We start from the raw sequence: 112232 nt of genomic DNA, 5'->3' as shown, positions 1-112232 counted from the left end.
CGACGGCGGCCCCGCAGCGCGCTACCGGGACTTCCTGGCCGTCTCGCGCGGAGCCCGTCGCATCGTCGTCGGCACCCGGTCGGCGGCCTTCGCACCCGTGCACGGGCTCGGGCTCGTCGTGCTCTGGGACGACGGCGACGACCTCCACGCCGAGCCCCGGGCGCCCTATCCGCACACCCGCGAGGTGCTCCTCGCCCGCGCTGAGCAGCAGGGCACCGCCGTGCTCATCGGCGGGGCGGCGCGCACCCCCGAGGCCCAGCAGCTGGTGACGAGCGGCTGGGCCCACGAGCTCGCGGTCCCGCGCGCGGTGCTGCGCCGGCGGGTGCGGGTCGAGGCCGTGCCCGCAGAGGACCGGTCGGTCGGCACGCGCATCCCGCGCGCGGCCTACGACGCCGTCCGGCGCGGCCTCACCACCGGCCCGGTCCTCGTCCAGACGCCACGAGCCGGCTACGCCGCCTCGCTCGCCTGCGACACCTGCCGCACACCCGCCCGCTGCACGGCGTGCACCGGGCCGCTGGCGCTGGCAGGTCCCACCGAGCCGCCGCAGTGCCGCTGGTGCGGGCACACCGAGGCGGCCTGGGCGTGCGCGGCCTGTGGAGGTCGCGGCCTGCGCGCCCCCGTACGTGGTGAGGCGCGCACGGCCGAGGAGCTGGGCCGGATGTTCGCCGGCACCACGGTGCGCAGCTCCAGCGGCGACCGCGTCCTGGACCGGGTGGGGGCGTCGGCCGACATCGTGGTGGCCACCGTCGGTGCCGAGCCGGTCGCCGACGAGGGCTACGCCGCGGTCGTCCTGCTCGACACCTGGCTCACCCTGGCGCGCGACGACATGCGCGTCGCCGAGGAGGCGCTGCGCCGCTGGCTCAACGCGGCGGCGCTCGTGAGGGCGGGCGGCCACGTCGTCGCCGTCGGTGACCCGGCCCACCCGGCGTTGCAGGCCCTGGTGCGCTGGGATCCTGCCGGCTTCGCCCGTCGCGAGGCCGACGAGCGCGCGCAGGCCCACCTGCCCCCGGCGGCCCGCATGGCGACCGTGACCGGCGACCTGGGCGCCCTCGACGACGTCCTCCACCTCCTCGACCTGCCCGAGGCCGCGGAGGTGCTCGGACCGGTGCCGGTCGACGGCGAGCACCGCGTGCTCCTGCGGGTGCCGTGGTCCGCGGGCGACGCCCTGTCCCACTCGCTCGGCGACCTCCAGCGGCTGCGCTCGGCCCGCAAGCTCGACCCCGTACGCATCCAGGTCGACCCGCTCAGCATCTAGGCCCGGAGCCGGCCTGCCGTGCAGCCACGATGGCCACCGCGGGGACGGCGACGACGGTCGGAGTCCCTAGACTTGGCCCTTCCCGCACACCCGATCCAAGGAGCTCCGTGGCCGTCCAGCCCATCCGCCTCTTCGGTGACCCGGTCCTGCGCCAGCGCGCGGTGGAGGTCGACGATTTCGACAAGGAGGTCCGTCAGCTCGTCACGGACCTCACCGACACGATGCTCGCCGCGCCCGGAGCCGGGCTCGCGGCGCCCCAGATCGGGGTCGGCCTGCGGGTGTTCACCTGGAACGTCGAGGGCCAGGTCGGCCACCTCGTCAACCCGTCGCTCGAGCTCTCGGACGACACCCAGGACGGGGCCGAGGGCTGCCTGTCGCTGCCCGAGCTGACCTATGACTGCCTGCGCGCCCTCTCGGTCGTCGCCACCGGCTTCGACATGCACGGCGAGCCCCAGAGGATCGAGGCCTCCGAGCTGCTCGCACGCGCCATGCAGCACGAGACCGACCACCTCGACGGCATCCTCTTCATCGACCGGCTCGACACCGCCGCACGCAAGGCAGCGATGAAGGAGATCCGCGAGTCCGAGTGGTTCGGCCTGGAGAAGCCCACCGTGCGGATCAGCCCGCACGCCACGAACGGATTCGCCCGATGAGGCGGCACCGCTGATGCGCGTCGTCTTCGCCGGCACCCCCGAGGTGGCCCTTCCCGCGCTCGACGCCGTCGCCGCGAGCCGCCACGAGCTCGTCGGCGTCGTGACGCGACCCGACGCGCCGAGCGGCCGGGGCCGCAGGCTCGTCGCGAGCCCGGTCGCCCAGCGCGCCGAGGAGCTCGGCGTGCCCGTGCTCAAGCCCGAGCACCCGCGCGACCCCGACTTCCAGGCCGCCCTGGCTGACCTCCGTCCGGACGCCTGCCCGGTCGTGGCCTACGGCGCCCTCCTGCCGCAGTCCGCGCTCGACCTCGTGCCCCACGGCTGGATCAACCTCCACTTCTCGGTCCTGCCCGCCTGGCGCGGCGCGGCGCCGGTCCAGCACGCGCTGTGGGCCGGCGACGAGGTCACCGGCGCCACGACCTTCCGGATCGTCAAGGCGCTCGACGCCGGTCCCGTCTTCGGCGTCATGACCGAGCGGATCCGGCCCGACGACACGGCCGGCGACCTCCTCGCCCGCCTCGCGGAGGGGGGAGCCGGCCTGCTCGTGCAGACCCTCGACGGCATCGAGGACGGCACGCTCGAGGCACGCGAGCAGCCCGAGGACGGTCTCTCGTACGCCCCGAAGATCCTCGTCGACGACGCTCGCATCGACTGGAGCCACCCGGCCGCGGCGATCGACCGGCAGGTGCGGGCGTGCCACCCGGCACCCGGGGCGTGGAGCACGTTCGAGGGCGAGCGGATCAAGATCGGCCCGGTCACCGCGACCGACCACGACGCCCTCCCGCCCGGCGTCCTCGAGGTCACCAAGAACGCCGTCCTCGTCGGCACCGGCACCGCGCCGGTGCGGCTCGGGGAGGTCAAGGCGTTCGGCAAGAAGCAGATGCAGGCGGCCGACTGGGCCCGCGGCGTACGCCTCGCGTCCGGCACGAGCCTCGGCGGGACCGACGAGTCGTGAGCACGCCCGCCCGCCCCGAGGACGTCGACGAGATCTGCGCCGGCCTGCCCGAGACGGAGTTCGGCACGTCGTGGGGCGACCGACCGACCTGGAAGGTGCCGCGCGGCGACAAGGGCCGGGGATTCGTGCTCTACCGGGCGCCGCACAAGAGCGCGGTGGACCCGGCGACGGGCGAGATGTACGACGACCTCGTGGTCATCACGACGCCGACCGAGGTCGAGAAGAACGCCCTCGTCGAGGACCCGGACACCCCGTTCTTCACCATCGACCACTTCAAGGGCTACAGCGCCGTCCTCGTCCAGCAGTCGCGCCTCGGCGAGATCGACCGGGACGAGCTGGTCGAGATCCTCACCGACGCGTGGGCCACGAGGGCACCCAGGCGGCTGGTCCGGGAGCACCTCGGTGAGTGAGCGCCGCCACCGCCCCGTCGACCGCGCGCGCCGCGCCGCCCTCGACGTCCTGACAGCCGTCCGGGTCGACGAGGCGTACGCCAACCTGGTCCTCCCGCAGGTGCTGCGCAAGCACGGGCTCACCGGCCGTGATGCGGCCCTGGCGACCGAGCTGGCCTCGGGCGCGATCCGCATGCACGGCCTCTACGACCCGGTCATCGACGCGTGCCTGACCAAGCCGCGGCTCCAGCCCGAGGTGCGCGACGTGCTGCGCCTCGGCACGCACCAGCTGCTGTCGATGCGGGTGCCGGACCACGCGGCGATCTCCACGAGCGTCGACCTCGTCCGCGCCACGGTCGGCCGGGGACCGTCGGGTCTCGTCAACGCCGTGCTCCGCGCCGTCAGCCGGCGCGGCCTCGGCGACTGGATCGACGAGGTCGCCCCCGACAGGGCGGCCGATCCGCACGGTCACCTCGCCGTCGCGCGTTCCCACCCCCGATGGGTGGTCGACCTGTTGGCGGAGGCCCTCGGCGCCGATGACGAGCTCGACGCCCTCCTGGCCGCCGACAACGCCGCCCCCCGCGTCACCCTCGTCGCCCGTCCCGGGCTCGCGACGGTCGAGGAGCTGGAGGCCGCCGGCGGCACCCGCACCGCCCGGTCGCCGTACGGCGTGGTGCTCGACGGCGGTGACCCCGCTGCGGTCCCGGCCGTCGCCGAGGGTCGGGCAGGGGTGCAGGACGAGGGCTCCCAGCTCGTCGCGCTGGCGATGGCGGACGCCCCGCTGGAGGGTCGCGACGAGAGGTGGCTGGACCTGTGTGCCGGGCCCGGCGGGAAGGCGGCGCTCCTCGCCGCGCTCGCCGAGCGGCGCGGCGCGTCCCTCCTCGCCAACGAGCGCCAGCCCCACCGCGCCGCCCTCGTCTCGTCCGCCGTGCGGGCGGTCCCGGCCGGCGCTGTCCACGTGGTCGCCGGCGACGGCATGCGACCCGCGTGGGTGCCCGGCACCTTCGACCGCGTGCTCGTCGACGCGCCGTGCTCGGGCCTCGGCGCCCTTCGCCGCCGACCGGAGTCGCGCTGGCGGCGTGCTCCCGAGGACGTCGAGGAGCTGGTGGTCCTGCAGCAGGTGCTGCTCGACGGGGCCCTCGACGCCGTACGCCCCGGCGGGGTCGTGGTCTACGCGACGTGCTCGCCGGTGGTTGCCGAGACGAGCGGGATCGTCGACGCGGTGCTCGGCAGGCGGGGCGACACCGACGAGGTCGAGCGTTTCCAGCTGTGGCCGCACCGCGACGGGACCGACGCGATGTTCGCCGCGACCTTGCGGCGTCGGGCCTGAGACGTCGGGCCTGAGACGTCGGGCCTGAGACCCGTCGGAGGGCCGCCCCGTCACCCGGACAGGTGAATTCGGGGCGACGGGTACGCGTCCCTGCGCGTCGCCTGTTCCCATTGCTTGCGTGCACGAGCATGATGGGGGCAGCGCGGTCCACCGGAGGGGTGGGCGGCGCCACGGGGAGCAGGAACCACACATGCACGTACGCAGCCTCATGGCGGCCGCGGCCGCCACGGCTCTGACGACCCTGGGCGCGGCCCTGGGTGCCGGCCCTGCCCTGGCAGCCGAGCCACGCACGCTCTCCGGCCCGTCCACGGGCGACGCGGACTCCTACCTGACCTTCGTGCGCTGCGACTCCCTGTTCGGTTCTCCGGCCGCGACCGCACCGCGCTCGCGGATCAACCTCGGCCCCTACTCCGCCCCGATCGGACGCCGCTCCCTCGGCCTCGTCCCGACCGGACCGGGCAGCGCCGCCGGCCCCTACACGGCCTTCGCGGCCCTCAGCGGGCTCGACGCCTCACTGTCCGTCGCCGCGACCGGCGGGAGCCAGGGCGTCTCCTGGGTGGTGACGGTCACCCCGACGAGCCCGCGCGGCACGGCCTGGACCGGTCGCGCGGCGGTGCCCGTGCCCGCCGGGTCCTGGACCCACGTGGCGAGCAGCGCCCAGACCTACGAGTGGACCCTGGTCGACCTGGCCACGGGTGCAGTCCTCGACCGGGCACCCGACGGCACCCCCGCCGCGTTCGCCTCCGCGCAGGGTGACGGACCCGGCTTCGCGGTCACGGGTTTCGGCTGCGACGGCCGGCCCTTCAACCTCGACGCGGTCCACGGAGCCGGCACGACCTACGACTTCGAGGGCGTGCAGCTCCGCACCTCGGTCGACGTGGACGTCCGCCAGGTCCGCACCGGCGACAAGGTCACGATCACCGGTGCGGTCGCCGACGCGGCCGGCCGGGTGACGGGCGACCCGCTCGTCCTGCAGACCCGCGTCCCCGGCGGCGCGTGGACGTCCGCCGATGCGGCCGTCCTCGCCGACAAGGACGGCGTGACCCGGACCTCGGTCGAGCTCCAGGAGACCACCGAGCTCCGCTGGCACCGTCCGGAGAGCCAGTACGCGGACGAGGGGTGGTCCGACGTGGTCACCGTGACCGTCACGGCGCCTGAGGAGACTCCTGCTGAGGGGCCCGCTGAGGGTCCCGCTGAGGGTCCCGCTGAGGGTCCCGCTGAGGGTCCCGGCGACGGTCCCGCGCCGTCCGAGGCTCCCGCACAGCAGTAGCCCGCACCGCTAGGGTCGAGGCGTGGCGTCGCCGTTCATCGAGATCGAGGTCGACGACCGCGTCGTCAAGGTCACCAACCCGGACCGGGTCTACTTCCCGCCGTCCGACGCGTCACCGACCGGGGCGACCAAGCTCGACCTCGTCCAGTACTACCTCGCCGTCGGCGACGGCATCGTCAACGCGCTCTACGAGCGGCCGTGCATGCTGCACCGCTTCCCCAAGGGACTGGCGGGCGACAAGGTGCACCAGAAGCGCCTGCCTGCCGGTGCGCCCGACTGGGTCGAGACCGTGCAGCTGTTCTTCCCGCGGTGGAAGCGCACCGCCGACGAGCTCTGCGTGACCGAGCTGGGCAGCGTGATCTGGGCGGTCCAGATGTCGACGGTCGAGTTCCACCCGTGGAACAGCCGACGCGCCGACACCGAGAAGCCCGACGAGTGGCGCATCGACCTCGACCCGGGTTCGGAGTGCGACTGGGCGACGGTCCAGCGGGTCGCACACGTCACCCACGAGGTGCTCGACGAGCTCGGCGCCGTCGGGTTCCCGAAGACCAGCGGTGGCTCGGGCCTCCACGTCTACGTACGGATCCCGCCCGACCACGGCTTCCAGGACGTACGCCGGGCGGCGCTGGCGTTCGCGCGCGAGGTCGAGCGCCGGGCCGGGGGAGAGGTCACCACGGCGTGGTGGCGCAAGGACCGGGACCCCGCGCAGCTGTTCGTCGACTACAACCAGAACGCCCGCGACCACACGATCGCCGCGGCGTACTCGGTGCGTGGTGTCCCCGAGGCGCGGGTGTCCGCGCCGGTGCGCTGGGACGAGATCGACGGCTGCGTGCCCGACGACTTCACGATGTTCACCATGCCCGAGCGGTACGCGGCGATCGGCGACCTGCACGCCGACATCGACGACCACCCGTTCGACATCGCGCCGCTGCTGGAGTGGGCCGAGCGAGACGAGGCGGACGGAGCCGACGCGCCGCCGGAGCCCGACGCGGACTAGGCACAGCCCGCGCACAGGTCGGCCTCAGAGTCCTCTCACGGAGCCTGCCTAGCCTCGAGCCATGCAGCAGGACATCCCCGCCACGCCGCGCACCGACCGCGTGGCCGTCGTCGTCAACACCGCCGCCCGCAGCGGCGCCCGCGCGCTCCCGCTGGTGGAACAGGTGCTCCACGGCGTCGCAGCCCAGGTGGTCGTGCATCCCGTCCACGGCGGTCTCGAGCTGCTGGAGGCTCTGGCAGCGGCCATGGACGACGAGCCCGACCTCCTCGTCGTCGGTGGCGGCGACGGCACGATCGGGTGCGCCGCCGAGATGGTCGCCCACACGGGCACGACCTTGGGCGTCCTGCCGCTCGGCACGGCCAACGACTTCGCCCGGACCCTCGAGATCCCCGACCTCGCCGCCGCCGTCGACACGATGCTGCACGGGCACGTCGTCGACGTCGACCTCGGCCGCGTCGACGGGCGCGCGTACCTCAACGTCGCGTCGGTCGGCCTGTCCGTCGCGGTGACGCAGCGCCTGACGCCCGGGCTCAAGCGGCGGCTCGGCCGGTTCGCCTACCCGGCGGCGACGCTCGCGGCGTACCGCTCACACGTGCCCTTCGCCGCGCGTCTGGAGCTCGACGACGGCACCGTCCTGGACCTCAGCGACCTGATGCAGGTCGCCGTCGGCAACGGGCGCCACTACGGCGGCGGCCTCACCGTCGCCCCGCACGCCTCGATCGACGACCACCTGCTCGACGTGTACGCCGTGGAGCAGGGCCGGCTGCGCGACCACGTCTCCGTCGCCCGGCTCCTCCGTACGGGCCACCTGGTCGAGCACGAGCGCGTCCACCACGTCACCACCCGGCGCCTGCGTCTGGTCACCGACGCGCCGCTGCCGGTCAACCTCGACGGCGAGATCGCCGCCACCACGACCGCGACGTTCGAGGTCGACCGCAACGCCCTGCACGTCGTCGTCCCTGCCCGGAGCCGTGCCGCGCGCCTGGACGGCAGGGGCAGTCACTAGGCTCGTCCCCGTGGGCATCCAGATCACGCCGAGCATCCTCAACGCCGACCTGTCGCGCCTCGCCGACGAGGTCGCCCGCATCCCCAGCGCCGACTGGGTGCACGTCGACGTGATGGACAACCACTTCGTGCCCAACCTCACCCTCGGGCTCCCGGTGATCGAGGCGCTCAGCAAGCACGCCAGCCAGCCCCTCGACGCGCACCTGATGATCGAGGACGCCGACCGGTGGGCACCGGCCTACGCCGAGGCCGGCTGCGGCTCCGTCACCTTCCACGTCGAGGCCGCGAAGGCGCCCGTACGCCTCGCCCGGGAGATCCGCGCGCGAGGTGCGCGCGCGTCGATGGCACTCAAGCCGGCGACCCCGATCGAGCCCTACGAGGCGCTGCTGCCCGAGCTCGACATGGTGCTCATCATGACGGTGGAGCCCGGCTTCGGCGGGCAGAAGTTCCTCGACCTGTGCCTGCCCAAGATCCGCACCGCGCGCGAGCTGATGCGCAAGCACGGGGTCGAGACCTGGCTCCAGGTCGACGGTGGCGTCTCGCTGGAGACCATCGAGCGCTGCGCCGAGGCCGGCGCAGACGTGTTCGTGGCGGGCTCCGCGGTCTACTCCGCGGACGACCCGGACGCGATGGTGCGGGCGCTCAAGGCGAAGGCCGAGGACGCAGCCGGGTGAGCCGTCGGGCGACGGTCGACGACCTCCACGCCACCGCGCGGGCGATGCCGCACGTGACCGTCCACCGCCCGGAGAAGAACCCCGTCTACCAGGTGGGCGGCAAGTCCTTCGTCTTCTTCCGCACGCCGCGACCCGACGCGGTCGACCCCGACACGGGTGAGCGCTACGACGACGTCGTCGTCATCTGGGTGGCCTCGGAGGGGGACAAGCAGGCGCTGCTCCAGGACGACCGCCTCCCGTTCTTCACCACCGCCCACTTCGACGGCCACCCGTCGGTGCTGCTGCGCGCGTCCCGGGTGGGCGAGATCGACCGGGACGAGCTCGTCGAGATCGTGGAGGAGGCCTGGCTCGCCCAGGCGTCGGAGCGCCGCGGGCGGGCCTGGCTCGCCTCGCGCGGCCTCGAGCCGTAGGTCCGGTCCGTAGATTGGCTCACATGACCGAGTCCGTGTGGGACTACCCCCGACCGCCGCGGGTCGACCCGAGCACCGAGCGCGTCGTCGTCACGCACCGGGGTCACGTGGTGGCCGACACCACGGCGAGCCTGAGGGTCCTCGAGACGAGCCACCCGCCGACGTACTACCTCCCGCTCGACGCGTTCGCCGACGGCGTGCTGCGCCCGGCGGAGGGCGCCTCGTGGTGCGAGTGGAAGGGACAGGCTGCCTACTTCGACCTCGTGGTGGGCGACGAGGTGCTGCCGGCGGTGGCATGGACCTACCCGACCCCGTCCAGGGGCTTCGAGCAGCTGGTGGACCACGTCGCGCTCTATCCCGGCCGCGTGGACCGGTGCACGGTCGACGACGAGGTCGTGGTGCCGCAGCCGGGCAGCTTCTACGGGGGCTGGATCACCTCACGGGTCACCGGCCCCTTCAAGGGTGTCCCGGGCTCGTCCGGCTGGTAGTCCGCTGCTCAGCCGGCAAAGAGCGTGAGCCGCTGGCGGATGATCTTGCGGCGCAGTACCACGCGCCGCTTGCCGTCGTTGCCGATGCGCAGGCGGTCGAGCTCCCAGCCGCCGTGCTCGGCGCGTTCGACGAGCACCCGCGTGACGACGTTGCGGGAGAACTCCTTCGGGAGCACGAGCGTCTCGAACTCCCACTCCACCCCGCGGGCCGGCGGGCGTCGCTGGATCCTGGCCAAGGGTTGTCTCCCGTCTCGCAGAATGGGTGTGGAAGGTGGGTCGTCAGTCGGCGGACACGTCGTCGAGGGCCGAGACGATCTCGGCCGGCAGGGTCAGCTCCTCGATGCCGAGGGCCCCGTCGAGCTGGGCCGCCGTACGGGCTCCGACGATCGGGGCGCTGACCCCGGGCCGGTCGCGCACCCACACGAGCGAGACCTCCAGCGGCGACCAGCCGAGCCCGTCGGCGGCACGCGCGACGGCCTCCACGATGCCGCGGCCGCGCTCGTCGAGGTAGGCGCCGACGAACCGCGCGAAGTGCTCGGTGGCGGCCCGCGAGTCCGAGGGCGTACCGGTGCGGTACTTCCCCGTCAGCACCCCGCGTCCGAGGGGTGACCAGGGCAGGACGCCGAGGCCGAGGGCCTGGGCGGCCGGCACGACCTCGTGCTCGACCTGGCGGTTGAGCAGCGAGTACTCGACCTGCGTCGAGGCCAGCGGGACCCGGCCGGGGACCGCGCGCTGCCACGTGGCCGCCTGGGCGGTCTGCCAGCCGGTGTAGTTGGAGATCCCGACGTAGGACGCCCGTCCCGAGGTCACGGCGAGGTCGAGGGCGTGGAGCGTCTCCTCGACCGGGGTCTCGTCGGTCCACACGTGCACCTGCCACAGGTCGACGTGGTCGACACCCAGCCGCTTCAGGGAGGCGTCCAGCGTGGTGAGGAGGTTGCCGCGCGAGGTGTTGGTGACGCGCTCGCCCGTACGCCGCGAGATGCCGGCCTTGGTCGCCAGGACGACCTCGTCGCGGGCCACGACGTCGCCGATGAGCGTGCCGATCAGCTCCTCGCTGGCGCCGTCGCCGTAGCCGGCCGCCGTGTCGACCAGCGTGCCGCCGGCCTCGGCGAACGCGATGAGCTGGTCGCGCGCCTCGTGCTCGTCGGTGTCACGACCCCAGGTCATGGTGCCGAGGCCGAGCCGGGACACCTTGAGGCCGGTCGCGCCGAGGGAACGCTGCTGCATGGGGGTGAGAGTAGCCACGGGGCCTGCGCCGGTGGCACGGGACGCGCCCGTAGGCTCACCCCCTGTGATGGATCTCCTCAAAGCCGTCGTCCTCGGAGTGATCCAGGGGCTGACCGAGTTCCTGCCGATCTCGAGCAGCGCGCACCTGCGGATCTTCCCCGAGCTCTTCGGCTGGGGCGACCCGGGCGCTGCGTTCACCGCGGTGATCCAGATCGGCACCGAGCTCGCCGTGCTGATCTACTTCCGCAAGGACATCTGGCGCATCGGCAGCGCCTGGGTGCGCTCGCTGTTCCAGGCGGAGTACCGCGGCACCCTCGACTCGCGGATGGGCTGGTTCATCATCGTCGGCTCGCTGCCGATCGTGGTGCTCGGCGTGCTCCTCAAGGACATCATCGAGGAGGACTTCCGCAACCTCTGGATCATCGGGACCACCCTGATCGTGATGGGCGTCGTGCTCGGCATCGCCGACCGCGTCGGGCGTACGGACCGGCCGCTGGGCAAGATCACGATGAGGGACGCCGTCCTCATGGGCGCCGCGCAGGCCCTCGCGCTGATCCCGGGGGTCTCCCGCTCCGGCGCGACGATCTCGATGGGCCGCTTCCTCGGCTTCGAGCGCGAGGCCGCCACCCGGTTCGCCTTCCTCCTCGCGATCCCCGCGGTGGTCGGGGCCGGCCTGTTCGAGCTGAAGGAGATCCCCCACGGCCACAACGACTTCGGCTGGGGCCCGACGATCACCGCGACGGTGGTCTCGTTCGTCGTCGGCTACGCCGCGATCGCGTGGCTGCTGCGCTACGTCAGCACCCGGTCCTACACGCCGTTCGTCGTCTACCGGATCCTGCTCGGCGCCGGCACCCTCATCCTGCTCGGTGCAGGCGTGCTGACCGCCTGAACGTGTCGGCCAGCAGCGCCAGCGCCGCGAGCTGGCTGAGTGCGACCACCAGGACGAGCAACGGCAGTGAGCGCTCGTAGAGCCACCCGGCCGTGACGCCGCCGACGATCGCGAACAGGCCCTGGACGCCCGCGAAGACGCCGTACGCGGTGGCGCGCCGCGGTGCCTCGACCAGGTCGGCGACCACGGCCTTGACGGTGGAGTCCTGGACGCCCTGGGCGATGCCCCACGCCACGACTCCCGCCAGCACGGCGACGAGCGCGGAGCCGAGGGCCAGCGCGGGGACGAGGGCGACCAGCACGGGGACCACGAGCAGCACCCGGGTGCCGGTGCGGTCGTAGACCGCACCCACGCCCAGCGCGGCGATCGCCTCGACGGCCATCGCGGCGGCGTACACGACCGGGACCGCTGCCACCGGGAGCAGTCCCTCGACGGTCAGGTGGTAGCCGATGATCCCGAAGGTCACCAGCGCGCCGGTCGTGAGCGACGCCGCCACGGCGTAGCGGAAGAAGTCACCCGACAGCCCGGCGCCGACGGCCTCGGCCCACCAGCCGCGGCGAGGCGCCGACGGCACGGCGGGCGCGGCGCGCGCCACGTCGTACGCACCGGGGTCGGGCACGCGGCGGCGCAGGGTCACCAGCAGCACCATGGCGATCGCGCCCGGGACGGCGAGCACGGCCATGCCGGCCCAGACCGATGCGACCGCGACGACGCCCGCCACCAGCAGCGGGCCGGCGAAGGCGCCGACCTGGTCGAGCGCCTTGTGCACGCCGAAGCCGCGACCGCGGCCCACCGCGGAGGCCACGTGCGCGAGCAGGGCCGACTTCGACGGCGAGCGGATGGCCTTGCCGAGCCGCTCGAGGAGGATCAACGTCGCGGCGAAGACCAGCCCTGCGGCACCCAGCCGTGGGGCGAGGGCGAGCAACGGGACGCAGACGGCGGTGAGGCCGTAGCCGAGGATCGTCAGCGTCCAGTAGCGCCCGGTCCGGTCGGCGAGCGGGCCGAACGCGAGCCGCGCCACCAGCGCGACGGCCTCGCCCGCACCGGTGACGAGGCCGACGACGACCGCGGATGCACCGAGCGCGGCGAGCAGCGGGCCGTAGACCGAGCGGGCGCCCTCGTAGACCATGTCGGCGGCCAGGCTGACGAAGCCGAACCACCACACCACCCGCCAGGCCGTCGGAGACGGACGGGTCACAGCCACCCGGACTTCTTGAACAGCGCGAACAGCCCGGCCGCGACCCCGGCCATCAGCGCCATCGCGAAGGGGTAGCCGTAGGTCCAGTGCAGCTCCGGCATGTGGTCGAAGTTCATGCCGTAGATCCCGGCGATGAGGGTCGGCACGACGACGAGCGCGGCGCCGGCGGAGATCTTGCGCATGTCCTCGTTCTGCTGGACCGAGATGCGGGCGAGGTGGCCGTCGAAGGCGGTGGACAGCAGGATGTCCAGGTTGTCGATGACCTCCGAGACGCGCTGCAGGTGGTCGGCCACGTCGCGGAAGTAGGTCGCGGTCTCGGCCGTGATCGGGATCGGCGTGCGGATCGTCGGGACGGTGTCGGAGTGCAGCGAGAACTTCCGCATCGGCTCGCGCAGCGGCATGACCGCGCGGCGCACCTCGGCGATCTCGCGCTTGAGGACGTAGATGCGGTTCGCGTCGTCGGTGCGGGCGGGGGAGAAGACGGACTCCTCCACCTCGTCGACGTCCTCCTCGAGCGCGGCGCCGACCCGTTCGTACTCGTCGACGACGCGGTCGCAGATCGCGTACATGACCCCCATCGGGCCGTGCTCGAGCACCTGGGCCCGCTCCTCGAGGTCGCGGCGCGAGTCGGCGAGGTCGATCCCCTCGCCGTGCCGGACCGTCACGACGAAGTCGGTGCCGACGAACATGTTGATCTCCCCGGTCTCGACCGCGTCCTCCTCGTCGACGTACCAGAGCGTCTTGAGCACCAGGAAGAGCGTGTCGCCGTAGTGCTCGAGCTTGGGTCGCTGGTGGGAGTCGCCCGCGTCCTCCACCGCCAGCGGGTGCAGGCCGAACGTGTCGGCGATGAGCTGGAGCTCGTCGGGGCTGGGCTCGTGGATGCCGATCCACTGGAAGTCACCGGGGTCGCACGGCACCCGCGCGTGCCCGAGGCTCTGGTCGTCGCCGTTGCCGACCGGCACCCGCTTCCCGCGGTGGTAGAGCGCGTTGTCCACGATCACGCGGTCAGGCTAGTCCTACTAGGGTCGCTTGCGTGCCCACCGTCATCCTCGTCCGCCACGGCCGCTCGACGGCCAACGCCACCGGGGTCCTCGCCGGACGCCTGCCGGGCGTGCACCTCGACGACGCCGGCGTGCAGCAGGCGGTGGCCGTCGGCGAGCGCCTCGCCGGCGTACGCCTCGCAGCGGCGGTCACCAGTCCGCTGGAGCGGTGCCGGGAGACGGCCCGCGAGATCACCGCGCGCCAGGCCGCGGCCCTGCGGGCGGGCACCGACAAGCAGCTCTCCGAGTGCGACTACGGCGAGTGGCAGGGACGGGCGCTCAAGGACCTGGCCCGCGAGAAGCTCTGGAAGACGGTGCAGGCGCAGCCCTCCGCGGCCACCTTCCCCGGCGGGGAGTCGATGCGGGCGATGCAGGACCGCGCCGTCGCCTCCGTACGCCGCCACGACGCGCGCGTCGCCGCCGAGCACGGCCCGGACGCGGTGTGGCTGGCCGTCAGCCACGGTGACGTCATCAAGTCGATCCTCGCCGACGCGCTCGGCACGCACCTCGACCTCTTCCAGCGCATCCACGTCGACCCGGCGTCGGTGTCGATCGTGCGCTACACCGAGTCGCGGCCCTTCGTGATCGGCACGAACACCCACGCCGGCGACCTGGCCTGGCTGACCCCGCCGCGCAAGAAGGCGCGCGGTCGGCGGCGTACGGACGCCGAGGTCGGTGGAGGCGCCGGGCCCCAGACAGGCACGCCCTAGGGTGAGTGACATGCCAGTCGTGCACCGCTTCGACCCACCCGAGCGCTTCGTCGCCGGCACCGTTGGTGAGCCCGGCCAGCGCACGTTCTTCCTCCAGGCACGTGAGGGCACCCGCCTCGTCAGCGTCTCGCTGGAGAAGCAGCAGGTCCAGGCCCTGGCCGAGCGCATCGACGAGCTCCTCGACGAGCTGATGCGTGCCGCCGGCGACGACGTGCTGATCCCGGCCATCGCCCCGCGCGACCTCGCCGACGCCCAGCCGCTCGAGCAGCCCATCGAGGAGGAGTTCCGCGCCGGCACCATGACCTTGTCGTGGGACGGCACCGACGAGCGGGTGGTGATCGAGGTCTTCCCGTTCACCGAGGCTGCCGTCGTCTCGCCCGAGCAGCTCCAGGAGGACCTCGAGGACCTCCTCGAGCCGGAGCCCGAGGAGATCTTCCTCGTCCGGATCAGCGCGGCCTCGGCCCGGTCGTTCGTCGAGCGGGCCCTGTCCGTCATCGGCGCGGGCCGTCCCGACTGCCCGTTCTGCGGCGAGCCGGTGGACCCCGACGGGCACCTGTGCGTCCGTGCCAACGGCTTCCGGCGCCGTGACCCCTGACCCAGGGCTCCAGCCCCCAGCGGGCTTCCCCACCGGTGAGCTGACGCTGCACGGCCGCGTCCTGCCCGCCTCCAACGCCACCTTCGTCGGCGAGATCGCCGGGGTCCGGGTGGTCTACAAGCCGGTCGCGGGGGAGCGGCCGCTCTGGGACTTCCCCGACGGCACGCTGGCCGCCCGCGAGGTCGGGGCGTACGCCGTCTCCGAGGCGCTCGGCTGGGACATCGTGCCGCCGACGGTCCTCGGCGAGGGACCCCACGGTCCGGGGATGGTGCAGCTGTGGCGCGACGAGGTCGAGGACGTCTCACCCGTCGACATCGTCGCCGAGGGCCAGGTGCCCGACGGCTTCCGGCACGTCTTCGACGGTCTCGACGCCCACGACCAGGCGGTCTCGCTCGTCCACGAGGACAGCGAGGCGCTGCGGCGGATGGCCCTGTTCGACGTGGTGGTCAACAACGCCGACCGCAAGGGCGGCCACGTCCTGCCGATGCCCGACGGGCACCGCCACGGCGTGGACCACGGCCTGACCTTCCACGTCGAGCACAAGCTCCGCACCGTGCTGTGGGGCTTCGTCGGCGAGCCGATCTCGCCGGCGGAGCTCGACGGGCTCCGCCGGCTCGCCACCGCGCTGGCCGGCGAGCTGGGCACGACGCTGTCCGGCCTGGTGACCGGGGACGAGCTGGCCACCACCGAGCGACGGCTCGCGCGGCTGCTGGCCCGCGGGGAGTTCCCCGCGCCCGCCACGTCGTCGTACCCCGTCATCCCCTGGCCTCCCTTCTGAGCCGCGCAGCGTCGACCGAGGCATGAGGCGGTGAGACCTTCCCGACCGGCCGATAGGCTGCGCCGCATGCGTGCCTGGTCGTCGCCCGACGTTCCCCGACTGCCCGTGACGGGCCCTGTCGTGCGGGTGCACGACACCGCGAGCAACACCCTCGTCGACACGCGGCCCGAGGGCCCGGCAAGGCTCTACGTCTGCGGCATCACGCCCTACGACGCCACCCACATGGGTCACGCGGCGACCTACGTCGCCTTCGACCTGCTCAACCGCGCCTGGCGCAACGCCGGGCACGAGGTGACCTACGTCCAGAACGTCACCGACGTCGACGACCCGCTGCTCGAGCGCGCCGACAAGGTCAAGGTCGACTGGACCGAGCTCGCCGAGCGCGAGACCCAGCTGTTCCGCGACGACATGGAGGCGCTGCGCGTCCTGCCGCCGGCGCACTACATCGGCGCCGTCGAGTCGATCCCGCAGGTCATCGAGCTCATCCGGCTGCTCGAGGAGGCCGGCGCGGTCTACCGCGTCGAGGACGACCTCTACTTCTCCGTCACCGCCGACGGCGCGTTCGGCTCGGTCTCGGGCCTCGACCGCGCCGAGATGCTCGAGATCTTCCCGGAGCGCGGGGGAGACCCCGACCGTGAGGGCAAGAAGGACCCGCTCGACTGCCTGCTGTGGCGCGCCGAGCGCCCCGGCGAGCCCGCCTGGGACAGCCCGTGGGGCCCCGGCCGCCCCGGCTGGCACGTGGAGTGCTCCGCGATCGCCCTCGACCACCTCGGCACCGCCTTCGACGTGCAGGGCGGGGGCAGCGACCTGGTGTTCCCGCACCACGAGATGTCGGCCGGCGAGGCGCAGGTCGCGCACCCGGGGCACCGGTTCGCCCAGGCGTACGCCCACGCCGGGATGGTCGCCTACGACGGCGAGAAGATGTCGAAGTCCAAGGGCAACCTCGTCTTCGTCTCCGCGCTGCGGATGAGCGAGGTCGACCCGATGGCCATCCGGCTCGTGCTGCTGCGCCACCACTACCGCAGCGACTGGGAGTGGACTGACGACCAGCTCTGGGACGCCGTCGACACCCTCGCCACCTGGCGTCGGGCCCTGGCCCTCGGGTACGGCGCTCCCTCCGGTCCGGTGGTCGAGCAGGTGCTGGCGGCGCTGGCCGACGACCTCGACGCCCCCACCGCGGTGCGGGTCGTGCAGGACTGGGTCGAGGCCACGCTCGGCACCACCGGGCTCGCCGACACCTCCGACCACGAGGCGGCGGCGACCGTCCACCGCCTCCTCGACGCCGCCCTCGGCCTGTCGCTCTGACGTACGCCGCTCCCGTGGTTCGACGTACGCCGCGCCCGCGGGCGAGCCTCAGTCGGTGTCGCGCCGCTTGAGGTAGCGCTCGAACTCCCGCGCGATGGCCTCGCCGCTCGCCTCGGGGAGGTCGGCGGTGTCGCGGGTCTCCTCGAGCGCTCGGACGTAGTCGGCGACGTCCTCGTCCTCGGCGGCGAGCTCGTCCACCCCTCGCTCCCAGGCCTTGGCGTCCTCGGGGAGCTCCCCGAGCGGCATCGGTGCCTGCAGCAGCTCCTCGAGGTGGCCGAGGAGCGCGAGCGTCGCCTTGGGGCAGGGGGGCTGGGCGACGTAGTGGGGCACGGCCGCCCAGTAGGACACCGCGGGGATGTCGAGCTGGGTGCACGCGTCGTTGAAGACCCCGACGATCCCGGTGGGCCCCTCGTAGGTCGACTGCTCGAGGTCGAGCCGGTCGACGAGCTCGGGCTCGCTGGCCGTGCCGGTGACCGGGATCGGCCGGGTGTGGGGCGTGTCGGCGAGGAGGGCGCCCAGCGTCACGACCAGCTCGGCGCCGAGGTCGTCACAGGCGGCGAGGAGCTCGGCGCAGAACTGGCGCCACTTCATGTTGGGCTCGATGCCGCGCACGAGGATGACGTCGCGGTCGAGCTCGGCGGGGCGGGCGACGGCGATGCGCGTGGTCGGCCAGGTGAGCCGGCGGTGGCCGTGGAGGTCGGTGCCGATCACGGGTCGGTTGACCTGGAAGTCGTAGAACTCCTCAGGGTCGATCGCGCCGATGACCTCCGCCTTCCACTGCTCGATCAGGTGGTCGACCAGCCCGGAGGCGGCGTCGGCCGCGTCGTTCCATCCCTCGAAGGCGGCGATCACCACGGGGGAGACCAGGTCCTGCACGTCGTCGAACTCGATCACCCGCCCAGCCTAGGGCGCGACGCCCAGTCAGCCGCCGTGATTTCGCCGCCCGACGCGCCGGGTGCCACCATGTGGGAATCCAGTCCGCGATTCGGACGACGTTCCTAGGCTGGCACCCCTGCCACCCGAGAGGAGCCACGCACCCGTGGAGCCGCAGCACCGACCCGACGCAACCGAAGCCCTCACTGCGACCCTCGCCGAGCGGATCATGGTGCTCGACGGTGCGATGGGCACGGCCATCCAGCGCGACCGCCCTGACGAGGCCGGCTACCGCGGAGAGCGCTTCGCCGACCACCCCAGCGACCTGGTCGGCAACAACGACCTGCTCACGATCACGCAGCCGCAGATCATCCGGACGATCCACGAGGAGTACCTCGCGGCGGGCGCCGACGTCATCGAGACCAACACGTTCAACGCCAACGCGATCTCGCTCGCCGACTACGGCCTCGAGGATCTGGCCTACGAGCTCAACTACGAGTCCGCGCGACTGGCCCGCCAGGCGGTCGACGCCGTCGCGACGGCCGAGCGGCCGCGCTGGGTCGCCGGTGCGCTCGGCCCCACCACGCGTACGGCCTCGATCTCGCCCGACGTCAACGACCCGGGCGCGCGCAACGTGACCTTCGACCAGCTCGCCGACGCCTACCTCGTCGCCGCCCGCGGACTCGTCGACGGCGGGTCCGACCTGCTGATGATCGAGACGATCTTCGACACCCTCAACGCCAAGGCGGCGATCTTCGCCGTCGAGACGTTGTTCGAGGAGCAGGGCCGCCGGTGGCCGGTCATCATCTCGGGCACCATCACCGACGCCTCCGGCCGTACGCTCTCGGGCCAGGTGACCGAGGCGTTCTGGGACTCCGTACGCCACGCGCGCCCGCTCGCCGTCGGCCTCAACTGCGCGCTCGGCGCGCGTGACATGCGCCCCTACGTGGCCGAGCTGTCCCGGCTCGCCGACTCGTTCGTCAGCGTCTACCCCAACGCCGGGCTGCCCAACGCGTTCGGCGAGTACGACGAGACGCCCGACCAGACCGCGGCGGTGCTGGCCGAGTTCGCCGAAGCGGGCTTCCTCAACCTCGTGGGCGGGTGCTGCGGCACCACTCCCGACCACATCGCCGCGATCGCGCAGGCCGTCGACGGCAAGGCGCGTCGCGAGCCGGTGCCGCACCGGCCGGTCATGCGGCTGTCCGGCCTGGAGCCGCTGACCATCACCGAGGAGAGCCTGTTCGTCAACGTCGGCGAGCGCACCAACATCACCGGGTCCGCGCGCTTCCGCAAGCTGATCAAGGACGGCGACTACGACACGGCGCTCAGCGTCGCCGCCCAGCAGGTCGAGGCCGGCGCCCAGGTCATCGACGTCAACATGGACGAGGGCATGATCGACGGCGTCGCCGCGATGGACCGCTTCCTCAAGCTGATCGCCTCCGAGCCCGACATCAGCCGCGTGCCCGTGATGGTCGACTCCTCCAAGTGGGAGGTCATCGAGGCCGGGCTCAAGTGCGTGCAGGGCAAGGCGATCGTCAACTCGATCTCCATGAAGGAGGGCGAGCAGGCCTTCCGCGAGCAGGCCCGCCTGTGCCGCAAGTACGGCGCGGCCGTCGTGGTCATGGCCTTCGACGAGGACGGCCAGGCCGACAACCTCGAGCGCCGCAAGGCGATCTGCGAGCGCGCCTACCGGATCCTCGTCGACGAGGTCGGGTTCCCGCCCGAGGACATCATCTTCGACCCCAACGTCTTCGCGGTCGCCACGGGGATCGAGGAGCACGCCACCTACGGTGAGGACTTCATCGAGGCGACCCGCTGGATCAAGCAGAACCTGCCGGGCGCCAAGGTGAGCGGCGGCATCTCCAACGTGTCGTTCTCCTTCCGCGGCAACAACCCGGTCCGCGAGGCGATCCACGCGGTCTTCCTCTACCACGCCATCCGCGCCGGCCTCGACATGGGCATCGTCAACGCGGGCGCCCTCGTGGTCTACGACGAGGTAGACCCGGAGCTGCGCGAGCGCATCGAGGACGTCGTGCTCAACCGGCGGCCCGACGCCGCCGAGCGGCTGCTCGAGATCGCCGAGGCGCACAACCGCTCGGCCGAGGCCGAGGAGGCCGCCGAGGACGAGTGGCGCGCGCTGCCCATCGGCGAGCGGATCACCCACGCCCTGGTGAAGGGCATCGACGCGCACGTCGAGTCCGACACCGAGATCCTCCGCCAGGAGATCGCCGCGCGGGGCGGCCGCCCGATCGAGGTCATCGAGGGCCCGCTGATGGACGGGATGAACGTCGTCGGCGACCTCTTCGGGGCCGGCAAGATGTTCCTCCCGCAGGTCGTCAAGAGCGCCCGGGTGATGAAGAAGGCCGTGGCCTACCTGATCCCCTTCATCGAGCAGGAGAAGCTCGACAACCCCGAGCTCGCGACCGCCAAGGACACCAACGGCACGATCGTCATGGCGACGGTCAAGGGCGACGTCCACGACATCGGCAAGAACATCGTCGGCGTGGTCCTGCAGTGCAACAACTACGAGGTCGTCGACCTGGGCGTCATGGTCCCCGCGCAGAAGATCCTCGACACCGCCGCCGAGGTCGGCGCCGACATCATCGGCCTGTCGGGCCTGATCACGCCCTCGCTCGACGAGATGGTCAACTTCGCCACCGAGATGCAGCGCCAGGGCCTCACGATCCCGCTGCTGATCGGCGGCGCCACCACGTCGCGCGCCCACACCGCGGTCAAGGTCGACCCCAAGTACGACGGCCCCGTCGTCTGGGTCAAGGACGCCTCCCGCTCCGTGCCCACGGCCGCCGCCCTGCTCCACGAGACCGGTCGCGCGAAGCTGATGGCCGACGTGCAGGCCGACTTCGACTCGCTGCGCACCCGTCACTCCGCCAAGAACGACCGCCCGATGGTCACCCTGGAGCAGGCGCGCGCCAACGCGACGCCCATGGACTGGAGCGACTACGAGCCACCGGTGCCGCAGCAGCTGCGGCAGGACCGCGAGCACGTACGGGTGCTGCGCGACCACGACCTGTCGGTCCTGCGCGGCTACATCGACTGGCAGCCGTTCTTCAACGCCTGGGAGATGAAGGGTGCCTTCCCCGACATCCTCAACAACCCCAGCTCCGGGCCGGCCGCGCGCAAGCTCTACGACGACGCCCAGGAGATGCTCGACCGGATGGTCGAGGAGAAGTGGATCCGCGCGCACGGCGTGATCGGCTTCTTCGCGGCCAACAGCGTCGGCGACGACGTCGAGCTCTACCTCGACGACGACCGCAGCCGCGTGCACGCCACCCTCCGCCACCTGCGGCAGCAGGGCCAGCACCGCGCCGGGGTGCCCAACCGCGCGCTGTCCGACTTCGTGGCGCCGAAGGAGACCGGCCTGCGCGACCACGTGGGCGCGTTCGCGGTGACCGCCGGCGACGGCCTGTCAGAGCGGGTCGCGGCCTTCCGCGCCGAGCTCGACGACTACAACGCCATCCTGCTCGAGTCCCTCGCCGACCGGCTGGCCGAGGCCTTCGCCGAGCACCTGCACGAGCAGGTCCGCAAGGAGCACTGGGGCTACGCGCCCGACGAGCAGCTCGACAACGTGGGGCTCATCAAGGAGCAGTACGACGGCATCCGTCCGGCGCCCGGCTACCCCGCCTGCCCCGAGCACACCGAGAAGCAGACCCTCTGGGAGCTGCTCGACGTCGAGCAGCACACCGGCATCGAGCTCACCGAGTCGATGGCGATGTGGCCCGGCGCGTCGGTGAGCGGCTTCTACTACTCGCACCCGCAGTCGCAGTACTTCGTGGTGGGACGGCTCGCGCGCGACCAGGTCGCCGACTACGCCGAGCGCAAGGGCTGGACGCTGGCCGAGGCCGAGCGGTGGCTCTCGCCCAACCTGGGCTACGACCCGGAGGACTGATGGCGCCATGGCGCTCAGTGCAGGCGCACCGCGCTCCGGGACGACGCAGTGCGCTGGGTGTGGGCGACCTTGCGGTCGGTCAGGACGACCCAGACCGCCATGGCGACGCCGGCGCAGACGGCGAAGAGGAAGAACAGGATGGCGAGCCCCGGATAGCCGAGGACCGTCCACTCCGAGGGGACACGCACGACCAGGGCCGCTCCGAGGATGGTGGCGGCGATGATGATGCCCAGCGTGACGCGGTTCGCGACCCGCTGGATCACCGTGTGGAGGCGCTCCTCGTCGATGGCCTGGACCTGGATCCGGAACTCGCCGTCCGCGAGCGAGTCCATGATGCGGTTGGCCCGGTTGGGAAGCTGGGCCATGAACGTCTTGGACTCGATCGCCGCGGCGATCAGCCCACCGGCGGAGACCTTCAAGCCCGCGGCGAAGATCTCGCTCACGTTGGTGCGGATGGCGACGGCGGGGGAGAAGCCGGGGTCGAGGTGCGACGTCGCCCGATCGAGGTTGAGCAGCGCCTTGCCGACCATCGACATCTCCGCCGGGGGGCGCAGTCCGTGGTGGCCGGACAGACGACTGAGGTCCATGAGCACCGTGCCCACCGAGACGTCGGAGCCGGCCGCGAGCGCTTCCGAGACGAGATGCGAGACGTCGTCCCGGAATGCAGCAGGGTCGAAGCCGTCGAGCGGATGGCCCATCGCGGCCAGGACCACGGCGGTCTCCTCCCCGTCACCATCGCTGATGGAGAGCAGGAGCTTGATGATGTCGTTCTGGATGCGGGGCGGCACGGATGCCGTCATCCCCAGGTCCAGCAGCGCGAGACGGTCGTCGTCGGTGAGCAGCAGGTTGCCCGGGTGCGGGTCGGCGTGCAGCACACCGGCATCCAGGATCATGTGGAGGTAGGCGCTGAACAGCTGCTCGACGATCGGCCGCACGTCGAGGTCCACGAGTCCCAGGCGGCCGATGTCGGTGACCTTGCGTCCCTCGACGTAGTCCATGGTGAGGATCCGCGACGTGCTGTACTCGGGCACGGGCTGCGGCACGACCAGCAGGTCGTAGGGCGCGGTCAGCTCGCCGAAGGTCACCAGGCTGCGGGCCTCCCGGCGGTAGTCGAGCTCCCCGGCCAGCGACCGGCGGAACTGGTCGAGCAGCCTGCCGAATCCGAACGTACGGCCCGCCTCGGTGCGGTTGTCCGCCACCGATGCCAAGCGCTCCAGCACTGCCATGTCCTCGCGGACCACGTCCCGGACCCCGGGGCGCTGCACCTTCACCACGACCTCCCGGCCGTTGCGCAGGACGGCTCGGTGGACCTGCCCGATCGAGGCGGCGGCCAACGGTTCCTCGGTGAACTCGCTGAATCGCTCCTTCAGGGTGGCGCCGAGCTCGGCTTCCACCACCTCGCGGACCGCGGCGAAGGGGAGCGGCTCGACGGAGTCCTGCAACCGCTCCAGGGCCGTCGTGTACGCCGGGGGGAGCAGGTCGAACCGGGTCGAGAGGAGCTGACCGAGCTTGATGAACGTCGGGCCCAACGCCTCCAGGTCCGCGGCGAAGGCGGTCGCCCGGTCGGCATCGCCGGCAGGAGCGTCGTCATCGACGTCGAACTCGTCCAGCTGGGCACCGGCCAGGAGGTCGGAGTGGCCGTGGCGGCGGACGAGCCGCGCGAGGGCGACGTACCGGTTGTCCTTCAGTCCTGTCATGGCGCAAGCATGCACGCGCCGCCGCCGGCTCGCACCGGGAGTGCCAGACAGCCGGAGTCGGCACGACTCGCAGGGCGGCTCGGGCCGTCGCAGGGCGAGCGGTCGGGAGAGTCGCGCCCTCGATAGGGTTGCGCCGTGACTCCAGCGCCGCCCTCCCTGCCCGCCGCAGTTCTCTGGGACATGGACGGCACCCTCGTCGACACCGAGCCCTACTGGATCGACACCGAGTACGCGATGGCCGAGAAGTACGGCGGCACGTGGTCGCAGGAGCACGCGATGAACCTCGTCGGCAACGCCCTGCTGGCGTCGGGCGACTACATCCGGGTCCACATGGGCATCGACCGCACGCCCCAGCAGATCGTCGACGAGCTTCTCGACGGCGTCGTGGCCCGCGTCGAGGTCGAGGTGCCGTGGCGCCCCGGTGCGCGCGAGCTCCTCGCCGACCTGCACGCCCGCGAGGTGCCGTGCGCCCTCGTCACGATGTCGTGGCAGCGCTTCGTCGCGCCGATCCTGGCCGAGCTGCCCGCCGACACCTTCGCCAGCGTCGTGACCGGCGACCGCGTCGAGCTCGGCAAGCCGCACCCCGAGCCGTACCTCCTGGCCGCGGCGGAGCTCGGGGTCGCCCCCGAGGTGTGCATCGCGATCGAGGACTCCAACACCGGCGCCAAGTCCGCGGTCGCCGCGGGGTGCACCGTGGTGTGCGTGCCCAACCACGTCCCGATCCTCGACGGGGAGCGGCGGGTCTTCGCCGATTCCCTGTCGGGTCTCGACGCGGCCGGCGTCGCCGCGCTCGTGGACGGGCACCTGGACAGGCAGGCGGAGATCCAGGCGGCCATCCAGACGGACGTCCACGCCGGTCCCGGGCGCGGTCGACACGTGACCCGACCGTGACCATGTCGCTGTGGCCCGGGTCACTTCCGGCGGTCTAGGGTGCTGAACACACCTGATCGATTACCGGACGGAAGGACCCCGGATGTCTGTGACACGCACCGTGGCGACCTGGACCACGGCTGTCCTGGCAGCCGCCACCCTGGCGAGCTGCGCCGAGAGCGAGCGAGACGACGAAGGCGGGAGCGGCAGCGGCGACGACGGCACCTTCGTCTTCGGTGCCGCCGGCGCCCCCGAGATGTTCGACCCCTTCTACGCCACGGACGGTGAGACGTTCCGCATCACCCGGCAGATGTTCGAGGGCCTCCTCGGCATCGAGCCCGGCAGCGCCGAGGTGGTGCCCGAGCTCGCGACGGAGTGGACGCCCAACGAGGACGGCACCGAGTGGACGTTCACGCTGCGTGACGACGTGACCTTCCACGACGGCGAGCCCTTCAACGCCGAGGCCGTCTGCTACAACTTCGAGCGGATGTTCGACCAGAACGAGGCCGGCCAGACCGCCGGCGAGTACTGGGGCTACGTGATGGGCGCCTTCTCCAACGACGCCGAGAACTCGCTCTACCAGGGCTGCGAGGCGACCGACGAGTTCGAGGCGGTGATCTCGATCAGCGGCCCCACCTCCGGCTTCCCGACGATGCTGACCCTCGAGTCGCTGTCGATGCAGTCGCCCAAGGCGCTCGAGGAGGGTGACGCCAACGGCATCGCCGCCGAGGGCGAGGGCTTCAGCTTCCCCGCCTACGCCGACGCCCCGGTCGGCACCGGCCCCTTCACCTTCGGTGAGTACGACGAGGCCAACGGCTCGATCACCCTCGCGCGCAACGACGACTACTGGGGTGAGGCCGCGCAGGTCAGCGAGGTCGTCTTCCGGGTCATCCCGGACGAGAGCACCCGTCGCCAGGAGCTCGAGGCCGGCAGCATCAACGGCTACGACCTGCCCAACCCGGTCGACTGGGCCGGCCTGGAGGAGGACGGCAACTCGGTCGAGGTCCGCGACCCGTTCAACATCCTCTACCTCGGCCTCAACCCCGAGGCCAACCCGCAGCTCAAGGACCTGAAGGTCCGACAGGCGATTTACCACGCCCTCAACCGTGAGCAGCTCGTGCAGACGCAGCTGCCCGAGGGCGCTGCGGTCGCCACCCAGTTCATGCCGGACACGGTGAGCGGCTACAACACCGAGCTCGAGCCCTACGCCTACGACCCCGACGAGGCCAAGCGACTGCTGGCCGAGGCCGGAGCCGAGGGCATGACGCTCAACTTCGCGTACCCGACCGAGGTCACCCGGCCCTACATGCCGGACCCGCAGAAGATCTACGAGGCCCTGCGCACCGACCTCGAGGCCGTGGGCATCAAGGTGAAGGTGTCGACCGCGTCCTGGAACGGCGGCTACCTCGACAACGTGTCCGGCGAGCCGGGCAAGTACGACGCCTACATCCTCGGCTGGACCGGTGACTACGACTCCGCCTACAACTTCATCGGCACGTTCTTCGGCAACCTCAAGGACAACGACTTCGGCACCGACGTCATGCCGTGGGGCAAGCAGCTGGCCGACGACCTCAAGGCCGCCGACGCCATCGTCGACGAGGACGAGCGCGGCGCCGCGTTCGAGGAGATCAACCGGCAGATCATGGAGGAGTACCTCCCCGGCCTGCCGATCAGCCACTCGCCGCCCGCCCTCGTGGTCGGCCCCGGCGTGGAGGGCGTGATCCCCAGCCCGCTGACGGCCGAGGAGTTCGACACCGTCTCCGTCGGCGGTGAGTGAGGCAACGACCGCCCCGTGACACGTGCTGTGTGAGTCAGGGGGTCGTCCCGCCGGGACGACCCCCTGACCCGCTCGTGCCTGAGGAGAACCATGCTTCGTTTCGTCGTACGGCGCCTGCTGCAGATGGTGGGCGTCCTGCTGGTCCTGTCGTTGCTCGTCTTCGTGTGGCTGCGCTCCCTGCCGGGTGGCCCGGTGTCCGCCCTGCTGGGCGAGCGGCAGACCGAGGCCCGGAGGGAGGCGCTGGAGCAGGCCCTCGGCCTCGACCAGCCCCTGCCCGTCCAGTACGTGCGGTTCATGCAGCGCGCCCTCCAGGGCGACTTCGGGGTGTCCACGCAGGTGCTCCCCGGTGAGGACGCGCTGGACATCTTCCTGAGTCGCCTCCCGGCGACGCTGGAGCTGTCGTTCTTCGCCCTCGTCATCGCCGTCGCCCTCGGCATCCCGCTCGGCTACGTCGCGGCCCGCCGCAAGGGCACCGCGCTCGACACGACCACGGTGATCTTCTCGCTGGTCGGAGTGGCCGTCCCGGTGTTCTTCACGGCGTTCCTGCTGAAGTACTTCTTCGCGGTGGAGTGGAACCTGCTCCCCGTCTCGGGCCGGCAGAGCATCGGGCTGGACGCGACCCGCGTGACCGGGCTCTTCGTCCTCGACGGGATCCTCACCCGCGAGTGGGACGCGGCCTGGGACGCCCTCAAGCACCTGGTGCTGCCCTCGCTGGCGCTGGCCACGATCCCGTTCGCGGTGGTCTTCCGCATCACCCGGGCCTCGGTGCTCGACGTGCTGGACGAGGACTACGTCCGCACCGCGGAGGCCAAGGGGCTCACGGCCCGGGTGATCCGCGGGCGCCACGTCCTGCGCAACGCCATGCTGCCCGTGGTCACCACCGTGGGCCTCCAGGTGGGCGCCCTGCTGTCGGGCGCGGTCCTCACCGAGACAGTGTTCTCGTGGCGTGGTGTCGGGCAGGCACTCGCGGAGGGCTTCCTGCAGAAGGACTACCCCGTGCTGCAGGTCCTGATCATGGCCGCGGCCGCGATCTACGTCCTCGTCAACCTGCTCGTGGACATCACCTACGCCCTCATCGACCCCCGGATCCGGACGAGGTGAGCCGCCATGACCTCTGAGACCCCCCAGCCGCCCCCCGGGCGCACGTCGTACGCCGACCGGCGCAAGCAGCGCCTCGACGCGCTGGCCGCCGCCTCCGCCGACGAGGAGGGCGGCGTCTCGCTGATCCTCAGCGCGTGGCGCCGACTGCGCCGCAACCCGGTCTTCCTCGTGGGCCTCGCGATCACGGTCACCTTCGTCGTGCTGGCGATCATCGCGCCGTGGCTCGCGCCGTACGACCCGGCGGCCCGCCCGCTCCTCGACGACATCCGGCCCCAGTCCAACCCCGTGCCCGGCCCCGAGCCCGGCCACCCGCTCGGTGGCGACGACAAGGGTCGCGACCTGCTGTCCCGCCTCCTCGTCGGCAGCCAGCAGACGCTGATGGTGGGGGTGCTGGCGACCCTGTTCGGCCTGCTCGGCGGCGTCACGCTCGGCACCATCGCGGGTGCGTTCGCCGGCTGGACCGACTCGCTGGTGATGCGGATCGTCGACGTGATGCTGTCCATCCCGTCCCTCCTGCTGGCGTTCACCATCGCCGCACTGGCCAGCAGCCCGAGCCAGTGGACGCTGATCATCGCCATCGCGACGGTCCAGGTGCCGATCTTCGCCCGCCTGCTGCGCGGGTCCATGCTGGGACAGCGGGCCAGCGACCACGTCCTCGCGGCGCGGTCGCTCGGTGTCAAGCCGCACGCGATCGTGTTCCGGCACATGCTCCCCAACGCGCTGGGTCCGGTCATCGTGCAGGCCACGCTGGTCCTGGCGGTGGCCATCATCGACGCGGCGGCGCTGTCCTTCCTGGGCCTCGGCAACCCCGACGACCGGCGGCCCGAGTGGGGTCAGATGCTGGGCGCGGCACAGCCCTACCTCGGGCAGGAGCCGCATCTCGCCTTCTACCCCGCGGCCTGCATCATCGTGGTCGCGCTGGGGTTCACGCTGATGGGCGAGTCGCTGCGCGAGGCCCTCGACCCCAAGACCCGGAGGTGAGTGCGATGAGCACGCAACGGATCCAGCCCGCCGCTCGACACGGCGAGCCGTTGCTCGCGGTGCGCGACCTGCGGGTGACGTTCGGCCGTCGCGGCGAGGAGCCGTTCCGCGCCGTCGACGGCGTCAGCTTCGACGTACGCCCCGGCCAGACCGTCGGCCTGGTCGGCGAGTCCGGGTGCGGCAAGTCCGTCACCTCGCTCGCGATCATGGGCCTGCTGCCCACCCGCGGCAACACCGTCGAGGGCTCGGCCGTCTTCGACGGCGAGGACCTGCTGTCGCTGTCCGCCCCGCAGATGCGCGACCGCCGCGGCGCGGACATCGCGATGATCTTCCAGGACCCGCTGTCCTCGCTCAACCCGGTCATCCAGATCGGGCGACAGGTCACCGAGGTGATGGAGCGGCACCAGGGCCTGAGCCGCAAGGAGGCGATGCCGAAGGCGGCCGACCTGCTGGAGCGCGTCGGCATCCCCGACCCGACCGCTCGCCTGGCCAACTACCCCCACCAGCTCAGCGGCGGGATGCGCCAGCGCGCCCTCATCGCGATGGCACTGGCCTGCCAGCCGCGGCTCCTGATCGCCGACGAGCCCACCACCGCCCTCGACGTGACGATCCAGGCGCAGATCCTGGCCCTGCTCAAGGAGCTCGTGGTCGAGACTGGCACGGCCATGGTGATGATCACCCACGACCTGGGCGTCGTGGCGGGGCTCTGCGACGAGGTCAACGTGCTCTACGGCGGCAAGATCGTCGAGCGCGGCGATCGCCACACCCTGTTCGCGCGGCCACGCCACCCCTACACCGTCGGCCTGCTCAACTCGATCCCTCGCCTCGACGCGCCGCGCGGCGAGGCGCTCTCGCCCATCCCGGGCTCCGTGGCGGACAACCTGCCGTGGGACTCCGCCTGCGCGTTCGCCCCGCGCTGCCCCAACGCACTCGACGTGTGCGTCCGGCAGACGCCCCAGTGGGACGGGGACGACGTGGTCGGCCTGCGCTGCTTCAACCCGATGGCGGTGTCTCGATGAGTGCATCGGCAGGGCTCGACGCAGCCCGCGGAGCCCGTACTGCCGCGCCGGGCGAGGTGCTCGTCGAGGTGCGCGGCCTCGAGGTCCACTTCCCGATCAAGAGCGGGATCATCTTCGACCGCACCGTGGGGCACGTACGCGCCGTGGACGGTGTCGACCTGACCATCCACCGCGGGGAGACCTACGGCCTGGTGGGGGAGTCCGGCTGCGGCAAGTCCACCCTCGGCAAGGCGATCCTCAACCTCGAGCCGCCCACGGCGGGCTCGGTGATCTTCGACGGGGTCGACATCGCCTCCCTCAAGGGCGAGGACCTGCGCAAGGAGCGCAAGCGCTTCCAGATGGTCTTCCAGGACCCGATGTCGAGCCTCGACCCCCGGCAGACGGTGGAGGCGCTCCTGCTGGAGGGCATGCGCGCCCACGGGCTCGACACCGACAAGGCCGCCACGCACGCCCGGTTGCGCGAGCTGATGTCGGCGGTCGGGCTGCCCCCGGCAGGTCTGAAGAAGTACCCCCACGAGTTCTCCGGCGGTCAGCGCCAGCGCATCGGCATCGCGCGGGCGCTCTCGGTGGGCCCCGACCTGATCGTCGCCGACGAGCCCGTGAGCGCCCTCGACGTCTCGATCCAGGCGCAGGTGATCAACCTGCTCCAGGACCTGCAGGACGAGCTCGGGCTGACCTACCTCGTCGTCGCCCACGACCTGGCCGTGGTGCGCCACATCAGCGACCGGATCGGCGTGATGTACCTCGGCGGACTGGTCGAGGAGTCCGAGGCGGGTGAGCTCTACGACGTGCCGCTCCACCCCTACACGCGCGCACTCATGTCCGCCGTACCCGTGCCCGACCCCACCGTCGAGGACTCGCGCGAGCAGATCCTGCTCACCGGCGACCTGCCCTCGCCGGCCAACCCGCCCACGGGCTGCCGCTTCCACACCCGCTGCCCCTGGCGGCAGGAGACCCGCTGCGACACCGAGCGGCCCGAGCTGCGGGTCGTGGAGGTCGCCGGTGCGTCGTCGGGACACCGGGTCGCGTGCCACTTCGCCGAGCAGATCGCGGCGGGGGAGATCGAGCGCCACGAGGTCGAGGCCGAGCTGGTCTCCGAGGGCTTCGGTGGTCCGGACGGCCCTCCGACGCCGCCCGAGGCGTACATCGCCCCCTGACCCTGCCCCTGCCCCCCTGCCCCTGCCCCCCTGCCCGCCTGCCCCTGCCCGCCTGTCCCCTCCCTTGCGTCATACGAAGGCGTACGTATGGGTGCGGGGCGGTATGACTGTGAGGATCGCCAACGCAGCCTGATGGTGCTGGGCTGTGGTTGGTGACCGCGGGTGTGACCCCCGGTATGACTGGCTTCGTGCCTTGCTGCGACCTGTCCGCTCGCGGTCACCGGCCCCGGCCCGGTTGGAGGAGCTGGCCTGATCAGGAGCTTGACCACCTGGCGTTAGCGGCGCCTGGCGTGTCTCATCACAGTCCTGCCGAGCCTCCGTCCCGGACCGGAACCACGTCCCGTCCGGCGAAGGAGAGAACGCATGAACAGTCTGACCGATCTACGCGAGGTGGTCGATGTCGTCATCGGCGTCGACACCCACGTCCACACCCACTCTGCGGCCGTAATCGACACCGCGACTGGTGGTGTCCTCGACGAGATCACCGTCGATGCAACAGCCCAGGGCTATGGCGAACTGGTGGAGTTCGCCAACAACCACGCGACGCTACGAGCGTGGGCGATCGAAGGCACCGGTGGTCACGGCGCCGGCCTGAGCCGGCACCTGCTGGAGTCCTCGGAGATCGTCATCGAGCTGGACCGACCGAAGCGCGCCGCGCGTCGCAACGGCGCGAAGTCCGATCCGCTCGACGCGATCCGCGCGGCACGTGAAGCGATGGCGCGACCGCGGTTGGGAACTCCCCGTAGCGGGGGCGAACGCCAAGCCCTGTCGGTGCTCTTGGCTGCTCGCCGTTCCGCGATCAGTGCCTCCACCGAGGCCCAGCAGCAGGTCTTCAGCCTGGTCATCGCCGCACCCGAACCCATCCGGGCCAGGTTCCGCGGCCAGAAGCTGGCCGCGATGCTCAACACCGCCGCGAACCTGCGAGTGCACGCCTCCTGGGACACCGAGACGACCAGCACCGTGGTGGCGCTGCGGACCTTGGCTCGTCGCGCGCACGCGATGCTGAAAGAGGCACGGGAGCTGCAGAAGCAGATGGTGGCCATCATCCGTAGCTGGCGTCCGGAGCTGCTCGAGGAGTTCGGTGTCGGACCGATCGTGGCAGCGACGGTGTTGTGCGCCTGGTCCCACCCCGGCCGTATCCATTCCGAGGCTGCGTTCGCGATGCTCGCCGGCGTGGCACCGATCCCGGCCAACAGTGGCCAGATCACCACCCGGTTTCGGCTCAACCGCTACGGCGACCGTCAGCTCAACAACGCACTGCACACCGTCGTCCAGAGCCGAATCCAGTACCAGCAAGCCACCCGGGACTACGTCGCTCGCCGCACCGCCGAAGGCAAGACCGGCCGAGAGATCAAACGCTGCCTTGCCCGCTACGTCGCCCGCGACCTCTACCGCCTACTCGAAAGCGGGCCCGCCACTGCTTGACGAACCATAGGAGCGTCGCTCGGCCCCCGCGTGCGGGCCACGTCATGCGGAGGCGTACGTATGGGTGCGGGTTCGTATGACGCAGCAGGGCCGGACGAGCGACAGCCGACCGACGGACGAGCGACGGCCGAGCAAACGCAGGGTCAGTCCGCCGACTCGTCGACCGAGGCGTCCACGACGGGCACCGCCGGCTCGGGCAGAGGCGGGACGGTGCCGCCCTTGGTGGGGCAGTACTCGTGGAACGAGCACCAGTCGCACAGCCGCGACGGGCGCGGTCGCCAGTCGCCGGTCGCCTGGGCGAGCGTGATGGCGCGCCAGAGCGCCTCGACCTTTCGCTCGGTCGCGAGCAGGTCCTGCTCGTCGGGCTCGTAGCGGACGATCTCGCCGTTGCCGAGGTAGATCAGCTGCAGCACCGACGGCACGATCCCGCGCAGGCGCCAGACGACCAGGGCGTAGAACCTCATCTGGAACAGGGCCTTGGCCTCGAACCCCTCGGCAGGGCTGCGGCCGCTCTTGTAGTCGGTGATGCGGATGCGCCCGTCCGGGGCCACGTCGATCCGGTCGACGAAACCCCGCAGGAGCAGCCTGGACTCCAGGAGCGACTCGACGTAGACCTCGCGCTCGGCCGGCTCGAGGCGCCGCGGGTCCTCGAGGTCGAAGTAGCGCTCGAGCACGGTGCGGCACGAGGCCATCCAGGCCGCGACGTCGGGACCGTCGTCGCCGAACATCTCGGCCAGGGCGGGCTCGACCTCGAGGATCGCGTCCCACGCGGGCGCGAGCATGTCGGCGGCGCGCTCGGGCGTACGCTCCGGGGCCGGCAGGTCGAAGAGGTCCTCGAGCACCTTGTGCACCAGCGTGCCCCGCGCGGCGTCGGGGGAGGGGGCCTCGGGCAGGCGGTCGATCGTGCGGTAGCGGTACATCAGGGGGCAGGTCATGAAGTCGCCCGCGCGGCTCGGTGACAGCGCGCCGAGCACGTCGACGCCGTCGACCGGGGTCGAGACCCGCTCGGCCGGGGACGGGACAGGAGCGGGGGCGGCGGGTTCTAGAGGGGAGATCGACATGACGCCGTCACCCTAGGTGAGCCGTACGACACCGCCCGGGTGCCGCTCCTGGCCGCGGCCGCTGTGGGCGCGGTTCGTTAGGGTTGAGATGTGCCCGACCCCACCGATCCAGCCCCCGCCGAGGGTCCCTCGCGCCCTCCGCAGCGCGCTCCGGGCACCCTCCGGATCGGCTCGATCGCCGGCATCGACGTGCTGGTCACGAGCTCGTGGTTCATCGTCGCCGTGCTGATCTCGCTCACCTTCGCCCCGCGCATCGAGGACGCCCAGCCCGGCCTGGGGTTCTGGAAGTACGTCGCCGGCTTCGTCTTCGCGGTCGTCCTCTACCTCTCCGTCCTCCTCCACGAGGCCTCCCACGCGGTCGTGGCCCAGCGCCTGGGCTACGGCGTCAACTCCATCACCCTGCACTTCCTCGGCGGCATGACCGAGATCGACGGACAGTCCAGACGTCCGCGCCACGAGTTCTGGATCGCCGTCGTGGGCCCGCTGACGTCCATCGCGGTCGGCCTGGCCGCCGGTGCGCTCTGGTTGGTGGTCCCCGACGGCCTCGTGCGGCTCGCGCTGGGGGGCCTCGCCGGCGCCAACCTCATCATCGGTGCGCTCAACCTCGTCCCCGGCCTCCCGCTCGACGGCGGCCGCGTCCTCAAGGCCGCCGTGTGGGGCGCGTCCGGCAACCAGCACCGCGGCAGCATCGTCGCCGGCTGGGGCGGGCGGATCACCGCGCTCGCGCTCCTCGCGTGGCCCGTGGTGATGGAGCCGGTCACCGGGCAGCAGCCGACGATCCTCGACCTCGTCCTGGTCTTCATCCTCGGACTCTTCCTCTGGACCGGCGCCACGGCCGCCATGGCCCACGCCCGGATCCGCGAGCGGCTTCCCGCCCTGGTCGCGCGCCCGCTCGCGCGCCGTACGCTCACCGTCCCCGAGGACCTGCCGCTCGCGGAGGCCGTACGCCGCGCCCAGGAGGCCGCGGCCGGCAGCATCGTCACCGTCGCCACCGACGGCTCGCCCGCAGGAATCGTGAGCGAGGCCGCGGTCACCGCGATGCCGGCGGACCGCCGACCGTGGGTGGCGGTCTCGACCGTCGCCCGCAAGCTCGAGCAGGGGTTGACGCTGCCCGCAACAGTGGCCGGGGAGGACCTGATCCTCGCCATCAGCCGCCGGCCTGCGGAGGAGTACCTCCTCGTCGAGGCCGACGGGACGATCTACGGCGTGCTGTCGACCGCCGACGTGGACCGCGCCTTCCGCGAGAACGCCCGGCGGTGAGCCTCGTCGGCTGAGTGGATCGGGCTTCCGCGGACTAGGGTTCGCGCCATGTCCGAGCCTTCTCCCGACGTCCCCGCCGAGGCCTGGTCCGGCGTCCACCGCGGCCCCCTGCGCGAGGGGGAGTGGGTGCGACTCACCGACCAGAAGGGCCGCAAGCACAACTTCGAGCTCGTCGCCGGCAAGAGGTTCTTCTCCAACAAGGGCCACCTCGACCACGACGAGATGATCGGTCGCGACGAGGGGTTCACCGTCACGTCCTCGGCCGGCGGCCAGTACCTCGTGTTCCGCCCGCTCCTCAACGAGTTCGTGGTCTCGATGCCCCGCGGTGCCGCCGTCGTCTACCCCAAGGACGCCGCGCAGATCGTCGCCCTGGCCGACATCTACCCCGGCGCACGCGTCGTCGAGGCGGGCGCGGGCTCCGGCGCACTGACCTGCTCGCTCCTGCGCGCCGTCGGCCCGTGGGGGCGGCTGACGTCGTTCGAGCTCCGTGAGGAGTTCGCCGACGTGGCCCGCCGCAACGTCCACCAGTTCTTCTCCGCACCCGAGGGCAGCACCCACCCCGCGTGGGACCTCCGGCTCGGCGACCTCAAGGAGGGCCTGCCGGCGCTGGGCACGCAGGTCGACCGGATCATCCTCGACATGCTCGACCCGTGGAACTGCGTCGACGTCGTCGCCGACGCGCTGGTGCCCGGCGGCATCGTCTGCGCCTACGTCGCCACCACCACCCAGCTGTCGCGCGTCGTGGAGACGCTGCGCACCCACGGTGGCTTCACCGAGCCGCAGCCGTGGGAGTCGCTGGTGCGCGACTGGCACGTCGAGGGCCTGGCCGTGCGGCCCGGCCACAAGATGATCGGCCACACGGCGTTCCTCGTCACCGCGAGGCGGATGGCACCGGGGGAGAGGCCGCCGCGCAAGACGCGACGCCCCGCGCCCGGTGCGTACGGACCCGACTACACCGGACCTCGTCCGGCGGACGTGCCGCCGCTCGAGCAGCCCGACGCCGACGCGTGATCGAGGTCGTCGACTGGTCGCCGCGCTGGGCCGAGCAGTACGAGGAGGTCGCCGCCGTCCTCACCCGCGCCCTCGCCGACGTACGGTCCGCGCGCGTCGAGCACGTCGGGTCCACCTCCGTACCGGGCCTGGCGGCCAAGCCGGTCCTCGACGTCGACGTCATCGTCGAGCCGGAGGACGTGCCGGCGGCCGTGGCCGCGCTGGAGTCGGTCGGCTACGTCCACCGCGGCGACCTCGGGGTGACCGGACGCGAGGCGTTCCACGCTCCCGACGGGCCGAGGCGCAACGTCTACGTGTGCACGGCGGGCACCGCGAACGTGCGCAACCACCTCGCCGTGCGCGACGTGCTGCGGCGGCGCGCCGACCTGCGCGAGGCGTACGACTCGGTCAAGCGTGCGCTCGCCGCCGACCCCGGCATGGACATCGACACCTACATCGCCGGCAAGTCGGCGGTGCTGCAGGAGGTGCTCGAGGCGTCGGGCGAGCTCAGCGACGAGGAGCTCGCGGCGATCCGCCGGCTCAACGACGCCGGCTGACGAACCCCCGCGGTCCGGGCCGCGAACGCGTCGTTGCCAAACGGTGATCGACACGGCGAGATAACCACTTCCGTCCCATGGATCCATGGGTAGTGTCATGGGACAGGAGGTGCGAGATGTCTGAGCCGACACGCGAGCAACTTGCCACCCAGGTGCGCTACCTGGAGGCAGAGGTCACCGACCTGCGCCGCCGCCTCGACGACGCGCCCGGCCACGCCCGCGGCCTGGAGAGCCGCCTGGCCGACGCGCAGCGATCGCTGGCAGCGGTCTCCGGTCAGAACGAGCGACTCGCGCAGACGCTGCGCGACGCGCGCGACCAGATCACGACGCTGAAGGAGGAGGTCGACCGGCTGGCGCAGCCCCCGGCCGGCTTCGGCACCTTCCTCGCCCGCAACGACGACGACTCGGTCGACGTGTTCACCGGGGGCCGCAAGCTGCGGGTCAGCGTGAGCCCGGCGGTCGAGCTCGACGCCCTCGTGCGCGGCCAGGAGGTCATGCTCAACGAGGCGCTCAACGTGGTCGCCGCCCTCGACTTCGAGCAGGTCGGCGAGGTCGTGATGCTCAAGGAGATCCTCGCCGACGGAGAGCGGGCGCTGGTCATCGCCAACGCCGACGAGGAGCGCGTCGTACGCCTCGCCGAGCCGCTGTGCGCCGAGGACGTCACCATCCGCGCGGGCGACTCGCTGCTGCTCGACACGCGCGCGGGCTACGTCTACGAGGTCGTGCCCAAGTCCGAGGTGGAGGAGCTCGTCCTGGAGGAGGTGCCCGACATCGACTACACCCAGATCGGCGGCCTCGCCACCCAGATCGACGCGATCCGCGACGCCGTCGAGCTGCCCTACCTCCACCCCGAGCTCTTCAAGGACCACGAGCTCAAGCCGCCCAAGGGCGTACTGCTCTACGGCCCGCCCGGCTGCGGCAAGACGCTGATCGCCAAGGCGGTCGCCAACTCGCTGGCCAAGAAGGTCGCCGAGCGGACCGGAGCCTCCGGGAAGTCCTACTTCCTCAACATCAAGGGCCCCGAGCTGCTCAACAAATACGTCGGCGAGACCGAGCGCCACATCCGCCTGGTCTTCCAGCGGGCCCGCGAGAAGGCCTCGCTCGGCACCCCGGTCATCGTGTTCTTCGACGAGATGGACTCGCTGTTCCGCACCCGCGGGTCCGGTGTGTCCTCCGACGTCGAGAACACGATCGTGCCCCAGCTGCTCAGCGAGATCGACGGCGTCGAGGCGCTGGAGAACGTGCTCGTGATCGGTGCCTCCAACCGCGAGGACATGATCGACCCCGCCATCCTGCGACCGGGACGCCTCGACGTGAAGATCAAGATCGAGCGCCCCGACGCGGAGTCGGCCCGCGACATCTTCTCCAAGTACCTCACCCCGACCCTGCCGCTGCACGCCGACGACCTGGCCGAGTTCGGCCAGGACCGCACGGCGACCGTCAACGCGATGATCCGCGCGACGGTCGAGCGGATGTACACCGAGTCGGAGGAGAACCGCTTCCTCGAGGTCACCTACGCCAACGGCGACAAGGAGGTCCTCTACTTCAAGGACTTCAACTCCGGCGCGATGATCCAGAACATCGTCGACCGCGCCAAGAAGATGGCCATCAAGGACTTCCTCGACAGCGACCTCAACCCCGCCCAGCGGGGTCTCCGCGTCCAGCACATGCTCCAGGCGTGCGTCGACGAGTTCAAGGAGAACGAGGACCTGCCCAACACGACCAACCCGGACGACTGGGCGCGGATCTCGGGCAAGAAGGGCGAGCGCATCGTGTTCATCCGCACGCTCATCACCGGCAAGCAGGGCACCGAGCCCGGCCGCTCGATCGACACGGTGTCCAACACCGGCCAGTACCTGTGAGGCGCCGGTGAGCCGGGAGGAGGACCTGGGCCACCGCGACATCGAGGCCGCGCTGGAGGCCAGGCGCGAGCTCGGCGCCCGATACGACGCCGAGCTGGTGGAGGGCTTCGCCGAGCGCATCGAGCGGGCCGTGGACCGCCGGGTGGCCGACCAGGTCGCGCTGGCACAGCGGCGTACGTCGGCCGTCGGCGACGCGGGCGGACGACAGCTCGCGCTCGGCATCGTCTCACTGGTGGCGTTCATCCCGATCAGCATCGCGCTGGGCGTCAACGGCCAGTTCCTCGCCCTGCTCGTCACCCTGGCCGGCATCGTCGGCGTGAACCTCGCCCACGCCTGGCAGTCCCGCAACCCCTAGCCGCGACACCCCTCGGGAGGGGTTGCCAGCGGCCCTCGGGGCACTAGGTTGAGCAGATGCGAACCATTCTGATCATCGTCGTCATCGTCGTCATCGTGCTCTTCCTCGCCGGGTTCCTCCGTCGCGGACGCTGACCGACCACCACCTTCAGCCGGCCACCAGCCGGTAGCCGTACGTCCACGGCCGTGCGATGCCCGGCCCGGGGAGGTAGGCCTGCTCCAGCTCCTGCACGCGCCATCCCGCGCCCTCGACGAGGGCCGGGATGTCGCGCGTGAGGTGGCAGCCCCCGGCGACGGCGCGCTGGAGCGGTTCGAGCCGGCGCTGCCAGCGGCGTACGGACTCCTCGGGCGCCACTCCGTGCTCGAGCACGTGCAGCCGGCCGCCGTCGCGCACCACCCGCCGAGCCTCCCGCAGCGCGAGGAGCGGGTCGGGGATCGTGCAGAGGCTGAAGGTCACCAGCGCGCTGTCGTGCGAGTCGTCCGGCAGGTCGACGCGCTGGCCGTCGAGACCGGCCCGCTCGATCGGCACGCGGGTGCGTGCGCGTCGCCTCGCCGAGATCGACCACCCCGCGTCGGACGGCTCGATCGCGGTCACCGACGTCACGGCCGGTGGGTACCAGCGGACGTTGAGCCCGCTGCCGAACCCGAGCTCCAGCACCCGCCCGACCAGGCCCGCGCACGTGGGCTCGCGCAGCTCGCCGATCTCGCGGCCGCGCAGGCTCATGTCGGCCAGCCGTGGCAGCACCCGCTCGTCCCACACCCGTAGGCTCATCACATGAGCGTACGCCGCGTGATGGGCACGGAGGTCGAGTACGGGATCTCGGTGCAGGGACAGCCGTCGGCCAACCCGATGGTCGCGTCCTCGCAGATCGTCAACGCCTACGCCAGCTCGACCGCACGCGCCCGGCGGGCCCGCTGGGACTTCGAGGAGGAGTCGCCGCTGCGCGACGCCCGCGGCTTCGACATGGCCCGCCAGATCGCGGACCCGAGCCAGCTGACCGACGAGGACCTCGGCCTGGCCAACGTCATCCTCACCAACGGCGCCCGCCTCTACGTCGACCACGCCCACCCCGAGTACTCCTCGCCCGAGGTGACCACGCCCCTCGACGTGGTGCGGTGGGAGAAGGCGGGGGAGCAGGTGATGCTGGACGCCTCGCGGATGGCCGCCCAGGTGCCGGGAAGCACGCCGATCCTGCTCTACAAGAACAACACCGACAACAAGGGTGCCTCCTACGGCGCCCACGAGAACTACCTGATGCGGCGCTCGACCCAGTTCGCCGAGATCGTGCGCCACCTGACCCCGTTCTTCGTCTCGCGGCAGGTGGTCACCGGTGCCGGCCGGGTCGGCATCGGGCAGGACGGCCGGGACACCACGGCCGACCGCGGCTTCCAGATCAGCCAGCGCTCCGACTACTTCGAGGTCGAGGTCGGCCTCGAGACGACGCTCAAGCGTCCGATCATCAACACCCGCGACGAGCCGCACGCCGATCCCGCGGTCTACCGCCGCCTCCACGTGATCCTGGGCGACGCCAACCTGGCCGAGGTGTCGATCTACCTCAAGTCGGGCACCACCGCCCTCGTGCTCGCCATGATCGAGGACGGCTTCATCGACCGCGACCTGAGCGTCGAGGGGGCGGTCAAGGCGCTGCGCGACGTCTCCCACGACCCGACCCTGCGGCACCTCGTCACGCTCCGCGACGGGCGACGCCTGACCGCCGTGCAGCTGCAGCTGGAGTACCTCGACCTCGCCCGCAAGTACGTCGAGGACCGCTACGGCTCCGACGCCGACGACCAGACGGTCGACGTGCTGGCGCGGTGGGAGTCGGTGCTGACCCGGCTCGAGCGGGACCCGATGGAGTGCGCGACCGAGCTCGACTGGGTCGCCAAGCTCAAGCTGCTCCAGCAGTACCGCGACCGCGACGGCCTCGGGTGGGACGACGCCAAGCTGCACCTCATCGACCTGCAGTACGCCGACGTACGCCCCGACAAGGGTCTCTACCACCGCCTCGCCGCCGCCGGGCGGATCGAGCGGCTCCTCGACGACGCCACCATCGAGGCGGCCATGCACGACCCGCCGGTCGACACGCGCGCCTACTTCCGCGGGCGCTGCCTCGACAAGTACGCCGACGCGGTCGCCGCGGCATCGTGGGACTCGGTCATCTTCGACCTCCCCGGCCGCGAGTCGCTCCAGCGGGTGCCGACCATCGACCCGCTCCGGGGCACCCGCGCCCACGTCGGCGAGCTGATCGACCGCTGCGACACCGCCCAGGCGCTGGTCGCGGCGATCACCCGCTGACCGAGGAAACACCCGTCCGCCGACGGTGAACGTCCTTGTGGCGTCGGCGGGAGTGGATAGGGTCGTGGCATGGCCCAGGAGCAGAAGCAGCCGCGCAAGTCCTCGCAGGAGGAGACGGCGACCGAGGAGGTCGTCGAGACCGACGTCGCCGAGCGCAAGGAGATGATCGACGAGGACGTCGACGCCATCCTCGACGAGATCGACGAGGTGCTCGAGACCAACGCCGAGGACTTCGTGAAGTCGTTCATCCAGAAGGGCGGGGAGTAGTCCGCATGGGAGACTCCCGCCTCCCCACGTCGTTCATGACGCCCGGCACCTCCAGCTTCGCCGACTTCCTCGGCGCCGAGGCCCCCGACCTGCTCCCCTCCCGCCGAGCCGTGCCCGCCGGTGCCGCCGGCGACCTGGCCCCGCACGGCACGACGATCGTCGCGGCGACCTTCGACGGCGGCGTCGTGATGGCGGGCGACCGTCGCGCCACGATGGGCAACATCATCGCCCAGCGCGACATCCAGAAGGTCTTCCCCGCCGACGAGTACTCCGTGGTCGGCATAGCCGGCACCGCCGGGCTCGCGGTCGAGATGGTGCGGCTCTTCCAGACCGAGCTCGAGCACTACGAGAAGATCGAGGGCACCACGTTGTCGATGGACGGCAAGGCCAACCGGCTCGCGGCGCTCATCCGCGCCAACCTCGGCATGGCCATGCAGGGCCTCGCGGTGGTGCCGCTCTTCGCCGGCTACGACCTCACCGCCGACCAGGGCCGGATCTTCAGCTACGACGTGACCGGCGGCCGCTACGAGGAGACCGCCTTCCACTCGGTGGGCTCCGGCTCGCTGTTCGCCCGCGGCTCGCTCAAGAAGCTCTACCGCGACGACTTCGACGTCGAGGAGGCGGTCACCGCCATCGTGCAGGCGCTCTACGACGCCGCCGACGACGACTCCGCCACCGGCGGACCCGACATCACCCGCCGGATCTTCCCGGTCGTCCACGTGATCACCGCCGACGGCGGACGCAGGATGCCCGACGACGAGGTGGCCGCGATCGCCGACCGCATCCTGGCCTCCCGCATGGAGCGCCCCGACGGCCCCGCCGCGGCCCTGACCTGATCCGACGCAGGAGTCACTCACATGAGCATGCCGTTCTACGTCTCACCTGAGCAGCTGATGAAGGACCGGGCCGACTTCGCGCGCAAGGGCATCGCCCGCGGGCGCTCGGTGGTCGCGGTCCAGTACGCCGACGGCATCCTGTTCGTCTCGGAGAACCCGTCCCAGGCGCTGCACAAGGTCAGCGAGATCTACGACCGGATCGCCTTCGCGGCGGTCGGTCGCTACAACGAGTTCGAGAACCTGCGCATCGCAGGCGTACGCCTCGCCGACATGCGCGGCTACGCCTACGACCGGCGCGACGTCACCGGTCGCGGCCTCGCCAACGCCTACGCCCAGACGCTCGGCACGATCTTCTCCTCCGGCGGTGAGAAGCCCTACGAGGTCGAGATCTTCGTCGCCGAGATCGGCGACGCCCCCGAGGACGACCAGCTCTACCGCCTCACCTACGACGGCCAGGTCGCCGACGAGCACGGCTACGCCGTCATGGGCGGCGCAGCCGACGTCGTGGCCGGTCACCTGGCCGAGCACTACGTCGCCGGGGCCTCGCTCGACGAGGCCCTGCGGGTCGCCGTCGCCGCCCTCGGCCACAGCGACTCCGAGGACCGGGTGATCCCGGTCCGCGACCTCGAGGTCGCCGTCCTGGACCGCACCCGTACGCAGCCGCGCAAGTTCCTGAGGCTGCGCGCGGCGCGGCTCGCCGAGGTCCTCGGGGCCCGCGGGGACGAGCGCGCCGACGAGGCGTCCCCGGAGGACGCCCTCGCCGGGTCGGGGCCGCGTCACTCCGGCCAGGACGATCCGAGCGACCCGACCGACCAGGTCTCGGGGGCGACACCGCCCCTCGAGGACCCGGTCACCGGGGAGCCGGGCTCGCCACCCACGGCGCCGCCGGTGGCTCCTCCCGTCGCGCCCCCGGTGGCCCCGCCCCCCGACCGACCGGCCGAGCCAACCGACCCGGCCGCCCCCGGCGAGCCGTCCCCGCCGGCACCCCAGCCCCCGGCACCCCAGCCGGGGCGCCCGCCGGGCCCCGGCACACCGCCGCCCGCGGAGCCCGGCCAGACCTGACCGTTCGCGTCCCGCCTGCGGATCCGCCTGCTGGGTGGGGAAGTCCGACACTTCGAGGGGGTCGTACACCCCTCGAAGTGGCGGACTCCCCGCTCGAGCGGGGAGTCCCCGGGCGGCGCGAGACCGTCCCCGGACCGCTCAGCGGAGGTGGAGCCCCGGCCACTCGGCCGTGGGCACCGTCGGGATCCCGGTGAGCCGCCGCCGGTAGCGCACGAGCGGACCGAACTCGTCCAGCGCACACCACAGCCGCTGGTGCGCGGCCCAGGGGAGCGGCCCCGACGGGCGTACGTCGCCGTCCGGTCCGAACTCGTGCCACGCGGCACCGAAGCCGATCCATGTCGGGGTCCAAGTCGGCTGCCTCGTCCCACGCACCGCGCCGCTGCTCGACCAGGCGTCGGCGGAGCTGGAACTCCAGCCTCGCCCCGTCGACCACCACGGGCGCCGTCCTCACCGGCCACAGCCACAGGTCGTCGGTCATCACCCTCAGCTCGAGGTCCTCCACGGTGCCCGGCTCGACCAGGACCGTCGCGACGAGGTGGCGGGGTCCCATGGAGGAACGCTCACCCGCCCGGGACGGCCCCGTCAAGCGTGGCGTCGGGCGGCAACCCGGGCGGGTTCGCCAAGTTTCGGTGCGGAGTGCCGCGCGGGACGTGGTCCCCGGTCCTAGTGTGGGGACATGGACCGGCGGATCTTCGGCATCGAGAACGAGTACGGCGTCACGTGCACGTTCAAGGGGCAGCGCCGCCTGAGTCCCGACGAGGTCGCGCGCTACCTGTTCCGCAAGGTCGTCAGCTGGGGTCGCTCGTCCAACGTCTTCCTCCGCAACGGCGCCCGGCTCTACCTCGACGTCGGCAGCCACCCGGAGTACGCCACCCCCGAGTGCGACGACATCGTCGACCTCGTCACGCACGACAAGGCGGGGGAACGGATCCTCGAGGGGCTGCTCCTCGACGCCGAGGCGCGCCTGCACGAGGAGGGCATCGCCGGCGACATCTACCTGTTCAAGAACAACACCGACTCCGCCGGGAACTCCTACGGCTGCCACGAGAACTACCTCGTCGGCCGGGCGGGGGAGTTCAGCCGGCTGGCCGACATCCTCATCCCGTTCCTGGTGACGCGCCAGATCGTCGTCGGGGCCGGCAAGGTCGTGATGACGCCGCGCGGCGCGTCCTACAGCGTGAGCCAGCGCGCCGAGCACATCTGGGAGGGCGTCAGCAGCGCCACCACGCGCAGCCGCCCGATCATCAACACCCGTGACGAGCCGCACGCCGACGCCGAGCGGTTCCGCCGGCTGCACGTCATCGTCGGCGACTCCAACATGAGCGAGACCACGACCCTGCTCAAGGTGGCGTCGTGCGACCTCGTCCTGCGGATGATCGAGGAGGGCGTGGTGATGCGCGACCTCACGATGGAGAACCCCATCCGCGCCATCCGCGAGATCAGCCACGACCCGACCGGTCGCCGCAAGGTGCGCCTGGCCAACGGACGCGAGGCGAGCGCGCTGGAGATCCAGGCCGAGTACCTCGGCAAGGCCCGCGACTTCGTCGACCGCCGTCAGATCTCCACCCCGACCATCGAGCGCGCCCTCGACCTGTGGGAGCGCGGGCTCAAGGCCGTCGAGTCCGACGACCTCGGCCTGGTCGACCGCGAGATCGACTGGGTCATCAAGCTCAAGCTCATCGAGCGCTACCGCGCCAAGCACGGCCTGTCGCTGGGCGACGCGCGCATCGCGCAGCTCGACCTCGCCTACCACGACATCCACCGCGGCCGCGGGCTCTACTACCTGCTCGAGAAGCGCGGTGCGGTCGCCCGCGTCAGCAGCGACCTCAAGATCTTCGAGGCCAAGAGCGTCCCTCCGCAGAACACCCGCGCGCGCCTGCGCGGCGAGTTCATCCGGCGCGCGCAGGAGCGACGGCGTGACTTCACCGTCGACTGGGTGCACCTCAAGCTCAACGACCAGGCGCAGCGCACGGTGCTCTGCAAGGACCCGTTCAAGGCCTACGACGAGCGGGTGCAGCGACTCATCGACGGCATGTGAGCCGCGCCGGGTCCCTCGTCAGCCGGTGTCGTGCCCGGACGGGTGGGGGTTGCTGGATAGGGTGACCGGGCAACGCCGACCGATCGAACAAGGTGAACCAGTGTCTCGTGTACGTTCCGCTGCCCTCAGCGGTGTCCTCGCCCTCAGCATGCTCGGACTCGCCGCGTGCGGCTCCGAATCCAGCGACGCCGACGAGGGCGGCGCGCCGCTCAGCTCGGTCACCATCGATGGCAAGCAGGGCGAGGAGCCCAAGGTCACCTTCGACGGTCGCCTCGACGGGTCCGAGGAGGAGACCGAGGTCCTCATCGAAGGCGACGGCGAGACCGTCGCCGACGGCGACACCGTCTCCGCGCACCTCTGGATCGGCAACGGGTTCACCCAGGAGGAGGCGACCAGCACCTTCGACGGCGCGCCCGAGTCGATCGAGGTCACGGACGAGACGCTGGCCCCGATCCGCGACTCGCTGGTCGACCACAAGGTCGGCGAGCGCGTCGTCGTCCTGACGTCCGCGGAGGACGCCTACGGCGAGCAGGGCAACCCCAGCATCGGCATCGGCAACAAGGACGCGGTGCTGTTCATCATCGACATCATGGGCACCGCCGAGACCGTGCCGCCGCTCGACGGTCCGCAGGGCGAGGAGAAGAAGCCCGCGGGCTGGGCGCCCACCCTCATCGAGGAGGACGGTGTCATCACCGGCCTCGACTTCAGCACCGCCCACGAGCCGACCGGCAAGCTGATCGCCACCACCCTGGTCAAGGGCGACGGCGCCAAGGTGAAGTCCGGCCAGACCCTCACGGTCGACTACCTCGGCCAGGTCTACAAGGCCGACGAGCCGTTCGACGAGTCCTACAGCGGTGAGCCCGCCGAGTTCCCGATCGGTGTGGGCCAGGTCATCACGGGCTGGGACGAGCGCCTGGTCGGGCGTACGGTCGGCTCGCGGGTGATCCTCGAGATCCCGCCGGCCGACGGCTACGGCAAGCAGGGCAACGAGCAGGCCGGCATCAAGGGCACCGACACGCTGTTCTTCGTCGTCGACATCCTCGGCGCCAAGTGAGCTGACCGGTCGGACGCACGGGGAGAGGCAGGGGAGAGCGCATGGTCCAGCCACGGGCAGAGCGGCTGATGAACCTGCACATCCTGCTGCTCGGCGCGAAGCGCTTCATCGGCAAGGACGCGATCCGCGAGGCGTGCTATCCCGAGCACGCCCGCGGACCTGCGGGTGACGAGGCGTTCGAGCGCGCCTTCGAGCGCGACAAGGACGCGCTGCGCCAGATCGGCGCCGTGATCGAGGTCGGCAGCGCCGACGCGTTCTTCGACGACGAGATCGGCTACCGCATCCCCACCGAGCAGACCTCGCTGCCCGAGATCCGCTTCGAGTCCGACGAGGCCGCGGTGCTGGGCCTCGCCGCGCAGGTCTGGCAGCACGCCACGCTCGCGAAGGCGACGGGACGCGCGCTGGCCAAGCTCAAGGGCCAAGGGGTCGAGATCGACCCGTCCCGCCTGGAGGTCGTGGCTCCGGCGATCACCGCCGACGAGCCGGCCTTCGAGCCGCTCTGGGACGCCGTCGGCAAGCGGCGCCAGGTCAGCTTCCCCTACCAGCGGGCCGACGAGACGGCGCCCACCACCCGCCGGCTGCAACCGTGGGGGCTGGCCCGCTCGTCGGGACGCTGGTACGTCGTCGGCCTCGACGTCGACCGCGGGGCGGAGCGCGTCTTCCGCCTGTCCCGCATCGTCGGACCGGTGCGCGCCACGGGCCGCTCCGGGGCGTACGACGTGCCGCCCGGCACGGACGTGCGTGCCGTCGCCCGGCGGCTCTCGCCGTCGTTCCCGTCCGTACGCGCCCGGGTCCGGGTCCGCCAGGGCACCGGCATCGGCCTGCGGCGCAGGGCCGAGTCCGTCGCCCCGATCGCGGAGCGCCCCGGCTGGGACGCCGTCGTGGTCGAGGGCACCGTCCACGAGCTCTCCGACGAGGTCCTGACCTACGGCCCCGACGTCGTGGTCGAGGCTCCCGAGTCCCTGCGCGACGACGTGGTGGCCCGGCTGCGCGCCGTCGTCGCCGCGGCGGGGGAGGACCGATGACCAACCAGGCCGACACCGCCCCCGACCAGGTCGCTCGCCTGCTCGCGCTCGTGCCCTACCTCCTCGCGCGCGGGGAGGTGCGTCTCGACGACGCGGCGGCCCACTTCGACACCGACGCCGAGCAGATCGAGCGGGACCTCCGGCTGCTCTTCATGACGGGGCTCTCCCCGGGCCTGCCCGGCGACCTCATCGAGGTTGACCTCGATGCGCTGGAGGGCGACCGCGTCATCCGGGTCGACAACGCCGACTACCTCGCGCGCCCCGTACGCTTCTCGCCGGCCGAGGCGACGGCGCTGGTCGTGGCGCTCCGCACGATGGTCGACACCGCCCCGGCCGAGGCCCGCGAGGTCATCGCGCGCACGCTGGCCAAGCTCGAGGAGGCCGCCGGGCAGGACGGTGAGGAGCTCCTGCGCCTGCACGTGACTCCGACCCCGCTCGAGACCAGCGCCGTCGTGCCGGTGCTCGAGTCGGCGATCGCGCACGGCCACCAGGTCGAGATCACCTACCACGTCCCTTCGCGCGACCGGCAGTCGACGCGGGTCGTCGACCCGCGCGGACTGGCCCGGGTCGAGGACCTGCTCTACCTCGACGCCTGGTGCCACACGGCCGGTGGCGACCGCGCGTTCCGGGTGGACCGCATCCTCGCCGCCACGGAGCTGGACACCCCGGTCGCCGACCCCGGCGCCAGGGCCCGCGACCTCACGGGCGGGTGGTTCACCGACGCGGAGACCACCACGGTCACGCTCCGGCTCGCGCCGCCGGCGCGCTGGGTCGTCGAGTACTACCCGGTCACCGGCCAGCGTCCCGGCCCCGACGACACCGTCGACGTCGACCTCGAGGTGGCCAGCGAGGAGTGGGTGACCTCGCTCCTGCTGCGCCTGGCCCCGCACGCCACGCTGCTGGCGCCCGACGCGTACGCCGAGTCCTTCACGGCCGCCGCACGCGCGGCGCTCAGCCGCTACGACGACGACGGCGTAGACTCGTAGCGACCACCGAAGCACCGCCCACCCCAACCCCCAGGAATGACGGAGTGACGCCCATGTTCAATCCCATGATCGGCATGCCGCAGGGTCTCGAGTGGCTGGTGATCCTGGCGATCGTCGTGCTCGTGTTCGGTGCCGCCAAGCTCCCCGACCTCGCCCGCAGCTCGGGCCAGGCGCTGCGCATCTTCAAGACGGAGACCAAGGGCCTGCGCGACGAGGACGACGACCAGAAGACCCCGGAGCAGCGCGAGATCGAGACTCGGGAGCAGGCTGCCGGCGACGCCCGCAGCGACACCTCGGGCGAGGTGCTCCGCGAGCGTCGCGACGACACCACCGCCTGATCCGACAGCCGCGACGAGCGTGAGGATCGCCGGTCTCGTCGGCCTGTTCAAGGGGCCGTCGCCTGATGTCGTCGGCCCCGACGGACGGATGGCCCTCGCGGACCACTTCCGCGAGTTCCGCGCGCGACTGCTGCGCTGCCTGCTGGTGTTCGTGATCGCCCTGGCGGTCGCACTCGTCTTCCGGCACGCGCTGCTGGACCTCGTCTACGGTCCGTACGACGACGCGCGGGCCAAGCTGCCCGAGGGCACCACCACCGCCACGACCAGTGGTGCCGGGGCCGGCCTGCTGCTCTGGCTGACGCTGTGCGGCTTCGCGGCCGCGATCGTCACGGCGCCCTACTGGCTCTACCAGATCTGGGCCTTCGTGCTGCCCGGGCTCTACGCCCAGGAGCGGAAGATGAGCCGGATCTTCGTCGCCGTCGCCGGGCCGCTGTTCCTCGCCGGCATCGCCCTCGGCTACCTCACGCTGCCGGTCGCACTGGAGGTCCTGATCGGGTTCAACCCCGACGGGGTCACCAACCTCATCGACTTCAACGACTACCTGCAGTTCTTCACGCGGACCCTGTTCGTGTTCGGCCTGGCCTTCAACATCCCCGTGTTCGTCGTCCTGCTCAACTTCGCGGGCGTCGTCAAGGGCGCCTCGCTGAAGGCCTACCGGCCGTGGATCGTCATCGGCACCTTCATCTTCGCCGCCGTGGCCACGCCCTCGGCCGACCCCTTCACCATGACCCTCATGGCGGTGCCGATGGTGCTGCTGTTCTTCGCCTCCGAGGCGATCGCGCGGTTCAACGACCGGCGTCGAGCGCGGCGCAACCCCAACGCCGGCCTGAGCCCCGACGAGCTGTCCTCCATCTGAGCGCCTCCGCGCCTGACCGTCGACGCCGGTCTGACAGGGTGGACCCATGCAGGCTGCGATCATCGACGTCGATCCGTTCGACCTGCCTGAGTGGCTCGGCACCCACGACGTCGTCTGGCGGGCGGACGCCGGCCTGAGCACCGGCCACCTGGTGCGCGGACGCCTGACGGCCGACCCCGACGCCGACCTGACGATCGAGTGCGACCTCCTCGCCGTCGACGACGCCTATCCCGCCCCCGTCGTCGACGACGAGACCCGCCTGCGGGTCCACCAGGCGTGGCGGCACGGGCAGGTCGTGGTCGGTGAGCTCGACTCCCGCCTCGTCCTGGCGGTCCCGGGCACGCGGTTCGGCCCCGAGCTCGTCCTCGACGCGCTGGGACGTCTCGCCCGCGCGGTGGGCGCCCGTGCCGAGCGCTACGCCGCGCTGCTGCGGCTGGGCTGACCCGAACCGCCGAGGGCGGCCGGTCGCCGGGGCGCGGTCGGTGCCGGGGGATAGGGTCGCGCCATGCACCACCCGGCTGCGCCCGACCACCCTGTGCGTGGGCGAGAGATCGCACTGCTGACCAACCCGACGGCAGGCAGGGGCAAGGGGGCCCGGCACCGCGACGCGGCACTGCTGAGGCTCCGCGAGAGCGGGTTCGTGGTGCGCAACCTCGAGGGTCGCGACGCCGACGAGGCCGCCGACCTCGCCCGCGCCTGCGTCGCCGACGGCGTGGAGGCGCTGGTGGTGTGTGGCGGGGACGGCCTGGTCCACCTCGGCGTGCAGGCGGTCGCCGGCACCGGTGTGCCGCTCGGCCTCATCCCCAGCGGCACCGGCAACGACGTCGCCCGCTACCTCGGCCTCCCGCGCACCGACCCCGTCGCCGCCGCGGACCGCATCATCGCCTCGCGCCGGCGTACGATCGACCTCGCCCGCAGCGGCGACCGGTGGTTCGTCACGGTCCTCGCCGCCGGCTTCGACGCCATCGTCAACGAGCGCGCCAACGCGATGACCTGGCCGCGCGGCCAGATGCGCTACAACCTCGCCACGCTCGCCGAGCTGCGCACGTTCCGCCCCATCCACTACACCCTGCAGCTCGACAGCGGGTCCGGGTCCGAGACGATCGAGCACGAGGCGATGCTCGTCGCGGTCGGCAACGGCCCCTCGTTCGGCGGCGGCCTGCGGATCACCGAGGGCGCCCTGCTCGACGACGGTCTGCTCGACGTCGTGGTCATCACCCGGATGACCAAGCCCAAGCTGGTGCGCTCCTACCCACGGCTCTTCACCGGCCGCATCGACGGTGTCCAGGAGTACGTCCACCGGCGGGTGCGATCGGTGACGATCGCAGCGCCCGGCATCGTGGCGTACGCCGACGGCGAGCGCTTCGGCCCGCTGCCGCTCACCGTGGAGTGCGTCCCCGGAGCCCTGGAGGTGATCGCATGAGCAGCCCTGACGAGGAGCTGTCGCCGGCCGAGCGCTACGCGTCGTTCCAGCGCGACAAGCCCTACCCGATGCTCAAGGACTTCGCCGGGCTCTACGGCTTCGAGCTCGACGACTTCCAGGTCCGCGCCTGCCGCGAGATCGAGGACGGTCGCGGGGTCCTCGTCGCCGCTCCGACCGGCTCCGGCAAGACCATCGTCGGCGAGTTCGCCATCCACCTGGCGCTGCAGACCGGGCGCAAGGCGTTCTACACGACCCCGATCAAGGCGCTGTCCAACCAGAAGTACCACGACCTGGTGAGGCGCTACGGCGCCGACAACGTCGGCCTGCTCACCGGCGACAACGTCGTCAACGGCGAGGCCCCGGTGGTGGTGATGACCACCGAGGTGCTGCGCAACATGCTCTACGCCGGCTCCCGCACGCTTCTCGGCCTCGGCTACGTGGTGATGGACGAGGTCCACTACCTCGCCGACCGGATGCGCGGCGCGGTCTGGGAGGAGGTGATCATCCACCTGCCGGAGTCCGTCACGCTGGTGTCGCTGTCGGCGACGGTGTCCAACGCCGAGGAGTTCGGCGAGTGGCTGGCCACGGTGCGGGGGGAGACCACCACGATCCTCGAGGAGAAGCGTCCCGTCCCGCTGTTCCAGCACGTCATGGTGGGCCGGCGCCTGCTCGACCTCTTCGCCTCCTCCGACGTCGACGCGAGCGCGGGCTTCGTCAAGGAGGGAGCGCCGGTCAACGACGAGCTGACCCGCATCGCCCGCGACGACTGGGCCAGCTCGCGCCTGATGCGCGACCGGCGCTCGCCCCGCAAGGGCAAGCCGGGCTCGTCCAAGAACCCCCGCGCCGTCGGCAACGGGCGCCGCGTGTGGATCCCGAGCCGCGTCGAGGTCGTCGACCGCCTCGACCGCGAGGGCCTCCTGCCCGCCATCGTCTTCATCTTCAGCCGGGCCGGCTGCGACGCCGCGGTCACCCAGCTCGTCCAGGCCAACACCCGCCTGACCACGGCCGCCGAGCGCGACGAGATCTTCGCCCGCGTCGAGGAGGCCTCGCGGACGCTGCCCGAGGAGGACCTGCACGTCCTCGGCTACCACGAGTTCCTCGACGGGCTCACCCGCGGCATCGCCGCCCACCACGCCGGCCTGCTCCCGGCGTTCAAGCAGGTGGTCGAGGAGCTCTTCCAGGAGGGGCTGGTCAAGGTCGTCTTCGCCACCGAGACCCTCGCGCTCGGCATCAACATGCCCGCCCGCACGGTCGTCATCGAGAAGCTGTCGAAGTGGAACGGCGAGACCCATGCCGACCTGACGCCGGGGGAGTACACCCAGCTGACCGGTCGGGCCGGACGCCGCGGCCTCGACATCGAGGGCCACGGCGTCGTGCTCTACCAGCCCGGGATGAACCCCCGCGAGGTCGCCGGCCTCGCCTCGACGCGCACCTATCCGCTCCGCTCGTCCTTCCGGCCGTCCTACAACATGGCCGTCAACCTCGTGCACCAGTTCGGCCGGGCCCGCTCGCGCGAGCTGCTGGAGCAGTCCTTCGCCCAGTTCCAGGCCGACAAGGCCGTCGTCGGGCTCGCCCGCCAGGTGCACAAGGCCGAGGAGGCGCTCGAGGGCTACCGGGAGGCGGCGACGTGCCACGTCGGCGACTTCATGGAGTACGCCGACCTGCGGCGCCGCATCTCCGACCTGGAGAAGGGCGCCGCGCGCGAGCGACGCCAGGACCGGCGGGGCGAGGCCGCCGCCTCCCTGGGCAGGCTGCGTCCGGGCGACGTCATCCTGGTGCCGGCGGGGAAGTTCAGCGGCCTCGCCGTGGTCATCGACCCGGGCACGTCGGGCGACGAGCCGCGGCCCTACGTCGTCACCGCGGACCGCCAGGCGCGCCGCCTCGCGATGATGGACTTCCCGGTCCCCGTCGAGTCGATCGGACGGCTGCGGATCCCCAAGTCGTTCAACGGCCGCAACCCCGGGCAGAGGCGCGAGCTCGCCAACGCCCTCCGGTCGCGGGCCGACTCGTTCGACGCGCCCGACCCCCGGCGCACGAAGCAGCGGGAGTCCTTCAGCGACAGCCCCATCGACCGCGAGATCGGACGGCTCCGCGCCGACCTCAAGGCCCACCCCTGCCACCAGTGCCCCGAGCGCGAGGACCACGCCCGCTGGGCCGAGCGCTACTTCAAGCTCCAGCGCGACACCGAGACGCTCAAGCGGCGCGTCGAGAACCGCACCAACACGGTGGCGCGCACCTTCGACCGGGTCTGTGACGTGCTCACCGCGCTCGACTACCTCGAGGGCGACACGGTCACCGAGAAGGGCTCGCACCTGCGGCGCATCTACACCGACATGGACCTCGTCGCCGCCGAGGCGATCCGGGCCGGGCTCTTCGACGAGCTGGCGCCCTCGGAGCTCGCGGCCGTGCTCTCCGCGCTCGTCTTCGAGGCGCGGCGCGCCGACGACGCGTCGTCACCCAAGATGCCGGGCGGCCGGGTCCGCCCGGTGCTGGGCGAGCTGGTCCGGCTGTGGGGGCAGCTCGACGCACTCGAGCACGACCACAAGCTCGACTTCCTCCGCGAGCCCGACCTCGGGTTCGCCTGGGCGGCCTGGCGGTGGGCCGAGGGCGACGACCTCGACGACGTCCTGATGGTCACCGGGCTCTCCGCCGGCGACTTCGTCCGCTGGATGAAGCAGCTGCTCGACCTGTGCGGCCAGGTGGCGGACGCGGCCGGGGACAGGGAGCTGCGCGACACCGCGCGCACCACGGCCAGGCTGCTCAAGCGCGGCGTGATCGCCTACTCCGTCCTCGCGGACTGACCGCCGAGCGAGTCGACGACGGTGAGGCCGGGACGCCGCGCGCGGATCCACTCCGCGGCCTCGGCGGCGGTGCGTCCCACGCCGGTGAGCTCCAGCCACACCATCCGCACGTCCGCGGGTGATCGGTCGAGGATCCCGGTCCGCTGGTCCGCTCGCGACGGAGTGCCCTCTACCCGGTCGGGTGCGAGCGGCACGAGCTCGACGTACGCGCGGAAGGAGTCGGGCACCCGCCCGGCCGTCGGGGGCCGGCTCACCACGACGGCAGCGCACTCGGTCCATGCCAGGTACGCGCCATCCAGGTTGCCGAACGGGTGACGCACCCGCGCGCCCAGGTCGTCGAGCACGAGCGTGGGGATCCCGCTGCGGAACAGCCGCAGCCGCCGCAGGCCCCGTCGCACCCAGCTCGCGCCGGCGTACAGGCACCATGCGCTCAGCAGGACAGCGATCACCAGGAGCTCCACGGCACGCTCCCACCGCGCCCAGACGATCCAGCTCGCCACGACGGTGCCGGCCGACCAGGCCACCGCGACGGCCTCCTGCACGAACTGCCGCCACCAGCCGGCACGCAGCACCAGCTCGCTCGAGAAGGTGCCCGGGTCGTCCACGCGGCCATGATCACGCACGTCGCGCACCCGCGCAGCGGAACCCATGTGGAAGGCTCTCGGCATGGCCACCGGTGACCGCCTCCTGCTGCTCGACACCGCATCGCTCTACTTCCGGGCGTTCTTCGGCGTCCCCGACTCGGTGAAGGCCCCGGACGGCACTCCGGTCAACGCGGTGCGCGGGTTGATGGACTTCATCAGCCGCCTGGTGGGGGAGTACGACCCCACCCATCTGGCCTGCTGCTGGGACGACGACTGGCGACCGCAGTGGCGCGTCGACCTGATCCCGTCCTACAAGGCGCACCGGGTGGTCCGGGAGGTGCCCGGTCCACGGCCCGACGTCGAGGAGGTGCCCGACCCCCTCGAGGCGCAGGTGCCGGTGATCCTGTCGGTGCTGGAGGCCTACGGCATCCCGGTCGTGGGCCATCCCGAGATGGAGGCCGACGACGTCATCGGCACCCTCGCGACCGACGCCGGGATGCCGGTCGACATCGTCACCGGGGACCGCGACCTGTTCCAGCTCGTCGACGACGACGCCTCGGTGCGGGTGCTCTACGTCGCTCGGGGCGTGAGCAGGCACGAGCGCGTCGACAACGCCTGGGTGCGGGGAAAGTACGGCGTCGACGCCGGCCAGTACGCCGATCTCGCGACGCTGCGCGGCGACGCCTCGGACGGCCTGCCGGGCGTCGCCGGGGTGGGCGACAAGACGGCGGCGACCCTGCTCAACCGGTTCGGCACGATCGACGCGATCGTCGAGGCCGCGCAGGACCCCGACTCCGACATGGGCCCGGGGCCTCGCGGCAAGATCAAGGCCGCGTCCGACTACCTTGCTGTCGCTCCCCGCGTGGTCGCCGTGCGCCGCGACCTCGACCTCGGGTCGCCCGACCTCGCCCGCCCGCGCACGCCCGCGGACCACGACGCGGTGGTGGCGCTGGACGAGCGCTGGGGACTCGGCTCGTCCGCCGTGAGACTCGTGCAGGCACTGTCCGGCTCGGACTAGGGTGCGTCCTGTGAGCTCTTCCGAGGTCGAGTCCAAGGACCGGCAGATCCTGTCCCTGCTGGCAGCCGACGGCCGGATGTCCTTCACCGACCTCGGCAAGGCCACCGACCTGTCGACCTCGGCGGTGCACCAGCGGGTCAAGCGGCTCGAGCAGCGCGGCCTGATCAAGGGCTACGGCGCCACCGTCGACCACGACCAGCTCGGCCGGCCGCTGACGGCGTTCATCTCGATCACGCCGATCGACCCCTCCCAGCCCGACGACTACCCCGAGCGGCTCGTCGGCATCAGGGAGATCGAGTCCTGCTGGTCGGTGGCCGGCGAGGAGTCCTACATCCTCAAGATCCGCGTCGCGACGCCCCTCGCGCTCGAAGAGCTGCTCGCCCGCATCCGCGGCGTGGCCAGCGTCTCCACGCGCACCACGATCGTGCTCTCGACGCCCTACGAGAACCGTCCCATCGACTGAACAGGATGCCCGACCGTCGCACAGTGCTCCTCGACGCCGCCCTCGAGCTCGTCGGCACGCAGGGGATGCGCGGGCTGACCCACCGCGCGGTGGACGCCGCCGCCGATCTTCCTCCAGGCTCCACGTCCAACTACTTCCGCACGCGCGAGGCACTCATCCTCGGCATCGTCGAGCGCTTCATCGCCCGTGAGCGCGCGATGGCCACCGGCCCGCGTGACGAGGTCGACCCGACGCCGGAGGGGGTGGCTGCGGCCTTCGGCCGGTTCGTCGACCGAGCCCTCGGTCCCGACCGTCCCGTGACCCTCGCCCGCTACGCGATCCTGGTCGAGACCGCCCAGAACCCGGGCCTGCGGGAGGGGATGGCCGTTGGCGCCGACCAGGTCGACACCTGGACCCTGGACCTCGTCACGCGTGCCGGGTCCCAGCACCCCGAGCGCGACCTGGGGGTCCTGGCCAACTACGTCACCGGGCTCGTCCTGCACGAGCTCGCTCTCCCGTCGCCCGACCTCGATGCCGCCGCCCGGATCCGCGCCGTGATCGACACGCTCGGGTGGGGGACTCCCGACCCTTGACGGCGGAGCACTACGGCGTAGTTTCGGTGGATGGACCTTCGGACCCGGCTCCTCGACGCGGCTGTCGAGGTCGTCGCCGACCAGGGCGTCACCGGGTTGACCCATGACGCCGTGGACTCCGCCGCCCGCGTGTCGGCGGGCTCCACCCTCGCGACCTTCCCCTCGCGCCGGGCACTCGTCGAGGGCGTCACCGAGCGCTGCATCGAGCGCGAGCTGGAGATGGCAGTCGGTCCCCGCCGTGAGGTCGCTCCGTCCCCCGACGGGATCGCGTCGATGTTCGGCCACTTCGTGGGCCGCGCGCTCGGCGAGGACCGCGCGGTCACCCTGGCCCGTTACGTGCTCCACGCCGAGGCCGCCAGGACGCCGTCGCTGCGGGCGTTCTACGCAGTCGGGGCGGACACGGTGGACACCTGGGCGGTGGACCTCGTGCGCCGCGCCGGCTCGCACCAGCCCGAGCGGGACTTCGGGATCATGGCGAACTACGTGACCGGCCTCGTCTTCCACGAGCTCGCCCTCCCCACGCCCGGGCTCGATGCCGCCGGTCGGGTCCGTGCCCTCATCGCCGCCCTCCGCTGGACCCCGCCATGACCGGGACGAACGTGCTGCCCACGCTGACGCGCACGCACCGCGAGGGCTTCATCGACACCCTCGAGTCGCTCGGCCCGGACGCGTGGGCCGCCCCGTCGCTGTGCGCGGGCTGGCGCGTGGTGGACGTGGCCGCGCACCTCGCGTGGGCCCCGGTGCTGAGCGCAGGCGCCGGTGCCGTCGCGATGGTCCGCCACGGGTTCTCGATGAACCGGATGATCGCCCGGTCCGCCGTCGACTGGTCGTCCCGGGGACGCGAGGCGATCCTCGACCAGCTGCGGGACAACGCGCGCACCGGAGCCCGCCCGGTCGGGATGCCCCCCGTCGCCGCCCTCGCCGACGCCGTCGTGCACGGGCTCGACGTACGCCGCCCGCTGGGCCTGCCGGGGCACGTGCCGTCGGAGTCCCTGGCGCCCCTGGCCGACTTCACGCTCGGCACGCCCTGGCCGATGAACGCCGTCGTGGGCGGCAGCGCCCGGCGCCGCGTCGCGGGCGTACGGCTCGTGGCCACCGACGTCGCGTGGTCGTACGGGCACGGTCCGGAGGTGCGCGGCTCCGCCGAGGCGTTGCTCCTGCTGCTGTACGGCCGCCGGCCCGAGCCCGGCGAGCTGACCGGGCCGGGGGTCGACACCCTCGCCGCCCGGCTCGGTGCCCCCTGACCCGCCTGACCGCCTGACCCGGGGGCCGCTCCAGCCTCCTCGCAGAGTCCCCGCTCGAGCGGGGAGTCCGCCACTTCGAGGGGTATACAACGCCCACCAAGTGTCGGACTACCCCGACAGGACGGCCCTCACCGCTGCGGGCTGCGACTGTCCAGCGCCTTCATGATCCGACGCGCCAGGACGCCGGGGCGCTGCAGGTCGGCCCACGTGATGCGGATGCTGATCCACCCCTTCTGCAGGCAGATCTGCTCCTCCCGCCGCTTCTCCCGCATGAGGTAGTCCGCGAGCGACTCACCCGGCCGGCGGTGCTGCTCGTACTTGATCCGACCGTCGAACTCGAGGAACACCCCGAGGTCCTCCCACAGGAAGTCGACGATCCCCAGCAGGTTGCCGCGGTCGTCGAGCACGCGCACCTGCGGCTCAGGCCGCGGGATCCGCTGCTCGAAGAACAGGTGCCGCGTGCGCGCCTCCGCGACGTTGGTGAGCCGACCATCCGCACGAGCCAGGACGAGTCTCGTGCCGAGGCTGCCGGGCCAGTGGCGCGCCGCCGCTGCCGCGTCGTGCAGCTCTGCGACCGTCGCGAGCTCGCGGTGCAGCACTCCGCACGCCGCCACCAATCCGGCCTCGGAGCCGTACACGGTCGCCACCTCGATGGCCGCGCGTGCCGGGTGCACGACCGGTACTCCGTCGTGGACACCCCACCACTGGGGATCGAGGGCCGCGCGGTGGTGCACCACGCCGGCCTCCCGCCGTCCTGCTCGTCCGTCCGTACGGGTCAGGTGCGTCTCGTCCAGCCCGACGCCCCACAACGGGACGCCGTGCTCGGCCAGGCTGCTCTGGTGCGACAGCACGGCAGACTCGTGAGCCGTACGGAGCACCGCTCGTGCACGCGCACGCATCATGTCGACCCCGTCGACCTCGTGGAGCAGCTCGGCCCGGGCGTACGCGCCGTAGCGCAACCTGGTCAGCACGCCGGCCTTCACCTGCGCGCGGATGTCGCGATCGGTGAACCCGTCTGCGATGAGCTCGCGGCGCAGCAGGACGTCGGTGGGGGACAGCTGGAACTCGGCCATGCACTGCTGGTGCCCTCGACCACCCACCGCCGAAACGGGTACCGGCCGCGGCTGTGGAGAACGGCGTACTGGGTGGGGGAGTCCGACACCTGGAGGGCGTTGTACACCCCTCGAAGTGGCGGACTCCCCGCTCGAGCGGGGAGTCCCCGGACGGCGGGACCCCGAAATCCAGGCCCGGCCCGCGGCTCAGTACGCCTGGAGGGCCGCCGTACGGCGCGAGGCCTCGGCCATCTCGGCCGCCTTGAGGGAGGTCTCGTCGAGGCGGCCGTGCTCCTCCCACCACTGCTGGCCCGACTCGGGCAGCGTGTGGATCGGGTCGTAGTACTCGTAGTGGCGCGACAGCGCCTCGGCGTCGTCACCCTCGATGGACGTGCGGTAGTTCTTCGTCCAGTAGGAGATGCCGTGCTCGGTGTCGTAGTCGGCGTTCTGGTGCACCCAGCGCTTGCCGACGAACGGCACGTCGCACACGATGCGCGGCGTCGCGAAGCCCGGCAGGTAGCCCATGATGTGGTGCTGCAGGCGCTGCGCGTCGGCCAGCGAGACCCGCCAGTGCTCCGAGAACGGGATCATGTCGCACATGTAGAAGTAGTAGGGCATGATCTGCGCGCCGTCGAGCAGGCGGAAGCACAGGTCGAGCAGCGCGTGCGGGTCGGCGTTGACGCCGTTGAGCAGGACGCCCTGGTTGCGTACGTCGCGCAGGCCGGCGTCGAGCATCGCGCGGGAGGCCTCGGCGACGATCGGGGTCACGGAGTTCGCGTGGTTGGCATGGGTGTGCATCGCCAGCGAGACACCACGCGATCGGGCCACGGCGGCGACCCGGCCCACGCCCTCGACCACGTCGGGCTGCAGCCAGTGCTGCGGGAGGCCGATGAGTGCCTTCGTCGCGAGCCGGATGTCGCGGATGTTCTCGACCTCCAGCACCGACATGAGGAACGCCTCGAGGCGGGGCCACGGCATGTTGGCCACGTCGCCGCCCGAGACCACCACGTCGCGCACCGACGGGGTGCGGCGGAGGTAGTCGAGCATGTCGCCGAGCCGGTCGTTGGGCTTCCCGGCGAACTTGAGCTTGTCGATCACCGGCGTCGAGTTGCCGACCAGGTCCATGCGGGTGCAGTGGCCGCAGTACTGCGGGCACGTCGGCAGCAGCTCGGCGAGGACCTTCGTGGGGTAGCGGTGGGTGAGGCCCTCCGTGGCCCACATGTCGTGCTCGTGCAGCGAGTCGCGCGCCGCGTGGGGGTGCGAGGGCCAGTCGGTGCGCCGGTCGCTGAACACGGGGACCATGTAGTGGCGCACCGGGTCGGCGTAGAACGCCTCGGTCATCGAGCCGGCGCCGGCGGGCTCGAAGGCAGGCACCATCGTGTTCATCATCTGCGGCGGCACGAGCATCGACATCGTGGCGCGCTCGGCCTGGTCGCGCTCGAGGTCGGCGTAGAAGCGCTCGTCGAGCAGGTCGCCCATCAGCTCGCGGAGCTGCTTGACGTTCTTGATGCAGTGCGCGCGCTGCCACTGGACCGAGGCCCAGTCGGCGGCGCTCACGTCGGCCCACCCGGGGAAACGGGTCCAGTCGGGCTCGACGAGCTCGACCCGCTCGTAGGGGTAGGGCTGTCCTGTGGCGAGGGCCAGGTCCAGCGGGCTGGCGGTCTCGATGCTCATGGGGTCTCCTGGAAGCGGGGTCGAGCGGCCGTGCGGCGCGCCGGTTGTGTGTGCGGCGACACATCTGGAACAGTACGCGGAGAACGTGCGGCCAGTCCAATGACGCGCCGCAAGATTTGCGGCGCAGCGGCGCTGAACGAAAAGGATGACCTGAATGACACCCCCCGCGGACCTCCAGTCGGACCAGCGGACCGGGTTGCCCGCCGGTGACCCGACCGGCCTGCACCGCGTCCTCGACGAGGCTGCCGTGCTGCCGCAGGCCGCCCAGCGGCTCGACACCCGCGCCGAGCTGTGGCCCGACGAGGTCCGGGTGCGCGTCGAGCGGCTCAACCTCGACGCGGCCTCCTTCCGCCAGCTCGAGCGCAAGCACACCAAGTACGGCGAGACCGACGCCGACGCCGTACGCGCCGAGGTCCTCGACATCGTCGCCACGCGCGGCAAGATGCAGAACCCCGAGACGGGATCGGGCGGCATGCTCGTCGGCACCGTCGAGGAGGTCGGCCCCGAGTCGCCCCTCGGCCTGTCGGTGGGGGACCGGGTCGCGACCCTCGTCAGCCTGACCCTGACCCCGCTCGTCATCGAGGACGGCCTCGCCCGGTGGGACGGTCACAGCGAGCAGGTGCCCTGCGACGGCTACGCCGTGCTCTTCGGCCGCTCGATCGCGGCCGTCATCCCCGACGACCTCGACCCCGCCCTCTCGCTCAGCGTGATGGACGTCTGCGGCGCCCCGGCGCTGACCCGCCGCGTCGTGGAGGAGTACGCCGCCCGCGGGCACGCACCCGTCATCGCCGTCGTCGGCGGGGCGGGCAAGTCCGGCTCGCTCAGCCTCGCGGCCGCCCGCGCCGCCGGTGCGGCGCGCACCATCGGTGTCGTGCCCCACCAGGACGAGCACGACCTCCTCACCCGGGCCGGCGTCGCGGACGTCGTCGCGATCGCCGACGCCCGCGACCCCATCGCCCTGCGCGACGCGGTCACCGCTGCCGGCGGCCCGGCCGACGTCACGGTCGTCTGCGTGGACGTGCCCGGCTGCGAGGGCGGCGCGATCCTGGCGACGGCGGAGGGCGGCACGGTGATCTTCTTCTCGATGGCCACCAGCTTCAGCGCCGCCGCGCTCGGTGCGGAGGGCCTGGCCGCCGACGTCCGGATGCTCGTCGGCAACGGCTACGTCCCCGGGCACGCGGCGTACGCGATGGAGCTGCTGCGCGCCGACGCCGGCGTCCGCGCCCTGTTCGAGCGGAGGCTCTGATGGCCGTGGGGAAGGCCAGCCAGCTCGGCATCGACAAGGCTGACGTACGCCGCGCGCGCACGCTCGCGCGCCAGGTCGGCAAGCCCATCGTCGACCTCGCCCAGCGCCACACGACCGTCTCGGTCGAGCGGGCGACGCTGCGCCTGGCCGGCCTCGGCGGTGCCGACCCCGACGGCACGCCGTGGGTCAACCGCCTGGCCGACGTCGTCCGCGCCGACGTGGGCCTCGAGCACGGCGTGACCCTCCCCGTCTGGGACGCGCTGGTCCGTGGCGAGGGCGACGACCTGCTGGCGCTCGCGCAGAAGGCCGCCGCCGGATCGGTGACCTTCCGGGTCCCCGAGGGCAGGGACGCCACCCGCGCCCGCGCCGCCTCCCGCAAGGCCGTGGCCGCCGGCATCAAGCGGATCGACCGCCAGCGCGTCGCCCGCGAGAGGATGATCGCCAAGGTCGGTGACGCGCCGAGCAAGCCCTGGATCTACCTCATCGTCGCCACCGGCGACATCCACGAGGACATCCCGCAGGCCCAGGCCGCGGCCCGCGAGGGCGCCGACGTGATCGCGGTGATCCGCTCGACCGGGCAGTCGCTGCTGGACTTCGTGCCCGAGGGCGCCACGCGCGAGGGCTTCGCAGGCACGTACGCCACCCAGGAGAACTTCCGCCTGATGCGCGCCGCCCTCGACGAGACGTCGAGGGAGCTCGGCCGCTACGTCCGGCTCACCAACTACGCCTCCGGGCTCTGCATGCCCGAGATCGCGACCCTTGCCGGCCTCGAGCGTCTCGACATGATGCTCAACGACTCGATGTACGGGATCCTCTTCCGCGACATCAACCCGATCCGCACCTTCGTCGACCAGCGCTTCAGCCGGCAGATCCACGCACGCGCCGGGATCATCATCAACACCGGCGAGGACAACTACCTCACCACCGCCGACGCGGTCGAGGCGGCGCACACCGTCACGACGAGCCAGCTGCTCAACGAGTACTTCGCCAAGGAGGCCGGGCTCGAGGACTGGCAGCTCGGGCTCGGGCACGCCTTCGAGATCGACCCGGAGGTCCCCGACTCGTTCCGCCTCGAGCTCGCCCACGCGATGCTCGCGCGCGAGCTGTTCCCCGACGCACCGCTGAAGTGGATGCCGCCCACGCGGCACATGACCGGCGACATCTTCAAGGGCTATCTCCTCGACGGCTTCTTCAACCTCGTCGGGGCCATGACCGGCCAGGGCATCCTGCTGGTCGGGATGATGACCGAGGCCGTCGTGACCCCGTGGATCTCCGACCGCGACCTGGCCCTGCAGAACGTCCGCTACGTCATGAACGCCGCCGGCAACCTGCACGAGGACTTCCACCCCTCGCCCGACGGCTTCATCGCGAGGCGTGCGCGCGAGGTGCTCGGCGAGGCCGTCGACCTGCTCCAGGAGATCAAGGACGACACCGACGCCGCCGGCGACCCGCCGCTGCTGGCCGCGATCGCCGACGGCACGTTCGGCCTGATGAAGCGCCCCGCCGACAAGGGCAAGGGCCTCGACGGCGTGGCCCGCAAGGCGGGCGACTACTACAACCCCGCGACCGAGATCCTGGAGGGTTCGTGACCCTGATCCGCCCCTACGGCGACACCACCGGCGACGGCATGGTGCAGCTCTCGTTCACGCTCCCGATCGAGCACTCCAAGGTGGCCGAGGGCGCCGCGGTGCAGCTCGCCAACAAGATGGGCATGGACCCGGCGCTCGTCGTGCACGCCAAGCCGATGGGGGAGGGCTTCACCTTCTTCGTCGTCTACGGCCGGGTCAACCACCTCGTCGACCCCAGCACCGTCGAGGTGGTCGAGCGCGACTACCCGCTGCTGACGCCCAAGGAGGCGAACGCCGCGATCAAGCGCTCGCTGCGCCGCCGACTCACGGTGGTGGGGGCCTGCATCGGTACCGACGCCCACACGGTCGGCATCGACGCGATCCTCAACATCAAGGGCTTCGCGGGGGAGAAGGGCCTCGAGTACTACCGCGAGCTCAAGGTCGTGAACCTCGGCGCCCAGGTCTCGGTCCCCCAGCTCGTCGAGGCAGCCCGCGAGGAGAGGGCCGACGCGGTCCTCGTCTCGCAGGTCGTCACCCAGCGCGACGCGCACCTGCTCAACACCCGCGAGATGTCCGCGGCCTTCCGCGAGGCGTACCCGGCCGCCACGCGACCCCTGCTGGTCGTCGGCGGGCCGCGCTTCGACGAGACCATGGCCGAGGAGCTCGGCGTGGACCGCGTCTTCAGCCGCGGCACCACGCCCGGCGAGGTGGCGTCCTTCATCGTCCACCGGCTCACCCAGGAGAAGGCCTCATGACCGGCACCCAACCGTCCGGGGGCCGCGTCGGCACCGTCGTCACCCACCGCCGCTACGTGCCCTACTCCCACGCCCACTACGCCGGCAACCTGGTCGACGGGGCCTACAGCCTCGGCCTCTTCGGGGACGTGGCGACCGAGATGTGCATCCTCCTCGACGGCGACGAGGGCCTCTTCGCGTCCTACTCCGACGTCCAGTTCAGGGCCCCGGTGCGGGCCGGTGACATCGTGGAGATCACCGCGACCCTCGCCCGCGAGGGCACCCGGAGCAGGGTGATGGACTTCGAGGTCCGCGTCGTCGGACGGGGTGCGCCAACAGCCGACGCCCCCGGCGCCGCGGAGGTCCTCGACCCGCCGATCGTGGCCACCACCGCCACCGGCACCGTGGTCGTGCCACCGCGTCCCTGAGACCCGGACGCCCTGCCCTCGGCGTGTCCCGCTGCGACACGCCGCGACCGCCGAGATTTGTCTGACGAGTTTCTCCGCGAGCGCAGTCCGTTGACCTGCGAAAACGCACGTTTGCGCAGGTCAGACGCGTGTTGACACTCCCGGAGCCGGGAGGGATCGTTCCCCAGTCCGCCTGTGCAGCTCGCGGGTGGCACCTTCGGCAGAGGGGAGACGAGCGTGGGGTACGCGAAGCCAGCGATTCCCACCGTCCGCCGACCCGTCGACGGTGCCCCGCGGGGGCTGGATGCGGGAGGAACCTCGGGGCCTTAGACAACTTCGCGTGCTCGTCAGCCAGTCGGGCGCGCGTTGGTCCGAAGCCCCCTCGTTCCTCCCGCACCGCTGCAGGCGCCCGACCCCGCCTGCCGGGTCGTCGGCTACGGTCTGTCCGTGCCGCTGCGCTGCCTCCTCGCCCTCGTCGGCGGCCTCGTGCTCGCAGCGGCCTTCGAGCCGGTCGGGCACGCGTGGGTGATGCCGCCGGCGATCGCCGCACTCGTGCTCTCCGTACGCGGCCTGGCGCCGCGGCGGGCGTGGCTCCCCAGCCTGCTGTTCGGGATCGGGTTCATCTACGCGGTCATGGTCTGGATGCGGGCCGTCGGCACCGACGCGTGGCTGGCGATGTGCGCCATGGAGTCCGCGTTCTTCGTCCCGCTGGGGATCGGGCTCGCCTGGAGCATGCGCGTGCGCGCGTGGCCGGTGCTCGCCGCGCTGTGGTGGGTCGGCATCGAGACCTGGCGGAGCGGCTTCCCGTTCAGCGGCATGCCCTTCGGTCGCCTCGTGTTCGCCACCGCCGACACCCCGTGGGCCGACACCGTCCCGTGGATCGGGATGACCGGCACCAGCTTCCTCGTCGCGCTGACCGGCACCATGCTGGCCTGGCTGCTGCTCGAGGTGCGCTCACCCACGCGCACGGCGTACGCCGCCGTCGCCGGGCTCGTCGTCGTCACGCTCGGCCCCGCGCTGGTGTCGTACCCGCTCGAGCGCACCGGCACCGCGACCATCGCTGCGGTGCAGGGCGACGTCCCCGGCACCGGTCTCAACGTGCCGGCCGTGCACCGCGAGGTCACCGCCAACCACGTGCGGCTCACCCGCGAGCTGGCCGACGCGGTCGAGGCGGGGGAGCAGCAACGACCGGACTTCGTGGTGTGGCCGGAGAACTCCACCGCCGTGGACCCCTTCCTCGACACCGAGATCAACGGCGGCATCGTCGCCGCGTCGGACGCGATCGGGGTGCCGATCCTCGTCGGCGGCACCAACAGCAACCCGCTCGACGACACCCAGGTGCTCAACCAGGGCATCGTCTACCAGCCGGGCCTCGGCAGCGGGGACCGCTACACCAAGCGCAACCCGGTGCCCTACGGCGAGTACATCCCCTTCCGCGGGACCAGCTGGATGCCCTCGACCTACGGCCGGCTGACCGAGGTGCCGCGTGACATGGTCCGCGGCACCAGCCTGGAGCCGATCCGCGTCGGCGGGCACCTCGTGGCCGACGCCATCTGCTTCGACGTGGCCTACGACGACGGCCTGGCCGGGCAGGTCGCCCGCGGCGCCGAGCTCGTGACCGTGCAGACCAGCAACGCGATGTTCAGCCGCACCGGCCAGCTCGGGCAGCAGTTCGAGATCAGCCGGCTGCGGGCGCTGGAGACCGGGCGGTGGGTCGTGGTCGCGGCGATCAACGGCGTCTCGGGGGTCGTGCGCCCGGACGGCACCGTGGTCGCCTCGGCGCCCGCGCGCACCCAGGAGGTGCTGGTGGAGACCGTGGGCCTGAGCACCACGACCACCCCCGCCGTACGCCTCGGGGTCTGGCCCGCGCGACTCACGCTGATCTTCCTCGTCCTGCACACCACGGCCGTCGCCGTCACCTATCGTCGTCGCCGGTCGGGCAACCGCCCTGACCACCCATCCCTCCACCCCGTGGAGTCCCTGGAGCGAGGTACGCCCGCGTGAGTGTCGACGGACTCGGCCGCTGCGTCATGGTCATCCCGACCTACAACGAGGCGGACAACCTCGCGTGGATCGTCGCTCGGCTGCGCCAGGCCCAGCCAGGCGTCGACGTGCTGGTCGTGGACGACAACAGCCCGGACGGCACCGGCGGGCTCGCCGACGACCTCGCGGCCGCCGACCCCGCGATCAGCGTCGTGCACCGCACGGAGAAGGCCGGGCTCGGTGCGGCCTACCTCCACGGCTTCGACGTCGCGCTGCGCTCGGGGTACGACGTCATCGGGGAGATGGACGCCGACGGCTCGCACCAGCCCGAGCAGCTCGGGCGCCTTCTCGAGGCGCTGCAGGACGCCGACCTGGTCATCGGCTCGCGCTACGTCCCGGGCGGATCGGTGGTCAACTGGCCGCTCCAGCGCCTGCTGCTCTCGCGGGGCGGCAACCTGTACGTCCGGCTGCTGCTCGGGATCCGGGTGAAGGACGCGACGGCCGGCTACCGCCTGTTCCGCCGCACGACGCTGGAGGCGATCGACCTTGGCTCGGTGAGGTCTACTGGATACGTGTTCCAGACCGACCTCGCCTATCGCACCCTCGGCCGCGGTCTCCGGATCGCCGAGGTGCCGATCGACTTCGTCGAGCGTGAGCGCGGCGACTCCAAGATGAGCGGCCAGGTGGCCAGCGAGTCGCTGCGGAGGATCACCCGGTGGGGTCTGTCGGAGCGGCGCGCCCAGCTGCGGCGGCGCTGGAGCCGGGCATGACCCACCCGGCCGCACCACGTACGGGGCCACGCCGCAGGCGGTGGCTGCGGCCGGTGCTGGCCGTGGCGTTCGTGGTGGTGCCACTGGTCGAGATCTGGGTGATCCTCCAGGTGGGACAGCTGGTCGGACCCTGGTGGACGATCGCGCTCCTCGTGCTCGACAGCATGGTCGGGGCGTGGCTCATCAAGCGCGAGGGCGGCCGCGCGTGGCAGGCGCTGCGCGCCGCCCTGCAGAACGGCCGGATGCCCGCCCGCGAGATCGCGGACGGAGCGCTCATCCTGATCGGCGGCACGCTCATGCTGAGCCCGGGCTTCGTCCTCGACGTCGCCGGCATCCTGCTGATCCTACCGTTCACGCGCCCGGTGGCCCGGCGGCTGCTCACCACGGTCGTCGAGCGTCGTCTCGTGGCAGGGCCCGGCCTCGGCGGGCCCTTCGGTCCCGGGTTCGGGACCGGCTTCGGGCACCCCGGAGGTCCGTCCGGGGGCCCATCCGGAAATGACGGACGCCCCGGCCCCGGGCCCGGAGGCCCGGTGGTCCGGGGCGACGTCGTCGAGTGACGCGCCTCAGCTGACCTCTCGGCTCAGCTGACACGCTTCTTCTTGTTGGCGCGGTGCAGGTGCGCGGGACCGATCTCGCCGCCGCGCAGCAGCTCGAGGCGCTCCTTGAGGATGTCCTCGAGCTCCTTCTCCGAGCGCCGCTCCAGGAGCATGTCCCAGTGCGTACGGGCCGGCTTCTCGACCTTCTCCTCGGGCAGGATCCCCGCGGTGCTCAGGGCCTCGGCGCCGCAGCGCGGGCACTCCCACACGGCCGGGATGTCGGCCTCGACCGACATCGTGACCTCGAAGTCGTGCCCCTGCTTGCACCGGTAACCGACCTGCTGGCGAGCTGCGAACTCGATGCCGCGCTCGTCCTCGAAACTCTGGCCGCCGAGCCTCGCGCCACGCAGTGTGCGCTCCGCCACAGTGCCCACCTCCATTGGGTTGCTGACACCCGTTGTATTTTGTCGGGTCCTTTCCAGTACGACGAGCCAGACCGTGGTCCGTGACGCCGCTCGTGGCGACGCGGCTCGGCCGTACCGAAACTTCTACAGCCTTCAACGGTAGCGGGGTTGTCACAATTCCGCGGATTCGTGGGCGCAGGAACCACGCTCAGGCGAGACGAACTTCACCCCCAGGGGTGGAGCTCGCCTCGCGGACGACCCCGGGCAGGGGGCACACGGTCCTCAGATCACCGCTGGTACGTCGTTGCCGGCGTCGCGGATTCCCTTGGCCGTGTCGACCCGCATCAGCAGGAGTCCCCCGACGACGAAGAAGATGATCAGGGCGAAGATGGCCGGTCGGTAGGAGCCCGTGAACGTGTAGACCAGGCCGAAGACCAGGGTGCCGAACCACGACGTACCTCGCTCCATGGCGTGGTAGAAGCTGAAGAACTCGGCCTCCTTGCCGCGGGGGATCAGCAGCGAGAAGTAGGACCGGGCCAGCGCCTGGGTGCCGCCGAGCACCAGGCCGATCGCGGCGCCGAGGAGCAGGAGCGGGACCAGGGACTTCTCCGGGATGAACAGCCCGGCCGTCACGATGAGCATCCAGATCCCGAGCCCCCCGAGGATCGTGTTCTTGGCCCCGCGGGTCGCGGCGATGCGCCCGAAGAGCAGGGCACCGCCGACGGCGACGAACTGCACGAGGAGGTAGACGCCGAGCATGGTGCCCTGGGGGAATCCGAGCTCCTCGACGCCGTAGACGGACGCCTGGCTGATCACCGTCTGGATGCCGTCGTTGAAGAACAGGTACGCGAGCAGGAAGGTCAGTGCCACGGGGTAGTTGCGCAGCTCCTTCAGCGTGATCCAGAGCTGGCCGAAGCTGCGCTGCAGCACCCCGCCCTCGACCTGCTCCACGTCCACCGGCTGGTGGTTCTGCAGGCCACGGAAGGGGATGAAGGTGAAGGCCGCCCACCACACGGCCGCCGACAGGAGCGAGATGCGCACCGCCATGCCCTCGGTCAGGCCGAAGGTGTCGTGGAAGCTCACCAGGACGAAGTTGAGGGCCAGGAGCAGGCCACCACCCGCATAGCCGTAGGCCCAGCCCCGGGAGGAGACGCGGTCGCGGTCGGACTCGGTCGAGATGATCGGCAGGATCGAGTCGTTGACGACGGCCGAGGCCGCGAAGCACAGGTTGGCCAGGATGAAGGTGATCGCGCCGAACTGCCAGTTGTCGCCCGTCATGAAGAAGAGCAGGCCTGCGAAGAACGCGCCGCTCCAGGCGAAGCCCGCCAGCAGGTCCTTCTTGCGCGACGTGCGGTCGGCGACCGCGCCGAGGACCGGCAGGATGAGCGCCGAGACCAGGGTCGAGAAGGTGATGACGTACGCCGGGAGCGCACCCGGCGCGACGGACAGGCCCAGCACCGACACGCGGTCGCCGACCGCGGCCTCCTCGGCGATCGCGATGAGGTAGGGACCGAAGAGCACACCCGAGACCGTCGTCGCGAACGCGCTGTTCGCCCAGTCGTAGAAGTACCAGGCTCGTTGCTCCTTGGCCTGCGCCAGGGGCTTCACGTTGGCGATCCCGCCGCCTGTCTCGCTCATGCCTGTTCCTCCACGGGGCCGTTCCACTGTCCGCGGGCGCGGAGCACGTCCCTGAGTATGTCCGTGCGATCGGTCATGATGCCGTCGACACCACGGTCGAGGAGGGTGTTCATCTCGATCGGGTCGTCGACCGTCCACACGTGCACCTGCACGCCTGCCGCACGCGCGCGCCGTACGAGCCCCGCGGAGGCCACGAGCAGGCGGCCCTGGCGGTGCGGGACCTGCAGGGCCACCGGGCGTCCGCCGGTGAGCCACCGGGCCAGACGAGCGCTGGGGGAGAGGACGAACGCGGCGACCTCGAGCGGGTGTGCGGACGTCGCGACCCGTCCCCGGGTGCGCCGGCGGAACGCCGCCATCCGCCGGGCGGAGAACGACCCGACCAGCAGCCGGTCCCACGCGTCGCGCTCCTCGACGAAGGCGGCGAGTGCCTCGACCGCCCCGGCCGACTTGAGGTCGATGTTGAAGCGGGCGTGCGGGAACGCGTCGAAGAGCTGGGCCAGCGTCGGCACCCGCTCACGACCACCGATCAGCGCCTGCTGCACCTCGGCGTACGTCGTGTCGCTGATCTGGCCGGTGCGGTCGGTGACCCGGTCGAGGACCGTGTCGTGGAAGGCGAGCAGGACCCCGTCACTGGTGACGTGGACGTCGGTCTCGAGGTAGGTGTAGCCGAGCTCCACGGCGTGGGCGAACGCGGCCAGCGTGTTCTCCAGGCCCTCGATGTCGGGGTGGTACGCCCCGCCGCGGTGGGCGAACGCCAGGGGACGGGGCGCGTCGAGGTAGGCCGATCTGGACGGGGCCGGTGAGTTCACGCGAGAAGTATGGGGTGCAGCGGTACCGTCGGAGGATGGAGAGCATGACGTGTCCCCGATGTGGCGTCGAGATGGATGAGAAGACCCTCGGCGAGGCGACGGTCAACCAGTGCCCCGAGGGGCACGGAGTGTTCCTGGCGCGCGCCGACCTGGGCCTGCTGATCGAGGCGGAGAACGACTGGCACCGCAACGCCGGCCAGCACACGGCCCCGCTGCCGCGGATCACCGCCGACATGACGGCCCCGCCCAACGTCGGCAAGGTGTCGCGGGCGTGGGTGGAGACGCTGTTCGGTTGAGCAGTCGACCGCGAGGAACGAGCGGACGACGTCGCTCGACCAGGTCGGGTGACACCGCGCCACCGGGACGGCGGACGGCCTAGATGTCCCGGAAGGTCTCGATGTTGGCGCCGAGCTCGTTGAGCCGCTCGGCGAGGTCCTCGTAGCCCCGGTGGATGACGTAGGTCGAGCGCAGCACGCTGCGGCCCTTGGAGGCGAGCATCGCGATGAGCAGCACGACCGCGGGTCGCAGGGCGGGCGGGCAGACGATCTCCGCGCCCGAGAAGTGGGTCGGGCCCTCCACCAGCACCCGGTGCGGGTCGAGGAGCTTGACCTGCGCGCCCAGCTTGTTGAGCTCGGTGAGGTAGATCGCGCGGTTCTCGTAGACCCAGTCGTGCAGCAGGGTCTGTCCCTCGGCCACCGCCGCGATGACCGCGAAGAAGGGCAGGTTGTCGATGTTGAGGCCGGGGAACGGCATCGGGTGGATCTTGTCGAGCGGGGCGCGCAGGTCGGAGGGGTGCGTCGTGATGTCGACCAGGCGCGTCTCGCCGTTGAGCGCGACGTACTCCGCCGAGCGGTCGTAGCGGAAGCCCATCTCCTCGAGCGTGGCGAGCTCGATCTCGAGGAACTCGATCGGCGCCCGGCGGATGACGATCGAGGACCTGGTGACGATGGCGGCCGCGAGCAGCGACATGGCCTCGATCGGGTCCTCGGAGGGCGCGTAGTCGACGTCGACGTCGATGGAGGCGCGGCCGGTCACCCGGAGCGTGGTGGTGCCGATGCCCTCCACGTCGACACCGAGCTTGCGGAGGTAGAAGCACAGGTCCTGGACCATGTAGTTGGACGAGGCGTTGCGGATCACGGTGGTGCCCGGGTGCAGGGCGGCGGCCATGAGCGCGTTCTCGGTGACCGTGTCGCCCCGCTCGGTGAGCACGATGGGCCGTTCCGGCTCGATGGCTCGGTTGACGCTCGCGTGGTAGGCGCCGTCGGTGGCCTTGACGTCGAGGCCGAACGGACGCAGTGCCGACATGTGCGGCTCCACGGTGCGCTCGCCGAGGTTGCAGCCGCCGGCGTAGGGGAGCTCGAACTCGTCGTAGCGGTGGAGGAGCGGGCCCAGGAACATGATGACCGAGCGGGTACGACGCGCGGCGGCCTCGTCGATCGAGGCGAGGTCGAGGTCGGCGGGCGGCACGATCTCGAGGTCGTTGTCGTCGTTGAGCCAGCGGGTGGCCACGCCGAGGGAGTTGAGCACCTCGAGCAGGCGGTTGACCTCCTCGATGCGCGCGACCTTGCGCAGCGTCGTACGGCCCTTGTTGAGCAGCGACGCGCACAGGAGCGCGACACCGGCGTTCTTGGACGTCTTGACGTCGATGGACCCGGAGAGGGTGGTCGGGCCGTCGACCCGCAGGTGGGTGGGGCCGGCCCCCAGCGCGACGATCTCGGAGTCGAGCGCGGCGCCGATGCGGGCGAGCATCTCGAGGGAGAGGTTCTGGTGACCCTTCTCGATGCGGTTGATCGCACTCTGGCTCGTGCCGAGCAGCTCGGCGAGCTGGTGCTGGGTGAGCCCGCGGTGCTTGCGGGCGTCGCGGATGAGGTTGCCGATGCGACCCTTGTAGTCAGCCATGGCGACAACGGTATCTCAGATATGAGATAACGCCATCTCGGCTCCTTCCCAGGGGTGTCGCGCACCCGTCCGGATTCGTGGGTACGTGACAGGATCCGGTCATGCGCGCAACCACCATCCACGCCCCCGGCGACATCCGCTTCGAGGACGTGCCGGATCCCCGCATCGAGGAGCCCACCGACGCGATCGTGAAGGTCGTCGCCGGGTGCATCTGCGGGTCCGACCTCTGGCCCTACCGCGGCGAGAACGACGTCACCGCCGGCGCGACGATCGGCCACGAGTGCGTCGGCGTCGTCGAGGAGGTCGGCTCGGAGGTGAGCACGACCAAGGTGGGCGACTTCGTCATCGTGCCGTTCTGCCACTGCGACAACACCTGCGCGCACTGCCGGGCCGGGGTGCAGTCGGCGTGCGTCGACCTCGGGTTCACCCAGAGCGGGCAGGGGGAGTACGCCCGGGTGACGCAGGCCGACGGCAGCCTGGTGGCGACGGACGGGATGCCCGACGAGCAGCTGATTCCCTCGCTGCTCGCCCTCACCGACGTGATGGCCACCGGATGGCACGCGGCGGTCGCAGCCGGGGTCCGGCCCGGGCACACAGTGGTCGTCGTCGGCGACGGAGCCGTCGGTCTCAGCGGAGTGCTCGCCGCCTCCCAGATGGGTGCCGAGCGGGTGATCGCGATGTCGCGCCACCAGCCGCGCCAGGAGATCGCCCGCGCGTTCGGTGCGACGGACGTCGTCGCCGAGCGCGGCGAGGAGGGCGAGGCCCGCATCGCCGACCTGACCGACGGCATCGGGGCGGACGCCGTGCTGGAGTGCGTCGGCACCGACGGGGCCATGAAGACGGCTTTCACCGTCGCCCGGCCCGGGTCGACGGTCGGCTTCGTCGGCGTGCCGCACGGCGTCGAGCTGCCGGTGCGCCGGATGTTCCAGAAGAACGTCGGGCTCGCAGGCGGCATGGCGCCGGTGCGCCGCTACCTGCCCGACCTGCTCGAGCGGGTGCTGTCCGGCACGATCGACCCCGGCAAGGTCTTCGACCTCACGCTGCCGATGGCCCAGGCCGCCGAGGGCTACCGGGCGATGGACGAGCGCCGCGCGATCAAGGTCCTCCTCCAGCCATGAGCGACCGGGGGAGGGGACCCGAGGACCGGCTGCGCCTGGGCCCGCTGCTGCGCTACGTCGACGACACCTCGGCCGCCGTGTGGGTCGAGACCGAGGACCCGGCCGACGTGACCGTCAACCGGGGCGACACCTCGGCCAGCGCCCGTACGTTCACCGTCCACGGCCACCACTACGCACTGGTCGAGCTCGACGGCCTGGCGCCCGGCACCACCGAGCCCTACACGGTGTCGGTCGACGACGAGCAGGTGTGGCCGCCCGCCGGCTCACCGTTCCCGCCGCCCGTGATCGCCACGCTGGAGCCCGGTCGACCGCTGCGGATGGCCTTCGGCTCCTGCCGCACGTCGTTCACCCACGACGAGAAGGGCAACCGCACCCACGGCGTCGACGCGCTGCGAGCCTGGGCGCTGCGCACCGCCGACCAGGTCGACCCCGCCGACACCGACGACCCGGACCTCGCCCCCGACCGGCTGCCGGACCTGGTGCTCTTCCTCGGCGACCAGGTCTACGCCGACGAGACCACCGACGAGATGAAGGCGTTCATCGAGTCGCGCCGCGACATCGACGAGCCGCCCTGGACCGAGCTGCAGGACTACGAGGAGTACGCCCACCTCTACCGGCTGGCATGGTCCGACCCGGCCAACCGCTGGCTCCTGTCCACGGTGCCGAGCGCGATGATCTTCGACGACCACGACATCCGCGACGACTGGAACACCTCGCTCGACTGGCGTCGCGAGATGGAGGCCACGTCGTGGTGGCACGGACGCATCGTCGCCGGCCTCGCGTCCTACTGGGTCTACCAGCACCTCGGCAACATGTCGCCGGCCGAGCGCGAGCGCGACGAGGTCTACGTCGCCGTGCGCGCGCACCGCGGGCACGACGAGCACGACCTCGGTCCTCTCATCGACGCCTTCGCAGCCCGCGTCGACCAGGAGCCGCAGACCTACCGCTGGAGCTACACCCGCGACTTCGACACCCAGGCCCGGCTCGTCGTCGTCGACTCGCGGGCAGCCCGCCAGCTCGACCCCGACAACCGGGCGATGCTCGACCCGGACGAGGCGGCCTGGCTCGACGAGCAGCTGCGCGGCGACGTCGACCACCTGCTGATCGGCACATCCCTGCCGTTCCTGCTCGCCCGCGGGCTGCACCACCTGGAGGCCTTCAGCGAGGCGCTCGCCCAGGGCGCGTGGGGCGAGCGCGGTGGCGCGATCGGCGAGAAGCTGCGCCAGGTGGTCGACCTCGAGCACTGGGGCGCGTTCCAGAACAGCTTCCAGGAGGTCGCGCGCCAGGCCATGGAGGTCGCCGCGGGCAAGCGGGGGAGGGCTCCCTCGACGGTGACCTTCCTGTCGGGCGACGTCCACCACAGCTACGTCAGCGAGGCACGGCCGGCCCACGGGCGACCGCCCCTGCAGTCGACGATCCTGCAGGCCGTCTGCTCACCGATCCGCAACCCGCTCTCGCGCAACATGCGCTTCGCGACGGCGGTGCTGTCCTACGGCGTCGCCGGTCCCGTCGGGCGGCTGGCGTCGAGGTCGACCCGCGTGCCGGACGCGCCGCTCACCTGGACGTACGCCGAGGGGCCGTGGTTCGACAACAACCTGGCGTTCCTCCGGCTCAACGGCCCGAGCCTGAAGATGTGGTGGGCGACGGGCGAGGTCATCGACGACCACGAGCGCCCCCGGCTCGCCAAGGTCGCGAGCTACGAGCTCGACGAGCAGGGCCGCCCTCCCGCGCACGACAAGGTGCACGAGCGCCTGGCCCGCGGGCTGCGCCGGCGCTACCGCGACAAGGTCAAGGACCGGGTCAGACAGCGCTGAGCAGGCGGTCGCGGCCGCGCGCGCAGTCGCAGGTGTCCGAGCACGGCAGGTAGGTGTGCAGCGCGTGGCCGCAGCCGGTGCACGGCAGGTCGTGCGAGAGGTGGACCGAGCTGGTCTCGACGGTGTCCCACATGGGGCGTCCTCCTTCCTGCCTCGAGCGGTCGGTCGGCGGTTGCCGACCCGTTGCTTCCTTGACGTCGAGGGTCGCACCGGATGACGCCGCTCCGGCGCACAACCCGCCCGGTATGCCCGATCTGGGGCAGGAATGACCCGTTCGGGCCATCCGCGCGTGACCCGTCCGACCCCGCTGGAGCCGTCCTAGGATCACCGCCATGGCCGCCCCCGCGCACGACCTCACGCCGCAACAGGCCAGGCGCATCGCCGTAGGCGCGCAGCTGCTCACCGCCGACCGCCCCGACGACGTGCTGGACACCGTCCGGCACCTCGGGTTCCTCCAGGTCGACCTGACCCGGGTGGTCGCCCAGCACGCCGACCTCGCCCTGTGGTCCCGGCTCGGGAGCGCGTACGAGCCCGAGGACCTCGAGGAGCTCGTCGGCGACGGTGCCCTCGTCGAGCTCAAGGCGATGCTGCGGCCCAGCGAGGACGTCGCGCTGTTCCGAGCGGACATGGACGCGTGGCCGGGCGAGCCGCCGCTGAAGGAGTGGCAGGAGGACGTGCGCGACTGGGTCGCCGTCAACGACGGCTGCCGGCGCGAGATCCTCGCGCTGCTGCGGTCGGAGGGGCCGACCGCCGCGCGCGACCTGCCGGACAGCTGCGAGGTGCCGTGGCGCTCGACCGGGTGGACCAACGACAAGAACGTCATGAAGCTCCTCGAGTGCCTGGAGTCGCGCGGCGAGGTGGCGGTCGCCTCCCGGGAGGGCCGTGAGCGGCGCTGGGACCTCGCCGAGCGTGTCCACCCGGGGGACCCCGCCGTCCCGGCCGAGGAGGCGCACCGCATCCTGGCCGGGCGCCGGCTGCGGGCCCTCGGCATCGCCCGACCACGCGCGCTGGAGGCCTGGGACGAGCCGTACGACGTGCGTGACACGGGTGAGCCGGCGCGCATCGACGGCGTACGGGGGCTGTGGCGGGTGGACCCCGACCGGCTCGCCGACCTGACGGACTTCGCGGGCCGTACGGCGGTCCTGTCGCCCCTGGACCGGCTCGTCTTCGACCGCAAGCGGATGGAGGACGTCTTCGGCTTCGACTACCAGCTGGAGATGTACAAGCCCGCGGCGACGCGCAGGTGGGGCTACTGGGCGATGCCCGTGCTCGACGGCGACGAGCTCGTCGGCAAGGTCGACGCCACCGCGGACCGCGAGGGCGGGGTGCTCGTCGTCGACGCGGTCCACGAGGACGGCGACTGGTCGGCCGCACGCCGCCGTCGGGTGCACGCTGAGCTCGACGCGCTGGGGGAGTGGCTGGGGCTCGAGGTCGTACGCCCCTGACCGGCGGCCGGCGTCGTGACGCTGGGCTGGTACGTCATGGTGGGCGGCTGCCCGGGCGACCACCTGCCGTGACGTTCGTGGTGCGCCTGGACCAGGTGCCGCTGACCCGGCCGCGGCCGGCCGTACGGCCTGTCTGACAGGCCGTACGCTCACCCGCGCCGCAGCACGGCGAGGTCGAAGGTCTCCACCGAGTCACCGATCGTCCCGCTCAGGCGCGGCCCACCGCCCAGCGGCGTCCCCACGATCCGGGCGACCGCGATCTCCACGGGCCCGGCGGACACGACGGTGACCGCGCCGTCGGCGGAGACCTCGTCGGTCACGGCGTCGATGCCGGCGACGACGGGGGCCGCGTCGTCGCTGCCGCTCCCGCGGACCTGCATCCGGGCGGGGACGTCGATGCGTTCCCCGTCGTCGCCGACGAGGAACATCTGCGACTGACGCGCGCCGGCGACGATCGCCGCGGCCAAGGTCGAGGCCCAGACGGGGTCACCGCAGCCGTCGTAGACCCAGCGCTCACCGAGCACGGAGTGGTCGGTGGTGGTGATGAGGTGCTCGTCCGCACCCGCCAGGGGCTCCGCCCGGTAGGTCAGCGGCGTCTGGAACAGGGTGCCGTCGTCGGCACGCCAGAGGATGGTCTCGACGCCGACCTCGCCGTCGGGATCGTCGTAGCGGTACTCCGCGACCTTCTCGGCGATCGTCCGACCGACGGCCCACGCGCGGCTCGGCAGCCACCCCTCGACGATCTCCTGCTTGGACGGGGTGAGCGTGGCGCGGTGGACGATTCCCATGCCGCGAGCCTAGGACGCAGCGAAGCCCAGCGCCTCGGCCAGCCGCTCCGGTTCGGCCACGGCCAGCGTCGCGCCGGGGTGGGTGATCGTGGCAGTGGGGTCGATGGCGGGGACCGGCTCATGGAAGGTGAGGCACAGTGCGGCGTCCCCGTTGGTGGTCATCGAGATGCCGCGGTCGCTGAAGGACAGGTGCGGCGGCCCGGCGGTCTTCACGAACGAGAACCCGCCGGTGACCTCCGCCGAGGCGATGTTGTCGCGCGGGGTCGCCAGGCGCCACGGGCCGTAGCGGACGTACAGCCAGCGCGGACCGACCTCGACGGTCGTGGTGCCGGGCCGGATCCCGAACGGGCGGGCCGCGAGGGCGTACGCCGGGGCGAACGCGAAGTCGAACGACTGCACCGCCTCGGGGGTCCCGCCGGCACCGCCCGGCGTGCTCACCAGGCGCCGCAGCGCGATCCCCGCCGGCACGCGATAGGGCTGCACCAGGGTCGCTGCCGGAGGGTGGACGCGCAGCAGCACCCGGGTCCCGCCGCCCGGAGCGGGGAGCACGTGGTGGTCCATCCCCACCGTGGCCGGGCCGCGGCCGACCTCCCACGTCCACGAGCGCAGGCCGGCGTCGAGGTCCGTGATGCGGAAGTCCACCGCCACGCCCGCAGGTCCGTGGACGCGCCCGGTCGCCCCCACGGCCAGCACCGTCGCGTCGGTCTGGACGGCGCGGATCTGCGGGGCCCAGACCGGCCACTCGGCGGGGTCGGTGAACCGGCGCCACACCTCGTCGGGGTGGGCCGGACCGTACGCCTCGACGAGCACCTCAGGCCTCCTGCTGCCGGCTGGTCAGAGGATGACGGTGTCGTTGTCGCCCAGGTCGGGCTGGTCGTCGCCGACCAGGCCCTTGGCGAGCTGGATGGCCGCCTTGACCTTGCCCGGGGACTCCCAGTACTCCGCGGTCGCACCGTCGACCTCGAGCAGCACGTTGGACGGGTCGTCGGGCCCGCCGGACATGAACGCCCCCGCCGAGGCGTCCCACAGCTCCTCGAGCTTGCGGCGGTCGTGGCTCACCCGGGCCGTGCCCGACAACGACACCCATCCGGCCTTGCTGGAGTAGGCGACGTTGACGCGGGGGTCGGCCTCGATCGACCGGACCTTGTCGGTGTCGCGCTCGGTGATGAACCACGTCGTCCCCGGCTCGTCGAAGTCCTGCGTGCCCATCGGCGTCGAGACCAGCGCTCCCTGCAACGAGACGTAGGTGAGGACCGCGATGTCGGTGTCCTTCATGATCTCGGCGACGGTGCCGAGCTGGTCGTCGTGGGTCGTCATGCCCTCGACGATGGCACGCCGGCCCCAGCCCCTGCCTCATCCACCGGGGCGGTCGGTCACGTCCGGCCCCCGAGCCGCGTCGTACTGGCAGGATGGCCCCGCCACGGGAGGAGACGCAGCATGGCGACCAGCACGACGAGCAGCACGACGAGCAGCAGCACCACCACCACGGGACACCCCGCCGACGACCACGCGCTGATCCGGGTCGAGGGTGCTCGCGAGAACAACCTCAAGAACGTCAGCGTGGAGCTGCCCAAGCGGCGCCTGACCGTCTTCACGGGAGTGTCGGGGTCCGGCAAGAGCTCGCTGGTCTTCGCGACGATCGCCGCCGAGTCGCAGCGGATGATCAACGAGACCTACAGCGCGTTCGTCCAGGGCTTCATGCCCACCCTGTCGCGGCCGGACGTGGACCACCTCGAGGGGCTGACGACGGCGATCATCGTCGACCAGGAGCGGATGGGAGCGAACCCGCGCTCGACCGTCGGCACCGCCACCGACGCCAACTCGTTGCTGCGGATCCTCTTCAGCCGGCTCGGGGACCCGTACGTCGGGCCGCCCACGGCGTACTCCTTCAACGTCCCGACCCGCAAGGCGAGCGGGATGATGACCACCGAGAAGGGCGGCCGGACCGAGCGCCGGATCGCCAAGCAGGAGGTCTACCTCGGCGGGATGTGCCCGCGCTGCGAGGGCATGGGCAAGGTCAACGACATCGACCGCACGGCGCTCTACGACGAGGACAAGTCGCTGTCCGAGGGTGCGCTGACGGTGCCCGGCTACTCGATGGACGGGTGGTACGGGCGGCTGTTCGAGGGCATGGGCCTGCCGATGGACAAGCCGATCAGGTCCTTCACCAAGAAGCAGCTCGAGACGATGCTGTGGGCCGAGCCCACCAAGATCAAGGTCGAGGGCGTCAACCTGACCTTCAACGGCATCATCCCGCAGATCCAGAAGTCCATGCTGTCCAAGGACCCCGAGGCGATGCAGCCGCACATCCGGCGCTTCGTCGAGCGGGCGGTGACGTTCCAGACCTGCCCCGACTGCGAGGGCACGCGGCTCACGCCCGAGGCCCGCTCCTCGCGGATCAAGGGCAAGTCGATCGCCGACCTCTGCGAGATGCAGATCAGCGACCTCGCCGACTGGGTGCGCGAGCTGGAGGAGCCCTCCGTCGCGCCCCTGCTGAAGGGACTCCAGCACCTGCTCGACTCGTTCTCCGAGATCGGCCTGGGCTACCTGTCGCTGGACCGGCCGGCCGGCACCCTGTCCGGCGGCGAGGCGCAGCGCACCAAGATGATCCGCCACCTCGGGTCCTCGCTGACCGACGTGACCTACGTCTTCGACGAGCCCACGATCGGCCTGCACCCGCACGACATCGAGCGGATGAACAACCTGCTCCTCCAGCTGCGCGACAAGGGCAACACCGTGCTCGTCGTCGAGCACAAGCCCGAGACGATCCAGATCGCGGACCACGTCGTCGACATCGGCCCCGCCGCCGGCGCCGCGGGCGGCGAGATCTGCTTCGAGGGCGACGTCGACGGTCTGCGCTCGAGCGGCACCGTCACCGGCAAACACCTCGACGACCGCGCGCGCCTCAAGGAGTCCGTACGCAGTGCGACAGGTGTGATGGAGGTGCGCGGTGCCTCGACGCACAACCTCAAGGACGTCGACGTCGACGTGCCGCTCGGGCTGCTGACCGTCGTCACCGGGGTGGCGGGCTCCGGCAAGAGCTCGTTGATCCACGGCTCGCTGGCGGGCCGTGACGAGGTCATCGTGATCGACCAGGGCGCGATCAAGGGCTCGCGCCGCAGCAACCCGTCGACCTACACCGGTCTCCTCGAGCCGATCCGCAAGGCCTTCGCCAAGGCCAACGGCGTCAAGCCGGCGCTCTTCAGCTCCAACTCCGAGGGCGCGTGCCCGACGTGCAACGGCGCAGGCGTGATCTTCACCGAGCTCGGACCGATGGCGACCGTCGAGTCGCCCTGCGAGGAGTGCGAGGGCCGCCGGTTCAGGGCGGAGGTCCTCGAGCACACCCTCGGCGGCAAGGACATCGCCGAGGTGCACGAGATGTCGGTGGTCGAGGCCCTCGCCCACTTCGGCGAGGGCGAGGCGAGGATCCCGGCCGCGGTCAAGATCCTCGAGCGGCTCGCCGACGTCGGCCTCGGCTACCTCTCGCTCGGCCAGCCCCTGACCACCCTCTCGGGCGGCGAGCGCCAGCGGCTCAAGCTCGCCACACAGATGGGGGAGAAGGGCGACGTCTACATCCTCGACGAGCCCACCACCGGCCTCCACCTCGCCGACGTCGAGAACCTGCTCGGCCTGCTCGACCGCCTCGTCGACTCCGGCAAGTCGGTGATCGTCATCGAGCACCACCAGGCGGTGATGGCGCACGCGGACTGGATCATCGACCTCGGCCCCGGTGCCGGGCACGACGGCGGCACGGTCGTCTTCCAGGGCCCGCCGGCCGAGATGGTCGCGGCCGACGAGCCGACGCTGACCGCCCGGCACCTCGCCGCCTACGTCGGCGCATGATGCTGCTCCTGCACGGCCTCGGCGCCACCGGCGGCGTCTGGCGCGGACTGACCGGGGCGTATGACGGGCCCGCGCTGGCACCCGACCTGCCCGGGCACGGCACCGCCGCCTGGACGACGACGTACTCCTTCGCGGCGCACGCCGCGGCGGTGCTCCCGCTGCTCGAGCGATTCGAGGCACCCGTGCCGGTGCTCGGCCACTCCATGGGCGGCGTCGTCGCGCTGGAGCTCGCGCGCCTCGCCCCCAGACGGGTGGAGCGGGTCGTCGCGGTCGGGGTCAAGGTCTCCTGGCCCCCGGAGGACGCCGCCCGCGCGCAGGCGATGGCGGCACGGCCGGCGGCGACGTACGACTCCAGGACCGAAGCCGTCGACCGGTTCCTTCGGGTCTCGGGGCTGGCGGGGCTCGTGGACGCCGCCGACCCGATGCTCGACGACGCCGTCGTGGACCGGGAGGCCGAGGGGGAGGGGAGCGGGTGGCGACTGGCCCAGGACCCCCGCACCTTCGGCGTCGGCGTCCCCGACATGGTCGGGCTCCTGGCCTCCGTCTCCTGCCCGGTGGTCCTCGCCCGCGGCGAGCACGACCCGATGGTGTCGCACGACGACCTCGCCGCGCTGGTGCCCGACCCGGTCACGCTGACCGGCCTCGGCCACAACGCGCACGTCGAGGACCCCACCGCCGTCCTGGCGTTGCCCTGACCGGGCCCCGGTCGCAGGGCTCCCCGACGCAGGGGACCTATGGCTCTGGACACCCCTCGCCTCGAGGCGTGGACTGGTGCCGAGACAGGAGGTGACCCACCATGAGGCTTCCGCGATGGCTCTTCGGACGCCGACGTTCCGTGGCGAGGCGCCCGGAGTGCGGCAAGGCGTGCGTCCCGGAGTCGTACTGCGAGTACTGCGGCTACGACCTGGTCGAGAGGTCGCGCGCAGACGTGAGCCGGTTCAAGCCGCCGGCGTGAGCGGTCAGCCCTGGCAGACGGGGCACCAGAACAGCCGCCTGGCGGCGACCAGCGCGTCCTGGACGGGGGTGCCGCAGAGCCGGCACGGGAGCGCGGCGCGGCCGTAGACGTAGTGGGCGTCGACCCGTCGCGGCCTGCCGGAAGGGCGCTCGCGGTCCTCGGCGTACGTGGTGACGATGCGGCCGGCGCGCACGCCGGCACGCAGGAGCAGGACGAGGTCGTCCCACACGGCTCGAAGCTGGGCGGCGACGTGCTCACGCCCCGGTCGGTGGGGGTCGAGCCGCTGCCGGAACAGCACCTCGGCGCGATAGACGTTGCCGACCCCCGCCACCACGGACTGGTCCATCAGCAGGGTGGCGATCGGTGCCCTGCTGCGCAGCACCCGGGCCACGAAGGCCTCGGCGTCGGGCCGGCGGCGGAGCGGGTCTGGCCCGAGCCGCGCCAGCACCGCCGCGCGCTCGGCGTCGGTGAGGACCTCGCAGGCCGTCGGCCCGCGCAGCTCGAACCAGTGGCCCTCCCCGAGCAGACGCAGGCGGAGGGCTCCACGCGGTGGAGGAGCGGGCAGGACGCCGTCGCGGAACTTGCCGTAGAGCCCGAGGTGCACGTGCAGCCACAGGTCGTCGTAGCGGTGGAAGAGGTGCTTGCCCCACGCGTCGGTCGCACCGAGCACCCGACCGTCGAGGACGCGCGCGCCGTCCTCGAAGCGGCCCTGCGGGCTGTCCGCGGTCACCCGCTGACCGGCGAGCAGGCGGGCGTGACGACGGGCGAGTCGGTGGATGGTGTGTCCCTCTGGCACGCCCCGATCGTCGCCGACGGCTCCAACCTGCGAGCATCTCTGCATGGGCCGCACCGACCTTCGTTCCGTCCTCGCCGAACGTCCCGTCGTCCTCGACGGCGGGCTGGCCACGCTGCTGGAGCAGCACGGCCACGACCTGTCGAGCCACCTGTGGTCGGCCCGCCTGCTGCGCGACGACCCGCGCGCGATCGAGGCCGCCCACCGTGAGTTCTTCGCCGCCGGCGCCGAGGTGGCGACCACCGCGTCCTACCAGGTGTCCTTCGAGGGCTTCGGCGCCGCCGGCGTGGGCCGCGACGAGGTCGAGGCGCTGCTGCGGCGCGGCGTCGAGCTGGCCGCGGCGGCCCGCGACGCCGTCGCGCCCGGCGGCTGGGTGGCGGCCTCGGTCGGTCCGTACGGCGCGGTGCTGGCCGACGGCTCGGAGTACCGCGGCGACTACGGCCTCGACGTCGCGGGACTGCGTGCCTTCCACCGACCGCGCCTCGACGTCCTGGCCACCACCGTGGGGGCCGGTGCGGAGGTGCTCGCCGTCGAGACGATCCCGTGCCTGGCCGAGGTCGAGGCCGTGCTGGCCGAGCTCGACGGCAGCGGCGTGCCCGCGTGGCTGTCGCTGTCCGCCGCGGACGGCCGCACGCGGGCCGGCGAGCCGCTCGAGGAGGCCTTCGCGATGGCGGCCGACGTCTCCGAGGTGATCGCCGTGGGGGTCAACTGCACGACCCCTGCCGACGCAGGTGCGGCCGTCCCCCAGGCCGGGACCTACGGACCGGCCGTCGTCTATCCCAACTCCGGGCAGTCCTGGAACGCCGTGACGCGGTCGTGGGAGGGCGCCTCCGCGTTCGACGCCGACGAGGTGTCAGCGTGGGTCTCAGCGGGCGCACGCCTGGTCGGCGGTTGCTGCCGGGTCGGCACCGACGACATCGCGTCGCTGCGTGCCACACTCGACGCGTGACCGATCCCGAACCCGCCCGGCCCCTCGTCGGCCAGGTGGTCACGGTCTTCCGCAACCGGCTGCGCGAGCCCGCGCGGGAGGCGTACGCCGTGGAGCTCGAGGTCGTGTCGGAGCTGGCGCGGTCGATGCCGGGCTTCGTCGAGACCAAGACGTTCGTCGCCGACGACGGCGAGCGCGCCACGATCGTGACCTTCGCCGATGCGGACGCCCACCGCGCCTGGCGTGACCACCCGCGCCACCGCGAGGCCCAGCGCCACGGCATCTCCGACTACTACACCGAGTACTCCATCGCGGTCGGCACCACGTCGTACGCCAGCACGTTCGCGCGGCCCGACGCCACGTCGTGACGCTCAACCGGTGAGGACGACGAGGCGCTGCGTGGCGCGCGTCATCGCCACGTAGCGGTCGACGGCTCCGGTGATCCCGTCGCCCCACGAGTCGGGGTCGACGAGCACGACGAGGTCGAACTCGAGCCCCTTCACGTGCTCCGGCGTCAACCACCGGACGCGGTCGAGGCCGTGCTGGTCGAGGTCACGCTGGTCGAGGAGAGCGCCCCGGCGCCCGTCACGCTGCCCGACGACCACCGCCGTCCCCTCGGCGTGCTCGTCGAGCCAGGACCGCAGGACGACCTCGAGATCGGCCACGGGGGAGCGGAGCACGGGGATCCCGCTCTCCCGGACCGAGGTCGGCACATTGGCACCGGGCAGCGCCGCGCGGATCACCGGCTCGGCCTCGGCCATCACCTCCGCGGGTGTGCGGTAGTTGATCGTCAGGGGAGCGACGGTCGCGTCCGGCAGCCCGACGCGCGCCAGCCGCTCGGTCCACGACTCGGTGAAGCCGTGGCGCGCCTGTGCCCGGTCGCCGACGATCGTGAAGCTGCGCGACGGGCAGCGTCGCAGGAGCATCTGCCACTCCGCGTCGGTGAGCTCCTGGGCCTCGTCGACGACGACGTGCGCGAACGGACCCGCCAGCCCGTCGGTGTCCGACGTCGGCAGGGCACCCGCGTCGACCAGTGCCGCCTGCAGGTCGTCGTGCACCAGCATCGACACCAGCCCGTCCCCGAACTCGTCGGCCCCGCTCTCGCGGGCCGTGGTCCGCAGGTCGTCGATCACCTCGCCCATCCGGGCGCGCTCACGGGCCTCGGCGGCCGCCGTACGCCGCCTGCGACGCGAGTCCTCCGGGTCGCCCAAGCGCAGCCGCGCGGCGTCGAGCAGCGGCAGGTCGGCGTACGTCCACGCGTCGGGGTCGTCGCGCCGGAGCGCGCGCACGTCGTCGGGCTCCAGCCACGGGGCGCAGTGGCGGAGGTAGGCGGGGACCGTCCAGAGGTCTCCGACGAGGTCGGTGTGCTCGATCAGCGGCCACGCCCGGTCGAAGGTGTCGCGCAGCCCTGCGTGCCGGTCGAGCACGCTGCGGAGCTGGTCGGGGGAGATGTCCTCGACGACGTCGGCAGCCTTGTCGAGCAGGATCGTCAGGACCGCGTCCCAGACGTCGTCGCGGGCGAGGTTGTGCGGAGTGCCGGGGTCGGGGGAGTCGAAGGCCTCGGCCCACTCGGCCGCCGTGATCGGGACGTCCGCCCATGGCGTCTCGACGAGGTACGACCCGGTGGGCGGCTCCTCGTAGATCGCCACCGCCGGCTCGATCGCCGCCACCATCCGCAGGTCGGCCTTGAGCGCGGCCACGCGGTCGTCGTCCTCGGCCCGGGCACCCGGCGACTCGGGAACGAGGTCACGCACCGTGCAGGTCCGCACCCCTTCCTCACCGAGGCTCGGCAGCACGTCGCCGACGTAGGCGAGGTAGGGCTCGTGCGGTCCGACGAACAGCACGCCGCCGCGCCGGTGGCCCAGCCGCGGGTCGGCGTAGAGCAGGTAGGCCGTGCGGTGCAGCGCGACGACCGTCTTGCCCGTCCCGGGACCACCGTCGACGACGAGCGCACCGGTCGAGCCGGCGCGGACGATGGCGTCCTGGTCGGCCTGGATCGTGCCGAGCACGTCGCGCATGCGGGGCGTACGGCTCCCGCCGAGCGTCGCGATGAACGCCGACTGGTCGTCGAGCGCCGCCGTGTGGCTCAGCGCCTCGTCGGTGAACGCCTCGTCCCAGTAGTCCACGATCCGGCCGTTGACCCAGCGGTAGCGTCTGCGGCTGACCAGGCCTTGGGGATGAGCGTGGGTGGCGGCGAAGAAGGGCTCGGCGGCCGGCGAGCGCCAGTCGACGAGCAGGCGGCGGCCGTCCGGTGCGGCGAGCCCGAAGCGGCCGATGTACGTCGGCTCGTCGCGGTCGGCGCGCACGATCCGGCCGAGGCACAGGTCGAGGTCGTAGCGACGCAGCGCGCGCAGGCGAGCGGACAGCCGGTGCACCTCCTGGTCGCGCTCGAGGGCGGCCGTGCCGTGGCGGGCGGTCGTCCGCCTGGTCTCGGCCAGGCTCGCCTCGAGCTCGGCGACGGCGTGCTCGAGGCTCGCACCGATGGCCCTGAAGTGATCGCGGTCGGCGTCGACCAGGGCGGGGTCGTTCTTGGCGGAGAGGGTGGCGGGGAGGGCGAACGGAGCGGTGTCCGGCTGGGTGTCCTGCGGCATCACGCCGTGAAGTGTGAGCGCTGACCGGGGCCTTGCGGCAAGCCCCCCGATGGCCTATACGTTGAGAGTGGAGGAAGCCGCGCAGTTCGCCTCCTCCGTCCCGATCCTCGACGCGATGGGCGTTCGGGTGCTCGAGGCCACATCGGGTCACGCGGTCGCGGAGCTGCCTCCCGAGCCCAACGTCAACCACTTCGGGGCCACCTACGCCGGGTCGCTCTACAGCCTCGCTGAGATGCTCGGCGGCGTCCTCGCGCTGGCCACCTTCGACCTTGACGGGGAGCTCGCCGGGTTCGTCCCGCTCGTCAAGGAGTCGACGATCCGGTTCCGCCGACCGGCACTGGGCGTCGTACGCGCCACCGCGTCCCTGGCCGACGCGGAGGTCGCTCGCGTTCGTTCGGACGCGCTGGCGACGGGCAAGGAGCTGATGCGTATCGCCCGCGCCAAGCACGACCTGGCGGCGGCAGAGGCCGTCGCGGTGCGCCGGGCCCGGATCCACGGGTTCTCGTGGGCCGAGATCGGCACCATGCTGGGCGTCAGCAAGCAGGCGATGCACAAGAAGTACGGCAAGTTCGCGTGAGCGCCCAGACGTTCCCGCGACGAACACGAATGAGTGGTTGCACTGGTTCGCCATCGTGGAGCATCCGAGTCACCAGATGACCTGGAAGCTCCACGATCTCGCCCTAGCGTCCCCGAGAGGGGTTCTTCAGGCGTCGCCATATCGCCGATAACTGACATTATGTCACTATGGCTGGATCGGAGGAGGATCAGCTCCCCTGCGGCTGTTCCTTGGTGAGGTGCAGCAACCACTGCCCGTCCCCGGTGTCGATCAGCGCATAGCGACGTACGCCGGCGCGACCGTGGAGCGAGAAGACCAGCCGACGCCCGTCCCGGTCGTGTTCCTCCCAGGTGCCGGTGTCGGCGACCGTCTTGTGCTCGTCCTCGAAGTCGACGTGGTCGAGGTCGTGGTCGTCGACGGCCACCGCGAGCCTGTCGTGCGCCGGGTCGTCCGGCAGGCCCTTGGGCACCGCCCAGCTGCGCAGGACGCCGTCCTCCTCGAGCCGCAGGTCGAAGTGCGGCCGGGGCTTGCGGTGGTCATGGAGCACGAACCGCGGCATGTCCTCACCGTACGTTGGACCCATGGCTGACATCCCGACCTACGACCTCAACGACGGCACGACCCTCCCGGCGATCGGCTTTGGCACCTATCCCCTGCGTGGCGAGGCCGGCACGAGCGCCATCGTCTCCGCCCTCGAGGCGGGCTACCGCCTCATCGACACCGCGGTGAACTACCAGAACGAGTTCGAGGTCGGCGAGGCGATCCGTCGCTCAGCCCTGCCCCGCGAGGAGGTCCTCGTAGCCAGCAAGATCCCCGGCCGGCACCACGCGTACGACGACGCGATCGCGTCCGTGCGTGAGTCGCTGCAGCGGCTGGGCGTCGAGCAGACCGACCTGCACCTCATCCACTGGCCCAACCCGAGCCAGGGGAAGTACGTCGAGGCGTGGCGCGCGCTGGTGCAGCTCCAGAAGGACGGGCTCGTCCGCTCGATCGGGGTCTCCAACTTCACCGAGGAGCACCTCGCCCGCATCATCGACGACACCGGCGTCGCGCCGGCCGTCAACCAGGTCGAGCTGCACCCCCGGTTCCCGCAGGACGAGCTGCGCCGGGTGCACGAGCGCCTCGGCATCCGCACCGAGGCCTGGAGCCCGATGGGCAAGCGGCGCGCACCGCTCGACGAGGACGCCGTCACGGCAGCCGCCGACGCGCACGGCGTCTCCCCCGGCCAGGTCATCCTGCGCTGGCACGTGCAGCTCGGCTCGCTGCCCATCCCCAAGTCCGCGGACCCCGAGCGGCAGCGGCAGAACCTCGACGTCTTCGGCTTCGAGCTCACCGACGCCGAGATGGCTGCCGTGTCCGGGCTCGCCGAGCCCGACGGGCGCCTGTTCGGTGGCGACCCCGACACCCACGAGGAGATGTGACCCGGCGCTGGCTACCATCACCGGCATGCTGAAGCGACTGGCCACTGTGGCCGCCTGCCTGTCCGTGCTCGCCCTGTCCGCCTGCGGCAACGAGTCCGACGGCCCGGACACCGCGACGGACCCCTCCGCCGAGACCTCGGAGGACTCGGCGGCGGCGGGCGAGACCACGACCTGCGAGTACCCGTCGGACGGCCAGGAGCCGGCCAGGGACGTCGACGCACCCGACACCGAGGCCACGGCCGAGGGCACGATCTCGGCCACGATCACCACCAACTTCGGCGACATCGGCATCACCCTCGACGCCGCCACGACGCCGTGCACCGTGAACTCGTTCGCCTCGCTGGCCGAGCAGGGCTTCTACGACGACACCCCGTGCCCGCGCATCGGCGACCAGGAGGGCTTCGGCATCCTCCAGTGCGGCGACCCGACCGGCACCGGCTCGGGCGGGGCCGGCTACTCCTTCGCCGACGAGCTCAGCGGTGACGAGACCTACCCGGCCGGCACGCTCGCCATGGCCAACGCCGGTCCCGACACCAACGGCTCGCAGTTCTTCCTGGTCTTCCGCGACTCGCAGTTCCCGCCGAGCTACACCGTGTTCGGCACGATCGACGAGGCCGGCCTCGAGGTCATCGACGCCATCGCTGCCGAGGGCAACGACAACGCCCACCCGGCCGGCGGCGGTGCGCCCAACAAGGACGTGACCATCGAGCAGGTCACGATCGGCTGACCGGCTCGTACACCACGTCCTCCCCCAGCTGCACCGTCCGGGAGACGGTGCAGAGGCGGTCGCGCGACATCTCGACCGCCGCCTGGAGCCGGTCACGAGCCGCATCGCCGTCAGGTCCCTCCGGGAAGGCGACGTCGAACGACACCCGCAGTCCGGTCAGGTGGTTGCCCTGCTCGTCGCGGACCTTGCGTCCCTCGGCGTGCACGTCGAACGTCGTGCTCGACGTGCGCTTGTGCGTGATCGCCTCCACGTCGAGCGCGCTGCAGCCCGCGATGGCCGCCAGCAGCAGCTCGACCGGCGTGAAGTCGGGGTCCTCTCCCCCGGTGCCGAAGAAGGTCTCGCCGCCGCGGGCGTTGGTCGCCTTGAACCGGGCCGGCCCGATCCGGGCGATCTCGACGCTGCGGAGGTTCTCGTCGTGGGTCTCGTCCGTCATGACGACCACCCTGCCAGAGCGGTACGCCGCCCGGCCCGCGCGAGGGTCAGCGGGTGGCGCGACGCGATGCGCGACGGGCGCGACGCTCCTCGCGGCGGGCGATCTCCACGTCGCGCAGGAGCGCCCGGTCCTCGGTCGACCGTGCTCGCGCGTCGACGAGGCTGATGGCGAGGTGCAGCTGCGGGTTCATGTGGAGGTCTGTCCTTCCGAGGGCGTCCGGCCCTCGCGTGGCGAGCAGGGAATGTAAGATGTAGCCGCCCGAGAGCGACTCTTACATCCTAGGGAGCCCACACTGCGCCCCGTGCATCAGCGACGGGGTGATCTCGCCCACCCGTCGCGTGGCCCGCAGGGCTAGGGTCGTCAGGTGACGATGCAACGAGCACGACGGCCCGGACCCTCGGTCCGCACCCGCGTCGTCGAGCACACCGTCGACTCCGAGGTGGCCCGCGAGGACCGACTCGTCACCGAGGAGCCGCTGGAGATCCGCGTCCGGGCCGGTCGGCTCGAGCCGCGCCGGGCCTGGGTCACGATGCGCACCCCGGGACACGACTTCGAGCTCGCCGCGGGCTGGCTGGTCAACGAGGGACTCGCCGCACCCGACGCGGTCACCCAGGTCGCCTACTGTACCGACGCCGACCTGACACCCGACCAGGAGCTCAACGTCGTCACGGTGTCCCTCGCCGCCGGCACCGACCTGCCCCATCGGCACGTCGCCGCGTCCGCCGGCTCCTCCGCGTGCGGCGTGTGCGGCAAGGACAGCGTCGCCGACGCCCTCGCCACCCGCACCGCTCCCCCGTGGTCCGGCAGGCGCCCCGACGCCGAGGTCGTACGCCGCCTGCCGGAGGCACTGCGCGAGCGCCAGGTCCTCTTCGCGCGGACCGGCGGCGTCCACGCAGCCGGGCTGGCCGACGCCGACGGGACCATCCTCGTCGTGCGCGAGGACGTCGGACGCCACAACGCCGTCGACAAGGTCGTGGGGTCCCGGGTGCTGGCGGGCGAGTCGCCCGCGGCGGCGTGCCTCGTGCTGAGCGGCCGCGTCGGCTTCGAGCTGGTGCAGAAGGCCGCCGCGAGCGGCATCGGGGCGATCGTCGCGGTCGGGGCGCCGACCAGCCTCGCCGCGCAGCTCGCCGGCGAGGCCGGCATCCACCTCTGGGGCTTCACCTCGGCGGGTCGTTCGGTGAACTACACCTGAGCCTTGACCGAGGTTTGACCGGGGCTTGATCCACCCGGGCGGCGTGGTGGCCCGGCTCTGTCGGTGCCGCGATCTACGGTCGACCCGTGCGCATCCTCCACACCTCTGACTGGCACCTGGGGAGGTCCTTCCACCGCGAGGACCTGCTCGGGCACCAGGCCGCGTTCGTCGACCACCTCCTCGAGGTCGTCGCCGCGGAGGAGGTCGACGTCGTCGCGGTCTCGGGCGACGTCTACGACCGCGCGCTCCCCCACGTCGACGCGGTCGCGCTCGCCGACGAGACGTTCGCCCGACTGGCCGCCTCCCGCGCCCAGGTCGTCGTCAGCAGCGGCAACCACGACAGCGCCCAGCGCCTCGGCTTCGGCTCGCGCCTGATGGACGCGGCAGGCGTCTTCGTGCGGACCGATCCTTCCTCGGTGGGCACCCCGGTGGTGCTCTCCGACCGGCACGGCGACGTCGCGTTCCACGCCCTCCCCTACCTCGACCCGTCCGCGCTCCTCGGGCCGTGGGCGCTGGGGGCTCGCAGTCACGAGGCTGCGTTGTCGGAGGCCATGACCCGCGTGCGTACGGACCTCGCCGCCCGTCCCGCATCGACCCGCTCGGTCGTGCTCGCCCACGCGTTCGTCGCCGGCGCCACGCCGTCGGAGTCCGAGCGCGACATCAGCGTCGGCGGGGTCTCGCGCGTGGCGACCAGTGTCTTCGACGGCATCGACTACACCGCCCTCGGGCACCTGCACGGCCGCCACGTGCTGGCCGACGGCCTGCGCTACTCCGGCTCGCCCCTGGCCTACTCCTTCTCCGAGGCCGACCAGGTCAAGGGGTCGTGGCTGGTCGACCTCGACGCCGCGGGCTTCGCCTCGGCGACCTGGGTCGACGCACCGGTCCCCCGGCGCCTCACGCGACTGACCGGCACCCTCAAGGGACTGCTGTCCGACGCGTCCCTCACCGAGCACGAGGACGACTGGGTGCAGGTCACCCTCACCGACAGCCGGCGACCGGCCCGCGCGATGGAGCAATTGCGCCGACGCTTCCCCCACACCCTCGTCCTGCAGTTCCCGAGCGTCGCCGCCGACGGCCAGGTCCCCGCCCGTCCCGCTGCCGGCACCAGCGACCACGCGATCGCCCTCGACTTCGTCCGCCACGTCCGTGGCTCGAAGGCGACCAAGGCCGAGTCCGCACTGCTCCAGGAAGCCATCGACGCCTGCTGCCACGACCCCGAGCAGGATGTCGCCGTCCGCGCGACCGCCGCCTCCGGTCGCACCGGAGGTGCGTCATGAGGCTGCACCACCTCGAGATCGTCGCCTTCGGTCCCTTCGCCGACCCCGTCTCCATCGACTTCGACACGTTGTCCGACGCAGGGCTGTTCCTCCTGAGCGGACCGACGGGCGCCGGGAAGTCCAGCGTCCTCGACGCGGTGTGCTTCGCCCTCTACGGCGACGTCCCCGGCGACCGCGCCGTGGCCAAGCGGCTCCGCTCCGACCACGCTGCGCCCGACGTCGTCCCTCGGGTCGTGCTCGAGGTGACCCTGTCGGGCCGCCGGTTCCGGATCGACCGCTCGCCGGCGTGGGTCCGCCCCAAGAAGCGCGGCACCGGCACCACCACCGAGCAGGCTCGCGTGGTGATCTCCGAGCATCGCGCCGAGCGCGGGCCCGGGGCCGTCGACGGCGACGACACTGAGGAGGGCGCCTGGCAGCCGCTCAGCACCCGCCTCGACGAGACCGGCCACCTCGTGACCCGACTGGTCGGGATGACGCTCCCGCAGTTCTGCCAGGTGGCGATGCTCCCGCAGGGGCGGTTCCAGGCCTTCCTCCGGGCTCGCTCCGAGGAGCGGCACGCCCTGCTCCAACAGGTGTTCCAGACAGGTCGGTTCGACCGCACCGAGCGGTGGCTGCGCGATCGCCGCGTCGAGCTGCGTCGGACCTCCGAGGAGCACCGCGCCACCGTCGCCGACCTCGTCAGCCGCATCAGCGAGGTCGGTGGCGACGTCGCCCCCGAGGACTGGCCGGGCGACCCGCGCTCCCTCGACGCGTGGCTCGCCGGGCTCACCGAGGCGGCCGTGGCCGCGTCGGTGGAGCAGGCCGTCGTCGTCGAGGCGGCAGCCGCAGCGGAGGTCGCGGCGGCCGAGGCGAGCGCCGCCGGGATCGAGCTCGCCGGGCTGCGCGCCACCCATGCGGCCGCCCGCCGAGCGTGGGCGGCGATCGAGGCGGCCGCGCAGGAGCACGCCAGCCGCAAGCGCCGCGCCGACAAGGCCCGACGAGCCACCGCGGTGCTGTCCTTGCACGAGCTCGCCGCCCAGTCCCGCGCCGACGTGGTCGGGCTCGAGCGCGACTGCGCGGCGGCGCTCGCGACCCTGGTCGACCTGCTCGACGACCCCCCGCAGGACGCACAGGCCGTCGCCGAGCTCGGACGCACGGCCACCCGCGCGCTCACCGACATCGCCCGGGTCCGGCCCCTCCAGCGACAGGCCCTCGACCTCCACCGGCAGCTCGCCCGTACGACGCGGGCCCGTGCCGCGACCGACGACGAGCTGCGGCGGGTCGACGACCGCGCGGTCGCCGTGCCCCACGAGCTCGCCGAGCTCGCGCCGGCCCTCGAGGCCGCCCGCGAAGCAGTCGCGGCGACCGACGCCCTCGCGCGCGACCTCGAGGTCCTCCACGTCCGGATCCGTGCCGCGCGCACCGCCGAGACCCTGACCTCGCAGCTCGACTCCGCCCAGCAGTCGCTCGCCGAGGCGACCGCGGCGCGACTGCTGGCGAGGGAGACGCTGGTCGAGATCCGCGAGCAAAGGCTCGACGGGATGGCCGCCGAGATCGCCCTCAAGCTCGCCGTGGGTGCCTGCTGCCCGGTGTGCGGCTCGGCCGAGCACCCCTCCCCCGCCTCGCCCGCGCCCGGCGCGCCCGACGACGCGACCGAGCGCGAGGCGCGCCGCGAGGCCGACGACCTCGAGGTCGTGGTCGAGGCCCACGCCCAGCAGGTCCGCGGACTCGAGACCCGCCTCGCCGCCGCGCTCGCGGAGTCCGGCGAGTCCGTCGAGCGCCTCCTCGTCGAGGAGGAGGGCCTCCTGGCACGCCTCGAGCGCGCACGGACCCTGGGCGCCACGGTCGGGGCACACGCGGCCCGGGTCGCCGAGCTCGAGGCGGAGCAGGACGCCCTGACGCGCGAGCGCGAGGAGCTGTCCGCCGCGCTGGTGCGCCACGACACCGAGGCGGCCGTGCTCGCGTCCCGGCTCGACGACCTGCGCGACCAGATCGCCGCCGTCGTCCCCTCCGGGGCGGACGCCGCCGACGGTGCCGACCTCGACGCCCTCACCGCACACCACCAGCAGGTCGAGGCCCTCGCCCAGCGCCACGCCGACCTCACCGCCGACCTGCTGCGCGCCCGCGCCACCGCGGCCAGCACGCAGGCGGCGGCCGACGAGGTGGCTGCCACGGCAGGGTTCGACTCCTCGGCGGCCGCGGCGGCGGCCTGGCTGGCCGAGGACGAGCTGGCAGGCCTGCTCCAGGCCATCGAACGCCACGAGCGCGAGGTCGCCCGGGTGAGCGAGCTGCTGGCCGACGACGACCTCGTCCGCTCCGCCGGCGTGGAGCCACCCGACCTCGAGGCCCTCGCCCAGGCCCACCACCGCGCCAAGGAGCAGGCCGCCGCGGCTCGCCACCGCGACATGGGCCTGCGCGACCGCGGTCGTCGGCTCCGCGGTCTCTCCGAGGAGATGACGTCGGCGCTGGCCGCCTGGGAGCCGGTCCTCGCCGACCTCGACCTCGTCACCGACGTCGCCGCGATGGTCGAGGGCAAGCACGCCGACAACCGCCTCCAGATGCGCCTGTCCGCCTACGTCCTCGCCCACCGCCTCGGACAGGTCGTCGACGCGGCCAACCTGCGGCTGTCCACGATGAGCGACCAGCGCTACTCGCTCGTCCACACCGGCAGCCGCGGCGCCGGGGAGACGCGCGGTGGCCTGAGCCTGCTCGTGCGCGACGACTGGACCGGCGACAACCGTGACCCGGCGACGCTGTCGGGCGGCGAGACGTTCGTCGTGTCCCTCGCGCTCGCCCTCGGCCTCGCCGACGTGATCACCGACGAGGCCGGCGGGACCGACCTCGAGACCCTGTTCGTCGACGAGGGCTTCGGCTCCCTCGACGCCGAGACGCTGGAGGGCGTCATGGACACCCTCGACACCCTCCGCGACGGCGGTCGCGTCGTGGGCGTGGTCAGCCACGTCCCCGAGCTCCAGACCCGCATCCCGACCCAGCTGCGGGTGCACCGGGGGCGCACCGGCAGCCACACGACCCTCTCCCTCGCCTAGTTCGGACCGAGCGCGCGCACGCGCGGGAGGTCGTGCGTACGCCGGGTGCACGCTCGGCTAGGTTCGTGCCCATGAGTGCGCCCGGGCTCGACCCGACCTTCAGCGACCTGCCGCACCGTCGGCTCGGCGAGGTGGCCCTCTCGCGGGCCCAGGAGCTCGGTGCCGGCCATGCGGACTTCCGGTTCGAGCGCAACCGCTACCAGTACCTCGGCGCCCGCGACGGCGTCCTGCAGACCGCGAGCGACGCCGAGGACCTCGGTTTCGCGGTCCGAGTGGTCCACGAAGGTGCGTGGGGGTTCGCCTCCGGCGTGGTGCTGACCGACGACGAGGCCCGGCGCGTGGCCGAGACGGCTGTCGCCGTCGCCAAGGTGGCCGCCGCGATGACCACCACGCCCGTCGAGCTCGCGCCCGAGCCCGTCCACGACGACGTCACCTGGGTCTCCGGCTACGACGTCAACCCGCTCGAGGTCCCCACCCGCGACAAGTCCGCGCTCCTCGTCGACTGGACCGAGCGCCTGCGCGCCGGGGCCGCCGTCGCGCACGCCACTGCGTTCCTCCAGCAGGTCCAGGAGAACAAGTACTACGCCGACCTCTCCGGCACCCGCACGACCCAGCAGCGCGTACGCCTCCAGCCGGGGTTCGAGGCCACCGGCGAGGACGCGGAGACCGGCATCTTCGACTCCATGGCGTCCATCGCCCCGCCCGTCGGGCGCGGCTGGGAGTACCTCACCGACGGCCACTGGGACTGGGACGCCGAGCTCGCGGAGGTGCCGGAGCTCCTCGCCGAGAAGCTCCGGGCGCCGAGCGTCGAGGCGGGGACGTACGACCTCGTCGTCCACCCCTCCAACCTCTGGCTTACCATCCACGAGTCCATCGGTCACGCGACCGAGCTCGACCGTGCGCTGGGCTACGAGGCCAACTACGCCGGCACGTCCTTCGCGACCTACGACAAGCTCGGCACCCTCCAGTACGGCTCTCCGGTGATGAACGTCCGCGGCGACCGCACCCAGGAGCACGGCCTGGCCACCGTCGGCTACGACGACGAGGGCGTGCAGACCCAGGCCTGGGACATCGTGCGCGACGGCGTGCTGGTCGGCTACCAGCTCGACCGCTCGATGGGCCACCTCAAGCCCGAGCTCAACGAGGGGCGTTCCAACGGCTGCGCGTACGCCGACTCCCCCGGCCACATCCCGATCCAGCGGATGGCCAACGTGTCGCTCATGCCCGGCACCGACGGGCTGAGCACCGACGACCTGGTCTCGAGGGTCGAGCGCGGCATCTACGTCGTCGGCGACAAGTCGTGGTCGATCGACATGCAGAGGTTCAACTTCCAGTTCACCGGGCAGCGCTTCTACAAGATCACCGACGGCCGCCTCGACGGCATGCTCCGCGACGTGGCCTACCAGGCCACCACGACCGACTTCTGGGGCTCGATGGAGGCCGTCGGCGGGCAGGACACCTGGCTGCTCGGCGGCGCGTTCAACTGCGGCAAGGCCCAGCCGGGCCAGGTCGCAGCCGTCAGCCACGGCTGCCCGACAGCGCTCTTCCGGGGCGTCAACATCCTCAACACCATCGACGAGGCAGGCCGCTGATGACGACCACCCCGCGCACAACGGCCCAGCAGCTCGTCGAGCACGCGCTGGCGACCTCGACCGCCGACGACTGCATCGCCATCGTCCGCGACGTCACCAGCGCGAACCTGCGCTGGGCCAACAACACCCTCACCACCAACGGAGTCATGACCGAGGTCTCGGTGACCGTGGTCAGCTTCGTCGCTGTCGACGGCGGGACGGCCACCGGGTCGGTGTCGGGCAGTGCCTCGACCACCGAGCAGGTGACTGCCCTCGTCGAGGCCGCGGACGCCGCCGCGCGTGCCGCGTCGCCCGCCGAGGACGCGGCCGAGCTCGTGGCGGACGTGGCCTCGTCCGACTGGGACGAGGAGCCGGGGACCACCGACATCGGTGTCTACGACGCCTTCGCACCCGCCCTCGGCGAGGCCTTCGCCGAGGCCACCGCAGAGCGGCGACTGCTCTACGGCTTCGTCAACCACGACGTGACCACGACCTACCTCGGCTCCAGTCGCGGGCTGCGGCTGCGCCACGTCCAACCCACCGGGCACTACGCCTGCACCGGCAAGGACGACGCCCTGACCCGCAGCGCGTGGACGGGCGGGGCGACGCGCGACTTCCGCGACGTCGACGCCGCCGCGATGGCCGCCACCGTCAAGCAGCGGCTGGGCTGGGCCGAGCGGCGGGTCGACCTGCCGGCGGGTCGCTACGACACGATCCTGCCGCCCTCCTCGGTGGCCGACCTGATGATCGACGCCTACTGGGGCGCCGGCGCCCGCGTCGCGCACGAGGGCGAGTCCGTCTACAGCCGCCGCGGAGGCGGCACCCGGATCGGTGACAAGATCGCCGCGCCAGGCGTGAGCCTCTTCTCCGACCCCGCGTACGCCGGTCTCGAGTGCGCGCCCTTCGTGGTCACCGGCGCCTCCGACAACACCGACTCGGTCTTCGACAACGGTCTCCCGCTCGAGCGCACCGACTGGATCCGCGACGGCCTCCTCACCGGGCTCATCCAGACCCGGCACTCGGCCCGGATGACCGGCCAGCCGGTCACCCCGATGATCGACAACCTGGTCCTCGAGGTCGGCGACGGCGCGGGCACCGTCGACGACCTGGTCGCCGGCACGCAGCGCGGCCTGCTGCTGACCTGCCTGTGGTACATCCGCGAGGTCGACCCGCAGACCATGCTCCTGACCGGCCTCACCCGCGACGGCGTCTACGTCGTCGAGGACGGCGAGATCGTCGGCGCCGCCAACAACTTCCGCTGGAACGAGAGCCCGATCGACCTGCTCAACCGGTTCAGCGCCGCCACCGACACGGTGCCGAGCTTCAGCCGCGAGTGGGGCGACGACTACTTCTCGCGCACCGCCACCCCTGCCCTGCGGATCCCCGACTTCAACATGTCGAGCGTCTCGCAGGGCGTGTGAGCGGGGCCGGGGCCGGATCCCGACGGGGCGTCACTCGAGCCGCTGCACGCGTACGCGGTGGTCGCCGCTGTTGTCGCCGTCGATGTCGGAGTCGCGGGTCCGGGAGATGTGGCGCACCTTCTCGCGGTGCCCCTGCACCGGCTGCGCCGTGATCAGGGTGTCGCGCTCGTAGGCGTGGGACTTGTCGGTGTTGCGGTAGTAGCGGTAGAGCGACCAGTAGGTCGCGACCGCGCCGGCCGGGCCCGCGGCGAGCAGCCACAGCGGCGCGTCGTCGCCCGAGGTGGCCAGGACGAACTGGTGCAGGACGACCTCGATCATGCCGTCGCCACCAGGATGTAGCCGGCGATGCCCTCGAGGAAGGTGCCGACCGTCAGCGCAGCCGCGATCAGGCGGGGCTGGGAGACCGGGACGCTGCCCATCGTCTCCCCCGTTCGCGCGTTGACCGCGATGTAGTGCAGCATCCGGGTGTTCTCCTGGTAGTAGGAGTAGAGCCACACGGGCAGGTACATCGCGACCCACCTCGAGCCGCCGACGTCGATCTTCTCGGCCTCCCAGCGCACCCCGCGATCGAACTCCCCCAGCGTCGGGTGCACCTGCGAGCGTCCGATGGAGAGCAGCTGGTCCTCCAGGACTGGCTGGAGGTCGGTGACGTCGAGGTCCCGTTTCTCGCTGGTGTACCCGACGAGGTAGCTGGAGTTCCACCTCACCGCGTTCTTGGTGTCGAACGGCAGGATCGTGTTCACGATGTTGTTGGTCGTGCCCGAGCCGAAGTCCGCGCGGTCCTGGGCCCCCTCGATCGTCAGGTCGTCGACCGTGAAGGCGACCGAGCGGTCGACCCGGTAGACGTCGGCGGCGTAGTAGGTGACCGAGTTGTCGCCCTGCTTCTCCGTCCAGCGACGGGTCTGCACCTCGCCCTGCCCGACGTACGCCGCCTCCGCGCGGGCGTCGATCACGAGGTAGGGCAGGTACACGCCGAGCACGTTCTCCGGGACGAACTCCTTCTTGAACCGCGGGTGCGCGAACAGGCGTCGCGACGATGCGAACGCGCGGATCTTCTCCACCGCCTCGTCGCGGGTCAGCCGGAACGGCAGCACCGCGTCGGGCACTGCCCCGTTGGGCGTGCGCTGGTTGACGTTGAGGGTGTGCCGGCACCAGTGGCACCGCGCGTTCATCGCGTGGGCGGTGTCGACCACGACATCGGCGCCGCACCCGCCGCACGTCATCGTGATCACGTCGTCGTCGTCGGTGATCGCCTCGGCCCCGCCTGCCACGACGGTCCCCTCGAGGTCGTCGATCCCCACCCCGAGGCCGAGCTCCTCCTCGACGCGCGCCTCCTGCCACTGGTGGCGGCAGAAGAGGCAGATCAGCATCTCGGTCGACCCGCGCAGCCGTACGTCCGTCGATCCGCACTTCGGGCAGCGGTTGAGCCCGTCGGACAGCGACTCGTTGACGGTCTCGATGTCGGGACCGGGCTCGGGCTCGGCGCGCGCGGCGGCGAGCTCCTCCTCCAGCGACAGCGGCGGACCGTCGAACGGCGGCTGGCGCGGCTCGCGGGGTTCGCTGGGCGGTGTGGCGTCCTGTGTCATCCCAGACGTCCTCTCAGGGGCCGGCGCCCTCAGAGGCCCAGCGCCTTGGCCTTCACCGCGTCGTAGTCCTCCTGGGTGATCAGGCCGGCGTCGAGCATCTCCTTGGCGCGCGTGAGCACCGCGACCGGGTCCTCGGCAGCAGGAGCAGCGGCAGGAGCAGCGGCTGCCGGCTCGGCCGGGGCGGCAGGTGCCTGCTGGGTCGGCTGCTGGGTCGGCTGCTGGGCCGGCTGCTGGAGCCCGCCGAGCCCCATCCCGCCCGTGGCCATGCCCATCCCCACCAGCCCTCCGGGACCGGCGTTCTCACCGGCCGCCTCGATGCCGGCGGCGACGGACGCCTGGAGGTTGGAGTTGCCGCGGCTTCCTGAGAGGGCGTCGGCGCGCTGGACGTTCTTGAGCAGCTCGCGCGTGTTCTCGTCGTACTCGATGGAGATGATGGCCGTCTTGGCGATCTCCAGGCCACGGTCGGTGCGCCAGCGGTAGTTCTCCTCGACCGCCGCCGACAGCGACTGGGCGAACCCGACGGAGTCCTGCTGGAGCCGGCTGATCCGGTTCCCCTTCGCGGGGTCGTTGGTGTACATCGAGAAGGCGGGCGCCAGCGACCCGACGACCTCGTTGAACAGCTGCTCACCGGCCGGGTTGTCGAGGTCGGTGAAGTCGAAGACGCCCTTCCCGCTGATCACGCTCGCGGACACGAAGTTGCGGATGAAGGTGAGCGGGTCGGTGATCCTGAGGGTGTAGGTGCCGCGGGTGATCGCGCCGACTTGCGTGTTGAGGAACGCGTCGTCCCAGTAGATCTCCGACTGGGTGCCGAACTTGTTGTTGGGCAGCTCCTTGAGTGCGACGAAGACCGCGGTCTGCTGCGACCCGGGCCGGCCGCCGAACTTGAAGCGCTCCCAGCTCTGCTTGATGATCGCGTCGACCAGTCCGCCGCCGGTGAACACCGACTGCGACGAGGCCTCGTCGGAGTCCCACACGTAGCCGCCGGGCTGGGCGGCGAACCCGGTGAAGGCGCCGTCCTCGATCAGGACCAGCCCGTATCCCTCCGGCACGACGATCTTGGAACCGTTGGTGATCACGCCCTCCGAGGCGCTGTCGTTGGCGCCGCGGCCCGCGTTCTCCCCCTTGCGGACCGCCGGGAACAGCGCGGCCGTGGCAGGGAGCCCGTCCGGCACGCCGAAGAAGTCGAGCCACTGGTCCGCGAGCGTCCCGCCGACGGCGCCGCTGACTGCCTGGAAGAGTCCCATGCCGAATCCCATCCCTCGGGTCCAGGTGCGGGGCGGGTTCGCCCGCACGTCGTCGGCGCCCTCCCGTCGGGCCGACGGCGGCAACCCTAGCGGTCAGCGGGGGTGTCCGCCGGGGATGTCGACGTCCGGGTCGTACGGGGTGCGCGTGTAGACGAAGGTCGCGCACTCGAGGTGGTGCACCGAGCCGTCGGGCCGGCGCACGACCTGCAGCGGCTCGCCGCGGTGGTAGCCCAGCGTGCCGACCAGGCCGCCGTCGACGACCTCGAAGCGGTTGGTCACCACGTTGCCCCGCGCCATGGCCCGCAGCTCGAGCCCCTCGTTGTGCCAGCGCACGTCGTACGCCGTGTTGCCCCAGAACCACAGGCCCGGCACGCCGTACGCCTCGGGGGGCAGCACGATGGTGGGTCGCCAGGGTGCGGGCCGGGAGTCGTCGGCGTCGGGGTCGCCCTCGATGAGCGACACGGCGAGGTCGCGCGGGTTGATCCCGGTGGTGGCGTTGGTGAGCACCGCCGCACCGATCCCGCTGCCGGGGTCGACGTGCAGGGCGGCGAGGAACCCGGGCATCGAACCGTTGTGGCCGACCAGCCGGCCACCCGGGTGGATGCCGAGCATCAGGCCGAGGCCGTAGTCGGGCATGACCGGTCGCTGCATCTCCTCCAGCGTGGCCGGTGACAGCACGTCGGACCGTGCGCCGCCGAGGACCTGCCCCCAGGTGACGAGGTCCGCCAGCGTCGACCAGAGCTGTCCTGCCGGCGCCATCGCCCCGGTGTCGGTCAGGGGTTCGTGCACCCGGATCCCGGTGAAGTGGTCGACGCTCCACCCCGGCTGCGCCCCGGGACGGGGCAGGTAGGACGTGGCGCGCATCCCGAGCGGCTGCAGCAGTCGCTCGGCGACGAGGTGCCGCCACGGTGCTCCGAGCCGGCGGGTGACCACCTCGCCGAGCAGGCCGTAGCCGAGGTTGGAGTAGTGGAACCACTCCCCCGCGCCGGCCACCCGCCCGCTGCCGTCGTTGGCCCGCACCAGTGACGCGAAGTCGCCGCCGCGGGTGCGCTCCCACCACGGTCCGCGGGGCTCGCTCTGCATGCCCGACGAGTGCGCCAGGGCCTCCCGGATGCTCACCTCGCCGTAGCCGACGTCGCCGAGGTGGGCGGACAGCGGGTCGTCGAGGTCGAGCAGGCCCGCGTCGCGCGCCTGCATCACCAGCACGGCCGTCATCGTCTTGGTGATCGAGCCGATGCGGTACTGGCCGTCGAGCCCCGGGGCCTGGCCCGCGCCCCCGGCCCACACTGCGCCGTAGCGGTCGAAGACGGCACCGACCACGGACGTCAGCCGGCCCTCGGCCTGGGCGACGTCGAGGAGTCGCTGGCGCTGGTCACTCACGCCAGCGACCCTAGAGCACCGCCGTCCGGACCGGACCCCGCTTCACTCCTGGGCGAACGCCTCCGGCGGCGGGCACGCGCAGACCAGGTTGCGGTCGCCGTACGCCTGGTCGATCCGCGCCACCGGCGGCCAGTACTTGTCGGGGTCGATGCCGCGGGGGAACACCGCCACCTCCCGCGAGTACGGGCGGTCCCACTCGCCGACGAGCGCGCGGGCGGTGTGGGGTGCGTGGCGCAGGGGCGAGTCCTCCGGCGTCCACTCCCCCGCCTCGACCCGCGCGATCTCCTCGCGGATGGCGATCATCGCGTCGCAGAAGCGGTCGATCTCGGCGAGGTCCTCGGACTCGGTCGGCTCGACCATCAGTGTCCCGGCGACCGGGAACGACATGGTCGGCGCGTGGAAGCCGTGGTCGACCAGTCGCTTGGCGACGTCATCGACGGTGACGCCGCTGGCCTTGGTGATCCCGCGGAGGTCGAGGATGCACTCGTGGGCCACGAGGTCCCCGCGACCGCGGTAGAGCACCGGGAAGTGGTCGCCGAGCCGGTGCGCGATGTAGTTGGCCGACAGCACGGCCACGGCCGTCGCGCGGGTCAGGCCCTCGGCGCCCATCATCCGGATGTAGGCCCAGGTGATCGGCAGGATGCCGGCCGAGCCGTACGGCGCCGCGCTGATGGGACCGATCCCCTGGCGCTTGTCGGCGTCGGGGTGCCAGCCGTGCGAGGGGAGGTAGGGCGCGAGGTGGGCGCGTACGGCCACGGGACCCACGCCCGGACCGCCGCCGCCGTGGGGGATGCAGAAGGTCTTGTGCAGGTTGAGGTGGGAGACGTCGCCGCCGAACTCGCCCGGCTTGGCATAGCCCAGCAGCGCGTTGAGGTTGGCGCCGTCGACGTAGACCTGACCGCCGTGGTCGTGGACGATCTTGCAGAGGTCGGTGATGGTGTCCTCGTAGGCCCCGTGGGTCGAGGGGTAGGTCACCATGATCGCGGCCAGCGTGTCCGCGTGCTGGTCGCACTTGGCGCGCAGGTCGTCGAGGTCGACCGAGCCGTCGTCGGCGGCCTTGACCACGACCACCTTCATCCCCGCCATCACGGCCGAGGCGGCATTGGTGCCGTGGGCCGACGACGGGATGAGGCAGACGTCCCGGATCGGTTCGGAGCCGTCGGCAGAACGGTTGGCAGCGTGGTAGCCGCGGATGGCCAGCAGCCCGGCGAGCTCGCCCTGCGAGCCGGCGTTGGGCTGCACGGAGACCTTGTGGTAGCCGGTGACCTCCGCCAGCCACGTCTCGACGTCGTCGACGAGCTCGCGGTAGCCGGTGGCGTCCTGGGCCGGCGCGAACGGGTGGAGGTCGGCGAAGCCGGGCAGGCTGACCGGCTCCATCTCGGTCGTCGCGTTGAGCTTCATCGTGCACGAGCCGAGGGGGATCATGCCGCGGTCGAGGGCGTAGTCGCGCGACGACAGCCGGTGCAGGTAGCGCAGCATCTGGGTCTCGCTGCGGTGGGAGTTGAACACCTCGTGGGTGAGGAAGTCGGTGGTGCGGTGCAGCGCGTCGGGCAGCCCCGACGTCTCGTCGTCGGCCGGCGCGACTCCGAACGCCCGGAGGACCGCGGCGACCGTGGAGGGGCTGGTGCGCTCCGAGGTGGACAGCCCGACGTGGTCGGCGTCGATCAGGCGCAGGTGCAGTCCCACCTGGCGCGCCGCGGCGACGACCTCGCCCGCACGGCCGGGCACCGTCACGGTCAGGGTGTCGAACCACGTGTCGTTGACGACCTCCACTCCCCCGGCCCGCAGCGACGCAGCGATCCGGTTGGCGTGGTCGTGCGTGCGCCGCGCGATCCGGCGCAACCCCTCGGGCCCGTGGTAGACGGCGTACATCGACGCCACGACGGCCAGCAGCACCTGCGCGGTGCAGATGTTGGAGGTCGCCTTGTCGCGGCGGATGTGCTGCTCGCGCGTCTGGAGCGCCAGCCGGTAGGCCGGGCGGCCCTCCGCGTCGACCGAGACGCCCACGAGGCGTCCGGGCAGGTGCCGCTCGAGGCCGGCGGCCACGGACATGAAGCCGGCGTGCGGACCGCCGTAGAACAGGGGTACGCCGAAGCGCTGGGACGACCCGACCACCACGTCCGCGCCGAGGGTGCCCGGCGCCTCGAGGAGCGCGAGGGACAGGATGTCGGCGGCGACGACCGCGAGCCCACCGCGCTCGTGGACGGCGTCGATGACCGGCCGCGGGTCGAGCACCGCGCCCGAGGCGCCGGGGTACTGGACGAGCACGCCGCACAGCTCACCGTCGGGCAGTCCCTCGCTGAGGTCGGCCACGACGACCTCGATGCCCATCCCCTCGGCGCGGGTGCGGATCACGTCGATGGTCTGAGGGAGTGCGTCGGCGTCGACGACGAACGGTCCGCTGGCGTTGCGCTGGGCACGGCGTACGAGCGTCATGGCCTCGGCGGCAGCGGTCCCCTCGTCGAGGAGGGACGCGTTGGCGGTCGGCAGGCCGGTGAGGTCGGCCACGACGGTCTGGAAGTTGAGCAGCGCCTCGAGGCGCCCCTGCGAGATCTCGGGCTGGTAGGGCGTGTACGCGGTGTACCAGGACGGATCCTCGAGCACGTTGCGGCGGATCACGGGCGGGGTGATCGTGGCGTGGTAGCCCAGGCCGATCATCGCCTCGGCCGGTCGGTTCTGCGAGGCGAGCGTACGCAGGGCGCGTGCGGTGGCCTCCTCGTCCAGCGGGTCGGGCAGGTCGAGCCCGGCTGCCGTACGGATCCCGCCGGGCACCGCGGCGGACATCAGCGACTCGAGTGAGTCGTGGCCGACCGCCTCCAGCATGTGCGCGATCTCTGCGTCGTCCGGGCCGATGTGGCGGGCGACGAACTCACCCAGGCCGTCGGAGCTGGTGACATCGGTCGAGGTGATGTCCGTCGAGGTGGGGGTCTGGCTGGCGTCGGGCACGAGGGGCTCCCTGAGGTCGCGTCACGTGACCTCCCCCTCTGTCGGTCCGGTGACCTCCAGAGTGCCAACCCGTGCGGTCCGGGTGCCTGAGAGGTTCCGGGGAGGAATTGCCCCTTCGGCGCACGGTCTCCCGGCTGGTGACCGGTCGCCGTGACTCTCCCGCACGGGATGTCGGCGTCGTCGAGTCTAGCCCCCGCCGTCCGGGCGCCCATGCCGAAGGTGGGGGAAAGAGACGTCGGAAATGGACGACGCCGCCCGGTGGCCGGGCGGCGTCGTCGGAGGATCGTGCAGTCGCGTGCGTGCTCAGCCGGTCTGGCGGGCCGCACGCCGGGCGGCGAGCTCGTCGCCCGGGAGGGTGGCGGCCGGCTCCTCGGCGGTCCGCTCGGACGGGAGCTCCGCGAGCGTGCCCTCGATCTCGCGCCAGACTCCGCCGATGGCGATGCCGAACACGCCCTGGCCGCCCTGGAGCAGGTCGATGACCTCGTCGTTGCTGGTGCACTCGTAGACCGAGGCGCCGTCGCTCATGAGCGTGACGCGCGTCAGGTCGTCGGTGCCGCGCTCGCGCAGGTGGGCGGTGGCGGTGCGGATCTGCTGGAGCGAGATGCCCGCGTCGAGCAGCCGCTTGACGACCTTGAGGATCAGGATGTCGCGGAAGGAGTAGAGCCGCTGCGAGCCCGAGCCGGCGGCGCCGCGGACGCTCGGCTCGACCAGGCCCGTACGGGCCCAGTAGTCGAGCTGGCGGTAGGTGATCCCGGCAGCGTTGCAGGCCGTCGGGCCGCGGTAGCCGGTGTCGCTCGGCAGCGGCGAGACGTCGTCGTCGAAGAGCAGCCCCTGCTCCTCGGCGAGGTCGGCGGCCTCCGCCGCAGCCTTCACGCGGGCGGCGTCTGCGCCGTGTTCGTTCTCGTTGCTAGCCACTGCGACCCTCCAGGTCAGATCCTCCGCTGAGCGGTAACTCCTGGGGGAAGGACCCGCCTGGCGGCCGGAGGACCGGACAACCACAGCGGTGGAGTTACAACAGAGACAGTTCAAGGTAAGCCCGACGGTGCGGCTTGTCCATCCACGACCCGGCGTGTCGCAACCCTCAACCTCAGGTTGAGGGTCAGTGTTTCTGGTGGGGCCGGAGTGCCGTCGCGTGCGGTCGTGCGACGCGGTTCAGTGCGCCTCGAAGTCGTCGGGCGAGACGTGGTCGAGGAACTCGCGGAACCGCTCGACCTCGTCCTCCTGCTCGGCCGGCACCGCGAGTCCGGCTTCTTCGAGCACCGACTCCGCGCACACGATCCGGCTGCCCGTGCGCAGCGCCAGCGCGATCGAGTCCGACGGCCGCGCCCCGACCTCCGCGCCGCCGTCGAAGGCGAGCTGCGCGAAGAACACACCGTCCTGCATGTCGATGATGCGCACCTCCTCGAGCCGCTGGCCGGTGGCCTCCAGCACGTCGCGCATCAGGTCGTGCGTCAGCGGGCGCGGCGGCGTGACGCCCTGCTGGGCGAAGGCGATGGCGGTTGCCTCGACGGCCCCGATCCAGATCGGCAGGTAGCGCTCCCCCGTCACCTCGCGCAGGAGCACGATCGGCTGGTTGGAGGGCATCTCGACGCGGACTCCGACGACGTCCATTTCGCGCATGCCTCCAGACTACTCACGTGTCCTGACCCGTGCGGGGCACCCGCCCGGTCCGGCCGATGCCGAGCCGTACGCCGCCGAGCGGCGGTTCGTCAGCCGCGGTCGAGGCCGATCTTCACGAGGGTCGCGTGCAGCCGCACCGACAGGGCCGCGATCTCGGAGGTCGCGTCCTCGGCGCGACCACGTGCGGCGGCGTCGCGACCGCGGGCCAGCGGCGCCACGACCTGCTGCACCAGCCCTACCTCGCGGTCCGCTGCAGTCTTGAAGGCGCGGAGGTGGCGGGGCTCGAAGCCGAAGTCGGCGAGCTCACGGGCGGTCTGGGCCACGACCAGGGCGTCGCTGTCGAAGTGACCTGTGCCGGTGCGCGCGGCGACGAGGCCGTACTGCTCGAGCTGGACGAGCAGGTCCTCGGAGATGTCGGCCACCTTGAGCAGCTCGCGCCGCGAGAGGCGCAGGTCGCTGGAGCGTCGGAACGACTCGGGGCTGGGCAGACCGTCGGAGCTGAGCGCCACCTTGGGCACGGTCGGGACGACCGACTCGATCGCGGGCGGCTCGAGGCCTCGGTCGATGGCGTCGAGGTGGTCACCGATCACCTTGAGCGGCAGGTAGTGGTCACGCTGCATCAGCAGGATGTAGCGCAGCCGCTCGACGTCGTCGCCGGAGAACTTGCGGTAGCCCGCAGCAGTGCGCTCGGGCTTGACCAGGCCCTGCTCCTCGAGGAACCGGATCTTGGGGATCGTCACGCCCGGGAAGTCGGCGCGGAGCTGGTCGAGGACCTGCCCGATGTTGTAGCGGGCGCCGCGACTCGAGCCCGCGGACGTCGAGGCACTCACGGATCAGTGGTCCGGGTGGGATGAGAAGAAGACGAGGCGGTACTTGCCGATCTGGACCTCGTCTCCGTCGTTGAGCTCGACGGAGTCGATCCGGTCGCGGTTGACGTAGGTGCCGTTGAGGCTGCCGACGTCGCTGACGCTGTAGCCGTTGCCCGCGCGGCGGAACTCCGCGTGCCGGCGCGAGACGGTGACGTCGTCGAGGAAGATCTCGCTGTCCGGGTGGCGCCCCGCGCCCACGACCTCGGTGTCGAGGAGGAAGCGGCTGCCCGCGCTCGGACCGCGCTGCACCACGAGCAGCGCGTGGCCGGCCGGGAGCGCGTCGACGGCCGCGGCATCGACCGGGCTGAGCTGTCGGTCGGACGACTCGCGCTGGTCGGGCGCCCCGAAGGTGATCGTCGCAGTGGTCTCGACCTGGCTTGGCTCGACCGGGCTCGCGCCCGTGTCCTCCCCGCCGAGCAGCCTGGTGCCGCACTGGGCACAGAAGCGGGCATCGTCAGGGTTCTGCTTGCCACAGGCGGTGCAGAACGGCATGGGGAACTCCTCGACGGATCGACGCTGAACCCTCAGGCGAGGGTTGAGGTTGACGGTTGTCCCGAACCTACCAGTCCCGCCATGGACGCGACGGACGATCCGTCAGCGAGCCAGCAGGCCATCGGGGTGTGATCGGGGTGGGCGCTCGGGACTGGTCAGCCGTCCAGGCCGGCCTGGTAGGCGGCGGCGTCCATCAGGCCGTCCACCTCGGCGGCGTCGGACACGCTCACCTCGAACAGCCAGCCCGCCTCGTAGGGGTCGCTGTTGACGAGCTCGGGCGTCGAGTCGAGGGCCGGGTTGGTGGCCACGACCTCGCCGGTCACCGGCGCGTAGATGTCGCTGACCGACTTGGTCGACTCCAGCTCGCCGCACGTCTCCCCCGCGGTCACCTGGTCGCCGACCTGCGGGAGGGAGACGTACACGATGTCGCCGAGCGCGTCCTGCGCGAAGTCGGTGATCCCGATCCGGACCGAGCCGTCGGTGTCGCCGGGCGTACGCACCCACTCGTGCTCGCTGGTGTACTTGAGGTTCTCCGGATACACGTGGGCTCCTTGGGTGTGTCGGCGGGATCAGGGGTGGATCGGGGTGTGCCGGGTGCCCGGCAGGCTACTGGCCGTTGCCGGACTCCGCATACTCAGGTCGGTCCGCCTCGCGGACGCTCTCGATCTCGACGGCCTCGAGCTCCTCGACGGTCACGGTGGCCCCGTCGAGACCCTCGAGGGTCTCGATCGGTCCGGTGGAGAAGCTGAGCGCCGTGCGCAGGATGTGCGGGTCGCCGATCACGTCGAGGACGTAGGGGGGCTCGAGCAGCTGGTCGTCGAGCTCGATGCCGCCGACCGCGTTCTCGAAGGAGCTGTCGGCGCCGAGCCTCACCTCGTCGTTGAACTCCATCGCCTCGGCCCCGGCGGTGCGCAGCTCCTGGACGGTGTCGAGCAGCGAGCCGACCGCGACCCGTCCGGTGCTCTCGGTGATGGTCACCCGCAGCCCGGGGCCCGTGACCGGCACCAGGCCGGCGATGATGTTGAGGGTCCGCACCCGCTGCTCGGCCTCGTCGAGTGCGGCCGCGCGGGCCTGGCTCTCGTCGCGCAGCTCGTCGCGGCGGCTCTCGAGCCGGTCCACCTCGCGTCGCGCCCGCTCCGCGGTGCCGGTGAGGCCGTCGAGGACCTCGATCAGCTCGCTCTCGCGCAGGCCGGCGTAGGTGTCGTTGGCCTTGGTGTCGCGCACCTGGACGACGAAGGCGAAGCCGAGGACGGCGAGCAGCACGGCGACGACGGCCTGCCGACGCGAGGGCACGAGCGAGGGCCGCGTCGGCCCGGACGACTCGGGGGCCTCGGGGGCGCGGGGCTCGTCGGGCGCGGAGTCAGGCATGGAACACGTGCCTGCGGATCGCTGCGACGTTGGAGAAGATCCGGATGCCGAGCACGACGATGACGCCGGTGCTCAGCTGCGAGCCGACGCCGAGCTGGTCGCCGAGGTAGACGATCGCGGCGGCGACGACGACGTTGCTGACGAACGAGACGACGAAGACCTTGTCGTCGAAGATCCCGTCGAGGTAGGCGCGCAGGCCGCCGAACACGGCGTCGAGCGCGACGACCACCGCGATGGGCAGGTAGTTCTGCAGGCTGAGCGGCACGTCGGGTGCGAACACGAGGCCGGCGATGATGCCGAGGAGCAGGCCAAGGGCGGCGATCACGGCGTGCTCCCCTCTCCATCCGGTCCGCTGTCCGGGTCGGCGTTGAGCTCGATCACATCACGAAGGATGCGCTCGGGTGCAGCCGGCAGGCGGATGTCGTCGACATTCTCCGGGGTGTAGACAAAGTCGAGCCCGTTGACCAGCGCGAACCACTCCTGGCCCTGGCTGGTCTGCAGGAGTCGCGCCTGGAGCGTACGGGGGTCGCCGATCGCCGACACGACGTAGGGGGCGTTGACGGGCCGCCCGTTGACGTGGATCGCCCGGTTGGTGTTGCGGATGCCGCCGAGGGCGTTGAGCCGCTGGTCGTTGACCGCGATCGCCTCCGCCCCGGCCTCCCACAGCCCGTCGACGAGCGTCGCGAGGTCCTCGTCGCGGATCTCGCTGTTGACGTCGGCATCGGGACCGTTGTCGACGGTGATCCGCACGCCCGGGCCGTTCACCACGGAGAAGCCGCTGAGGAGCTCGGCCCGCTGCACCCGCGACCCGATGTCGTCGAGCTGGCCCTGGATCGTGGTGTTGCGGCTGGCGAGGGCTGCGTTGGAGCGGGTCAGGTCCCCCACCTGGGCCTGCAGCGACTGGAGCTCGTCGCTGCGGCTGTCGATCTGCTCGATCAGCGCGGCGCGACTCAGCTCGTCGACCGGAGCCTGCCGGTCGGTCTGGGCGGCGACCACCGCGGTCATCACACCGAGCGCGGCGACCGCCATCACGCTGGTCCAGTGCGGGCGGACCGTTCGGGGGCGTACGTCGCCCGCCGCCGCGCGCTTCTGCGCGACGTGGGCGTAGTCCTCGTCCATGGACCGCGCGGTGATGAGGGTCAGCAGCGGCGTGGTGACGTGCTCGGGCAACGGGCGCTCGGGTGCCTGCGTCGCCCCCTGCGTCGCCCCCTGCGGCTCAACCATGGTCGCTCGCCGTCGACCTGCGCCGCGGGGTCTCCCGCAGCAGGGTGCGCACCTGCCACGCGTAGAGCACGCCGGCCCACCAGTAGAGACCGATCCCCCACCACGCGAAGGCCCAGCCGAAGTTGCGCGCGAGCGTGGCCACGACGCCGTCGCCCTCGCCGAGCAGCAGCAGCGGGAAGGCGTAGAGGAGGTTGAACGTGGCTGCCTTGCCGAGGAAGTGCACCGGCAGTGCCGAGAAGCCGCGGGTGCGCAGGATCGGCACCAGGCCCCAGAGGAAGAGGTCACGCAGCGGGAGGGCCAGCGCGACCCACCACGGGATGATGTCGCGCAGGAAGAGCCCGATGACCACGGCGAGGATGTAGAGCCGGTCGGCCACCGGGTCGAGGATCTCGCCGAGCCTGGAGTACTGGTCGAGGCGTCGGGCGAGCCAGCCGTCGAGGAAGTCGGTGAAGCCGGCGACCATCAGCACCACGAGCGCGATCGCGTCCGCCTCGGGCCCGAGCACGAGCCAGAGGAACAGGGGCACGCCGGCCAGCCGCACCACACTGATGATGTTGGGCACGGTCCAGACGCGGGACGCTTCCTCGGACACGCTCAGACCCTATCCAGCGCTCAGTGCGCGTCGGCGCCGGACACGTCGTGGTGCGCGGCGTCGCGGATCTCCCCGACGAGCTCCTCGAGGACGTCCTCGAGGGTGACCAGGCCGATGACCGTCCCGTCGCGCTCCACCACGCGGGCCATGTGGGCCCCCTTGACCTGGAGGCTCTCGAGAGCGTCGTGCAGCAGGTCGTCGGGGTGCACCGACGCGAACGGGCGGATCCACTTGTCCTCGATGACCCGCGACCGCTTGTCGTCGTCGGACTCGAGCGCGTCCTTGATGTGGAGGTAGCCCAGGAGGGAGCCGTCGGCGCCCGCCACGGGGAACCGGCTGAAGCCGGTCGCGGCGCACACGGCCTCCACGTCGGCGACGGTCGAGCCGGGCGCGACGGTGGCGAGGGTGTCCGGGGTCATCAGGATCGACGACACCGACTTCTCCGTGAAGCCGAGCGCGCCGGCGAGCCGGTCGTACTCGTCCGCCTCGATCAGCCCCTCGCCGCGGGACTCCTCGACGAGAGCGGCGACCTCCTCGCGGGTGAAGCTGGAGTGGACCTCGTCCTTCGGCTCGATGCGCAGGAGGCGGAGGACGGCGTTGGCGACCATGTTCATCCCGCCGATCACCGGCCGGAGCACGGTGACGATCACCATCATCGGCGGGCTGAGCACCATGGCGACCCGGTCGGCGCCGGCGAGGGCGATGTTCTTGGGGACCATCTCCCCGAGGACGACGTGGAGGTAGACCACGATCGACATCGCCACCACGAACGAGACCGGGTGCAGGAGGTCGTCCGGGAGGCGGGCGGCGTGGAACGCCGGCTCGAGCAGGTGTGCCACCGCGGGCTCGCCGATCGCACCGAGGCCCAGCGAGCACACCGTGATGCCCAGCTGGGCGCCCGCCATGACGAGCGAGACGTTCTCCATGGCCCGCAGCGTCGTACGGGCGGCCCTCGAGCCCTCCTGGGCCCGCGGCTCGATCTGGCTGCGACGAGCCGCGAGCAGCGCGAACTCGGCACCCACGAAGAAGGCATTGAGGGCGAGCAGCACGACGGCGAGGCCGACGCCGAAGAGGTCGCTGTTCATCGACGTCCTCCCTCTGACGCGGACCCGGACTCGGACCCGTGATCAGGGGCGACGACGCGCAGGTCGAGCCGGTCGATGCGCAGGCCGTCCATCCGCTGGACGGTCAGGGTCACCAGGCGCTCGCGCGGCTCGTGGGGGTCGGTCCGGTCGGGCACCGGGAGCTCGATGCGGTCCCCGGGCTCGGGGATCTTGCCGAGCTCGCGCATCACGAGGCCCGCAACCGTGTCGTAGTCCTCGTGGTCGGGCAGCTCGACCTCGGTGACGTCCTCCACCTCGTCGGGGCGCAGG

General features: G+C 71.9%; 112 protein-coding genes and 1 riboswitch (2 of these 113 cut by a window edge). Of the genes, 71 read left to right on the top strand and 41 right to left on the bottom strand.

From position 1 onward, the window contains the following. The 11 genes from IEZ24_RS11685 to IEZ24_RS11635 form a co-directional block, all read left to right on the top strand. Positions 1-1255: the 3' portion of a primosomal protein N' gene (locus IEZ24_RS11685; protein WP_165356000.1), read on the top strand. 752 nt of this gene lie to the left of the window's left edge; the window shows 1255 of its 2007 coding nt (coding positions 753-2007); its start codon lies beyond the left edge, outside the window; it ends in the stop codon at positions 1253-1255. A 107-nt stretch (positions 1256-1362) separates the two neighbouring features. Next, positions 1363-1908, top strand: a complete 546-nt coding sequence (def, locus tag IEZ24_RS11680; protein WP_129453949.1) for a peptide deformylase — start codon at positions 1363-1365, stop codon at positions 1906-1908. A 13-nt stretch (positions 1909-1921) separates the two neighbouring features. Beyond that, positions 1922-2860, top strand: a complete 939-nt coding sequence (gene fmt / locus IEZ24_RS11675; RefSeq protein WP_129453950.1) for a methionyl-tRNA formyltransferase — start codon at positions 1922-1924, stop codon at positions 2858-2860. Beyond that, positions 2857-3270, top strand: coding sequence for an MmcQ/YjbR family DNA-binding protein (locus IEZ24_RS11670; RefSeq protein WP_129453951.1), 414 nt, complete (start codon positions 2857-2859; stop codon positions 3268-3270). Before fmt ends, IEZ24_RS11670 begins: the two co-directional genes overlap by 4 nt. Next, complete coding sequence (locus IEZ24_RS11665; protein WP_129453952.1) at positions 3263-4579, top strand: RsmB/NOP family class I SAM-dependent RNA methyltransferase; 1317 nt, start codon at positions 3263-3265, stop codon at positions 4577-4579. The genes IEZ24_RS11670 and IEZ24_RS11665 overlap by 8 nt, the downstream gene beginning before the upstream one ends. 190 nt (positions 4580-4769) lie before the next feature. Then, on the top strand, positions 4770-5849 hold the full coding sequence (locus tag IEZ24_RS11660; protein ID WP_129453953.1) for a hypothetical protein: 1080 nt from the start codon (positions 4770-4772) through the stop codon (positions 5847-5849). Positions 5850-5871: 22 nt separating this feature from the next. Then, on the top strand, positions 5872-6846 hold the full coding sequence (ligD, locus tag IEZ24_RS11655; RefSeq protein ID WP_129453954.1) for a non-homologous end-joining DNA ligase: 975 nt from the start codon (positions 5872-5874) through the stop codon (positions 6844-6846). Between the two features lie 61 nt (positions 6847-6907). Beyond that, positions 6908-7852 carry a lipid kinase gene (locus tag IEZ24_RS11650; RefSeq protein ID WP_129453955.1) on the top strand — a complete coding sequence of 315 codons (945 nt, stop codon included), beginning with the start codon at positions 6908-6910 and terminating at the stop codon, positions 7850-7852. Positions 7853-7862: 10 nt separating this feature from the next. Continuing rightward, positions 7863-8525, top strand: coding sequence for a ribulose-phosphate 3-epimerase (gene rpe, locus IEZ24_RS11645; protein WP_129453956.1), 663 nt, complete (start codon positions 7863-7865; stop codon positions 8523-8525). Further along, positions 8522-8935 (top strand): MmcQ/YjbR family DNA-binding protein, encoded by a 414-nt coding sequence (locus tag IEZ24_RS11640; protein WP_165356001.1) that lies wholly within the window; start codon positions 8522-8524, stop codon positions 8933-8935. The genes rpe and IEZ24_RS11640 overlap by 4 nt, the downstream gene beginning before the upstream one ends. Positions 8936-8958: 23 nt before the next feature. Continuing rightward, complete coding sequence (locus IEZ24_RS11635) at positions 8959-9423, top strand: DUF427 domain-containing protein (protein WP_129453957.1); 465 nt, start codon at positions 8959-8961, stop codon at positions 9421-9423. Positions 9424-9431: 8 nt separating this feature from the next. Here the strand turns inward: IEZ24_RS11635 and IEZ24_RS11630 are convergent, their stop codons facing one another. Together IEZ24_RS11630 and IEZ24_RS11625 are read right to left on the bottom strand one after the other, a co-directional pair. Continuing rightward, entirely contained in the window at positions 9432-9659 is a 228-nt protein-coding gene (locus IEZ24_RS11630) for a DUF5703 family protein (RefSeq protein WP_224745207.1), read from the bottom strand. A gap of 43 nt (positions 9660-9702) precedes the next feature. Further along, positions 9703-10650, bottom strand: a complete 948-nt coding sequence (locus tag IEZ24_RS11625; protein WP_129453958.1) for an aldo/keto reductase — start codon at positions 10648-10650, stop codon at positions 9703-9705. Positions 10651-10717: 67 nt separating this feature from the next. Between IEZ24_RS11625 and IEZ24_RS11620 the strand changes: the two genes are divergently transcribed. Further along, the gene (locus IEZ24_RS11620) at positions 10718-11539 is read left to right on the top strand and encodes an undecaprenyl-diphosphate phosphatase (protein WP_129453959.1); all 822 of its coding nucleotides are present in this window, start codon (positions 10718-10720) and stop codon (positions 11537-11539) included. Here IEZ24_RS11620 and IEZ24_RS11615 read toward each other — a convergent pair. Both IEZ24_RS11615 and corA read right to left on the bottom strand, forming a co-directional pair. Next, a complete protein-coding gene (locus tag IEZ24_RS11615) occupies positions 11505-12743 on the bottom strand; it encodes an MFS transporter (RefSeq protein WP_242498403.1) in 1239 nt (412 codons plus the stop codon). The two genes, IEZ24_RS11620 and IEZ24_RS11615, sit on opposite strands and share 35 nt — an antisense overlap. Then, a complete protein-coding gene (gene corA / locus IEZ24_RS11610; RefSeq protein WP_129453960.1) occupies positions 12734-13738 on the bottom strand; it encodes a magnesium/cobalt transporter CorA in 1005 nt (334 codons plus the stop codon). Before corA ends, IEZ24_RS11615 begins: the two co-directional genes overlap by 10 nt. A gap of 32 nt (positions 13739-13770) precedes the next feature. On the opposite strand from corA, the gene IEZ24_RS11605 reads away from it, so the two are divergent. The 4 genes from IEZ24_RS11605 (at position 13771) to mshC (ending at position 17165) form a co-directional block, all read left to right on the top strand. Then, a complete protein-coding gene (locus IEZ24_RS11605; RefSeq protein ID WP_129453961.1) occupies positions 13771-14487 on the top strand; it encodes a histidine phosphatase family protein in 717 nt (238 codons plus the stop codon). A 10-nt stretch (positions 14488-14497) separates the two neighbouring features. Continuing rightward, the gene (locus IEZ24_RS11600) at positions 14498-15082 is read left to right on the top strand and encodes a DUF3090 domain-containing protein (RefSeq protein ID WP_129453962.1); all 585 of its coding nucleotides are present in this window, start codon (positions 14498-14500) and stop codon (positions 15080-15082) included. Further along, positions 15072-15860 (top strand): SCO1664 family protein, encoded by a 789-nt coding sequence (locus IEZ24_RS11595; RefSeq protein WP_129453963.1) that lies wholly within the window; start codon positions 15072-15074, stop codon positions 15858-15860. Before IEZ24_RS11600 ends, IEZ24_RS11595 begins: the two co-directional genes overlap by 11 nt. Before the next feature lie 66 nt (positions 15861-15926). Continuing rightward, complete coding sequence (gene mshC / locus IEZ24_RS11590) at positions 15927-17165, top strand: cysteine--1-D-myo-inosityl 2-amino-2-deoxy-alpha-D-glucopyranoside ligase (RefSeq protein WP_129453964.1); 1239 nt, start codon at positions 15927-15929, stop codon at positions 17163-17165. Positions 17166-17213: 48 nt separating this feature from the next. On the opposite strand, the gene IEZ24_RS11585 is transcribed toward mshC, so the two are convergent. Beyond that, positions 17214-18059, bottom strand: coding sequence for a PAC2 family protein (locus IEZ24_RS11585; protein WP_129453965.1), 846 nt, complete (start codon positions 18057-18059; stop codon positions 17214-17216). Positions 18060-18267: 208 nt separating this feature from the next. On the opposite strand from IEZ24_RS11585, the gene metH reads away from it, so the two are divergent. Further along, on the top strand, positions 18268-21945 hold the full coding sequence (gene metH / locus IEZ24_RS11580) for a methionine synthase (protein WP_242498408.1): 3678 nt from the start codon (positions 18268-18270) through the stop codon (positions 21943-21945). 14 nt (positions 21946-21959) lie between these two features. Here the strand turns inward: metH and IEZ24_RS11575 are convergent, their stop codons facing one another. Continuing rightward, positions 21960-23642, bottom strand: coding sequence for an ABC1 kinase family protein (locus IEZ24_RS11575; RefSeq protein ID WP_129453966.1), 1683 nt, complete (start codon positions 23640-23642; stop codon positions 21960-21962). A gap of 135 nt (positions 23643-23777) precedes the next feature. Between IEZ24_RS11575 and IEZ24_RS11570 the strand changes: the two genes are divergently transcribed. From IEZ24_RS11570 to IEZ24_RS11540, 7 genes are all read left to right on the top strand, one after another. Then, positions 23778-24533, top strand: a complete 756-nt coding sequence (locus IEZ24_RS11570) for an HAD family hydrolase (protein ID WP_242498404.1) — start codon at positions 23778-23780, stop codon at positions 24531-24533. A gap of 82 nt (positions 24534-24615) precedes the next feature. Further along, positions 24616-26289, top strand: coding sequence for an ABC transporter substrate-binding protein (locus tag IEZ24_RS11565; RefSeq protein WP_129453967.1), 1674 nt, complete (start codon positions 24616-24618; stop codon positions 26287-26289). 90 nt (positions 26290-26379) lie between these two features. Then, a complete protein-coding gene (locus tag IEZ24_RS11560) occupies positions 26380-27390 on the top strand; it encodes an ABC transporter permease (protein ID WP_129453968.1) in 1011 nt (336 codons plus the stop codon). Positions 27391-27396: 6 nt separating this feature from the next. Next, entirely contained in the window at positions 27397-28371 is a 975-nt protein-coding gene (locus tag IEZ24_RS11555; protein WP_129453969.1) for an ABC transporter permease, read from the top strand. Between the two features lie 5 nt (positions 28372-28376). After that, positions 28377-29390, top strand: a complete 1014-nt coding sequence (locus tag IEZ24_RS11550; RefSeq protein WP_129453970.1) for an ABC transporter ATP-binding protein — start codon at positions 28377-28379, stop codon at positions 29388-29390. After that, a complete protein-coding gene (locus IEZ24_RS11545) occupies positions 29387-30547 on the top strand; it encodes an ABC transporter ATP-binding protein (protein ID WP_129453971.1) in 1161 nt (386 codons plus the stop codon). Before IEZ24_RS11550 ends, IEZ24_RS11545 begins: the two co-directional genes overlap by 4 nt. A 363-nt stretch (positions 30548-30910) precedes the next feature. Continuing rightward, a complete protein-coding gene (locus IEZ24_RS11540) occupies positions 30911-31972 on the top strand; it encodes an IS110 family RNA-guided transposase (protein WP_165356002.1) in 1062 nt (353 codons plus the stop codon). Between the two features lie 143 nt (positions 31973-32115). Here IEZ24_RS11540 and IEZ24_RS11535 read toward each other — a convergent pair whose 3' ends face one another. Continuing rightward, on the bottom strand, positions 32116-33033 hold the full coding sequence (locus IEZ24_RS11535) for a RecB family exonuclease (RefSeq protein WP_129453972.1): 918 nt from the start codon (positions 33031-33033) through the stop codon (positions 32116-32118). Between the two features lie 90 nt (positions 33034-33123). Between IEZ24_RS11535 and IEZ24_RS11530 the strand changes: the two genes are divergently transcribed. From IEZ24_RS11530 to IEZ24_RS11510, 5 genes are all read left to right on the top strand, one after another. Then, a complete protein-coding gene (locus IEZ24_RS11530; protein WP_242498405.1) occupies positions 33124-34293 on the top strand; it encodes a site-2 protease family protein in 1170 nt (389 codons plus the stop codon). 48 nt (positions 34294-34341) lie between these two features. After that, complete coding sequence (locus IEZ24_RS11525) at positions 34342-35304, top strand: tRNA (adenine-N1)-methyltransferase (RefSeq protein WP_129453973.1); 963 nt, start codon at positions 34342-34344, stop codon at positions 35302-35304. Further along, a complete protein-coding gene (locus IEZ24_RS11520) occupies positions 35301-35840 on the top strand; it encodes a GrpB family protein (protein WP_129453974.1) in 540 nt (179 codons plus the stop codon). Before IEZ24_RS11525 ends, IEZ24_RS11520 begins: the two co-directional genes overlap by 4 nt. Positions 35841-35956: 116 nt before the next feature. After that, positions 35957-37702, top strand: coding sequence for a proteasome ATPase (arc, locus tag IEZ24_RS11515; protein WP_129453975.1), 1746 nt, complete (start codon positions 35957-35959; stop codon positions 37700-37702). A 7-nt stretch (positions 37703-37709) separates the two neighbouring features. After that, positions 37710-38057, top strand: a complete 348-nt coding sequence (locus IEZ24_RS11510; RefSeq protein WP_129453976.1) for a hypothetical protein — start codon at positions 37710-37712, stop codon at positions 38055-38057. 147 nt (positions 38058-38204) lie between these two features. On the opposite strand, the gene IEZ24_RS11505 is transcribed toward IEZ24_RS11510, so the two are convergent. Then, positions 38205-38828, bottom strand: coding sequence for a class I SAM-dependent methyltransferase (locus IEZ24_RS11505; RefSeq protein ID WP_129453977.1), 624 nt, complete (start codon positions 38826-38828; stop codon positions 38205-38207). 3 nt (positions 38829-38831) lie between these two features. Between IEZ24_RS11505 and dop the strand changes: the two genes are divergently transcribed. The 4 genes from dop to prcA all read left to right on the top strand — a co-directional run bounded on the left by dop (position 38832) and on the right by prcA (position 42517). Next, entirely contained in the window at positions 38832-40352 is a 1521-nt protein-coding gene (gene dop, locus IEZ24_RS11500; protein ID WP_129453978.1) for a depupylase/deamidase Dop, read from the top strand. 69 nt (positions 40353-40421) lie between these two features. Beyond that, positions 40422-40619, top strand: coding sequence for a ubiquitin-like protein Pup (locus tag IEZ24_RS11495; protein ID WP_129453979.1), 198 nt, complete (start codon positions 40422-40424; stop codon positions 40617-40619). Between the two features lie 5 nt (positions 40620-40624). Further along, on the top strand, positions 40625-41455 hold the full coding sequence (gene prcB / locus IEZ24_RS11490; RefSeq protein WP_129453980.1) for a proteasome subunit beta: 831 nt from the start codon (positions 40625-40627) through the stop codon (positions 41453-41455). Positions 41456-41476: 21 nt separating this feature from the next. Next, the gene (gene prcA / locus IEZ24_RS11485) at positions 41477-42517 is read left to right on the top strand and encodes a proteasome subunit alpha (protein ID WP_397190750.1); all 1041 of its coding nucleotides are present in this window, start codon (positions 41477-41479) and stop codon (positions 42515-42517) included. 138 nt (positions 42518-42655) lie between these two features. Here prcA and IEZ24_RS11480 read toward each other — a convergent pair whose 3' ends face one another. Then, positions 42656-42889, bottom strand: a complete 234-nt coding sequence (locus tag IEZ24_RS11480; protein ID WP_129453981.1) for a hypothetical protein — start codon at positions 42887-42889, stop codon at positions 42656-42658. A 304-nt stretch (positions 42890-43193) separates the two neighbouring features. On the opposite strand from IEZ24_RS11480, the gene pafA reads away from it, so the two are divergent. The 9 genes from pafA (at position 43194) to IEZ24_RS11435 (ending at position 53038) form a co-directional block, all read left to right on the top strand. Then, positions 43194-44555 (top strand): Pup--protein ligase, encoded by a 1362-nt coding sequence (gene pafA / locus IEZ24_RS11475; protein ID WP_129453982.1) that lies wholly within the window; start codon positions 43194-43196, stop codon positions 44553-44555. A 100-nt stretch (positions 44556-44655) separates the two neighbouring features. Next, positions 44656-45609 (top strand): FKBP-type peptidyl-prolyl cis-trans isomerase, encoded by a 954-nt coding sequence (locus tag IEZ24_RS22355; RefSeq protein ID WP_129453983.1) that lies wholly within the window; start codon positions 44656-44658, stop codon positions 45607-45609. A 41-nt stretch (positions 45610-45650) separates the two neighbouring features. Next, the gene (locus tag IEZ24_RS11465) at positions 45651-46634 is read left to right on the top strand and encodes a helix-turn-helix transcriptional regulator (protein ID WP_129453984.1); all 984 of its coding nucleotides are present in this window, start codon (positions 45651-45653) and stop codon (positions 46632-46634) included. Continuing rightward, the gene (locus tag IEZ24_RS11460; RefSeq protein ID WP_129453985.1) at positions 46631-47620 is read left to right on the top strand and encodes a helix-turn-helix transcriptional regulator; all 990 of its coding nucleotides are present in this window, start codon (positions 46631-46633) and stop codon (positions 47618-47620) included. Before IEZ24_RS11465 ends, IEZ24_RS11460 begins: the two co-directional genes overlap by 4 nt. Before the next feature lie 53 nt (positions 47621-47673). Beyond that, positions 47674-47958, top strand: a complete 285-nt coding sequence (locus IEZ24_RS22350) for a Sec-independent protein translocase subunit TatA (protein WP_129453986.1) — start codon at positions 47674-47676, stop codon at positions 47956-47958. Positions 47959-47977: 19 nt separating this feature from the next. Next, positions 47978-48814, top strand: a complete 837-nt coding sequence (gene tatC / locus IEZ24_RS11450) for a twin-arginine translocase subunit TatC (protein WP_242498406.1) — start codon at positions 47978-47980, stop codon at positions 48812-48814. Between the two features lie 46 nt (positions 48815-48860). Beyond that, entirely contained in the window at positions 48861-49256 is a 396-nt protein-coding gene (locus IEZ24_RS11445) for a hypothetical protein (RefSeq protein WP_129453987.1), read from the top strand. Between the two features lie 63 nt (positions 49257-49319). Then, positions 49320-50237 (top strand): YegS/Rv2252/BmrU family lipid kinase, encoded by a 918-nt coding sequence (locus IEZ24_RS11440; protein WP_129453988.1) that lies wholly within the window; start codon positions 49320-49322, stop codon positions 50235-50237. Next, positions 50234-53038: a DEAD/DEAH box helicase gene (locus IEZ24_RS11435; RefSeq protein WP_129453989.1), complete on the top strand. Its 2805-nt coding sequence runs from the start codon at positions 50234-50236 to the stop codon at positions 53036-53038. Before IEZ24_RS11440 ends, IEZ24_RS11435 begins: the two co-directional genes overlap by 4 nt. On the opposite strand, the gene IEZ24_RS11430 is transcribed toward IEZ24_RS11435, so the two are convergent. Further along, a complete protein-coding gene (locus IEZ24_RS11430) occupies positions 53017-53643 on the bottom strand; it encodes a hypothetical protein (RefSeq protein WP_129453990.1) in 627 nt (208 codons plus the stop codon). The two genes, IEZ24_RS11435 and IEZ24_RS11430, sit on opposite strands and share 22 nt — an antisense overlap. A 61-nt stretch (positions 53644-53704) precedes the next feature. On the opposite strand from IEZ24_RS11430, the gene IEZ24_RS11425 reads away from it, so the two are divergent. The 5 genes from IEZ24_RS11425 to IEZ24_RS11405 are packed head-to-tail and all read left to right on the top strand — an operon-like array spanning position 53705 to position 56919. Next, positions 53705-54640, top strand: a complete 936-nt coding sequence (locus tag IEZ24_RS11425) for a 5'-3' exonuclease (RefSeq protein WP_129453991.1) — start codon at positions 53705-53707, stop codon at positions 54638-54640. Positions 54641-54650: 10 nt separating this feature from the next. Next, positions 54651-55103, top strand: coding sequence for an Lrp/AsnC family transcriptional regulator (locus tag IEZ24_RS11420; RefSeq protein ID WP_129453992.1), 453 nt, complete (start codon positions 54651-54653; stop codon positions 55101-55103). A gap of 5 nt (positions 55104-55108) precedes the next feature. Then, on the top strand, positions 55109-55675 hold the full coding sequence (locus tag IEZ24_RS11415) for a TetR/AcrR family transcriptional regulator (protein WP_129453993.1): 567 nt from the start codon (positions 55109-55111) through the stop codon (positions 55673-55675). Positions 55676-55705: 30 nt separating this feature from the next. Continuing rightward, on the top strand, positions 55706-56263 hold the full coding sequence (locus tag IEZ24_RS11410; protein WP_129453994.1) for a TetR/AcrR family transcriptional regulator: 558 nt from the start codon (positions 55706-55708) through the stop codon (positions 56261-56263). Next, positions 56260-56919 (top strand): maleylpyruvate isomerase family mycothiol-dependent enzyme, encoded by a 660-nt coding sequence (locus IEZ24_RS11405; protein WP_129453995.1) that lies wholly within the window; start codon positions 56260-56262, stop codon positions 56917-56919. Before IEZ24_RS11410 ends, IEZ24_RS11405 begins: the two co-directional genes overlap by 4 nt. A 128-nt stretch (positions 56920-57047) precedes the next feature. On the opposite strand, the gene IEZ24_RS11400 is transcribed toward IEZ24_RS11405, so the two are convergent. Both IEZ24_RS11400 and IEZ24_RS11395 read right to left on the bottom strand, forming a co-directional pair. Then, a complete protein-coding gene (locus IEZ24_RS11400) occupies positions 57048-57992 on the bottom strand; it encodes a hypothetical protein (RefSeq protein ID WP_129453996.1) in 945 nt (314 codons plus the stop codon). Between the two features lie 186 nt (positions 57993-58178). Then, complete coding sequence (locus IEZ24_RS11395) at positions 58179-59645, bottom strand: KamA family radical SAM protein (protein WP_129453997.1); 1467 nt, start codon at positions 59643-59645, stop codon at positions 58179-58181. Between the two features lie 154 nt (positions 59646-59799). Here IEZ24_RS11395 and kdd point away from each other — a divergent pair, with 154 nt between their 5' ends. The 7 genes from kdd to IEZ24_RS11360 all read left to right on the top strand — a co-directional run bounded on the left by kdd (position 59800) and on the right by IEZ24_RS11360 (position 66910). Next, positions 59800-60891: an L-erythro-3,5-diaminohexanoate dehydrogenase gene (gene kdd, locus IEZ24_RS11390; protein WP_129453998.1), complete on the top strand. Its 1092-nt coding sequence runs from the start codon at positions 59800-59802 to the stop codon at positions 60889-60891. Next, complete coding sequence (gene kamD, locus IEZ24_RS11385; RefSeq protein WP_129453999.1) at positions 60891-62480, top strand: lysine 5,6-aminomutase subunit alpha; 1590 nt, start codon at positions 60891-60893, stop codon at positions 62478-62480. The genes kdd and kamD overlap by 1 nt, the downstream gene beginning before the upstream one ends. Then, entirely contained in the window at positions 62477-63214 is a 738-nt protein-coding gene (kamE, locus tag IEZ24_RS11380) for a lysine 5,6-aminomutase subunit beta (RefSeq protein ID WP_129454000.1), read from the top strand. Before kamD ends, kamE begins: the two co-directional genes overlap by 4 nt. Then, entirely contained in the window at positions 63211-63621 is a 411-nt protein-coding gene (kal, locus tag IEZ24_RS11375) for a 3-aminobutyryl-CoA ammonia lyase (protein ID WP_129454001.1), read from the top strand. Before kamE ends, kal begins: the two co-directional genes overlap by 4 nt. A gap of 426 nt (positions 63622-64047) precedes the next feature. After that, positions 64048-65604, top strand: coding sequence for an apolipoprotein N-acyltransferase (lnt, locus tag IEZ24_RS11370; RefSeq protein WP_129454002.1), 1557 nt, complete (start codon positions 64048-64050; stop codon positions 65602-65604). Between the two features lie 26 nt (positions 65605-65630). Then, positions 65631-66353 carry a polyprenol monophosphomannose synthase gene (locus IEZ24_RS11365; protein ID WP_129454088.1) on the top strand — a complete coding sequence of 241 codons (723 nt, stop codon included), beginning with the start codon at positions 65631-65633 and terminating at the stop codon, positions 66351-66353. Beyond that, positions 66350-66910, top strand: a complete 561-nt coding sequence (locus IEZ24_RS11360) for an FxsA family protein (protein ID WP_129454003.1) — start codon at positions 66350-66352, stop codon at positions 66908-66910. Before IEZ24_RS11365 ends, IEZ24_RS11360 begins: the two co-directional genes overlap by 4 nt. A 23-nt stretch (positions 66911-66933) precedes the next feature. Here the strand turns inward: IEZ24_RS11360 and IEZ24_RS11355 are convergent, their stop codons facing one another. The 3 genes from IEZ24_RS11355 to IEZ24_RS11345 form a co-directional block, all read right to left on the bottom strand. Continuing rightward, positions 66934-67314: an RNA polymerase-binding protein RbpA gene (locus tag IEZ24_RS11355; protein WP_129454004.1), complete on the bottom strand. Its 381-nt coding sequence runs from the start codon at positions 67312-67314 to the stop codon at positions 66934-66936. A gap of 261 nt (positions 67315-67575) precedes the next feature. Continuing rightward, positions 67576-68931 (bottom strand): MFS transporter, encoded by a 1356-nt coding sequence (locus tag IEZ24_RS11350; RefSeq protein WP_129454005.1) that lies wholly within the window; start codon positions 68929-68931, stop codon positions 67576-67578. Then, positions 68928-69740 carry a glycerophosphodiester phosphodiesterase family protein gene (locus IEZ24_RS11345; RefSeq protein ID WP_129454006.1) on the bottom strand — a complete coding sequence of 271 codons (813 nt, stop codon included), beginning with the start codon at positions 69738-69740 and terminating at the stop codon, positions 68928-68930. The genes IEZ24_RS11350 and IEZ24_RS11345 overlap by 4 nt, the downstream gene beginning before the upstream one ends. A 44-nt stretch (positions 69741-69784) precedes the next feature. On the opposite strand from IEZ24_RS11345, the gene IEZ24_RS11340 reads away from it, so the two are divergent. Further along, positions 69785-70036 (top strand): TFIIB-type zinc ribbon-containing protein, encoded by a 252-nt coding sequence (locus IEZ24_RS11340; RefSeq protein WP_165356003.1) that lies wholly within the window; start codon positions 69785-69787, stop codon positions 70034-70036. A gap of 79 nt (positions 70037-70115) precedes the next feature. Here IEZ24_RS11340 and IEZ24_RS11335 read toward each other — a convergent pair whose 3' ends face one another. Continuing rightward, on the bottom strand, positions 70116-71639 hold the full coding sequence (locus IEZ24_RS11335) for a helix-turn-helix domain-containing protein (RefSeq protein ID WP_129454008.1): 1524 nt from the start codon (positions 71637-71639) through the stop codon (positions 70116-70118). Positions 71640-71740: 101 nt separating this feature from the next. On the opposite strand from IEZ24_RS11335, the gene IEZ24_RS11330 reads away from it, so the two are divergent. After that, positions 71741-72757: a zinc-dependent alcohol dehydrogenase family protein gene (locus IEZ24_RS11330; protein ID WP_129454009.1), complete on the top strand. Its 1017-nt coding sequence runs from the start codon at positions 71741-71743 to the stop codon at positions 72755-72757. After that, positions 72754-74571 (top strand): alkaline phosphatase D family protein, encoded by a 1818-nt coding sequence (locus IEZ24_RS11325; RefSeq protein WP_129454010.1) that lies wholly within the window; start codon positions 72754-72756, stop codon positions 74569-74571. The genes IEZ24_RS11330 and IEZ24_RS11325 overlap by 4 nt, the downstream gene beginning before the upstream one ends. Here the strand turns inward: IEZ24_RS11325 and IEZ24_RS11320 are convergent. Further along, positions 74558-74704, bottom strand: coding sequence for a hypothetical protein (locus IEZ24_RS11320; RefSeq protein ID WP_165356004.1), 147 nt, complete (start codon positions 74702-74704; stop codon positions 74558-74560). The two genes, IEZ24_RS11325 and IEZ24_RS11320, sit on opposite strands and share 14 nt — an antisense overlap. A gap of 199 nt (positions 74705-74903) precedes the next feature. On the opposite strand from IEZ24_RS11320, the gene IEZ24_RS11315 reads away from it, so the two are divergent. After that, a complete protein-coding gene (locus IEZ24_RS11315; protein WP_129454011.1) occupies positions 74904-76016 on the top strand; it encodes a DNA glycosylase AlkZ-like family protein in 1113 nt (370 codons plus the stop codon). Positions 76017-76165: 149 nt separating this feature from the next. On the opposite strand, the gene IEZ24_RS11310 is transcribed toward IEZ24_RS11315, so the two are convergent. From IEZ24_RS11310 to IEZ24_RS11300, 3 genes are read right to left on the bottom strand one after another with little or no spacing between them, the layout of a single operon-like run. Further along, on the bottom strand, positions 76166-76804 hold the full coding sequence (locus tag IEZ24_RS11310) for a CG0192-related protein (RefSeq protein WP_129454012.1): 639 nt from the start codon (positions 76802-76804) through the stop codon (positions 76166-76168). Positions 76805-76813: 9 nt separating this feature from the next. Then, entirely contained in the window at positions 76814-77614 is an 801-nt protein-coding gene (locus IEZ24_RS11305; protein WP_129454013.1) for an SRPBCC family protein, read from the bottom strand. Positions 77615-77638: 24 nt separating this feature from the next. After that, a complete protein-coding gene (locus IEZ24_RS11300) occupies positions 77639-78121 on the bottom strand; it encodes a pyridoxamine 5'-phosphate oxidase family protein (protein ID WP_129454014.1) in 483 nt (160 codons plus the stop codon). A gap of 120 nt (positions 78122-78241) precedes the next feature. On the opposite strand from IEZ24_RS11300, the gene IEZ24_RS11295 reads away from it, so the two are divergent. The 3 genes from IEZ24_RS11295 (at position 78242) to IEZ24_RS11285 (ending at position 81602) form a co-directional block, all read left to right on the top strand. Beyond that, on the top strand, positions 78242-80647 hold the full coding sequence (locus IEZ24_RS11295; protein WP_129454015.1) for an ATP-binding cassette domain-containing protein: 2406 nt from the start codon (positions 78242-78244) through the stop codon (positions 80645-80647). Beyond that, positions 80644-81342 (top strand): alpha/beta fold hydrolase, encoded by a 699-nt coding sequence (locus IEZ24_RS11290; RefSeq protein WP_129454016.1) that lies wholly within the window; start codon positions 80644-80646, stop codon positions 81340-81342. The genes IEZ24_RS11295 and IEZ24_RS11290 overlap by 4 nt, the downstream gene beginning before the upstream one ends. 101 nt (positions 81343-81443) lie before the next feature. After that, a complete protein-coding gene (locus IEZ24_RS11285; RefSeq protein ID WP_165356005.1) occupies positions 81444-81602 on the top strand; it encodes a hypothetical protein in 159 nt (52 codons plus the stop codon). Between the two features lie 4 nt (positions 81603-81606). On the opposite strand, the gene IEZ24_RS11280 is transcribed toward IEZ24_RS11285, so the two are convergent. Continuing rightward, positions 81607-82398 (bottom strand): Fpg/Nei family DNA glycosylase, encoded by a 792-nt coding sequence (locus tag IEZ24_RS11280; protein ID WP_129454017.1) that lies wholly within the window; start codon positions 82396-82398, stop codon positions 81607-81609. Between the two features lie 43 nt (positions 82399-82441). Here IEZ24_RS11280 and mmuM point away from each other — a divergent pair, with 43 nt between their 5' ends. Both mmuM and IEZ24_RS11270 read left to right on the top strand, forming a co-directional pair. Next, positions 82442-83344: a homocysteine S-methyltransferase gene (gene mmuM / locus IEZ24_RS11275; RefSeq protein WP_129454018.1), complete on the top strand. Its 903-nt coding sequence runs from the start codon at positions 82442-82444 to the stop codon at positions 83342-83344. Then, a complete protein-coding gene (locus IEZ24_RS11270) occupies positions 83341-83691 on the top strand; it encodes an antibiotic biosynthesis monooxygenase family protein (protein WP_129454019.1) in 351 nt (116 codons plus the stop codon). The genes mmuM and IEZ24_RS11270 overlap by 4 nt, the downstream gene beginning before the upstream one ends. A 3-nt stretch (positions 83692-83694) precedes the next feature. On the opposite strand, the gene helR is transcribed toward IEZ24_RS11270, so the two are convergent. Next, on the bottom strand, positions 83695-85914 hold the full coding sequence (helR, locus tag IEZ24_RS11265; RefSeq protein ID WP_129454089.1) for an RNA polymerase recycling motor ATPase HelR: 2220 nt from the start codon (positions 85912-85914) through the stop codon (positions 83695-83697). Positions 85915-85981: 67 nt separating this feature from the next. On the opposite strand from helR, the gene IEZ24_RS22550 reads away from it, so the two are divergent. After that, entirely contained in the window at positions 85982-86491 is a 510-nt protein-coding gene (locus IEZ24_RS22550) for a PaaI family thioesterase (RefSeq protein ID WP_191192849.1), read from the top strand. 187 nt (positions 86492-86678) lie between these two features. On the opposite strand, the gene IEZ24_RS11255 is transcribed toward IEZ24_RS22550, so the two are convergent. Next, on the bottom strand, positions 86679-87029 hold the full coding sequence (locus IEZ24_RS11255) for a DNA polymerase ligase N-terminal domain-containing protein (RefSeq protein ID WP_129454021.1): 351 nt from the start codon (positions 87027-87029) through the stop codon (positions 86679-86681). Positions 87030-87051: 22 nt separating this feature from the next. Between IEZ24_RS11255 and IEZ24_RS11250 the strand changes: the two genes are divergently transcribed. Together IEZ24_RS11250 and IEZ24_RS11245 are read left to right on the top strand one after the other, a co-directional pair. Beyond that, positions 87052-87891, top strand: coding sequence for an aldo/keto reductase (locus IEZ24_RS11250; RefSeq protein ID WP_129454022.1), 840 nt, complete (start codon positions 87052-87054; stop codon positions 87889-87891). A 25-nt stretch (positions 87892-87916) separates the two neighbouring features. Beyond that, positions 87917-88618 (top strand): peptidylprolyl isomerase, encoded by a 702-nt coding sequence (locus tag IEZ24_RS11245; protein WP_129454023.1) that lies wholly within the window; start codon positions 87917-87919, stop codon positions 88616-88618. Here IEZ24_RS11245 and IEZ24_RS11240 read toward each other — a convergent pair. Both IEZ24_RS11240 and IEZ24_RS11235 read right to left on the bottom strand, forming a co-directional pair. Then, the gene (locus tag IEZ24_RS11240) at positions 88605-89051 is read right to left on the bottom strand and encodes an OsmC family protein (protein WP_129454024.1); all 447 of its coding nucleotides are present in this window, start codon (positions 89049-89051) and stop codon (positions 88605-88607) included. The two genes, IEZ24_RS11245 and IEZ24_RS11240, sit on opposite strands and share 14 nt — an antisense overlap. A 46-nt stretch (positions 89052-89097) precedes the next feature. Then, the gene (locus IEZ24_RS11235) at positions 89098-89241 is read right to left on the bottom strand and encodes a hypothetical protein (RefSeq protein WP_165356007.1); all 144 of its coding nucleotides are present in this window, start codon (positions 89239-89241) and stop codon (positions 89098-89100) included. Between the two features lie 180 nt (positions 89242-89421). Between IEZ24_RS11235 and IEZ24_RS11230 the strand changes: the two genes are divergently transcribed. From IEZ24_RS11230 to IEZ24_RS11210, 5 genes are all read left to right on the top strand, one after another. Further along, positions 89422-90243 carry a formate dehydrogenase accessory sulfurtransferase FdhD gene (locus tag IEZ24_RS11230; protein WP_129454090.1) on the top strand — a complete coding sequence of 274 codons (822 nt, stop codon included), beginning with the start codon at positions 89422-89424 and terminating at the stop codon, positions 90241-90243. An 86-nt stretch (positions 90244-90329) separates the two neighbouring features. After that, positions 90330-91520 carry an exonuclease SbcCD subunit D gene (locus IEZ24_RS22340; RefSeq protein ID WP_129454025.1) on the top strand — a complete coding sequence of 397 codons (1191 nt, stop codon included), beginning with the start codon at positions 90330-90332 and terminating at the stop codon, positions 91518-91520. After that, positions 91517-94546 carry an AAA family ATPase gene (locus IEZ24_RS11220; RefSeq protein ID WP_129454026.1) on the top strand — a complete coding sequence of 1010 codons (3030 nt, stop codon included), beginning with the start codon at positions 91517-91519 and terminating at the stop codon, positions 94544-94546. Before IEZ24_RS22340 ends, IEZ24_RS11220 begins: the two co-directional genes overlap by 4 nt. A gap of 71 nt (positions 94547-94617) precedes the next feature. Continuing rightward, positions 94618-96138, top strand: coding sequence for a TldD/PmbA family protein (locus tag IEZ24_RS11215; RefSeq protein WP_129454027.1), 1521 nt, complete (start codon positions 94618-94620; stop codon positions 96136-96138). After that, positions 96138-97538 carry a metallopeptidase TldD-related protein gene (locus IEZ24_RS11210; RefSeq protein WP_129454028.1) on the top strand — a complete coding sequence of 467 codons (1401 nt, stop codon included), beginning with the start codon at positions 96138-96140 and terminating at the stop codon, positions 97536-97538. Before IEZ24_RS11215 ends, IEZ24_RS11210 begins: the two co-directional genes overlap by 1 nt. Before the next feature lie 30 nt (positions 97539-97568). On the opposite strand, the gene IEZ24_RS11205 is transcribed toward IEZ24_RS11210, so the two are convergent. The 16 genes from IEZ24_RS11205 to IEZ24_RS11130 all read right to left on the bottom strand — a co-directional run. Then, positions 97569-97856 (bottom strand): hypothetical protein, encoded by a 288-nt coding sequence (locus tag IEZ24_RS11205; RefSeq protein ID WP_129454029.1) that lies wholly within the window; start codon positions 97854-97856, stop codon positions 97569-97571. Further along, positions 97853-99124, bottom strand: coding sequence for a TFIIB-type zinc ribbon-containing protein (locus tag IEZ24_RS11200; protein WP_129454030.1), 1272 nt, complete (start codon positions 99122-99124; stop codon positions 97853-97855). The genes IEZ24_RS11205 and IEZ24_RS11200 overlap by 4 nt, the downstream gene beginning before the upstream one ends. 29 nt (positions 99125-99153) lie before the next feature. Next, positions 99154-100368, bottom strand: coding sequence for an SPFH domain-containing protein (locus IEZ24_RS11195; protein ID WP_129454031.1), 1215 nt, complete (start codon positions 100366-100368; stop codon positions 99154-99156). A 93-nt stretch (positions 100369-100461) separates the two neighbouring features. Continuing rightward, positions 100462-101748: a serine hydrolase domain-containing protein gene (locus IEZ24_RS11190; protein WP_129454032.1), complete on the bottom strand. Its 1287-nt coding sequence runs from the start codon at positions 101746-101748 to the stop codon at positions 100462-100464. Between the two features lie 42 nt (positions 101749-101790). Next, positions 101791-104625 carry an aminomethyl-transferring glycine dehydrogenase gene (gcvP, locus tag IEZ24_RS11185; RefSeq protein ID WP_129454091.1) on the bottom strand — a complete coding sequence of 945 codons (2835 nt, stop codon included), beginning with the start codon at positions 104623-104625 and terminating at the stop codon, positions 101791-101793. Positions 104626-104758: 133 nt separating this feature from the next. Next, a riboswitch (glycine riboswitch) is annotated at positions 104759-104866 on the bottom strand. A 131-nt stretch (positions 104867-104997) separates the two neighbouring features. After that, positions 104998-105567, bottom strand: coding sequence for a MerR family transcriptional regulator (locus tag IEZ24_RS11180; RefSeq protein ID WP_129454092.1), 570 nt, complete (start codon positions 105565-105567; stop codon positions 104998-105000). A 279-nt stretch (positions 105568-105846) separates the two neighbouring features. Beyond that, complete coding sequence (locus IEZ24_RS11175; RefSeq protein ID WP_129454033.1) at positions 105847-106314, bottom strand: bifunctional nuclease family protein; 468 nt, start codon at positions 106312-106314, stop codon at positions 105847-105849. 89 nt (positions 106315-106403) lie between these two features. After that, complete coding sequence (gene ftsR, locus IEZ24_RS11170) at positions 106404-107144, bottom strand: transcriptional regulator FtsR (RefSeq protein ID WP_129454034.1); 741 nt, start codon at positions 107142-107144, stop codon at positions 106404-106406. 3 nt (positions 107145-107147) lie between these two features. Further along, positions 107148-107675 carry an FHA domain-containing protein gene (locus tag IEZ24_RS11165; RefSeq protein WP_129454035.1) on the bottom strand — a complete coding sequence of 176 codons (528 nt, stop codon included), beginning with the start codon at positions 107673-107675 and terminating at the stop codon, positions 107148-107150. Positions 107676-107830: 155 nt separating this feature from the next. After that, positions 107831-108217 carry a glycine cleavage system protein GcvH gene (gcvH, locus tag IEZ24_RS11160; RefSeq protein WP_129454036.1) on the bottom strand — a complete coding sequence of 129 codons (387 nt, stop codon included), beginning with the start codon at positions 108215-108217 and terminating at the stop codon, positions 107831-107833. A gap of 64 nt (positions 108218-108281) precedes the next feature. After that, positions 108282-109043, bottom strand: coding sequence for a DUF881 domain-containing protein (locus IEZ24_RS11155; protein ID WP_129454037.1), 762 nt, complete (start codon positions 109041-109043; stop codon positions 108282-108284). Continuing rightward, entirely contained in the window at positions 109036-109368 is a 333-nt protein-coding gene (locus tag IEZ24_RS11150; protein ID WP_191192848.1) for a small basic family protein, read from the bottom strand. Before IEZ24_RS11150 ends, IEZ24_RS11155 begins: the two co-directional genes overlap by 8 nt. Then, entirely contained in the window at positions 109365-110267 is a 903-nt protein-coding gene (locus IEZ24_RS11145; protein WP_129454039.1) for a DUF881 domain-containing protein, read from the bottom strand. Before IEZ24_RS11145 ends, IEZ24_RS11150 begins: the two co-directional genes overlap by 4 nt. Continuing rightward, complete coding sequence (locus tag IEZ24_RS11140) at positions 110260-110859, bottom strand: CDP-alcohol phosphatidyltransferase family protein (protein ID WP_397190720.1); 600 nt, start codon at positions 110857-110859, stop codon at positions 110260-110262. Before IEZ24_RS11140 ends, IEZ24_RS11145 begins: the two co-directional genes overlap by 8 nt. A 20-nt stretch (positions 110860-110879) precedes the next feature. Beyond that, the gene (locus IEZ24_RS11135) at positions 110880-111944 is read right to left on the bottom strand and encodes a hemolysin family protein (RefSeq protein ID WP_129454041.1); all 1065 of its coding nucleotides are present in this window, start codon (positions 111942-111944) and stop codon (positions 110880-110882) included. Beyond that, a protein-coding gene (locus IEZ24_RS11130; RefSeq protein ID WP_129454042.1) for a hemolysin family protein crosses the window boundary here: on the bottom strand, positions 111941-112232 show its final stretch. It continues 1088 nt past the right edge of the window; 292 of the gene's 1380 nt are visible here — the last part of the coding sequence; its start codon lies off the right edge, out of view — the gene reads right to left on this strand; it ends in the stop codon at positions 111941-111943. Before IEZ24_RS11130 ends, IEZ24_RS11135 begins: the two co-directional genes overlap by 4 nt.

The sequence above is a fragment of the Nocardioides ganghwensis genome, assembly GCF_014779655.1.
GTDB lineage: Bacteria > Actinomycetota > Actinomycetes > Propionibacteriales > Nocardioidaceae > Nocardioides > Nocardioides ganghwensis.
The sequence above is the reverse complement of the archived record's forward strand: the minus strand, read 5'-3'. Positions and strand labels throughout refer to the sequence as shown.

Bases quoted from the DNA above. Each gene is read 5' to 3' on its own strand.
- IEZ24_RS11310 (WP_129454012.1), bottom strand. From the start codon at position 76,804: ATGGGAATCGTCCACCGCGCCACGCTCACCCCGTCCAAGCAGGAGATC.
- IEZ24_RS11660 (WP_129453953.1), top strand. From the start codon at position 4,770: ATGCACGTACGCAGCCTCATGGCGGCCGCGGCCGCCACGGCTCTGACG.
- IEZ24_RS11330 (WP_129454009.1), top strand. From the start codon at position 71,741: ATGCGCGCAACCACCATCCACGCCCCCGGCGACATCCGCTTCGAGGAC.
- kamD (WP_129453999.1), top strand. From the start codon at position 60,891: ATGGCCGTGGGGAAGGCCAGCCAGCTCGGCATCGACAAGGCTGACGTA.
- IEZ24_RS11320 (WP_165356004.1), bottom strand. From the start codon at position 74,704: ATGTGGGACACCGTCGAGACCAGCTCGGTCCACCTCTCGCACGACCTG.
- IEZ24_RS11415 (WP_129453993.1), top strand. From the start codon at position 55,109: ATGCCCGACCGTCGCACAGTGCTCCTCGACGCCGCCCTCGAGCTCGTC.
- IEZ24_RS11145 (WP_129454039.1), bottom strand. From the start codon at position 110,267: ATGGTTGAGCCGCAGGGGGCGACGCAGGGGGCGACGCAGGCACCCGAG.
- IEZ24_RS11155 (WP_129454037.1), bottom strand. From the start codon at position 109,043: ATGCCTGACTCCGCGCCCGACGAGCCCCGCGCCCCCGAGGCCCCCGAG.
- IEZ24_RS11550 (WP_129453970.1), top strand. From the start codon at position 28,377: ATGAGCACGCAACGGATCCAGCCCGCCGCTCGACACGGCGAGCCGTTG.
- IEZ24_RS11425 (WP_129453991.1), top strand. From the start codon at position 53,705: ATGGCCACCGGTGACCGCCTCCTGCTGCTCGACACCGCATCGCTCTAC.
- mshC (WP_129453964.1), top strand. From the start codon at position 15,927: ATGCGTGCCTGGTCGTCGCCCGACGTTCCCCGACTGCCCGTGACGGGC.
- IEZ24_RS11650 (WP_129453955.1), top strand. From the start codon at position 6,908: ATGCAGCAGGACATCCCCGCCACGCCGCGCACCGACCGCGTGGCCGTC.
- IEZ24_RS11295 (WP_129454015.1), top strand. From the start codon at position 78,242: ATGGCGACCAGCACGACGAGCAGCACGACGAGCAGCAGCACCACCACC.
- IEZ24_RS11555 (WP_129453969.1), top strand. From the start codon at position 27,397: ATGACCTCTGAGACCCCCCAGCCGCCCCCCGGGCGCACGTCGTACGCC.
- IEZ24_RS11195 (WP_129454031.1), bottom strand. From the start codon at position 100,368: ATGGGACTCTTCCAGGCAGTCAGCGGCGCCGTCGGCGGGACGCTCGCG.
- IEZ24_RS11250 (WP_129454022.1), top strand. From the start codon at position 87,052: ATGGCTGACATCCCGACCTACGACCTCAACGACGGCACGACCCTCCCG.
- metH (WP_242498408.1), top strand. From the start codon at position 18,268: ATGGTGCTCGACGGTGCGATGGGCACGGCCATCCAGCGCGACCGCCCT.
- IEZ24_RS11635 (WP_129453957.1), top strand. From the start codon at position 8,959: ATGACCGAGTCCGTGTGGGACTACCCCCGACCGCCGCGGGTCGACCCG.
- IEZ24_RS11405 (WP_129453995.1), top strand. From the start codon at position 56,260: ATGACCGGGACGAACGTGCTGCCCACGCTGACGCGCACGCACCGCGAG.
- IEZ24_RS11400 (WP_129453996.1), bottom strand. From the start codon at position 57,992: ATGGCCGAGTTCCAGCTGTCCCCCACCGACGTCCTGCTGCGCCGCGAG.
- IEZ24_RS11315 (WP_129454011.1), top strand. From the start codon at position 74,904: ATGGCCGCCCCCGCGCACGACCTCACGCCGCAACAGGCCAGGCGCATC.
- IEZ24_RS11565 (WP_129453967.1), top strand. From the start codon at position 24,616: ATGTCTGTGACACGCACCGTGGCGACCTGGACCACGGCTGTCCTGGCA.
- IEZ24_RS11395 (WP_129453997.1), bottom strand. From the start codon at position 59,645: ATGAGCATCGAGACCGCCAGCCCGCTGGACCTGGCCCTCGCCACAGGA.
- fmt (WP_129453950.1), top strand. From the start codon at position 1,922: ATGCGCGTCGTCTTCGCCGGCACCCCCGAGGTGGCCCTTCCCGCGCTC.
- IEZ24_RS11290 (WP_129454016.1), top strand. From the start codon at position 80,644: ATGATGCTGCTCCTGCACGGCCTCGGCGCCACCGGCGGCGTCTGGCGC.
- pafA (WP_129453982.1), top strand. From the start codon at position 43,194: ATGGACCGGCGGATCTTCGGCATCGAGAACGAGTACGGCGTCACGTGC.
- IEZ24_RS11325 (WP_129454010.1), top strand. From the start codon at position 72,754: ATGAGCGACCGGGGGAGGGGACCCGAGGACCGGCTGCGCCTGGGCCCG.
- mmuM (WP_129454018.1), top strand. From the start codon at position 82,442: ATGGGCCGCACCGACCTTCGTTCCGTCCTCGCCGAACGTCCCGTCGTC.
- IEZ24_RS11445 (WP_129453987.1), top strand. From the start codon at position 48,861: ATGCAGGCTGCGATCATCGACGTCGATCCGTTCGACCTGCCTGAGTGG.
- IEZ24_RS11245 (WP_129454023.1), top strand. From the start codon at position 87,917: ATGCTGAAGCGACTGGCCACTGTGGCCGCCTGCCTGTCCGTGCTCGCC.
- IEZ24_RS11575 (WP_129453966.1), bottom strand. From the start codon at position 23,642: ATGACAGGACTGAAGGACAACCGGTACGTCGCCCTCGCGCGGCTCGTC.
- kdd (WP_129453998.1), top strand. From the start codon at position 59,800: ATGACACCCCCCGCGGACCTCCAGTCGGACCAGCGGACCGGGTTGCCC.
- IEZ24_RS11200 (WP_129454030.1), bottom strand. From the start codon at position 99,124: ATGACACAGGACGCCACACCGCCCAGCGAACCCCGCGAGCCGCGCCAG.
- IEZ24_RS11210 (WP_129454028.1), top strand. From the start codon at position 96,138: ATGACGACCACCCCGCGCACAACGGCCCAGCAGCTCGTCGAGCACGCG.
- IEZ24_RS11135 (WP_129454041.1), bottom strand. From the start codon at position 111,944: ATGAACAGCGACCTCTTCGGCGTCGGCCTCGCCGTCGTGCTGCTCGCC.
- prcB (WP_129453980.1), top strand. From the start codon at position 40,625: ATGGGAGACTCCCGCCTCCCCACGTCGTTCATGACGCCCGGCACCTCC.
- IEZ24_RS11625 (WP_129453958.1), bottom strand. From the start codon at position 10,650: ATGCAGCAGCGTTCCCTCGGCGCGACCGGCCTCAAGGTGTCCCGGCTC.
- helR (WP_129454089.1), bottom strand. From the start codon at position 85,914: ATGCCGCAGGACACCCAGCCGGACACCGCTCCGTTCGCCCTCCCCGCC.
- IEZ24_RS11285 (WP_165356005.1), top strand. From the start codon at position 81,444: ATGAGGCTTCCGCGATGGCTCTTCGGACGCCGACGTTCCGTGGCGAGG.
- IEZ24_RS11435 (WP_129453989.1), top strand. From the start codon at position 50,234: ATGAGCAGCCCTGACGAGGAGCTGTCGCCGGCCGAGCGCTACGCGTCG.
- IEZ24_RS11505 (WP_129453977.1), bottom strand. From the start codon at position 38,828: ATGAGCCTACGGGTGTGGGACGAGCGGGTGCTGCCACGGCTGGCCGAC.
- IEZ24_RS11235 (WP_165356007.1), bottom strand. From the start codon at position 89,241: ATGAACCCGCAGCTGCACCTCGCCATCAGCCTCGTCGACGCGCGAGCA.
- IEZ24_RS11620 (WP_129453959.1), top strand. From the start codon at position 10,718: ATGGATCTCCTCAAAGCCGTCGTCCTCGGAGTGATCCAGGGGCTGACC.
- IEZ24_RS11365 (WP_129454088.1), top strand. From the start codon at position 65,631: ATGGTCATCCCGACCTACAACGAGGCGGACAACCTCGCGTGGATCGTC.
- IEZ24_RS11340 (WP_165356003.1), top strand. From the start codon at position 69,785: ATGACGTGTCCCCGATGTGGCGTCGAGATGGATGAGAAGACCCTCGGC.
- IEZ24_RS11165 (WP_129454035.1), bottom strand. From the start codon at position 107,675: ATGCCGTTCTGCACCGCCTGTGGCAAGCAGAACCCTGACGATGCCCGC.
- IEZ24_RS11495 (WP_129453979.1), top strand. From the start codon at position 40,422: ATGGCCCAGGAGCAGAAGCAGCCGCGCAAGTCCTCGCAGGAGGAGACG.
- IEZ24_RS11560 (WP_129453968.1), top strand. From the start codon at position 26,380: ATGCTTCGTTTCGTCGTACGGCGCCTGCTGCAGATGGTGGGCGTCCTG.
- IEZ24_RS11255 (WP_129454021.1), bottom strand. From the start codon at position 87,029: ATGCCGCGGTTCGTGCTCCATGACCACCGCAAGCCCCGGCCGCACTTC.
- IEZ24_RS11535 (WP_129453972.1), bottom strand. From the start codon at position 33,033: ATGTCGATCTCCCCTCTAGAACCCGCCGCCCCCGCTCCTGTCCCGTCC.
- IEZ24_RS11440 (WP_129453988.1), top strand. From the start codon at position 49,320: ATGCACCACCCGGCTGCGCCCGACCACCCTGTGCGTGGGCGAGAGATC.
- IEZ24_RS11300 (WP_129454014.1), bottom strand. From the start codon at position 78,121: ATGACGACCCACGACGACCAGCTCGGCACCGTCGCCGAGATCATGAAG.
- IEZ24_RS11410 (WP_129453994.1), top strand. From the start codon at position 55,706: ATGGACCTTCGGACCCGGCTCCTCGACGCGGCTGTCGAGGTCGTCGCC.
- IEZ24_RS11205 (WP_129454029.1), bottom strand. From the start codon at position 97,856: ATGATCGAGGTCGTCCTGCACCAGTTCGTCCTGGCCACCTCGGGCGAC.
- IEZ24_RS22350 (WP_129453986.1), top strand. From the start codon at position 47,674: ATGTTCAATCCCATGATCGGCATGCCGCAGGGTCTCGAGTGGCTGGTG.
- IEZ24_RS11545 (WP_129453971.1), top strand. From the start codon at position 29,387: ATGAGTGCATCGGCAGGGCTCGACGCAGCCCGCGGAGCCCGTACTGCC.
- IEZ24_RS11215 (WP_129454027.1), top strand. From the start codon at position 94,618: ATGAGTGCGCCCGGGCTCGACCCGACCTTCAGCGACCTGCCGCACCGT.
- IEZ24_RS11335 (WP_129454008.1), bottom strand. From the start codon at position 71,639: ATGGCTGACTACAAGGGTCGCATCGGCAACCTCATCCGCGACGCCCGC.
- prcA (WP_397190750.1), top strand. From the start codon at position 41,477: ATGAGCATGCCGTTCTACGTCTCACCTGAGCAGCTGATGAAGGACCGG.
- IEZ24_RS11220 (WP_129454026.1), top strand. From the start codon at position 91,517: ATGAGGCTGCACCACCTCGAGATCGTCGCCTTCGGTCCCTTCGCCGAC.
- IEZ24_RS11525 (WP_129453973.1), top strand. From the start codon at position 34,342: ATGTCCGAGCCTTCTCCCGACGTCCCCGCCGAGGCCTGGTCCGGCGTC.
- IEZ24_RS11350 (WP_129454005.1), bottom strand. From the start codon at position 68,931: ATGAGCGAGACAGGCGGCGGGATCGCCAACGTGAAGCCCCTGGCGCAG.
- IEZ24_RS11600 (WP_129453962.1), top strand. From the start codon at position 14,498: ATGCCAGTCGTGCACCGCTTCGACCCACCCGAGCGCTTCGTCGCCGGC.
- IEZ24_RS11230 (WP_129454090.1), top strand. From the start codon at position 89,422: ATGCAACGAGCACGACGGCCCGGACCCTCGGTCCGCACCCGCGTCGTC.
- kal (WP_129454001.1), top strand. From the start codon at position 63,211: ATGACCGGCACCCAACCGTCCGGGGGCCGCGTCGGCACCGTCGTCACC.
- IEZ24_RS11175 (WP_129454033.1), bottom strand. From the start codon at position 106,314: ATGCGCGAAATGGACGTCGTCGGAGTCCGCGTCGAGATGCCCTCCAAC.
- IEZ24_RS11540 (WP_165356002.1), top strand. From the start codon at position 30,911: ATGAACAGTCTGACCGATCTACGCGAGGTGGTCGATGTCGTCATCGGC.
- dop (WP_129453978.1), top strand. From the start codon at position 38,832: ATGAGCGTACGCCGCGTGATGGGCACGGAGGTCGAGTACGGGATCTCG.
- IEZ24_RS11465 (WP_129453984.1), top strand. From the start codon at position 45,651: ATGGTCCAGCCACGGGCAGAGCGGCTGATGAACCTGCACATCCTGCTG.
- arc (WP_129453975.1), top strand. From the start codon at position 35,957: ATGTCTGAGCCGACACGCGAGCAACTTGCCACCCAGGTGCGCTACCTG.
- IEZ24_RS11360 (WP_129454003.1), top strand. From the start codon at position 66,350: ATGACCCACCCGGCCGCACCACGTACGGGGCCACGCCGCAGGCGGTGG.
- IEZ24_RS11460 (WP_129453985.1), top strand. From the start codon at position 46,631: ATGACCAACCAGGCCGACACCGCCCCCGACCAGGTCGCTCGCCTGCTC.
- IEZ24_RS11240 (WP_129454024.1), bottom strand. From the start codon at position 89,051: ATGACGGACGAGACCCACGACGAGAACCTCCGCAGCGTCGAGATCGCC.